The organism is Streptomyces sp. So13.3 (assembly GCF_005860785.2).
Lineage (GTDB): Bacteria > Actinomycetota > Actinomycetes > Streptomycetales > Streptomycetaceae > Actinacidiphila > Actinacidiphila fildesensis.
Genome location: NZ_CP048835.1, coordinates 6362603 through 6477945 on the forward strand (window position 1 = coordinate 6362603; position 115343 = coordinate 6477945).

Here is a 115343-nt window from a genome sequence, read left to right on the forward strand (position 1 = left end):
CGCCGACTACCAGGTCTGGCTCAAGCAGCACGGCGTCGACACCGACTCCGTCCAGGTCTCCCACGAGCACCAGACGGCCCGCTTCGTCTGCACCACCGACTCGGTGCAGAACCAGATCGCCACGTTCTACGCGGGCGCCATGGCCGAGGCCCGCCGGATCGCCCTCGCCCCCGTCACGGAACGCGCCGGCGCCCTCGACCTGGTCGTCGTCGCGCCCAACGACCCCGAGGCGATGCTCCGGCACACCGCAGAATGCCGTGAGCTGGGCATTCCCTTCGCGGCCGATCCTTCGCAGCAACTCGCCCGGCTGGACGGGGAGCCGGTACGGCTGCTCCTCGATGGCCCACGCTTCCTCTTCAGCAACGAGTACGAGGCGGCGCTCCTCCAGGAACGCACCGGCTGGAGCGCCGACCAGGTGCTCCAGCACGTCGGCACCTGGATCACCACGCTCGGCGCCAAGGGTGTCCGCATCGAGCGCGCGGGCGAGGCACCGCTCCTCGTACCGGCCGCCCCGACCACCGGCGCCACCGAACCCACCGGGGTCGGCGACGCCTTCCGCGCCGGGTTCCTGGCCGGCGTCACCTGGGATCTCACCCTCCGGCGCTCGGCCGAACTGGGCTGCGCCCTGGCCACCGTCGTCCTCGAATCGGTCGGCACCCAGGAGTACCACCTGGACCGCACCGACCTCCTCACCCGGCTGCGGACCGGCTACGGCACCGAGTCCGCCACCGAGCTCGAACCGCGGCTGTCCTACCTGGCGAGGTCCCTGTGAGCGTGAGCCAGGAGAGGGTGCGGCTGCTGCGGGACGCGTTCGCGTCGCGGGTGGTGGTGGGCGACGGCGCCATGGGCACGATGCTCCAGGCGCAGGACCCGTCGATGGACGACTTCGAGAACCTGGAGGGGTGCAACGAGGTTCTGAACGTCACCCGGCCGGACATCGTCCGGTCGGTGCACGAGGAGTACTTCGCGGCGGGTGTCGACTGCGTCGAGACCAACACCTTCGGGGCGAACCTGGCGGCACTGGGGGAGTACGACATCCCCGGCCGCATTCATGAACTCTCGGTCTCCGGTGCCTGGTTGGCCCGCGAGGTGGCGGACGGCTTCGCCACGCCCGACCGGCCGCGCTGGGTGCTCGGCTCCGTCGGGCCGGGCACCAAGCTCCCGACCCTCGGCCACGCCCCCTACGCACTGCTGCGGGACGGCTACGAGGAGAACGTCGCCGGCCTCATCGAGGGCGGCGCGGACGCGATCCTGGTGGAGACCACCCAGGACCTGCTCCAGACCAAGGCCGCCATCGTCGGCGCCCGGCGGGCGATGAGCTCCGCGGGCATCCACCTGCCGCTGATCTGCCAGGTCACGGTGGAGACGACGGGCACGATGCTGCTCGGCTCCGAGATCGGCGCGGCGCTGACGGCGCTGGAGCCGCTCGGCATCGACATGATCGGGCTGAACTGTGCCACCGGCCCCGCCGAGATGAGCGAGCACCTGCGCTACCTGGCCCGGCACGCGCGGACCCAGGTCTCCTGCATGCCGAACGCCGGTCTGCCGGTGCTGGGCAAGGACGGTGCGCACTACCCGCTGTCGCCGGAGGAACTGGCGGACGCGCACGAGACGTTCGTGGGCGAGTACGGGTTGTCGCTGGTCGGCGGCTGCTGCGGCACCACCCCCGAGCACCTGCGCCAGGTCGTGGAGCGGGTGCGGGGCCTGGATGTCGTGCAGCGCAGCCCGCGCCCCGAGCCGGGCGCCGCCTCGCTCTACCAGACCGTCCCGTTCCGGCAGGACGCGTCGTATCTGGCGATCGGTGAGCGGACGAACGCCAACGGCTCGAAGAAGTTCCGTGAGGCGATGCTCGAAGGGCGCTGGGACGACTGCGTCGAGATGGCCCGCGACCAGATCCGCGAGGGCGCGCACCTGCTGGACCTGTGCGTGGACTACGTCGGGCGTGACGGGGTCGCGGACATGGCCGAGGTCGCGGGCCGTTTCGCGACGGCGTCGACGCTGCCGATCGTGCTGGACTCCACCGAGGTCCCGGTGCTGCGGGCGGGGTTGGAGAAGCTGGGTGGTCGGGCGGTCATCAACTCCGTGAACTACGAGGACGGTGACGGTCCCGAGTCCCGGTTCGCGCAGATCACGGCGCTGGCGGCCGAACATGGTGCCGCGCTGATCGCGCTGACGATCGACGAGGAGGGCCAGGCCCGCACCCCGGAGCACAAGGTCGCCATCGCGGAGCGGCTCATCGAGGACCTGACCACCAACTGGGGCATCCTTGAATCGGACATCCTCGTCGACTGTCTGACCTTCACGATCGCGACCGGTCAGGAGGAGTCCCGCAAGGACGGGATCTCGACGATCGAGGCGATCCGTGAGCTGAAGCGCCGCCATCCGATGGTGCAGACGACGCTGGGTCTGTCGAACATCTCCTTCGGCCTGAATCCGGCCGCCCGTGTCGTGCTGAACTCGGTCTTCCTGAACGAGTGTGTGGACGCCGGCCTGGACTCCGCGATCGTGCACGCCAGCAAGATCGTGCCGATCGCCCGCATTCCCGAGGAGCAGCGGGAGATCGCGCTGGATCTGGTCCATGACCGGCGTCGTGAGGGTTATGACCCGTTGCAGGCTTTCCTGGCGGCGTTCGAGGGCGTCGACATGAAGTCCGTCAAGGCCGGCCGTGCGGAGGAACTGGCTGCGCTGCCGCTGGACGAGCGGTTGCAGCGGCGGATCATCGACGGGGAGAAGAACGGTCTGGAGCAGGATCTCGATGAGGCGCTGACCGTTCAGTCGGCTCTGCGGATCGTCAATGACACGTTGTTGGAGGGTATGAAGGTCGTCGGTGAGCTGTTCGGTTCGGGTCAGATGCAGCTGCCGTTCGTGCTGCAGTCCGCGGAGGTCATGAAGACCGCGGTCGCCTACCTCGAACCGCACATGGAGAAGTCCGACGCCGACGGCAAGGGCACCATCGTGCTGGCCACGGTCCGTGGCGACGTCCATGACATCGGCAAGAACCTGGTCGACATCATCCTGTCCAACAACGGCTACAACGTCGTGAACCTCGGCATCAAGCAGCCGGTGGCGGCGATCCTGGACGCGGCGACCGAGCACAAGGCCGATGTGATCGGGATGTCGGGTCTCCTGGTGAAATCCACCGTGATCATGAAGGAGAACCTGCAGGAGCTCAACCAGCGCAAGATGGCCGCCGACTACCCCGTCATTCTGGGTGGCGCAGCATTGACCCGCGCCTATGTCGAGCAGGACCTGCACGAGATCTACGAGGGCGAGGTCCGCTACGCGCGGGACGCGTTCGAAGGCCTGCGGCTGATGGACGCGCTGATCGCCGTCAAGCGCGGCGTCCCCGGCGCCACCCTCCCGCCGCTCAAGCAGCGCCGCGTCGCCGCCGTGGACCGTCCCGCACGCGGCCCGGTGACCCCGGAACCGCTGCCCGCCCGCTCCGACGTGGCCGCCGACAACCCCGTCCCGAAGGCGCCGTTCCTGGGGACGCGGATCGTGAAGGGCATTCCGCTCGCGGAGTACTCCTCCTGGCTGGACGAGCGGGCCACGTTCATGGGCCAGTGGGGCCTGAAGTCCGGCCGTGGCGGCGGGCCTTCGTACGAGGAGCTGGTCGAGACGGAGGGCCGGCCGCGGCTGCGGATGTGGCTGGACCGGCTGCACACCGAGAACATGCTGGAGGCGGCCGTGGTCTACGGCTACTTCCCCTGCGTGTCCAAGGGCGACGACCTGATCATCCTGGACGAGAAGACCGGCGGCGAGAGCCACCGCTTCACGTTCCCCCGCCAGCACCGCGACCGGCACCTCTGCCTGTCGGACTTCTTCCGCCCCGAGGGCAGCGGTGAGCCCGATGTCATCGCGCTCACCGTCGTGACCATGGGGAACAGGGTCTCCGAGGTGGCGAACGAGCTGTTCGCCGCCAACGCCTACCGCGACTATCTCGAACTGCACGGTCTCTCCGTCCAGTTGACCGAGGCGCTGGCCGAGTACTGGCACGCCCGGATCCGCACCGAACTGGGGATCGCGGGCGCCGACCCGGACAACCTGGACGCGATGTTCCGCACCGAGTACCAGGGCTGCCGCTACTCGCTCGGCTACCCGGCCTGCCCGGACCTGGAGGACCGCGCCAAGATCATGGACCTTCTCAAGCCGGAACGTATCGGCGTCGTCCTGTCCGAGGAGTTCCAGCTGCACCCGGAGCAGTCCACCGACGCGATCGTCATCCACCACCCGGAAGCCAGCTACTACAAGGCGTGAGGAGGACCGTCCCCGCTATGACCACCGCATTGACCACCGCTATGACCCCCGTTGTGAATGCGCCGACGACCAGTAACAACCTGCGCGATGTCCTCGCCGCCGGGCAGCGCACGTTCTCGTTCGAGTTCTTCCCTCCGAAGACGGACGCGGGCGAGCGCGTCCTGTGGGACGCGGTCCGCCGTATCGAGGCCGTCGGTCCCACCTTCGTGTCCGTCACCTACGGCGCCGGCGGCTCCTCGCGCGACCGGACCGTGGACGTCACCCGGCGGATCGCCACCGAGACGACGCTGCGCCCGGTCGCCCATCTGACCGCGGTCGGCCACACGGTGGCGGAGCTGCGGCAGATCGTCGGCCGGTACGCGGACGCCGGGATCCGCGACGTCCTCGTCCTGCGCGGCGACCCGCCGGGCGACCCGCGCGGCCCGTGGCAGCGGCATCCCGGAGGCCTGGACCACGCGGCGGACCTCGTCGAACTCGTCCGTTCCATCGGCGACTTCAGCATCGGCGTGGCGGCCTTCCCCGAACGCCACCCCCGCTCCCTGAACTGGGACGACGACATCCGGCACTTCGTCGACAAGTGCCGGGCGGGCGCCGACTACGCCATCACCCAGATGTTCTTCGACGCGGACGACTACCTGCGGCTGCGCGACCGGGTGGCCGCCGCGGGATGCGACACCCCGATCATCCCGGAGATCATGCCCGCCACCGACGTCCGGCAGATCCGGCGCTTCGCGGAGCTGAGCGACGCGACCTTCCCGCCGGCGCTGGCCGAGCAGCTGGCGGCGGCGCAGGACGCCCCGGCGACCGCCCACCGGATCGGGGTGGACCACGCGACGCGGCTGGCCCAGCGCCTGCTCGACGCCGGTGCCCCCGGCCTGCACTACATCACCCTCAACCGGTCCACCGCGACGCTTGAGATCCACCAGAACACAAGGAGCGCAGATGCCGTCCCTCACCGCCGCTGATTTCAAGGTCGCGGACCTCTCCCTCGCCGCTTACGGCCGCAAGGAGATCATCATGGCCGAGCACGAGATGCCCGGTCTGATGTCGATCCGCGCCGAGTACGCGGCGTCCAAGCCGCTGGCCGGCGCGCGGATCACCGGCTCGCTGCACATGACGATCCAGACCGCCGTCCTCATCGAGACCCTGGTCGCGCTGGGTGCGGAGGTCCGCTGGGCGTCGTGCAACATCTTCTCCACCCAGGACCACGCGGCGGCGGCGGTCGCGGTCGGCCCGACCGGCACGCCCGAGGACCCGCAGGGCACCTCCGTCTTCGCCTGGAAGGGCGAGACGATGGAGGAGTACTGGTGGTGTGCCGAGCAGGCCGTCACCTGGCCCGACGGCGGCCTGAACATGATCCTGGACGACGGCGGCGACGTCACGCTGCTGATCCACAAGGGCGTCGAGTTCGAGAAGGCCGGCGCGGTCCCGGACTCCGCCGAGGGCGACTCCGAGGAGTACGGCTACATCCTCGACCTGCTGCGCCGCACCCAGGCGGAGAGCCCCGGCAAGTGGACCACCACGGCGGCCCTCATCAAGGGCGTCACCGAGGAGACCACGACCGGCGTCCACCGGCTCTACGAGATGCGGCGCGACGGCGGCCTGCTCTTCCCCGCGATCAACGTCAACGACTCCGTCACCAAGTCGAAGTTCGACAACAAGTACGGCTGCCGCCACTCGCTCATCGACGGCCTCAACCGTGCCACGGACGTGCTGATCGGCGGCAAGGTCGCCGTCGTCCTCGGCTACGGCGACGTCGGCAAGGGCTGTGCGGAGTCGCTGCGCGGCCAGGGCGCCCGGGTGATCGTCACCGAGATCGACCCGATCTGCGCACTGCAGGCGGCGATGGACGGTTACCAGGTCACGACCCTGGAGGAGGTCGTCTCCGAGGGTGACATCTTCGTGACGACGACCGGCAACAAGGACATCATCATGGCCGCCGACATGGCGAAGATGAAGCACCAGGCCATCGTCAGCAACATCGGCCACTTCGACAACGAGATCGACATGGCGGGCCTCGCCAAGGTCCCCGGCATCGTCAAGGACGAGGTCAAGCCCCAGGTCCACACCTGGAAGTTCCCCGACGGGCACACCATCATCGTGCTGTCCGAGGGCCGCCTGATGAACCTCGGCAACGCGACCGGCCACCCGTCCTTCGTGATGTCGAACTCCTTCGCCAACCAGACGATCGCCCAGATCGAACTCTTCACCAAGACCGCCGATTACCCCATCGGTGTCTATGTGCTCCCCAAGCACCTGGACGAGAAGGTCGCCCGCCTCCACCTCGACGCCCTCGGGGTGAAGCTCACCGCCCTGCGCCCGGAGCAGGCCGCCTACCTCGGCGTCCCGGTCGAAGGCCCGTACAAGGCGGACCACTACCGCTACTGACACCACTCCTGATATCGCCACTGATCCACCCGGTACCGGTGGGTGGAGGGCGTGACGTGACGGGCGCTGCGGGGTTCATCTCCATGTGAACGGAACCTCGCAGTCCTGGCTGCCGCGCTTCAACCTCCTCGTCCCTCTCGTGAGGTCGCTCGCCGATCCGGCCGCGGTCCTGGCGGGCGCCGTCCTCGTCGGGGTGCAGGCGCTGCGGCTCGGGCAGTGGATCGTCGACGACGCGGCCATCACGTACGCCTACGCGCGCAGCATCGACGAGGGGTACGGCCCGGCCCAGCAGGCCGGTGCCCCGCCGGTGGAGGGGTACTCCAACCCGGCGTGGCTGGCGCTGCTGGTGGCCGGGCGGCGGCTGCGGCTGTTCGACCACGGGGCGCTGTTCGGGGTCTCGGACCTCGTGTGGTTCCCCAAAGCGCTGGCGCTGCTGTGCGTGATCAGCATGCTGGCCGCGGTTTCGTTCGCGGCGCGGGCGGTGCTGCCGGGGCGGGCGTGGGCCGTGACGCTGCTCGCCGGTGCGGCGATGGCCGGGAACGTCTCGCTGGTGGTCTGGCTGTTCTCCGGACTGGAGAACCCGCTGTACGGCCTCGCCGTCACCACCCTCGCGGCCCTGCTGGCCCGGTCCGTCGCCCGCGACGCCCTGCTGCGGCCGGGCACCGCCGTCGTGGCCGGCCTCCTCGCGCTGCTCGCCGCGCTCACCCGCCCGGACGGCATCATCTACGCGGCCGCGTACCCCCTGACGACGCTGCTGCTCGCGCGCCGGCGGCGCATGGCTCGTGCGATCGCTTTGTCGACAGCGACCATCGCTCTCCCTTACGCGACTCATCTGCTCTGGAGGCATGCGGAGTTCGGCCGCTGGGTCCCCAACACCGCGGTCGCGAAGGCCCAGCGGGCACCGGACCTGGCCGGCCTCGCCCGCACCACCGAGCTGCTCTCCTTCGCGGGCTGGACCCTGGTCCTCGCCGCGCTGGGCTGCACGGCCGCCGCACTCGCCCGCCCGGGTCCGGGCCGCCGAGCGCTGCTCGCCGTGCTCGTCCCGCTCGCCCTGGCCCTGACCGCCTACGGGACGCTGCAGCGCGACTGGATGGCCCTCTACCGCTTCGCGACCCCGGTATGGACGCTCGCGGCCTTCGCCGGCGCGCTGGCCGCCGTCACCGTATGGGACCGCGAACGGCCGCGCGGACGCGCGGTCCTGGCGTCGGCGCTCCTCGTCGGATCCGTCCTGTCACTCGCCGGACAGCGGCCCCGCGCGGCGGAGTTCCAGGCCGACCCGACGCTGTCGATGTGCTACGTCGCCGACCGCTACGGCCGGTTGTTCAACACCTACGCCGACCGGCTCGCCCTGCCACCCGACGTCGGCCTCCTGCTCCCCGACCTCGGCGGCACCCTCCTGACCAGCCGGCTCCGCATCACCGACCTCGCGGGCCTCACCGACCCGGCCATCGCGGACGCCTACGCGGCGAACGACACGAGCCGCCTGCGCAGCTACGTCTTCGACACCGTGCGCCCCACGTTCATCCACGTCCACCACCCCTGGCCGGCCATCTCCGGCCTCACCCCCGCAGCCCTCACCGCCCACGGCTACGTGCCGCTCTCCACCCGGACGGACACCGGCGACTGGATCCGCCGCGCCGCCGTCCCCGACCCCACCCGCCTCACGGCCCTCCAACACACCACCCTCCCCGCCATCCCCCGCTCCACCCACCTCCGCGCCACCACCCCCACCCACCCCTGCGGCCCCCGCCTCACTCCGACGCCCTGACCATGAACACCCAGGCCCCGACGGCTCCCGCCGGACATCCGGAATGCCGATCGCTATCCGCCTCCTGGCGCCGCCCGCATGACGCAACGACAGCTCGCCCGCTGGCGACACAGGTCTGCCCGGAAGGGCGTTCGGCGGGATACGGCTGGGGATACGCGAAGACCCCGTCCCCAGCGTTTCCGCTGGTTACGGGGTCCTCGGACACTTCTTGCGAAGTGCCCCCGGCAGGATTCGAACCTGCGCACCCGGCTCCGGAGGCCGATGCTCTATCCCCTGAGCTACGGGGGCGTGTCGTCCGCAGTAGCGGTGACGGGTGAAACCCTACCAGCTTGTGCATGGTGCCTGGGTACAGGGTTTTGGGGTGTTGGCCCGAAGGGGGTGGGGGTCGTAGGGGAGGGCTTTAGCGCATGGGGTGCGGTGGGCGGGGGCGGGTTCGGAAAGCTCCCTCTCACGGGGAAGAAGTGGGCAAAACGCGGACGGATCGCGATGGCCCCGCCTACTCTTCGAGATGTGCCGGGCGTGTCCGGCCGGGTCCTTGTGGTCGACGACAACAAGGTCATCCGGCAGCTGATCAGGGTCAATCTCGAGCTGGAGGGCTTCGAGGTCGTGACCGCGGCTGATGGTGCCGAATGCCTGGACATCGTCCACCGGGTGCAGCCCGATGTGATCACGCTCGATGTGGTGATGCCGCGGCTGGACGGACTGCGTACGGCGGCCCGGCTGCGGTCCGACGCGCGGACGCGGGACATACGGATCGCGATCGTCAGCGCGTGCACCCAGCTCGAGGTCGAGCGCGGCGTGGCGGCCGGGGTGGACGCGTTCCTGGGGAAGCCGTTCGAGCCCTCCGATCTGGTGAACATGGTGCGGCGGCTGGCCCATGGCGCACCGGGCGCCCCCGGCGCTCCCGGTGGTGAATCGTCCGCCGGCGCGCCCACCGAGGGCCAGGCGGCCGCGGCCCCCGGTACCGGTTGCGGCTGACGTTGCGGGTGGGGTGACGCCCGCCCCGTCCGGCGCCTTCACCGCTCGCGAAAGAGTGGAGGGCGGCGAAACCCGGTCGCATGGGCACCCCCCTCCTCGCCTACCCTTTCCGTGTGACCCCCGCTGAGCTCTCCCGTGCTGTTCTGAGCACGGTTCGCCGCGCCGTCGCGGCCGATGAGCTGCGGGTGACGGTGCCGGACCGGATCAGCGTGCAGCGTCCACCCCGGCCCGGGTGCGGCGACTACGCGACGAATGTCGCGCTGCAGCTCGCGGGCGCCGCGGGGTGCCCCCCGCGGGAGGTCGCGGAGGTGCTGCGCAAGCGGCTGGCGACGGAACCCGGTATCGCTCAGGTGGTGATCGCGGGCCCCGGCTTCCTGAACATCACGCTCGACGCGGCGGCCTACGGGGACGTGGTGCGCAAGGTGCTGGAGCGGGGCGCGGCCTACGGCCACGGCGACTCCCTCGCCGGCACGAACGTGACACCCGTCCATGACGGCGAGCCCCGCGCGGCGGTCACCGCCGAGGCGCTGGAGCGGCTGCTGCGTTCCTGCGGTGCCAATACCGGGGCTGAAGGCCCCACCGAACCCGCACCCCCCGAACCCGTCTCCGTCCGTCCCGCCGGCGCCACCGCCGCCCAGCTCTGCGAGCTCCTCGGCCCCGACGCCGCCCGCTGGGCGCTACTGCGCCCCCCGGCCGACGACACGCCGTCCCTGGATCCCGCCGTCCTGCTCTCTCAGCGCTCCGGCAATCCGCTCTTCCGGGTCCGTTACGCGCACGCCCGCAGCCGGGCACTGCTCCGCAACGCCCACGATCTGGGCATCGAACCCTCCTCAGACGCTTCGGACGGTACGTTTCACCATCCCGCGGAGACGGACCTCCTCGGCCTGATCGCCGACTACCCCCGTGTCGTAGAGACCGCTGCCCGGCACCGCGCCCCCGATCGGGTCGCCCGCCATCTGGAACGGCTCGCCGACGCTTTCCTCCGCTTCCACGACGAGTGCCCGCCGCTGCCGCGCGGCGACGAGAAACCCTTGGCCGCCCACCGTGTCCGGCTGTCGCTCGCCGAAGCGACCGGCACGGTGCTGGCAGGCGGCCTGGACCTGCTCGGCATCAGCGCGCCAGAACACCTCTGAGGAGACAGAGCCCCGTGAGTAGATCCGCCCACCCCGCCGGGCCCCGCTACGCCGACGTCATGCCCGAGGGGCATTACACCGCGCCCCCCGCCGACCTGAACGTCCTCGATCCGCGCGTGTGGGCCCGTACGGTCACCCGCAACACGGACGGTGCGGCCGAAGTCGGCGGCCTGGACGTGCGCGATCTCGCCGAGGAGTTCGGCACGCCCGCCTACTTCCTCGACGAGGAGGACTTCCGGGCCCGCTGCCACGCCTGGCGCGACGCGTTCGGCGAGGGCGCGGACGTGTTCTACGCGGGGAAGGCGTTCCTGTCGCGGGCGGTCGTGAAGTGGCTGTTCGAGGAGGGGCTCAACCTCGACGTGTGTTCCGGCGGCGAGCTGGCGGTGGCGCTGTCGGCGGGGATGCCGGCCGACCGCATCGCGCTGCACGGCAACAACAAGTCGCTGGAGGAGATCGAGCGCGCCATCGAGGTGGGTGTCGGGCGGATCGTCCTGGACTCGTTCCAGGAGATCGTCCGGGTCGCGCACGTCGCCGAGCGGCTCGGAAAGCGCCAGCGGGTGCAGATCCGGGTGACCGTCGGTGTCGAGGCGCACACGCACGAGTTCATCGCGACGGCGCACGAGGACCAGAAGTTCGGGCTGGCGCTCGCCGGCGGGCAGGCGGCCGAGGCGGTGCGCCGGGTCCTGAAGCTCGACGCGCTGGACCTGGTCGGCATCCACTCGCACATCGGATCGCAGATCTTCGACATGGCCGGCTTCGAGGTCGCCGCGCGCCGCGTGGTGTCGCTGCTCGCCGAGGTCCGTGACGAGCACGGTGTGGAGCTGCCCGAGATCGACCTGGGCGGCGGCCTCGGCATCGCCTACACCTCGGAGGACGACCCGGCCGAGCCGCACGACATCGCCAGGGCGCTGCGGGAGATCGTCACCCGTGAGTGCGAGGCGAACCGGCTGGGCGTGCCGCGGCTGTCCGTGGAGCCGGGCCGGGCGATCGTCGGCCCGACGGCGTTCACGCTGTACGAGGTGGGCACCGTGAAGCCGCTGGAGGGTCTGCGGACGTATGTGAGCGTGGACGGCGGGATGTCCGACAACATCCGCACCGCGCTGTACGACGCCGAGTACAGCGTCTCCCTGGTGTCCAGGACGTCCACGGCCGAGCCGATGCTCGCGCGGGTCGTCGGCAAGCACTGCGAGTCCGGCGACATCGTCGTCAAGGACGCGTTCCTGCCCGCCGACCTCGCGCCCGGCGATCTGCTCGCGGTTCCGGCGACCGGGGCGTACTGCCGTTCCATGGCGAGCAATTACAACCATGCTCTGCGGCCGCCCGTGGTGGCCGTGAATGATGGCGGGGCGCGGGTGATCGTGCGACGGGAGACGGAGGACGATCTCCTGCGTCTTGACGTCGGCTGACGTGAAATCTCAAAAATAGCGGGGCTGATCTCACACACCGGACACGGGATGGATTCTCGCGTCCGGTGCGTGAGACTGGTCCCACCCCGAGAGCTGTGAGAAACGAGGTCGGATGATGCGTACGCGTCCGCTGAAGGTGGCGCTGCTGGGCTGTGGTGTGGTCGGCTCAGAGGTGACGCGCATCATGACGACGCAGGGCGCCGATCTCGCCGCGCGGATCGGAGCCCCGGTCGAGCTGGCCGGCATCGCGGTGCGGCGCCCCAACCGGGTGCGCGCCGGAGTGCCCGCCGAGCTGCTCACCACCGACGCCACCGCCCTGGTCAAACGGGGCGACATCGACGTCGTCATCGAGGTGATCGGCGGCATCGAACCGGTCCGCACCCTCATCACCACCGCCTTCGAGCACGGCGCGTCCGTGGTCAGCGCCAACAAGGCGCTGCTCGCCGCGGACGGCGCGACGCTGCACGCCGCCGCCGCCGCGCACAAGGTCGACCTCTACTACGAGGCCGCCGTGGCCGGTGCCATCCCGCTGATCCGCCCGCTGCGCGAGTCGCTGGCCGGCGACAAGATCAACCGGGTGATGGGCATCGTCAACGGCACGACGAACTTCATCCTCGACAAGATGGACTCCAGCGGCGCCGGCTACTCCGAGGCGCTCGACGAGGCCACCGCGCTCGGCTACGCCGAGGCCGACCCGACCGCCGACGTGGAGGGCTTCGACGCCGCCGCCAAGGCCGCGATCCTGGCCGGGATCGCCTTCCACACCCGTGTGACCATGGACGATGTGTATCGCGAGGGCCTCACCGAGGTCACCGCCGCCGATATCGCGTCCGCCAAGCGGATGGGCTGCACGGTCAAGCTGCTGGCCATCTGCGAGCGCAGCGTCGACGGCAGGTCCGTCACCGCCCGGGTCCACCCGGCGATGATCCCGCTCAGCCACCCGCTGGCGAGCGTCCGTGAGGCGTACAACGCGGTCTTCGTCGAGGCGGAGGCCGCGGGTCAGCTCATGTTCTACGGTCCCGGCGCGGGCGGCGCACCCACCGCCTCCGCCGTACTCGGCGACCTCGTGGCCGCCTGCCGCAACAAACTGGCAGGCACCACAGGCGCCGGCGAGTCCGCGTACACGCAACTGCCGGTGAGCCCGATGGGCGATGTGGTCACCCGCTACCACATCAGCCTTGACGTGGCGGACAAACCGGGTGTTCTCGCCCAGGTCGCCACCGTTTTCGCGGAACACGACGTGTCGATCGACACGGTCCGCCAGCAGGGCAAGGACGGCGAAGCGTCCCTCGTCGTCGTCACTCACCGTGCGCCCGACGCCGCCCTGTCGGCGACCGTCGGAGCACTGCGGAAGCTCGACACCGTGCGCGGTGTCGCCAGCATCATGCGCGTGGAAGGGGAGTAACCCACTATGAACGCTGTCACCGACCACCCCCGAATGTCCGGCACCCACCAGTGGCGCGGCATCATCGAGGAGTACCGCAGCCGGCTGCCGGTCTCGGCGGACTCCCCGGTCGTCACGCTCCTGGAGGGTGGCACTCCGCTCGTTCCCGCCCAGCTGCTCTCCGAGCTGACCGGCTGCGACGTGTTCCTCAAGGTCGAGGGCGCCAACCCCACCGGCTCCTTCAAGGACCGCGGGATGACCATGGCGATCACCCGGGCCAAGGAGGAGGGTGCCAAGGCCGTCATCTGCGCCTCCACCGGCAACACCTCCGCCTCGGCGGCCGCCTACGCGGTGCGCGCCGGAATGGTCTGCGCGGTCCTGGTGCCGCAGGGCAAGATCGCACTCGGCAAGATGGGCCAGGCGCTGATCCACGGCGCGAAGATCCTGCAGGTCGACGGCAACTTCGACGACTGCCTGGACCTGGCCCGCGGACTGTCGGAGAAGTACCCCGTGGCGCTGGTCAATTCGGTCAACCCGGTACGTATCGAGGGCCAGAAGACCGCGGCGTTCGAGATCGTCGACGCGCTCGGCGACGCGCCCGACATTCACCTGCTTCCGGTGGGCAACGCGGGCAACATCACGGCGTACTGGCGCGGCTACCGCGAGTACGCGGCCGACGGCATCTCCACCCGCAAGCCGCGCATGTGGGGCTTCCAGGCGTCCGGTTCCGCTCCGATCGTCAACGGCGCTCCGGTGCGCAGCCCGCAGACCATCGCGACCGCGATCCGGATCGGCAACCCCGCCTCCTGGCAGTTCGCCGAGGAGGCGCGGGACGAGTCCGGCGGTCTGATCGAAGCGGTGACCGACCGTCAGATCCTCTCCGCGTACCGACTGTTGGCCGCCAAGGAGGGCGTCTTCGTGGAGCCCGCCTCGGCCGCTTCCGTCGCGGGTCTGCTCAAGGCGCTCGAAGAAGGCAAGGTCGACCCGGGTCAGCGGATCGTCTGCACCGTGACCGGCAACGGCCTCAAGGACCCGGACTGGGCGGTCGCCGGAGCGCCCCAGCCGGTCACCGTGGCGGTCGACGCCGACGCCGCGGCCGAGAAGCTCGGGCTGGTCTGACGCGGCGCCGTGGCGAAGGGGCGCACGAAGAAGCTCGCGACACGCATCACGCGCTGTTCGTGCGCCCTATGTCGCAGCAGAACCTTCCTTCGATAGGCTGACCCCAGCGGCGCCGCAGTGCGCCGATCCGGCTCATGCCACAGGCATTGCCGCTCCTGCCGCACACCGCAGCCCCGCCGTACACCGCCGATGGCTGGCATTCCGGGGCAGAACCGCCCTTCGCACCGGAACAAGCACCTGCACAACAGGCACCAGCGCAACGAGCACCACCTGCACCAGAACAAGCACCAGCACAAGGAGAATCGTCGAACGATGGCCGGTCCCGCGTTCCGCGCCGCCGCGGTCCGAGTGCGCGTCCCCGCGACCAGCGCCAACCTCGGGCCCGGCTTTGACGCCTTCGGCCTGGCGCTGGGCCTGTACGACGATGTCGTGGTCCGGGTCGCCGACTCCGGGCTGCATGTCGACATCGCCGGCGAGGGCGCCGAGAATCTGGCCCGCGACGAGAAGCACTTGGTCGTGCGCTCGATGCGGACCGCCTTCGATCTGCTCGGCGGACAGCCGCGCGGCCTCGAGGTGGTCTGCGCCAACCGCATCCCGCACGGCCGCGGCCTGGGCTCCTCGTCCGCCGCGATCTGCGCCGGGATCATGGCCGCCCGCGCCGTGACGATAGGCGGCCCCGAGCGTCTCGACGACGCCGCGCTGCTGGAACTGGCCACCGAGATCGAGGGCCACCCCGACAACGTCGCCGCCTGTCTGCTCGGCGGCTTCACCCTCGCCTGGACCGAGTCCGGTGCCGCCCGCGCGATCCGGATGGATCCGGCGGCCTCCGTCGTCCCGGTGGTGTTCGTACCGTCCAAGCCGGTACTGACCGAGGTCGCCCGCGGCCTCCTGCCGCGCACCGTCCCGCATGTGGACGCCGCGGTGAACGCGGGCCGCGCGGCGCTGCTGGTGGAGGCGCTCACCCGCCGTCCCGAGCTATTGCTGCCCGCCACCGAGGACCGGCTGCACCAGGACTACCGTGCTCCCGCCATGCCCGAAAGTGTGGCTCTGGTGAACCGGCTGCGTGCCGACGGCGTCCCTTCAGTCATCTCGGGAGCGGGGCCCACGGTCCTCGCGCTCACCGAGGAAGGCGCCGCGGACAAAGTCTCCCGGCTCGCGGGCGAGGGGTGGGCGGCGAACCGTCTGGCCCTCGACGCGGCAGGGGCCTGTGTACTGCCCCTGGCAGTGGGGCAGTGACACGATTGCCGGTTGGAGAGAGGGGGAATGTTTGTTGGATCCGGTAGTGTTAATGTCAAGCCTGCACTCGACGGCCCATGCATACGAATGGTGCCGAAGTGCACGCAGAAGTGATCTGTGTCCCTTCTGGGGACCGCCACTCTTCCGGGAGCCTCCCACACTGCCTGAGCATCCTGCCTAAGCAGTGTCGAGCACGCTCCGGAGTCGGCGCGAATTATCTCCTTGAACCTTCGCGCCGGAACCATGTAGGTATTTCTGCCGCCATCAGGCGGACCATCGCCCCGGCTCTGAGCAGCGGAAACGCCCAGATCCGGACAGCACAACCGGTCGCCGAGCCAGACAGGCCGACGTCCGCTCCAGGGAAGGACCCTTCGTGAGCGACACCACCGATCTGATGGGCGTGCGTGCAGACGCCGCGCCCGCTCCGGACGCCGCTGCCGCGCCTGCCACCGGTGCTGCCCCCAAGCGCCGCCGGTCGGGGACCGGCCTCGACGGCATGGTCCTGGCAGAGCTGCAGCAGCTTGCCTCCGGTCTCGGTATCAAGGGCACCGCGCGGATGCGCAAGAGCCAGCTGATCGAGACGATCAAGGAGACGCAGGCCGGCAAGGGTGCGGCCACCAGCGCTCCCAAGGCCGCCGCGGTAGCCGGGACGGCGACCGCCGAGCCCGTTGCCGAGAAGCCGAAGCGCCGGGCGACCTCCCGGGCCCGCACGGTGGAGAGCTCCGAGCCCGCTGTCGCGGCTCCGGCCGCCGCCGCGCCGTCCGAGGCGAAGCAGATCGAAATTCCCGGCCAGCCCGCCGGTGAGCAGCCCAAGGCTGCCAGGAACGAGCGGGCCGGCGAGCGCGCCGAGGCCGCAGTTGACGGTGCCGAGGGCAAGCCCGCCGCCGACGGCAGGACCGCGGCCGGCGAGGAGCGCCAGGACCGCCAGCGCGGCCAGCGCGGCGACCGGCAGAACGACCGCCGCGAGCGGCAGGAGCGGCAGCGCGAGCGCCGCAACAACCGTGGCGACGAGAACGGCGCGGCCGCCGCGGGCGGCGGCGCGGAGGGCGGCAACCGCCAGAACCGCGGCAACCAGGGCGGCGGCCAGGGCCAGAGCCCGCAGGGCCAGAGCCAGGGCGGCCAGAACCAGGGCCAGGGCCGCGACCAGGGCCAGGGCCGCGACCAGGGCCAGGGCGGCCAGGGTCAGGGCCGTGACCAGAGCCAGGGTCAGAACGCGCAGGACGACGACGAGTTCGGTGACGGCCGCGGCCGCCGTCGGGGCCGTTACCGCGACCGCCGCGGGCGGGGCAGCAACCGCCGCGATGAGCAGCAGCAGTTCGGCAACGAGCCGACGGTCAACGACGACGACGTCCTGATCCCCGTCGCGGGCATCCTGGACATTCTCGACAACTACGCGTTCATCAGGACGTCCGGCTACCTGCCGGGTCCGAACGACGTGTACGTCTCGCTCGCCCAGGTCCGCAAGAACGGTCTGCGCAAGGGTGATCACGTCACCGGCGCCGTCCGCCAGCCCAAGGACGGCGAGCGCCGCGAGAAGTTCAACGCGCTGGTCCGGCTGGACTCGGCGAACGGCATGGCGGCGGACTCCGGCCGCGGCCGTCCGGAGTTCCAGAAGCTGACCCCGCTGTACCCGCAGGACCGGCTCCGCCTGGAGACCGACCCGGGTGTGCTGACGACCCGGATCATCGACCTGGTCGCGCCGATCGGCAAGGGCCAGCGTGGTCTGATCGTGGCCCCGCCGAAGACCGGTAAGACCATGATCATGCAGGCGATCGCCAACGCGATCACCGTGAACAACCCCGAGTGCCACCTGATGGTCGTCCTGGTCGACGAGCGTCCGGAAGAGGTCACCGACATGCAGCGGTCGGTGAAGGGCGAGGTCATCTCCTCGACCTTCGACCGTCCCGCCGAGGACCACACCACCGTCGCCGAGCTGGCCATCGAGCGCGCCAAGCGTCTCGTCGAGCTGGGTCACGACGTGGTCGTCCTGCTGGACTCGATCACCCGTCTGGGCCGCGCGTACAACCTCGCGGCGCCGGCCTCCGGCCGCATCCTGTCCGGTGGTGTCGACTCGACCGCGCTCTACCCGCCGAAGCGCTTCTTCGGTGCGGCGCGCAACATCGAGGACGGCGGCTCGCTGACCATCCTGGCCACCGCGCTGGTCGAGACCGGCTCGCGCATGGACGAGGTGATCTTCGAGGAGTTCAAGGGCACCGGCAACATGGAGCTCAAGCTCGACCGCAAGCTCGCCGACAAGCGCATCTTCCCCGCGGTGGACGTCGACCCGTCCGGTACCCGTAAGGAAGAGATCCTGCTCGACCGCGACGAGCTCGCGATCGTCTGGAAGCTCCGCCGGGTGCTGCACGCGCTCGACTCGCAGCAGGCGATCGAGCTGCTGCTGGACAAGATGAAGCAGACGAAGTCGAACGCCGAGTTCCTGATGCAGATCGCCAAGACGACCCCGGGCAACAGCAACGACTGACCCGGGCTCGGGACCCTTCCGAGACGTATGTCACAGAAGGGCCTCAGGAGGCTCGGAACGGGCTCTCAGGCTCCCCGGAAGGGGTCCCTGGGAGCCCGTTCTTATGTGCGGCGTGCACACTCGCCAGGAACCACGTCGGGCGGTTCGCCGTCTGACATACAAGACAAGCCACGCCTGAGCGACACAGCTGGGGGTAGCAGCACACCGACGACGGACGAGGACTGAGGCCATGGCGGACGACACGAGCGATACGCGGGGGACGAACGGCGGCTCCCAGCACGCCTCCGGCCGCCGCCGGCGGACGGCCCCGCGCCGCCGCCTGCTGCGAATAGCCGTCTGGGCCGTGGCGGGACTGGTCGTCGTGGGCGGTGCGGGCGCCGGTTACCTGTACTTCAAGCTCAACGGCAACATCAAGGGCGTCAACATCAACCAGGCGCTCGGTGACAACCGGCCGGAGCAGGTCGACAACGGCTCGGAGGACATACTCGTCCTCGGTTCCGACTCCCGCGCCGGCGCGAACGACAAGTACGGCACGGACGAGGGCAGCGCCCGCTCCGACACCGCGATGATCGTGCACCTCTACGAGGGCCACAAGACGGCCAGCGTGGTGAGCATCCCGCGCGACACCCTGATCACCCGCCCGGAGTGCGCCAGGACCGGCGGCGGCACCTCGCCCGCGGTGAACAAGGTGATGTTCAACGAGTCGTACTCGGTCGGTGGCCCCGCGTGCGCGGTCAAGACCGTCGAGTCCATGACCGGTATCCGCATGGACCACTACATCGAGGTCGACTTCACCGGCTTCAAGGGCCTGATCGACGCCCTGGGCGGGGTCCCCGTCACCACGAGCAAGGCGATCCACGACACGTCCAGCCACCTGGACCTCGCGGCCGGCACCCACACGCTCAACGGCGAGCAGTCGCTCGGCCTGGTCCGCACCCGGCACGCGGTGGCCGACGGCAGCGACCTGGGCCGCATACAGCTGCAGCAGGCGTTCATGAAGGCGCTCATGGACCGGGTGAACGGCCTGGGCCTGCTGTCGAGCCCCACGCGGCTCTACAAGGTCGCGGACAAGGCCACGAAGGCCATCACCACGGACTCGGACCTGGCCTCCATCAGTGGTCTGAAGAGCCTGGCGGGGAGCCTCAAGGGCCTGAAGTCCGAGAACATCAACATGGTGACGCTGCCGGTCCAGTACGCCAAGAGCGACGCGAACCGCGTCGAGCCGATGGACTCGCAGGCCGCCCTGGTCTGGCAGACGCTCAAGGCGGACCTGCCGATACCGGCCGCCGCCACCAAGGGCTCCGCCGCCGACGAGACCGATGCCAAGGGCGTCGTCGGAACCGGTTCCTGAAGCCGTTCCCGAACCCCTCGAACGGGTTCCCGCACCGGTTCCGGGCCTTTTCCGGACCGTGCGGGGCCGTCGGGAATGAAATCCGGCCGCCTCTCGTTTTGGGAGATGCGGCCGGTGCTGGCAGACTGGACCGCTGGCCCCGGTTCACGTGACGCAAACCCGCTCCACGACCCGGCGCCCTCCCGAACCTAGGAGCATCCCTTGAAGCGCGAAATCCACCCCGAGTACGTCGAGACCCAGGTCACCTGCACCTGTGGCGCGTCGTTCACGACCCGCAGCACCGAGAAGAGCGGCGTGATTCGCGCCGACGTCTGCTCCGCGTGCCACCCGTTCTACACGGGCAAGCAGAAGATCCTCGACACCGGTGGCCGCGTGGCCCGCTTCGAGGCCCGCTTCGGCAAGAAGGCCGCCGGGTCCGCCCAGAAGTAGCGACCCGAAAGCGCCGGTTCTCGGTCTCCCGACACCTCGGGGGACCGGACCGGCGCTTTGTCGTCCGGTACCGATAGCAGTCCAGGGTTGTTCAGGAGAGGCACAGCAATGTTCGAGGCAGTCGAGGAACTGATCGGCGAGCACGCCGACCTCGAGAAGCGGCTCGCCGATCCCGCGGTGCACGCGGATCAGGCCAATGCCCGCAAGCTCAACAAGCGCTACGCCGAACTGACGCCGATCATCGGCACCTACCGCTCCTGGAAGCTGACCGGCGAGGACATCGAGACCGCCCGTGAGTTCGCCCAGGACGATCCGGACTTCGCGGCCGAGCTCAAGCTGCTGGACAAGCAGCGCGCCGAGCTGACCGAGAAACTGCGGCTGCTGCTCGTACCGCGCGACCCGCACGACGAGAAGGACGTCATCCTCGAGGTCAAGGCCGGAGAGGGCGGCGAGGAGTCCGCGCTGTTCGCCGGCGACCTGCTGCGGATGTATCTGCGGTACGCCGAGCGCGTCGGCTGGAAGACCGAGATCATCGAGGCGAACGAGTCCGACCTCGGCGGCTACAAGGACGTCCAGGTCGCGGTGAAGACCAAGGGCGGCAACGGTGCCACCGAGCCCGGCCAGGGCGTCTGGGCCCGGCTGAAGTACGAGGGCGGCGTGCACCGCGTGCAGCGGGTGCCCGCCACCGAGTCGCAGGGCCGGATCCACACCTCCGCGGCCGGCGTGCTCGTCACGCCCGAGGCCGAGGAGGTCGAGGTCGAGATCGGCCCGAACGATCTGCGCATCGACGTGTACCGCTCGTCGGGCCCCGGCGGCCAGTCCGTCAACACCACCGACTCCGCGGTGCGCATCACGCACCTGCCGTCCGGTCTGGTCGTCTCCTGCCAGAACGAGAAGAGCCAGCTCCAGAACAAGGAGTCGGCGATGCGTATCCTGCGTTCCAGGCTGCTCGCCGCCGCGCAGGAGGAAGCCGACCAGGAGGCCTCCGACGCGCGCCGCAGCCAGGTCCGCACGGTGGACCGCTCCGAGCGGATCCGGACGTACAACTACCCCGAGAACCGCATCTCGGACCACCGCGTCGGCTTCAAGGCGTACAACTTGGACCAGGTCCTCGACGGGGACCTCGACGCGATGATCCAGGCGTGTGTCGATGCCGACTCCGCCGCCAAGCTGGCCGCGGCCGGCGACGCCGGCTGACACCAGCCGAAGCGCCGGCTGACCAGCCACAGCGCGAGCTAACAGGAGGGCAATCAGTGAACGTGCTGCTCGCCGAGGTGGCGCAGGCCGCCCAGCGGCTGGCCGACGCCGGCGTGCCGTCCCCGCGTTTCGACGCGGAGGAACTGGCCGCGTACGTGCACGGCGTCAAGCGCGGCGAGCTGCACTCGGTCGCCGACTCCGAATTCGACGCCCGTTACTGGGAGGCGGTCGCCCGCCGCGAGGCCCGCGAACCGCTCCAGCACATCACCGGGCGCGCCTTCTTCCGGTATCTGGAGCTCCAGGTCGGGCCGGGCGTCTTCGTCCCCCGCCCCGAGACGGAGTCGGTCGTCGGCTGGGCGATAGACGCCGTACGGGCCATGGACGTGGCCGAGCCGCTGATCGTCGACCTGTGCACCGGCTCCGGCGCCATCGCGCTGGCCCTGGCCCAGGAGGTGCCGCGGTCGCGCGTGCACGCCGTGGAGCTGTCGGAGAAGGCCCTGGAATGGGCCCGCAAGAACATCGAAGGAAGCAAGGTCCAGCTGGAGCACGGCGACGCGCTCAGCGCGTTCCCCGAGCTCAACGGCCAGGTGGACCTCGTCATCAGCAATCCGCCGTACATCCCGCTCACCGAGTGGGAGTACGTACAGCCCGAAGCGCGTGACCACGACCCCGAACTTGCCCTCTTCTCGGGTGAGGACGGCCTCGACACCATCCGCGGCATCGAGCGCACGGCGCACCGGCTGCTGCGGCCGGGCGGCGTCGTCGTGATCGAGCACGCGGACTCCCAGGGCGGTCAGGTTCCGTGGATCTTCAAGGAGGACGCCGGCTGGGCCGACGCCGCCGACCACCCCGACCTGAACAACCGGCCCCGCTTCACCACGGCCCGCAAGGCGACGCCATGATGACGCGGGTCAACTGCACGCACGGCGCCGCAGCGGCGCACAGCCTGGAGGTCAGCTAATGGCACGGCGTTACGACTGCTCGGACGCGACCGACCGCGCCGCCGGACTGCGCGAAGCGACGTCCGCCATCAAGCGTGGTGAGCTCGTCGTGCTGCCCACCGACACCCTGTACGGCATCGGCGCGGACGCGTTCGACGCACAGGCCGTCGGCGATCTGCTGGAGGCCAAGGGCCGGGGCCGCAACATGCCCTCCCCGGTGCTGGTCGGCTCCCCGAACACGCTGCACGGCCTGGTCACGGACTTCTCCGAGCAGGCCTGGGAGCTCGTCGACGCCTTCTGGCCCGGCGCGCTCACCCTCGTCGCCAAGCACCAGCCGTCCCTGAACTGGGACCTCGGCGACACCCGCGGCACCGTCGCGGTCCGGATGCCGCTGCACCCCGTCGCGATCGAACTGCTGACCGCCACCGGCCCGCTCGCGGTGTCCAGCGCCAATCTGACCGGCCACCGTTCCCCCGAGGACTGCGACGCCGCCCAGGAGATGCTCGGCGACTCCGTCGCGGTGTACCTGGACGCCGGGCCGACGCCCGCCACCGTCCCGTCGTCCATCGTCGACGTGACCGGCAAGATCCCGGTGCTGCTGCGGGCCGGCGCGATCAGCGCCGACCAGCTCCGAGAGGTCGTACCCGACCTGGAGGAGCGCAATTGACCGCGCCCGAAAGGCGTGGCATACCGGGTCAGCGCGATGACCGCTTCCGCATCCTCCACGTCTGCACCGGCAATGTCTGCCGCTCGCCGATCGCCGAGCGGCTGACCCGCCATGAGCTGACGCTGCGCCTCGGTGACGGTGCCGACGGGATCCTCGTCGAGTCCGCCGGCACCTGGGGGCACGAAGGCGCGCCCATGGAGGCGCACGCCGCCGCCGTCCTCACCGAGTACGGCGCCGACGCGTCCGGGTTCATCGGCCGTGAGCTGCTCGACGACCACGTCATCGACGCCGACCTGGTGCTGACCGCGACCCGCGACCACCGCGCGCAGGTCATCTCGATGGGGCACGCGGCGGGGCTGCGCACCTTCACGCTGAAGGAGTTCACCCGGCTGGTGCGGGCGATAGATCCCGCGACCCTCCCCGAGGGCAGTGTGTCCGACCGTGCCCGCGCGCTGGTCCGTGCCGCCGCCGCGCTGCGCGGCTGGCTGCTGGCCCCGAGCGCCGAGGCCGACGAGGTCTACGACCCCTACGGCGCCCCGATCGGGTTCTTCCGCAGCATCGGCGAGGAGATCCACAGCTCCCTCGACCCGGTCGTCACCGCGCTGACCGGAATCCGTACCCCGACCCCCCGGTAGGGCCCCGAGCCCCCCGGCAGGCCGGGCGCGGCCGGATCCGGCACGTGATGCTCCGCTCGCCGGGCGCCGCGGCGGCGGCGCCCCTACAGTTGGGTGCAGTAACCCGACCCTCCTGCGGGAGTCCAGCCATGCCGGTCGCCGAAACGACTTCACCCACCCCGCTGCGGCCCGCCGCCCAGACGTGGCAACCGGACTTCGACGCGCTGCGTCGGCAGGACCCGGAGCTGGCGGGTGTGCTGCTCGCCGAGCTGGAACGGCAGAGCACCACGCTGCAGTTGATCGCGGGGGAGAACTTCACCTCGTCCGCCGTCCTCGCCGCGCTCGGCTCGCCGCTCGCCAACAAGTACGCCGAGGGTTATCCCTCCCGCCGTCACCATTCCGGGTGCGAACTGGTCGACGTGGCGGAGCGGCTGGCGGTGGAGCGTGCCACCGGCCTGTTCGGCGCCGCGCACGCCAACGTGCAGCCGTACTCCGGGTCCTCGGCCGTCCTGGCCGCGTACGCGGCGCTGCTGGTCCCCGGTGACAAGGTGCTCGCGATGGCGCTGCCGCACGGCGGCCACCTCACGCACGGCTCGCAGGCGAACTTCTCCGGCCGCTGGTTCCGCTTCGTCGGCTACGGGGTGACGCCGCCCGGTGCCCCGGACGGCGGCGGACTGATCGACTACGACCAGGTACGGGCGCTGGCCCGGGAGCACCGTCCCAAGGCGATCGTGTGCGGCGCCATCGCGTACCCCCGGCACATCGACTACCGGACGTTCCGGGAGATCGCCGACGAGGTCGACGCGTATCTGATCGTGGACGCCGCGCACACCCTGGGCCTGGTCGCCGGCGGTGCCGCGCCCAGCCCCGTGCCGTACGCGGACGTGGTGTGCGCCACCACCCACAAGGTGCTGCGCGGACCGCGCGGCGGGCTGATCCTGTGCGGCGCCGATCTCGCCCAGCGCATCGACCGGGCGGTCTTCCCGTTCTCGCAGGGCGGCCCGCATCTGCACTCCATCGCCGCGAAGGCGGCGGCCTTCGCCGAGGCCGCGACCCCGGCGTTCGCCGCGTACGCCCACCAGGTCGTCGCCAACGCGCGGCTGCTGGCCGACGCGCTCGCCGCCGAGGGGATGACGATCACCACCGGCGGTACCGACACCCATCTGATCACCGCCGATGTCACTCCGCTGGGTGTCACCGGAGTACAGGCGCGAGGACGCTGCGCCGCCGCCGGAATCGTCCTCGACAAGTACGCGCTGCCGTACGATCCGCAGCCGTCCGACATCGCGTCCGGCATCCGGATCGGTACCGCCGCGGTGACCACCCAGGGCATGGCGGAACCGGAGATGTCGCAGGTCGCACCCCTGATCGCCCGGGCGCTGCGCGAGGAGCAGGGGCTCGCCGCCGAGGTCGCGCAGTTCGTCGGAGGCTTCCCGCCGTACCCGGCGTGACCGGCCGTCCCGCGACACTGGAACCGCGGGCCGGTATCTGTGAGTCTTCGCAGATGTTCGCAGCTGGGAGTACGACGCCACTAAGGTGTGACGCTGTGAGGACCTGCCCGACGCCCCTGAAGCACCGCTTCGTCCGGCCGACCCTGCCGGAGGCAGCCCTGTGCGCGAGTATCTGCTGACGCTTTGTGTGACCGCCGCCGTTACGTATCTGCTGACGGGCCCGGTGCGGAAGTTCGCGATCGCGGCCGGCGCCATGCCGGAGATCCGTGAGCGGGACGTGCACCGGGAGCCGACACCCAGGCTCGGCGGGATCGCGATGTTCGGCGGGCTGTGCGCGGGTCTGCTGGTCTCCTCCCATCTGTGGAACCTCAGCAGCGTCTTCGAGCTGTCCAACGAGCCGCGGGCGCTGCTCTCCGGAGCGGGCCTGATCTGGCTGCTGGGCGTGCTGGACGACAAGTGGGGCGTGGACGCGCTGATCAAGCTCGGCGCCCAGATGATCGCCGCGGGCGTCATGGTGCTGCAGGGTCTGACGATCCTGTGGCTGCCGGTCCCCGGTGTGGGCACCGTCTCACTCTCGCCGATCCAGTCCACGCTGCTCACCGTCGCGCTGGTCGTGATCACCATCAACGCCGTCAACTTCGTCGACGGCCTCGACGGCCTGGCGTCCGGCATGGTCGCCATCGCCGCCATCGCGTTCTTCATGTACGCCTACCGCATGTGGTACGGCTACGGCGTCGAGGCGGCCGCCCCCGCGACGCTGTTCAGCGCGATCCTCATCGGGATGTGCCTGGGCTTCCTGCCGCACAACCTGCACCCGGCCCGGATCTTCATGGGCGACTCCGGCTCGATGCTGATCGGCCTGGTCCTCGCCTCGTCCGCGATCTCCATCACCGGCCAGGTGGACCCGGACGCCATCACCGACATGACGGGGTCCACCCGGGAGACCGTGCACTTCATGGTGCCGGTCTACATGCCGCTGCTGCTGCCGCTCACCCTGATCGCGATCCCGGCCGCGGACCTGGTGCTGGCCATCGTGCGCCGCACCTGGAACGGGCAGTCGCCGTTCGCCGCCGACCGCGGACATCTGCACCACCGGCTGCTGGAGATCGGCCACTCGCACAGCCGGGCCGTGCTGATCATGTACTTCTGGTCGGCGTTGATCGCGTTCGGCGCGGTCGCCTTCTCGCTCAACTCCTCCAGCCTGTGGATCGTGCTGGTGATCATGGTCCTCAGCGCCGTCGGCCTGGTCGTGCTGCTGCTGCCGCGGTTCCGGCCGCGCGCACCGCGCTGGGCCGAGGCGTTCGTGCCGCCGCGCTACCGCCGCAAGCGCCGGACGACGCAGGCCGCGCAGCTCGCCGCCGAGCAGCTGATCCGCGCCGGCGGAGCGGCCGGCGTGCACGGTTCGACGGCCATCGGCGACCGCTCCCGGCTGCCCGACCGACGCCCGGTCGACAGCCGCAGGTAATCGGCTGTGCGCCTCTACCAGACGCCGAGTTGGACGTCAGCCGGACGACACGCCGACTACTCCTTCCGTGTGACAGGCAGCACACTTACAAGGTAAAGACCGCATCAAATACTTTGTGATACCGTTCACGAAACCCGGGAAACAAGCCGAAAGACCCTAGTGCGACGGTCTTCCGGCGTGAGGCACGTCCTCGGTCCGGGTCTACGCTCGTCTCCGACGACCAGCCGCTTTCCCCCAACTCCCGCCGGAGGAGCTGCCACCATGCAGTCCAACGACGTCCGAACGTTCCTTCACTGCGCTGTCCCCACCGTTGCGGCCGGCGTCATCGCTGTCGCTGTCGGTGGCATGGTCACCGGTGGCAAAGGAGCGATCGGCGGCGCCCTCGGTGCTGTGATCGTCATGATCTTCATGGGTATTGGCTTGTTCGCGCTGCAGCGGACCGCGAGGTCCCTGCCACATCTGTTCCAGGCCATGGGCCTGATGCTCTACACGACTCAGCTGTTGGTGCTCGCGATCATCCTTGCGCTGTTCAAGCACACCACGCTGTTCGACCTGCCGACTTTCGCCTTCTCGGTGCTCGCTGCGTCCCTGGTCTGGATCCTTGCCCAGGCTCGCGCTCATATGAAGGCCAAGATCTTCTACGTGGACCCGGATTCCGCAGGGTCCACGTCGTGAATGGTAGGGGCGCGGTAAAGGCGTCGCCGCTCATTTGCTATCGTCCGGTCTCAACTGCGGCAGAGCTGGCGCGGGCGGCGAGATTGCCTGCTCAGCCTCTCGGCTCGAAGCCGATGCGCCGCCCCCACATCTGCAAGACCAGTCCAGTGCCGTTCCGTGGCTGCACGCCGCGCCGACACATCGAGGTTGCCCTACCCATGTGCCACGCTGAAGGAGCTCGCGGTGAGTGCTGACCAGGTTCTCGCCTTCGAGACCGACTGCCACATCTTCGACTCGAGCCACTGCGGCTTCCCCTCCCCGGGTCTGCACTCCTTCGTCTTCGAACCGATCTTCAGTATCGGCAGCTTCGACTTCAACAAGCCGATGCTGCTTGCTCTGCTGAGCACGGTCGTCGTCGTCGGATTCTTCTGGGCGGCCTTCAACCGGCCGAAGCTGGTCCCGGGCAAGCTGCAGATGATCGGCGAGGCCGGATACGACTTCGTGCGTCGCGGGATCGTCTACGAGTCGCTCGGCAAGAAGCAGGGCGAGAAGTACGTTCCGCTGCTGGTCTCGCTGTTCTTCATGGTCTGGATCATGAACCTGTGGTCGATCGTTCCGGTCGCCCAGTTCCCGGTGACATCGATCATCGCCTTCCCCGCAGGGATGGCAGCGATCGTCTACGTCACCTGGATGACGCTGACCTTCAAGACGCACGGCTTCGTCGGCGGACTGAAGAACATCACCGGCTACGACAAGTCGCTCGGCGCGGTGCTCCCCATGGCCGTCGGCATCGAGTTCTTCTCGAACGTCCTTGTGCGTCCTTTCACGCACACGGTCCGGCTCTTCGCGAACATGTTCGCCGGCCACCTGCTGCTGCTGATGTTCACCATTGCCAGCTGGTACCTGCTCAACGATGTCGGTATCGCCTACGCCGGTGTCTCGTTCGTGATGGTGATCGTGCTGACCGCCTTCGAGCTCTTCATCCAGGCAGTCCAGGCCTACGTCTTCGTCGTCCTGGCCGCCAACTACATCCAGGGCGCGCTCGCCGAGCACCACTGAGCCCATCCCACCCAGACGTCCGGTGGCCAACCCCCACCGGCTTGTGAAAGAGAAGGAAGAAACAGCATGTCCGCTGTGGAGAACCTCGCTGCCGTCTCCGGCTCCCTCGGCTCGATCGGCTACGGCCTCGCGGCCATCGGCCCCGGCATTGGTATCGGCATCATCTTCGGTAACGGCACGCAGGCCCTGGCCCGCCAGCCCGAGGCCGCCGGCCTGATCCGTCAGAACCAGATCCTCGGCTTCGCGTTCTGTGAGGCACTCGCGCTGATCGGCATCGTCATGCCGTTCGTGTTCGGCAAGTAATCAGCCGACGCATCTTCGACGAAAGGCACTGATGTGAACCCCCTGGTTCAGCTCGCTGCGGAGGAGGCGGAAAACCCCCTCATCCCGCCGATCCCCGAGCTCATCATCGGGCTGATCGCCTTCGCCATCGTCTTCATTTTCCTTGCCAAGAAGCTCCTCCCGAACATCAACAAGGTTCTGGACGAGCGCCGCGAGGCCATCGAAGGCGGCATGGAGAAGGCCGAGGCCACCCAGGCCGAGGCGCAGCAGACGCTCGAGCAGTACCGCGAGCAGCTCTCCGAGGCCCGGCACGAAGCCGCGCGACTGCGCCAGGAGGCGCAGGAGCAGGGCGCCGCGCTCATCGCCGAGATGCGCGCGGAAGGCCAGCGGCAGCGCGAGGACATCGTCACGGCCGGCCACGCGCAGATCGCGGCCGACCGCAAGGCCGCCGCGCAGGCGTTGCGCCAGGACGTGGGCAAGCTCGCCACCGACCTGGCCGGCAAGCTCGTCGGCGAGTCCCTCGAGGACACCGCCCGGCAGAGCCGCACCATCGACCGTTTCCTCGACGAGCTCGAGGAGAAGGCCGAGGCCACGCGATGAACGGCGCGAGCCGCGAGGCACTGGCCGCCGGACGCGAGCAGCTCGACGCGCTGACGGACAACACGTCCGTCGACGCGGCGAAGCTCGGGGAAGAGCTGGCCTCCGTCACGGGGCTGCTCGACCGCGAGGGATCGCTGCGGCGTGCCCTGACCGACCCGGCGAAGACCGGCGAGGCCAAGGCAGGACTGGCCGAGCAACTGCTCGGCGGCCAGATCGGCGGAGAGACCCTCGACCTCGTGTCGGGCCTGGTCCGCTCCCGCTGGTCCCGGTCGCGTGACCTGACGGACGCGGTGGAGGAGCTTTCCTACGCCGCGGACCTGGTCGCCGCCCAGCGCGCGGGCGCTCTCGACGACGTCGAGGACGAGCTGTTCCGCTTCGGCCGGATCGTCTCCGGCAGCAGCGAGCTGCGGGCCGCGCTGACCGACAAGGTCGTGGTGACCTCGGCCAAGGCCGAGCTGCTGCGCTCACTGCTCGACGGCCGGGTCAGCCCGGTCACCGAGCGACTGGTCGCCCGGCTTGTCACCCACCCGCGGGGACGTAGCCTGGAAGCAGGGCTCGAAGCCCTGTCCAAGCTGGCAGCCGCCCGCCGTAATCGGATGGTCGCGGTGGTGGTCTCGGCCGTACCGCTGACCGACCAGCAGAAGCAGCGCCTCGGCGCCGCGCTGGCCAAGCTGTACGGCCGGCAGGTGCACCTGAACCTCGACGTGGACCCCACGGTCCTCGGCGGGATCACGGTGCGCGTAGGCGAAGAGGTCATCAACGGCACCATCGCCGACCGTCTCGAAGAGGCGGCCCGGCGGATGGCCGGCTGAGACCAGCCACCAACTCAAGAGCATGACCGCGGCCCGAGTTGGGCCGTAGCGAGGTGCCTGCCGGGGACGACCCCCAGGCACCCGCAGGAAACTTCGGGCCCAACAAGGAGAGCAGGGAACCCAGATGGCGGAGCTCACGATCCGGCCGGAGGAGATCCGGGACGCGCTGGAGACCTTTGTCCAGTCGTACCAGCCGGACGCCGCCTCGCGCGAGGAGGTCGGCACGGTCAGCGAGGCCGGTGACGGCATCGCGAAGGTCGAGGGTCTTCCCTCGGCCATGGCGAACGAACTGCTGAAGTTCGAGGACGGGACCCTCGGTCTCGCGCTGAACCTCGAAGAGCGCGAGATCGGCGCTATCGTCCTCGGCGAGTTCAGCGGTATCGAGGAGGGCCAGCCGGTGCGACGCACCGGAGAGGTCCTGTCCGTCGCAGTCGGCGAGGGTTACCTGGGCCGGGTCGTCGACCCGCTCGGCAACCCGATCGACGGCCTCGGCGAGATCGAGACGGACGCCCGTCGCGCCCTGGAGCTGCAGGCTCCCGGCGTCATGGCGCGTAAGTCGGTGCACGAGCCGATGCAGACCGGCCTCAAGGCCGTCGACGCGATGGTGCCGATCGGCCGCGGTCAGCGTCAGCTGATCATCGGCGACCGCCAGACGGGCAAGACCGCCCTGGCTGTCGACACGATCATCAACCAGCGTGACAACTGGCGTTCCGGCGACCCGAAGAAGCAGGTCCGCTGCATCTACGTCGCCATCGGCCAGAAGGGCTCCACCATCGCGTCCGTGCGCGGTGCGCTGGAGGAGGCGGGCGCTCTCGAGTACACGACGATCGTCGCGGCTCCGGCGTCCGACCCGGCCGGCTTCAAGTACCTCGCCCCGTACACCGGCTCGGCCATCGGCCAGCACTGGATGTACCAGGGCAAGCACGTCCTGATCGTCTTCGACGACCTGTCGAAGCAGGCCGACGCCTACCGCGCCGTCTCCCTGCTGCTCCGCCGCCCGCCGGGCCGCGAGGCGTACCCGGGTGACGTGTTCTACCTGCACTCGCGTCTGCTGGAGCGTTGCGCGAAGCTCTCCGACGAGATGGGCGCCGGTTCGATGACCGGTCTGCCGATCGTCGAGACCAAGGCGAACGACGTGTCGGCGTTCATTCCGACCAACGTCATCTCCATCACCGACGGCCAGTGCTTCCTGGAGTCCGACCTGTTCAACGCGGGCCAGCGCCCGGCGCTGAACGTCGGTATCTCGGTCTCGCGAGTCGGCGGCAGCGCGCAGCACAAGGCCATGAAGCAGGTTTCCGGCCGACTGCGCGTGGACCTCGCCCAGTACCGTGAGCTGGAGGCGTTCGCCGCCTTCGGTTCCGACCTGGACGCGGCGTCGAAGAGCATGCTGGAGCGCGGCAAGCGCATGGTCGAGCTGCTGAAGCAGGGCCAGTACGCGCCGTACCCGGTCGAGGACCAGATCGTCTCCGTCTGGGCCGGCACCACCGGCAAGATGGACGACGTCCCGGTCGAGGACATCCGCCGCTTCGAGCGGGAGCTCCTCGACTACATGGGCCGCGAGCACAAGGGCCTGATGAACAGCATCGTCGAGGGCGGCAAGATGTCCGACGACACGCTGCAGGCGCTTGCCGAGTCCGTTGCCACCTTCAAGCAGCAGTTTGAGACGTCGGACGGCAAGCTCCTGGGTGAGGGCTGAGCATGGGAGCCCAGCTCAGGGTCTACAAGCGTCGCATCAAGTCGGTAACCGCGACCAAGAAGATCACCAAGGCGATGGAGATGATCGCCGCCTCGCGCATCGTCAAGGCGCAGCGTCAGGTGGCGGCATCGGGTCCGTACGCGACCGAGCTCACCCGCGCGGTGACCGCGGTCGCCACGGGCTCCAACACCAAGCACGCCCTGACCACCGAGGTCGAGTCGCCCACCCGGGTCGCGGTTCTGCTCATCACGAGCGACCGCGGCCTGGCCGGCGGGTACTCGTCCAACGCGATCAAGGCTGCGGACCGGCTCACCGAGCGGCTTCGCTCGGAGGGCAAGGAGGTCGACTCGTACCTCGTCGGCCGTAAGGCCGTCGCGTACTACAACTTCCGTGAGCGGAAGGTCGTGGAGTCCTGGACGGGCTTCACCGACCAGCCGTCCTACGGGGACGCCAAGGCGATCGCCGCACCGCTGATCGCGGCGGTGCAGCAGGACACGGCCGAGGGCGGTGTGGACGAGATCCACATCGTGTTCACCGAGTTCGTCTCGATGATGCTGCAGTCGCCGGTGGAGAACCGCCTGCTTCCGCTCAGCCTCGACACGGAGGCGCTGAAGGCGCAGGAGGAGTCGCACGGCAAGGGAGAGATCCTGCCGCTGTACGACTTCGAGCCGTCGGCCGAGGGCGTCCTCGACGCCCTGCTGCCGCGGTACGTCGAGAGCCGGATCTACAACGCACTGCTGCAGGCCGCCGCTTCCGAGCACGCTGCCCGCCGTCGCGCGATGAAGTCGGCGACCGACAACGCCGGAGACCTCGTCAAGAAGCTCTCCCGGCTTGCCAACGCGGCCCGCCAGGCCGAAATCACCCAGGAAATCAGCGAGATCGTCGGTGGCGCGAGCGCCCTCGCCGACGCTAGCGCGGGGAGTGACTAACCACTATGACCACCACTGTTGAAACGGCCACGGCTACTGGCCGCGTCGCTCGGGTCATCGGCCCGGTCGTCGACGTGGAATTCCCCGTCGACGCGATGCCGGAGATCTACAACGCTCTGCACGTCACGGTCGCTGACCCGGCCGAGGACGGCAAGCTGAAGACGCTGACCCTGGAAGTCGCCCAGCACCTGGGTGACGGCCTGGTCCGCACCATCTCGATGCAGCCCACCGACGGTCTGGTCCGCCAGTCCCCGGTGATTAACACGGGCTCGGGCATCACCGTCCCCGTCGGCGACGTCACCAAGGGCAAGGTGTTCAACACCCTCGGTGAGATCCTGAACGTGGACCCGTCCACGGTCGAGATCACGGAGCGCTGGCCGATCCACCGCAAGGCCCCGGCCTTCGACCAGCTCGAGTCCAAGACCGAGATGTTCGAGACCGGCGTCAAGGTCATCGACCTGCTGACCCCGTACGTCAAGGGCGGCAAGATCGGTCTGTTCGGTGGTGCCGGTGTCGGCAAGACCGTGCTGATCCAGGAAATGATCTACCGCGTCGCCAACAACCACGACGGTGTGTCGGTGTTCGCGGGTGTCGGTGAGCGTACCCGTGAGGGCAACGACCTCATCGAGGAGATGACCGAGTCCGGCGTCATCGACAAGACCGCGCTGGTCTTCGGCCAGATGGACGAGCCCCCGGGCACCCGTCTTCGCGTGGCGCTTGCCGGTCTGACCATGGCGGAGTACTTCCGCGATGTTCAGGGCCAGGACGTGCTCTTCTTCATCGACAACATCTTCCGGTACACCCAGGCGGGCTCGGAGGTGTCCACCCTGCTCGGCCGTATGCCGTCCGCGGTGGGTTACCAGCCGAACCTGGCCGACGAGATGGGCATCCTGCAGGAGCGCATCACGTCGACCCGCGGTCACTCGATCACCTCGATGCAGGCGATCTACGTCCCCGCGGACGACCTGACCGACCCGGCCCCGGCGACGACCTTCGCCCACCTGGACGCGACGACCGTTCTGTCGCGTCCGATCTCGGAGAAGGGCATCTACCCGGCGGTCGACCCGCTGGACTCGACGTCCCGGATCCTGGACCCGCGCTACATCGCGCAGGACCACTACGACTGCGCCATGCGCGTCAAGGGAATCCTGCAGAAGTACAAGGACCTCCAGGACATCATCGCGATCCTCGGCATCGACGAGCTGGGTGAAGAAGACAAGCTCACCGTCTTCCGCGCCCGTCGGATCGAGCGCTTCCTGTCGCAGAACACCCACGTGGCGAAGCAGTTCACCGGTGTGGACGGCTCCGACGTGTCGCTCGAGGAGTCGATCACGGCGTTCAACGCCATCGCCGATGGTGATTACGACCACTTCCCCGAGCAGGCGTTCTTCATGTGCGGCGGTATCGAGGACCTGGTGCGCAACGCCAAGGAGCTCGGCGTCAGCTGAGTCCGGCGGCACGACGCGCGGGGGGTGGACGGTGCGTACGACAGCACCTTTCACCCCCTGCGCACCCGCGGGAGCGGGTCCTTGGCGGTAACGCCGGGGAAACCTCCACTATTCTTTGACCCAACACCCGCCGGAAGCGGTGGGTGCCGAACCGAGGAGCCGTCTTGGCTGAGCTGCACGTCGAGCTGGTCGCAGCGGACCGCAGTGTCTGGTCCGGCGAAGCCACCATGGTCATCGCGCGCACGCCGTCCGGTGACATCGGCGTCATGCCGGGACACCAGCCGCTGCTGGGTGTGCTGCTGTCCGGTCCCGTGACGATCCGTACGAGCGACGGTGGCACCGTGGTCGCCGCCGTACACGGTGGATTCCTCTCCTTCGCCGACAACAAGCTCTCGGTGCTCGCCGAGATCGCGGAGCTCGCCGACGAGATCGATGTCGCGCGTGCCGAGCGGGCTCTGGAGCGTTCCAAGGCCGACACCGACGCAGCCGCCGAAAGGCGCGCCGAGGTCCGGCTGGCCGCCGTTTCGAGCGGTCACTGAGCGGATATACCTGGATGCCGCGGACAGCCCATGGGGCGGTCCGCGGCTCCGGCACAGTAAGGGCAGTAGCCATTCCTAGGCGAGGAGGTCGGTGGGCGTGATCCTCGCTTTTCAGGTGTGTGGCGGGATTGTGGCAGCGGCGCTGCTGGGACTGTTCGTCTTCGGGCTCCGCCGGCGGCTGATCCAGCGCCCCGGCGGCACCTTCGACTGCAGTCTGCGACCGGCCCCGGCCGACGGGGAAGAGGTCGAGTCCACCGGCAAGGGCTGGGTCTACGGTGTGGCCCGGTACAGCGGTGACCGGATCGAGTGGTTCCGGGTCTTCTCGTACTCGCCGCGGCCGCGGCGCGTGCTGGACCGTCCCGCGATCGAGGTGCTCAGCCGTCGGCCCCCGCAGGGCCAGGAGGAGCTGGCACTGCTCTCCGACGCCACCGTGCTGCTGTGCGCGCACCGCGGCACCCGGCTGCAGCTGGCGATGAGCGAGGACGCCCTGACGGGCTTCCTGGCCTGGCTGGAGGCCGCACCTCCCGGCCAGCGAGTCAATGTGGCTTAAATAGAGAGGCCTCGCTGCATGGGGGCACCCCCGGACGGAGTCTGGGGGAGAGTCAATGTGGCTTAAATAGAGGGGCCTCGCTGTATGGGGGCACCCCCGGACGGAGTCTGGGGGAGGGTCAATGTGGCTTAGTGCTTTTGCCCTCGAGCGCCGGGCGGGCTGAATGATCAGCCCGCCCGGCGCTTGAGGGTTTTTCTGTGTGTCCCCGGCCGGGGACGACGGGCGGCGTGTCGGGCCCCGGCCGGGGGGCTTCTACTTGAGCCCGCTGTCCACGGACGTCATGAGGGTTCCGGTGTCACCGGACATCTCCCAGATCATCGCGCCGAGCAGGTTCTTGGACTTGATCCAGGCGCTCTTCTTGCCGATCGACCAGGTGTCGTCGAAACTCCACCACTGGCCGTTGGCGCCGGTGTAGCCGTACGTCGCCACGGACTGTTCGTCGTGGTAGACGGTGAGGCCGCCGACCGAGGCGATCAGGTTGCTGTAGCCGCGGGTGCCGGACTCCTCGGGGAACTGGCCGGGCGCGGCCCCGTTGGCCGCCTGCCATTCACCGTGCACGCCACCGTCGGTGACCTGCTGCCAGCCGCGCCCGTAGAAGGCGAGGCCGATGGTGAGCTGGCGCGGGCTGACGCCGGCGCCGAGGTACTTGTTGACGGCGCCCTCGACGCTGAAGTGCGTGGTGTACGGGTCCTGGGTGTCGGGATAGAGGTTGGCCTGGTGGCCGGTGCGGAGCGGTTCCCAGCTGTTGTCGCTGCCGGAGCCGTGGAAGTCGTACCCCTGGACGTTGGCGAAGTCCATCGACTTGAAGATGCCGTTGGCGCTGATGTCCCAGCCGAGGTCGACCTTGGCCGGGTCGGCCGGGGTGAACGCGGTGAGCAGGTACTTCTTCCCGGTGGTCGTGGTGAGCGCGTTCATCTGGGTGCGGAACTCGGCCAGCAGAGCGGTGAGGTTGGCCTTGTCCGCGGTGGAGTAGTGGTTGCCGGGGTGCCCGTCGGGCGAGCCCGGCCACTCCCAGTCGATGTCCACGCCGTCGAAGACACCGGCCGCGGAGCCGGGGCCGCCGCGTCCGTTGCTGACGGGCAGATTGCCCTTGAGGTACATGTCGATGCAGGACTGCACGAACTTCTGCCGCGAGGCCGCGGTCCTGGCGGCGTCCGAGAAGTACTTGCTGTAGGTCCAGCCGCCGATCGAGATGTTGACCTTGAGGTTCGGGTACTTGGCCTTGAGCTGCTTGATCTGGTTGAAGTTGCCGGTCAGCGGCTGGTCCCAGGTGTCGGTGCTGCCGTTGACGGACTCGCCGGCGCTGAAGCCCTTCTCGTAGTCCGCCCAGGAGTCACCGGCGCCGTCCCCCTGGTTGGGGTCCTCCGGGTTGCTGGTGGTGGCCTTGGTGACGCCGTTCATGCAGGTCAGGTTGGTCGGGTCGATGTTGGAGAAGGCGTAGTTGATGTGCGTGAGCTTCGCCGCCGCGCCCGTGCTGACCAGGGACTTCACGGTGTAGCCGCGGCCGTAGATGCCCCACTGCACGAAGTAGCCGACCTTGGCGTACGTGCCGCCGGGGTCGCCGCCGCCTCCGCCGGTGGTGTGCACGATGGTCGCGTTGCCGGCCGGGCCGGTCTGGTCGATGGTGTCGCGGGCCTTGACGGTGTAGACGTAGTCGGTGCCCGCGGTCAGACCGGTGTTGGTGTAGGTGAGGCCGGTGACGGTCGCCACGGTGGTGCCGTCGCGGATGACGTCGTAGTTCTTGACGCCCTTGTCGTCGGTCGCCGCCGTCCAGGACAGGGTGGCGGAGGTGTTGGTGATGCCGCTGGCCGTGGGGGCGCCAGGGGCGGAGGGCGGGTTGTCGCCCGGCACCGTACCGCCGTCACAGGAACCGCCGTTGACCTTGCAGCCGCTCGGGCTGCCGGAGCCCGCGCCGTTGAAGCCGAAGCTCGCGCTGGCGCCGGGGGCGAGGGTGCCGTTCCAGCCCACGTTCTTGGCGGTCCAGTGGTTGGCGGTGTGGGTGACGGTCGCGTCCCAGAAGGAGGTGACCGAGGTGCCGGTCGGGTAGTCCCATTCGACGGTCCAGGAGGTGATCGTCGTCGTGCCGGTGTTCTTGATGGTCCAGCCGGCACCGAATCCGGTGCCCCAGTCGGACGATTTGGCGTAGGTCGCGGTGGCGGCCGCGGCCGCGCTCGCCTGGGTGGCGAGGCCCACGATCGCGGCCAGCGGGAGCAGCAGCGCGGTGGCGACCGCCGCTGATCTGCGCCGGATGAGCTGTGCGGTTCCTGTTCTCAAGGGTGCTCCTCGAGGTTGGGGGGAAGGGGGGAACCTGCGCCGCCCGGAGAGCACGCCCGACAGTCATTCCGACGGTGTTTCATCGCGTGATTGTCATGGTCCGCTCACCATCTGTTGTGTGAGTGAGCGTAGAAAGGTCTGGACCATAGGTCAAGAGGTCTGGACCATACCCAACTCCTGTGCCAGTACCGCCGCTTGGACCCGGCTGCGCATCTCCAGCTTCGCCAGGATCCGGCTGACGTGCGTCTTCGTCGTCGCCTCGGCCATCTCCAGCCGCACCGCGATCTCGGCGTTCGACTGCCCGCTGCCGAGACACGCCAGCACCTCGCGCTCACGGGGGGTCAGAACGTCCAGAACGGCGGGGTCGGCGGACCGCTTCGCCGGTTGCCCGGCGAACGCTCTGATGAGCCGCCGGGTGACCGCAGGGGCGATCATCCCGTCGCCGCGCGCCACCAGCCGCACCCCCTCCAGCAGCCGCTCCGCGTCGGTGTCCTTGAGCAGGAAGCCGGCGGCGCCCGCGCGCAGCGCTCCGAAGACGTACTCGTCCAGGTCGAAGGTGGTCAGCACCAGGACGTCCGCGAGCTGCTCGGCGACCACCCGCCGGGTGGCCTCGACGCCGTCGAGACGTGGCATCTGGATGTCCATCAGCACCACGTCAGGGCGCAGTTCGCGGGCCAGCAGCACCGCTTCCTCGCCGTCGGCGGCCTCGCCGACCACCTCGATGTCGGGGGCGGAGCGCAGGATCATCACCAGCCCGGCGCGGACGGCACTCTGGTCCTCGGCGACCACCACACGGATCATCCTGCTCGTCCCCCGCCGTCGAAGGGCAGGACCGCCCGCACCCGCCACACCTTGCCGTCACTGTCCGCGGCCTGCTCCAGGCCCGCCTCGAAGGAGCCGCCGAGCAGCTCCGCCCGCTCCCGCATACCGATCAGACCCGAACCGGAACCGGGCGCGCGCGGACCGTCCCGGTCGCCGAACGGGCTGCTGACGGTGGCGGTGAGGGCCCGTTCGTCCTGCTCCAGCACGACCAGGACCTCGCCGGGCGCCGCGTGCTTGAGCGCGTTGGTCAGCGACTCCTGCACGATCCGGTACGCCGCCAGCTCGACCGGGGTCGACAGCGGGGGAGCGTCGTGCGGGCGGTCGTCCCGCAGGGCGAACGTCTGCCCGCTCTCGGCGCCGCCCACGCGGGCGTGTTCCAGCAGCGCGTCCAGCGCCTTCAGCGTGGGCGCGGCGGCCGGCGCCGCGTCCCCCTCGGTGTCCCGGAGCAGCCCGATCAGCCGGCGCATCTCGGAGAGTCCCTGGACGCTGTTCTCCCGGATCACCCCGAGCGCGTCACGCGCCGGGCCCTCGCGCTTGTCGATCGACAGCGCGGCCGTGGAGTGGATGGCGATCGCGGAGAGGTGGTTGGCGACCATGTCGTGCAGCTCCCGCGCCATCCGGGCGCGCTCCGCCGTCACCGCCTGCTGCCGGTCCAGCTCGGCCAGCAGCGTCGTCTGCTCGGCCCGCAGCGTCGCCGCGTCCGCGGTGTCGCGGTGCTGGCGGACGATGATCCCGCTCCAGGCCGGGGCCACCGAGATCAGCGCGCAGATCAGGCCGCCGGAGAGCGCCTGCGCGTTGCGCTGGGTCAGCGCGAGGGTGATGGTGATCGCCGTCGTGATGACGATGCTCACGGCGGGCACCGACCGCGTCATGCGCTTCGGGCCGTACAGCACGGCCGCGTAGACGACGTCGGTGAACATCAGCACCGTGACCAGCAGCGAACCGATGATCATGTCGGCGGTCAGGGCGACGACGCCGGTGATGATCGCCACCAGCGGGGCGACCCGGCGCAGCAGTTCGCAGCCGGCCATGAGCGCCAGCGGCAGCAGCGTCCCCCAGGCCGGGACCTGCGGCGCCCGGCCCGAATGCGTGTAGAGGCCGAACGACCACATCACCAGCCCGCCTAGCAGCCCGGCGGCGGCGATCCGCACATCGACCGGATGCGGGCGGGGGAGGGCGAGCGGCATGCCTCCATCACAGCATGCCGCGGGGGGTCCGGGCGTCGTCCGCCGGTCGTAGGCCGGTACATCGAAGGATGCAGACGCGGATCGTCAGGCGCGACGACGTAACCGGGCGGGACGCCCGCGAGGCTGGAGGAAATCGAGGGAAAGGTGTCAGGTAATGATCATCACCGTGATCGTCGCGTGCGAGATCGGCTTCTGGCTGGTGCTGGCGGCCGGGCTCGTCCTGCGCTGTCCGCTGCGGCGGCCGAAGGCCGGTGCGGTGGTCCTGGCCTGTGTGCCGCTGGTGGACGTGGTGCTGCTCGCCGCCACCGTCCTCGACCTGCGCGCGGGCGCCACCGCCGACTGGAAGCACGGGCTGGCCGCCGCCTACATCGGCTTCTCGATCGCCTACGGCCACTCCATGGTGACGTGGGCCGACGGCCACTTCGCCCACCGCTTCGCCGGCGGACCGAAGCCGGCCGGGGCGCCCAAGTACGGCAGGGCGCGCGCTGTCCACGAGTGGCGGATCCTCGCCCGCACGGCGCTCGCGGCGGTCATCGCCGTGGTGCTGTTGCAGGCGGCCGTCCGGGCGGTCGGCGACGCGGACCGGACGGCCGCGCTGACGCAGTGGCAGCTGCGGATGGCGATGATCACCGGCATCAACCTGGTCATCGCCGCCAGCTACACGATCTGGCCGAAGCGCGAGCGCGCCGCGATCCGCGGGTGAGCTCTCACCCTTCGGCACTCTCCGCCCGTGACCAGATGCCGGCCGCCGTTTCCCGCTCCCGGTCCGCGAACGGACCGTGGTCCCTCTCGTAGGCGGCGCGGTGGCGCGAGGTCATGCGGTCGCGCAGTCGGGCCTCTTCCGCGGCGCTGGGCACCGTGTGCCCGTAGGTTGCAGGAGCTTGGTCGGCGTCTGCCTCATCGCCGCCGCCTCCCACGGCGGTCAGCGCTCGCCGCCTGGCACCCACAGCACGTCGCCGTGCTCCTTGTTGGCCGTCCGCGCCAGGATGAACAGCAGGTCCGACAGCCGGTTGAGGTACGTCGCGGTGAGCGGGTTCATGATCTCGCCGTACTGCTCCAGCGCCACCCACGTCGAGCGCTCCGCGCGCCGGACCACCGTGCAGGCGGCGTGCAGCAGGGCCGCCCCCGCCGTCCCGCCGGGCAGGATGAAGCTGCGGAGCTTCTCCAGCTCCTCCAGGAAGCGGTCGCAGTCGCCCTCCAGCTTGTCGATGTACGACTGCTCGACGCGCAGCGGCGGGTACTTCGGGTCCTCGGCCACCGGCGTGGCGAGGTCCGCACCGACATCGAAGAGATCGTTCTGCACTCGGGTGAGGACCGCGGAGACCTCCGCCGGCAGTGAGCCCAGCGCGATGGCCACCCCGATGGCGGCGTTCGCCTCGTTGGTGTCCGCGTAGGCCGAGATCCGTACATCGGTCTTGGCGGTGCGGCTCATGTCACCGAGGGCGGTCGTGCCGGTGTCCCCGGTGCGGGTGTAGATGCGCGTCAGATTGACCATACGGCCGAGCGTAGTCACGCACCGGCCCTGGTGAAGACCCGTGTGCCCACCGTCACGGACACCACCGCGAACGCGACGGCGACCAGCGCGCCCACGCCGACCGTGCCCGTCCAGTAGTCGCCGACGAAGGCGGCCCTGACGGCGTCCACGAGATAGCGGAACGGCACGAAGTGCGAGACGACGTTCAGCCACTGGGGAGCCAGCGACATCGGGAGCAGCAGGCCGGAGAGCAGCATCGCGGGCATGTTGACGGCGTTGATGACCGGGGCGAACTCCTGCGGGGTGTTGACGCGCATCGCGAAGGCGTACGACAGCGAGGCCAGCGAGATCGTCAGCAGCCCGGTGAACAGGAAGCCGACGACCGCGCCCAGGACCGGGGTGCGCAGCCCCAGCGCCACCGCGGCCAGCACCAGGACCAGCGACTGGACGAGCAGCAGGAGCACGTCCTTCAGAGTGCGCCCCAGCAGCAGCGCGAGCCGGCTGACCGGTGTGACCCGCATCCGCTCGACGATCCCGTTCTGCTTCTCGATCAGGATGGCGAATCCGCAGAACGCGGCGCTGAACAGGCCGAGTTGGATCATCAGGCCGGGTACGAGGGTCTGCCAGGCGTCGCCCTTGCCGCCGAGCGGCAGGTCCCGCAGCAGGGGCCCGAAGAAGAACAGATAGAGCAGCGGCATGAGCAGACCGAAGACCAGCCCGAGACGGGAGCGCACGGTCTGCCGGAGATAGCGGTTGAAGATCAGCGCGGTGTCGGACAGCAGATGGGAGAGCCGGGCGGTGGGGCTGGTCGTGGGGGCGGGGGCGGTGACGGTGGTGGACGACATGGCGGGGCTCCGGATCAGACGGCGACGGGCGTGGTGTCCTGGGGCGCGCTGCGCCCGGTGATGGCGAGGAACGCGTCCTGCAGCGTCGCGCCGGGCGAGCCGGCGTACTCGGCCTTGAGGGCCCGCGGGGTGCCCTCGGCGACGATCCGTCCGTGGTCGACGACCACCAGCCGGTCGGCGAGCGCGTCCGCCTCGTCGAGGTAGTGGGTGGTGAGGAAGACCGTCGTGCCGTGCTCGGCGCGGATGGTGCGCACCAGGTCCCACAGGTCGGCCCGGCTGCCCGGGTCGAGTCCGGTGGTCGGCTCGTCGAGGAAGAGGATCTGCGGCCGGTGGGTGAGTCCCATGGCGATGTCCAGCCGGCGGCGCTGACCGCCGGACAGGGCGGCGCACTTGCGGTCGAGCAGCCCGTCGAGGCCGAGTTGGCCGGCGAGCTCCGTGGCGCGGGCGGTGGCCTCATCCTTGGCCAGCCGGTACATCCGGCCCTGGGTGACGAGCTCCTCGCGGACCGAGATCGCCGGGTCGACGCCGCCGGCCTGGGCGACGTAGCCGATCCGCTCACGCACCCCCGAGGGGTCGCGGGCGAGATCGCGGCCGGCGACCGTGGCGCTGCCGCCGGTGGGGGCGAGGAGCGTGGTGAGCATCCGCAGGGGGTGACGATCGCCGAGATCGCCGACGCGGCCGATGTGTCGGTCAACACCGTCTACAACTACTTCCCCGACAAGGCGGACCTGTTCTTCGACCGGCACGACGCGGTCGTGGAGCGGCTCTCCGGCATCGTGCGCGGCCGGCGGCCCGGCGAGTCCGCGGCCGGAGCCGTCGTCCGCGCGCTGCGCGACGAGCTGGTCATGGTCTCGCCCTCGCTCGGCCTGATCCCCGGTTACGCCGGCTTCATGCGGATCTGCCACTCCTCGCCCACGCTGATGGCCAAGGTCTGGCGGATGCAGAACCTCGCGCAGGACGACCTGACCCGCACCCTGGAGCGGGAAACCGGCGCGGACCGGGGCGATCTGATGCCCGAACTGGTAGCCGGTCAGATCGCCTGGCTGCAGAACACGGTGATGCGCGGCATCGGCCGCGCGATGGCCGACGGCGGCGAGCCCAACGAGGTCTCGCGGGCGGTTCTGGTCAAACTGGACGCCATGGAAGCCCTGCTGAGCGACGAGATCCTCAACTATGCGACGAAAGACACAGAGTGACCCGCCTCTCTTCCTACTGCGCCGGGGTGTGAGCGGGCGTTAAGGTCCGGCCAGAATCCCCGAACGTAAAGGTGTGTGTCGTGGCGAAGAAGCTCGCCGTCATCGGAGCCGGTCTCATGGGCTCCGGCATCGCCCAGGTATCGGCGGCAGCCGGTTACGACGTGGTGCTGCGTGACGTCACGGACGAGGCGCTCGCCCGCGGTCTGAGCGGTATCCAGGCCTCGTACGGGAAGTTCGTCGCCAAGGGGAAGATGACCGCCGAGGACGCCGAGGCGGCGCTCGCCCGGATCACCGCCACCACCGAGCTGGAAGCCGTCGCCGACGCCGACATCGTCGTCGAGGCGGTGTTCGAGAAGATCGAGGTCAAGCAGGAGATCTTCCGGGCGCTCGACAAGATCGCCCGGCAGGACGCCATCCTCGCCTCCAACACCTCCGCCATCCCGATCACCAAGATCGCGGCGGTCACGGAGCGCCCGGAGCGCGTCGTCGGCACCCATTTCTTCTCGCCGGTACCGCTGATGCAGCTGTGCGAACTCGTGCGCGGCTACAAGACCAGTGACGAGACGCTGGCCGCCGCCAAGGCCTTCGCCGAGGAGATCGGCAAGACCTGCATCGTCGTCAACCGCGATGTGGCGGGCTTCGTCACCACCCGGCTGATCTCGGCGCTCGTCGTCGAGGCAGCCAAGCTCTACGAGTCCGGGGTCGCGTCGGCCGAGGACATCGACATCGCCTGCAAGCTCGGCTTCGGCCACGCGATGGGTCCGCTGACCACCGCGGACATGACCGGCGTCGACATCCTGCTGCACGCCACCGGCAACATCTACGCCGAGTCGCAGGACGAGAAGTTCGCCGCACCGGAGATCATGCGCCGCATGGTCGACGCCGGCGATCTGGGCCGGAAGAGCGGACAGGGCTTCTACACGTACTAACCCTTTTCACTCCCAGGAGTGAATTCGGTATCGGTTCGCTCACAGACGGCAACGTTTATATGCGACGAACCGTCAGTTGTGGTGAGCCATCGCGGAACCCATCACACCATCACTCCAACGGGAGCGATTTATGCATATCCAGGGCGACCATGCCGAGCTGGTCGTCGGAGGCCGTCTCGACGTCCGCAGCGCGGCGGACGCCCGTACCGTCCTGCACACCGCCGTGGACTCCGGTTGCGGCGATCTTGTGCTGGACCTGACAGCATTGGATTCGTGGGACGCCGCGGGGCTGGGCGTGATCATGGGAGCGCACCGAAGGGCGGGCCGGGTCAACCGACGGCTCGTGCTGCGGGGCGTTCCGCCACAGATGCAGCGGCTGCTCGTAGCCACACGACTGCACCGAATCCTGGCGATCGAGGCTGAAAGGTGATGTAAGGGGAGCGCAACGCCCCTGCCCTTCGGCAATACTGTCCGGGGCTTTAGAGTTCGGTTTCCGGCCTGCCACTCGGTGGGTCGAGGAGGGGAACCGGACCGGTCCGGCTAAGCGGACTACGGTGGTCCGACACGACCCCGTACGCGACGCATATGGGGGGCGGAAACAATGGACCCACACTCCGGTCGACCAGACGATCTCGCGGTACCAGAGCCCGAGACGGGTGCCGCCGACGAGACCATGGCGCTGGCGCGCATACCGCGCCCGCCGCGCGAGCCTGCCCCCGTCTTCGGCGGGGAGACCCTGTGGCCCGAAGGGGACCCGGGTCGCCCCGGTCCCGCCCGGGTCGTCCAGGTGGTCGCCGGCGACTTCCTGCTCACCGTCAACCCGGTGGACGGCAGCGAGGTCGCGCAGTGCCCGCCGGAGGAGCGGCGCGCTCCCGCGCGCCGCACCCCGCAGGACCGGCTGCGGCAGGCGAAGGACCGCCGCCCGCAGCTGCCCCCGGGCCCGCGTGCGCCCGAGCTGCCGCTGCTGGAGCGCGAAGAGGAACGGGAGCGGCTCGTCCGGTTGCTCGCCCGCGGCCGCTCCGTGCGGGTCACCGGCCCCTCCGGCGCCGGCCGCAGTTCGCTGCTGGACGTCGTCGCCGACGCCTGCGCCGACCTCGCGCCCGACGGGATACTGCGGCTGTCCGGCTACCGCCGCACCTCCGCCGACCTGCTGCAGGACCTCTTCTCCCTCGTCTACGAGGTCGACGGGTACCGCCCCGACCGCCCGCGGCTCCTGGAGCTGCTGAGCGACGTCGGCGCGATCGTCGTCCTGGACGACCTGGAATTCGGCGGCGCCGCGCTCGAAGAGCTGCTGAACGCCGTGCCGGAGTGCGCCTTCCTGATCACCGCGACCCCGGACGTCGCCGCCCCCGCGTCCGACTCGCTGATCGAAGAGGTCTTCCTGCCCGGCCTCACCCGCGTCGCGTGCCTGGCTCTGCTGGAGCACGTCGTGGAGCGCCCGCTCGACGAGGAGGAGGCCGCCTGGGCGGCAGACCTGTGGTTCGAGTCCGAGGGTCTGCCGCTGCGTTTCTTCCAGGCCGGTGCGCTGCTGCGGCAGCGCGACGTCCTGCGCAACCCGATCGAGGCCGAGCAGGAGTGGGACGACTCGGTCTGGACCTCGGGCTCAGGGCCCGAGGCCGACGGCCCGTTCGACGCCGAGCCCGCCGGTCGTATACCGCTGCCGTCGCTCGCCGAGAGCGCCGCGCCCGCCGAACTGCTCGCGTCCCGGCTGAGCGAGGCGGCCCAGCAGGCGCTGGACTTCGCCGTCGCGCTCGACGGCGAATGCCCGCACCCTTCGCACCTGCCCGCGCTCGTGGGCGACACCCACGGTGACGCCGCGCTCGGCGAGATAGCCGCCTGCGGCCTCGCCGTCCCCGTCGCCTCGCACTACCGGCTCGCCGCCGGGGTGCGTCAGCAGCTGTCCGTAGGACTCTCCACGGAGGCGGAGGACACCGCCCTCGCCCTCGCCGCGGCCCAGCACTACGCCTGGTGGGCGGGCCACCCCTCGGTCGCCCCCGAGCGGGCCGCCACCGAGGCCGAGGCGATCCTCGCCGCGATGGCCGCCTGCCGCGACGCCGGACACCCCAGCAACGCCGTCCTCCTCGCCCGCACCGCGGCCCCCGCGTTCGCCGGCGCGCTGCACTGGAGCGCCTGGGAGCGGGCACTGCGGATCGGGCAGGAATCGGCCCGGCTGGCCGGGGAAGTGGCCGAAGAGGCGTACTTCCATCACGAGTTGGGCGTCCTCGCGCTCTGCACCGGCAGCCTCGACCGGGCCCGGGCCGAGCTGGAGGCCTCCATAGCCCTGCGCGGGGCGCTCGCCGACCGCCAGGGCACCCTGGTGGGCCGCAGGACCCTTGCGCTCGTCAACGACCGTTCCAGCGGCTCCGTGGCGCTCACGCTGCCGGGCGCCGGCCTGGAGATACCCGGCGCCGGCCCGGACTCGCACCTCGCGGCGTCCGCCGCGCCCGGCCGCGATTCCTACGAACCGCCCGTCACGGTCATCAGCAAGCGGCTCGCCGCGGGCGGCCCGCCGGCCCGCAGGACCGCACGGACCGTCTTCGGAAACTCCCGCCGCAACCTCCTCGCCGCGGGCGCGGGCGCCGCACTGGCGGCGATCATCGGCACGGTCGTCACGCTCGGCACCTCGGCGGGCAGCAGCGAGAACCGCAACGTGCCGAACAACGTGAAGCCGGTCGAGTCCGCCCAACCGGACGACCAGAACGCGGGCCTCCCCGCCGACGAGCAGACCACGGACGGCGCCACCTCCCCGAAGCCGGGCACCCCCTCGAAGGGCGCCACCGCGACCACGCAGCCCGTCACGTCCGGCGGCACGTCGTCGGTGCCGGGCAACGGCGGTCAGACGTCCTCGACGCCGGGACACACGCCGTCCACCAGGCCGGGCACGACAGGCGGCGGCTCAGGCTCGCCGACGCATACGACCACGCCGCCGACGACTCCGCCCACAACACCTCCGACCACGCCGCCCACAACACCTCCGACGACTCCGCCCACCACGCCGCCGACCACGGAACCGCAGTCCGGCGGCACTGGCGGCTAGGACGTAACGCGAAGGCCCCGGCCCCCGGACGTTCGCCCGGGTCGGGGCCCAGCGCGCCTAGCGTGATCCGCTCGTGAGCGGAACGGCCTGCGATCAGAACAGGCGGAGTTTGTCGTCCTCGATGCCGCGCATCGCGTCGTAGTCCAGGACGACGCAGCCGATGCCGCGGTCGGTGGCCAGGACGCGGGCCTGGGGCTTGATTTCCTGGGCGGCGAAGACGCCCTTCACCGGGGCGAGGTGCGGGTCGCGGTTCAGGAGTTCGAGGTAGCGGGTGAGCTGCTCGACGCCGTCATACCTGTCTGCATGTACCGCTACATGGTACAATGCCTGGTACTAATGGTGGAACGGCATGAAATGCGCAACTCCTGCAACCAAGTCCCCGGTCAAGCTGGTCGCTAGGTCTCCCAAGACACTCCGAGCTGTTGTCTACGCTCGGCTGAGCAAGAACCGCTACGGGCTCAGTACCAACACAGCTATCCAGGTTGCCGAGTGCCTGGAAGAAGCCAGGCACTACGCCCGTGATCGAGGGCGTGAGCTCGTCGTTGTCGCCTCCTTCGAGGAGGACGACGTCAGTGCCAGCCGATACTCGACAAAGCCGCGGCCTGACTACGACCAGGTCGTAGACCTCGTTCGTGGCAACTGGGCAGACGTCATCTTCGGTACGGAGATGGAGCGTCTGTGTCGTCGGCCGCGTGAGATCGATGATCTGATCACGCTGGCTGAGACCACCGACCTGAGCGAGATCTACTTCACCTCGGATGAGGGCTACGACCTCTCCACCTCAAACGGCATCTACCGGGCACGCCAGGCCGTCAACCAGGCAGAGCGCGAGAGCCGGAAGATCTCCGAGCGCACTCGGCGGAAGCAAGCCGAACGAGCCAAGCTGGGCTTCAGCCACGGTGGTCACCGCGCCTTCGGCTTCAAAGCGGGGAACGCGGAGCTCGAACCGACGGAAGCCGTCGTGCTCCACAAGATGGCCGACCGCATCATCCTGGGCCACTCGTTCAAAGAGGTGGCCTACTGGGCGAACGAGGCCGGCTACCGAACGACTGAGGGGAAGCTTTGGTATCCCATCACGGTCCGCAACATGCTGCTGCGCAAGCGCTACATCGCCATCCGGGTTCACAAGGGCGCTGAGTACCCCGCCCAGTGGCCAGCTGTCTTCAAGCAGGAGAAGTGGGACCGGCTCCAGCTGACCATCAAGCTCAACCGCGACAGCCATGGTCAGCGGGCGCAGGGGTCGCGCTACCTCCTGACGGGGTTCCTTGTCTGCGGAAAGTGCGGCAAGACCCTCAACGGCATGGTGAAGCGAGACCGAGCGACCACTCCGCTGCGCCGGACCTACCTGTGTCGAGTCCAGGGCGACACGCAACGCAAGCATGGTTGCGGCGGTGTGCGCCGAGGAGCCGATCCGCTGGAGGACTTCATCGCCGAGGCCGTCCTATACCGGCTCGACACCCCTGACCTCGGGAAGCTCATTGAGGACAACGACTCCACCGACGAGCAGTTGGGGGAGCTGCTGACCCAGCGGTCGCAACAGAAGCAGCGCCTGGACGAAATCATGGACGACTACGGGGCCAGCGTGCTGACCCGTGCGGAGATGACTCGCGCCATGGGGCGTGCGAAAGCCGCGCTGGAGAAGATCGAATCGGATATCGACGGTCTCAACCGGCACCGGACCGCCAGCGGACTCATCCCGATCGGCCAGTCGATGCGTGAAGCCTGGGAGAAGAGCGGCAGTGACGAGTGGCGACGTCAGATTGTGGGGCTACTCATCGAGCGGGTCATCGTCCATCCTGGCAGCAGCAAGCCGTTCTACAAGGGAAAGTGGCGCTTCGATCCGACGCTTATTGAAGTGATTTGGCGAGTGTGACCTTCTGAGCAATGTCACGTAGGACTTGCGGGTCGGTAACTTTCTCGGTGAAGCCCTGAGTAGCCGTGGACGTGCGGACGAACTCCGCTATTAACAGCCGATCAGCTGGTTCGCTATATGAAGGATTGGTTTGTCGCGGTCTGTGACCCATGCCAAAATGTCCTGTTGCTGTACCTATTGTAACTCATCTCTAACTCACGCCAATGGTCTAGATCGTGAAAGCTCTGGTCGATCCTTGCCGTGAGGACGTCTATGCAATCGACCTTTTTTTCAGTACGTCAGCAACAGAGCTCACACTAATGGCGGCCATCGTACGCAGCGAGCACCTTGTTTGGGATGCGCCCCCTGTCAGCCATGGCATAGCCGTTCTGGCGGGCCCAGTCTCGGACATGGGCAGCTAATGATCTGTTGCAGGCCGAGGTGGTGAGTACTTTGAAGCACATATGAGGTTGAGTCGCAGGATCGCGAATAGTAAGCCGCGGTCGTCCGCGGCGGCATCATGTGCGGCTATCTGGTGATTTGCTTTCCGAAAAGGGTCTTAGTACGTCGAGCCGAGCTTGCAGTTCAGCCGGTAACTTAACCTCCGCATGAACCACTCTACCGTTCTCAACTTCCTCTTCGATGAGGTCTGCGATAGCCTTCATTCTCCTGCACCAGAGCGAAAGAGTGGAGGCAAAAACCTCCACTTTTTGCTTTCCGGAGCCAAAATCAGAGGTTCGAGCGAGCTCATACGCAGCTTCTTCGAAATTGAAAGAGTCGCTAATTGGCTGGAACCATTTCTTGGCTTTAAGAAGCACTTTTCCGTGTTCTAACACTAGGCTGTCTGCCAGTTCGATCAGGGCGCGCCTTTGGGTCGCTCCGTCACTATCGAGGAAAATTGATCTAAGGTTGCTGGCGAAGTGAACTGCTCTGATCGAAGACGCGAGCACATTCCAACCCATCTCTGGGTTCTTCACGATGATGGCCTTCAGTCCGTCTATCTGCTTCTTGTACTGGCCGTGATAGCTCCTGTAGTCCTCCTTGTCGATCTCGCCAGCGGCCCTCATGTCTGTTAGGTTAAGATCACGTTTTTCCAAACGCGCAAGCTCCTCCCGATGCTCCTTAAGCTCGGCAATCTGTCCCTTGTGCTTTGACTGGAAGTCCTTGATCAGAAGATTGATCGCCTGGTCGCGGAATTCTGAGATCACTCGGTAGCCCGCCAGGGAATCTAGGATGGCGTTGATAAGTTTCGGTTCGCTGATTGGGCGTTCAACGCAGAATCGTATTTTCGAGTTGCGAGAACAGTGGTAATAGACGTAGATAGCATCACGGTTTGTGCCGGCATAGTGCTTGCGTTTTTCAGTGGCAGTCACCACTCGGCCGCATGGGCCGCACATCAGCAGGCCTGAGAACTTGATGTATGGCCGATTAGTCAAACGTCTGGTATTGCCATGAGACGAGTGCCGCATAAGCTCCTGTAGCCGCTCATATTGTTGGAGGGTGATGATGGCCCTATGTTTACCCTCCCGTAGCTCACCCTTCCAGAGGAAATGGCCGGTATAGAAGACATTGCGAAAGATATTAAATGCCGTGCTATAGGTGATCGGTCGGCTACTTCTACGTTCTGTGTTTCGCGTAGTGAGGCCCCACTCTTCGGCCATCAGCCGCTGGAGCTCAGCAATCGTGTAATTTCCTGTCAGTGCATGATTCATAGCGCGCTCTACAATCGAGAGGCGTCCCTCGTCTGTCACTACAGCGCGGTCCCCCTTGCGTTTTCTATTTCCGTCCGTCTTGTATCCAATGGGCACAGGACCCGGATACCAACCTTGGTCCACCTTCTTAGATTGGCCGCGGTCGACTTCCCGGGCTAACTTTTCCGATTCGTACTCTCCTTGGGACAACATATTTTTGAGAAGCCACAAACCTTCTGGCGACTTCTCGAAGGAGAACGTGACAAACTTCAGGTCGAGCTTCCCCGCCTTGACCAGACGGACTATCGTTGCGGCATCTTCGGTGTTCCTAGAAAGTCGATTTGGATGCCATGCGATAATGCCGCTGATCTCGCTGGCCTCAACCTGCTCGACGATCCAATTGAACTTCTTGCGGCCTGGGCGGAAGGCGCTCTTGCTCTCCCGGATCGGCTCATCGAGTGTGTTCAGGTCAGGGAAAGACACATCCATTTGCTCAATCTGAGAAGGAATCGAGAGAGCCTGACGCTCGGAACTTTCCGTGGACTTTCGGGCGTACTTTACCCACAGCTCAACTCTGGGCGGCAGGGCTGCCTTGGCCTGTGATTTCACGCGGGCTGCTATGTAGTCGTGCGGCATCCATATGGTCCTCCATTAATTGACCAGAGACGGGATTTACTTTATGTCCCGCTGTCTTCTGATGATTGCTCTAATTGCGTATACTGTCCAGTCTTTTCTATTGTCATCTTTTCTAGCTGTTGCTTAATTTGAGGATGGTAGATGAGGTTCACTAAGAACATGAGATTGTTGATCTCCTCGACGGCTGCTTCGTCGCTCACCTCCTCGTTGAAGTAGTTTTTGCAGAGCTCCTGATATTTCTTGATGTCTTCCTCTTCAAAAGTAATGGTTCTTCCTCCATGATTAAAAGTTAAAAGGGTGCACAGCGTGAGCCGTGCACCCCTGTCGGTGTGTGGTCAGGCCGCTACCGCCTCCCGCGCCAGCTTCAGCGCCTGAGCTTTCAGCGGCTCAGGCCGGATGAGGGTGCGGTTGAGCTTGGTCTCCCAGGTGCGAGACCGGCGGACGTGGTCCAGGTACTCGCCTGCGGCCTGTACGAGCCCGTAGGCGGTGTGGGCGATGGGCGCGGTGGTCGGTGAGGCCAGGATGAAGCGGACGGCGTCTCGGGCCTCCTCCACGTTTCTGGCGACGCGGTCGGTCACCAGACCAGCCGGCGGCATGGGGATGAACTCCCCAATGAACAGCTCGCGCTGTCGAGTCGAGACCGGTATGCCGAGCAGTTCGATGGCCAGCGCCTCGTAGGCGCGCATCTCCTGGCGAGCGCCAGTGACGGCCTCGCGGGCCTGGGCGACGCGGTTGCGCCAGCCGGGCTTGTGGATGAAGGAGAACGTCGTGCCGGTGCGGTCGCCTTCGAGTTCGGCAGCGCGGAAGGTGTTGGCACAGACGATGCGAACCGCGGTAGCCCTGAGGGTGCAGCCGCCGGGCTGGCCGTGCCGGTTGGTGATGGCTAGGTACGGCAGCGTGACGCTGTCGTCGCCGGGCAGCTGGATGGGTTCATCCAACGAGGCCAAACACCAGACGGAGCGACCCTCATCCAGAACGCCCGCGGTTTCCCACGAGACGTTCGGCTGCTCCAGGACGGCTTCGACGATCTCGCCCATCTCGCGGTGGTCGATGACGGCGTAGGTCTCCCGGTTAATCCAGAGCGTGGCGTTGGTGTCAGACCGAGCGATGCGCTGCCAGCCCTCGATGGGCCGGTACAGCGGCTGGCCGTGGCCGTCGATACTGACAAGCTCGTAGACGGCTTCGGTGATCGGGTCCCAGGTCAGGCCGGCCAGTTGGCGGGCCTCGTCCCAGGATTTGGGGTGCTGGTCCAGGACCAGTCCCTCTCGGTGCCAGGGCATCTCCCTGACCGAGAACATCGATTCAACGTTGGCGGACATAGCCGCCTCCTTTCGCCCGCTGGTTGCGGGCATGGGAATGGGGCGTCGCGGCAGTAAGTGCTGCGACGCCCCGGGGGTGGGTTGTGAAAGGTGCGATCTACAAGTTCGGCCGAATCAGGTCTCCCTTAGCTCGTTCCAGAAGTAACCGCAGTTTGGATCGGGTTTGCCGCTGAACACGGAAACCGGGATCACGTCGTCCTCCTCGTTCTGCCAGCGGTGATGCGCCAGCACTCGGATGACAGCGTCGAGCGCGCAGTCGGCCGCGATGACGTAGGTGTAGGGCTCCTCACCGTCGTGGCGTTCTGATCCCGCGACGGTCACCGTGTAGGCGGCCATCACGGCTCTCCGGCCTGTTCGGCCGGGGGTTTCAGTCCGCGTGGTGTGCCGATTGACTCTGTGGCTACCCCTCCGTTTCGGAGACGTTGACCGTCAGCTCGAAGCTGGTGCTGTAGTCGTCCACGTTGTCCAGACCGGTCAGGTCCGGCACGAGGTACTTCTCGGCGTCCTCGGTGGCCGCTTCCTCACTGCTGTCCTCAACCTCGTAGCTACCGGAGATCGTGTAGGTCACCCGGACACGGGTCTCGTAGGGCTGAAGGCCGAAATGGGACAGGAAGCCGTCCAGTCCGTCGCGGCAGATGGTGCCGTCCTCGTGCTTGGAGATGGCGTAGGCGCGAATCTCTTCAACGCGAGCGGCGTGAGCCTGACGATGCTCGGCGTGCGCCTCCAGGGCAACCCGACGGCAGATGGTCAGAGCTTCGACGGCGTTGCGCAGCGTCTCCTCGCGGAGCGCCGGGTCGGTGATGGGCTCGATGCGCAGTACCGCTGTGCCGTAGCTCGTGATGCGGCCCGCGAAGTAGACCTCGACCAGGGCGGTGTCCACGACGCGCAGGATGACGGCGGCGTTGTCTCCCGCCATGACGGGGGCCGGCAGCAGCGCTGCCAGGTCTTGCGGCGGAAGCGTCCGCAGCAATTCGGTGGTGAGGTCAGCCATAGCTGACTCCCTTCCGAAGGTAAGAACAAGCACTGATTTCAGTGGTGGGGCTCAGTGCTCAGAGCCGTTCGGGCAGGCGCCCGCCCGACCGGCCGTGGCTCAAGCGGCCGGTCAGGCGGACGCCTGCGGGGCGTCAGAGCTTGCGGAAACAGGTGCGGCAGCGGTCGCCGCCGAGACGCATATCGGCATACAGGCGGTGCGGAAATACATCCGGGCTGAAGTTCTCTTTTTCGCGATCGAGATCAAGTTTGCGGGCATACTCGTTCAGGATGTTCTCAGTGGTACTGCCTCCTGCTCTGGCAATGGGCCAGTAGGGAATGATGTGCTCGCGCAAGCATGGCGGGCAAATGAGGCCCTTGGCCGAGAAGTATCCAGCAATGTCGAGGGCCTCCTGCCGTTCTTTTTCGAAGTCGAAGTTTTTGTCTTGAGGTACAGGCACGGTGGTGTTGGTCATGCTGCCTCCTTTCTCGTGGGTGGACCACGGGTAGACGTTAGAGTTAGCTACGGGAATTCAGGGTTGCGCAGGGTCTTCAGTGCGTCAGCCTCAGTCGTAGCCAGGTAGAGGCCCTGAGTATCGGCTGGTTGGGAAGCAATGACGCGCGCGATGTTGTCGGTTCGGTGTTGGTCTGGCGCGATGAACAGTACCGCTGGGTTGATGCCATATCGGGCATACTCGAAGTCGGACAGTTCATAGTCCCGATAGGTGCGGCACTTCTGATCAATGGCTCCAAGTCCTTCGGTGTTGCGGTCGATCTCGATGAACCAGTGCAGCTCCATGCCGCCGAAGAAGAGTCGGACTACAGCATCGGGTCGGAGCAGCCGACGGCGGCCGGCGGAGTCCAGAAAAGTACGCTTGGCTGCGGCCTCGGCTAGGAACTCGATGACCTTTGGGCCACCATGGCGTTCATCCTCGACCAAGCGAACGTAGAGATCTCCAATCGCAAGCCAGTGGGCGAGCTTAGATGCTCCAGGGCGCCAGGTCTTGCGTTGCGGTTTGACGATTTCGGGGACGGCTGCTGCCAGGCGCGCTCCTCCAGTCGTGAGTACATAGATCGATCTTCGAGGACCGGGCCTTCCGCTTGCAACGGCGTTAGGTAACCTGCGAATGAGGCCTCGCTTCGTTAGACGCCGCAGATGACGATGGGCTAACTGCCGCGCCTTGGCTGGTTCGTTTCCGCCGAAGACGGTGCGTGCTACCTGCTCAGCGGTGGCCACTCGAATGCTGGCAAGGGTTCTTAGAACCGTCTCTTCGAGCACGGTTATCGTGGTGGCTGCTTGGCGCAGGTAGGGCGGATAGATTGCATACTTGGGGTCGTACGAGGCGTGAGTGATAGTTGATTTCTCCAGATGTTTAGGGGTGTGTGAAAAGTGAAAGAGGAAGGATGTAAATGTCATACAGAGTTTGCCAGCATCAACAGATAGAGATCGGACGTTGGTCGAAAAAGATTGGTACAGGATTAGAGACAGTCCCAGTTAGCTACGCGGGCGCACCCAGAGTGGCCTTCGCGGAGTTACTGCGGCAGCCTGGCGGTCATGGATCTCGCGCTCGACATCGGCCGGTGCGCGTCCGTAGGTAGCTTGTGAAGCAGCCCGAGCTGCCTCTCCGTACCCAGTCGGCTCCGGCGGCGGACTGGTCGTGATGGTGACAGCCGGAGTGACCTTGCTGCCCGTGACGACACTCGCCAGGGCGGTATGGGCATCAAGGCTGAGCAAATCTTGCGGCTCGACCGGTGTGCCGAAGGTATGAGCCAGTGTGGCGGCATCATCGGGGCCGGCCTGGAAGGCCACTTTCGTTCGCGCCTCGCTGAGCAGGGCTTTCCGCAAGCTCGTAGGAGTCTGCGCCAAGTGTTGGAGGGCTGCGACCAGGCCGAGGGCATGGCCGCGGGCGCGAGCCAACATGTCGGCCAGGTTGGCACCGCTGCGCAGGAAGCGGGCGACCTCATCGATATACAGGGCAGCCTGCTCGCGTTGCTCACGGACAATGGCCGTGCGTTTCAGAGCGGCGTTCCACACCATATGAATGATCAGGCCACCGAGCAGGTCTGCGGCTGGCGCGCCGACTTGGCCGGACGGGAGTGCGACGACCAGGATCTTGCGGCCGTCGATGACGTCTTGGACCGACCAACTCGGCTTGGCTTGCCCGACGATGGCGCGCAGTTGACGTCGGTCGGTCAAGGGCGAGACCTTGTTGAGCACAGCTGAGACCGCCTGCTCGCGTTCACCGTCAGCCCACTGGTCGAAGCGAGCAAAGAACGCTCCCACGGTCGGCGCGAAGCCTGAATCGAGACGCTCCACCAGCGAGCCGCGGAACCGGCGATTCGTCAGGACGGCCGGCACGTCCACCAGCGTCCCCCCAGGGGTGGCTGCGAGGAGTACCAAGGCGTTCTTCAAGATCTCTTGTAGCCGTGGTCCCCAGCCTTCCGATTGATCGTGCAGGAGCTCCAGGACTTGGTCAGCCACGAGCTCGGCGTCTTGGAGGGGGCAGTCCAGAGGATTGAGTCCCACCGGATGATCGCTGGCGGCGTCAAAGTAGATGAGGTCGTGAAGGCGGTGAACCGGCACGCGGTCGACGACATCTCGGGCCAGGTCCCCACCTGGATCGATGACGATCACGGCGCGACCCGCCTCCATGTCCTGAGTGATTTGGTTCAGTAGCAAGGTGCTCTTGCCGGTGCCGGTGGCGCCGGTGACCAGTTGGTGCATCAAGGCGCCAGCTGGTGGTACGGCAACCGGACGCTGCAAACCGTCATAGGCAGCAGTGCCCAGGAGGCGACCGGTTGAGGGCACCTCGACGGACGGCGGGAACAAGCGGCTACCACTCAAGGCGAGGCCTGGCACGGTCGGACCGCCCAGCGGCCACGCCAGCATGGTGGCCGTCTCCAGGGCGTTGCCGTAGATCGGGCTCGTCAGCGGCCGACTGGTGGCCCCCCGGGTGAGCCAGTCAGCAACCCGCTGGGGTAGCCACCGCGGCACCAAAGAGGCCCCCTCCTGATCTAACAGGTGAAGGTTGGCCATGACCCGGCCGACGAGCAGGTGAGCTCCAGTTCGCCCAGGGGCAACAGCTCCCACCGCGCCGTGGATACCGAACCAGGGTTCGGCGGTCTTGGCGCGGAAGGCGGCCAGGTCTTGGATGTCGGTGATGGCCGGCGGTGCAGCCCTGACTAGCTGAACCAGGCGATGCAGCCAGGGCGGCAGCAACTGCGAATCAGAACGAACAGACGCCCGTGATGTGGGGACTCGAACAGGAAACACGACGAGCTGATAGACCAGCGTCTCGTCTGGGAACACCGGCTGAAGCGTGTTGAGCAGCCCGACGGCAAAGGTCTCGGCCACGCCCGTCCGCAACGGGCGGAGGATCGTGGTCAGGCCAATCCGCCGGAGCCAAGTGGCCCGGGGTAGGGCCGGCGCTTCAAGGAGGGTGGCTCGCAGGCCTGGTACAACGGCGCGCAGCTGCCGTAGCAGTACGTCGGCTTCGTACCGAGGCAACCGCAAGCGGTGCTCGATCCGGCCTGGCAGGCCTATGCCTTCGAAGACCACGCTGTCCCGACCAAAGAGCCAGCCACGGGACGACCGCATGCGTCCGAGGACACGTACGAAGGCCGTCACCTGCTGGATGGTCAGGTCACGCGGAAAGTTGAGGCAGTAGGTCAGCCGGTTGGTGTCTCGGGAAACTTGGTCGCGGTAGCGCAGGTAAATGATAATTGCGGACGTGGCGCATAGGAGCGCGGCGCTGGCGACGAACTGAATACTCTCACTCATTGGCGGGTCTCCGTTAATTACAACTGGGAGCCCGGTGAACAAGGGACAGTACCCGAGATGGTACCGATCAGGTGGATGAACTTTCGGAACATCCACCTTCCAAAGTCGCAAAAAGCCGCGGTGAGCGGCCTGCGAATTTGACAGGTCAAAATTGTTTCAAATTCAAACCCGTACATCCAGTATACCACGAAAACTATTGAATTGTCAATAAGTTTGTGGCTATAGCAAGCGTTTTTTCGGCATTTTCTCTTGCTCCTATCTGTTGGGGGATGAACCCCGGCTTGAAGGAGTGGCGCGACCCGCGCACCCCGGAGTTCGTAGATATCCGGTGACGGGTCTAACCAAGATAGTCGCCGCAGTCACGCCCGTCGGCGCCCGCGGTTCTATTCGTAGCAAATTGAATCGGCTTGTATTTCAACCTATGTCGTGCTTATGGTGAATCTGGCGAACCTCATCTGACCCGGCCCTGAGGTGCTTCATGGAATTCAGAGACCAGGAGATACGGGCCGAACTCGGCCGTGCCAGCGCCAAGCGGCCACCGGGTGGCTCGTCCGCGACCAGGTCGAAGTCTGAACAGCCGGCTGCCTGCGCCAGAGCTGCCCTCAGTCCCGCCCGCTGCAAGGGAACTGACCACCAGCACCAGACACACGGGAAGTAGGACCGATGCCCTCTCGCTCCCCAACCGGGCGCCCCCGGAAGACCCCGTACAGTACCTCTGTGACTGCTGAGACCATCGTAGAACCCGACCCCATCGTCTCCGCCGCCGACGTGTGGCAGGGGGACGCATTTGATCTTGCTGTCACGCTCCCGAAGCACTCGGTTGATCTGATCATCACCTCACCTCCTTACTGGGGCCTGCGCACGTACGGACAGGACCACAACGAGGAGATTTTGGCTGAGTGGCTGGCTAGTGGCGAGAGCGCGCTCGAAGTACCGCCCTACGACTGGTATCGGAAGCAGGGCGGCATCCTTGGCATGGAGCCGCTGCCGGAGTGGTTCGTGGCTCACCTGGCTGAGCTGTTCCAGATCCTGGCCCCTGCGCTCAAGCCCAACGGCAGCGTGTGGCTCAACATCGGGGACACGTACTTCGCTCGTTGGTCCAGCATTCGCATGGACGGCCGTCAAGGGCTAGGGGACAACCCCCGCATGCGCCGGCGCACCCCGATGGGGGGATGGCGGCAGGAGAAGCAGTTGCTCCTCATCCCTGCCCGCTTTGCCATCGCGATGCAGGAGAACCGGTGGATTCTCCGCAATGACTTGATTTGGAACAAGCCCAATGTTCCGCCGCGTCCGGAGAAGGACCGACTGCGCCTCGCGCACGAGCACTTCTTCCACTTCGTCAAGCGACAGACTCAGGGTCGCCCCAAGTACTACTACGACCTCGACACCGTCGAGGATGGTCAGCGTGACGTCGTAACCGTGAACGTCAAGGCGGGGGCCGATGGGCACTCGGCGACCTTCCCATACGACCTCATCCGCCCGCGTATCGAGAGCTCCTGCCCGCCAGGTGGCGTCGTGCTGGATCCGTTCTGCGGTACTGGCCGTTCCCTGGTGGTGGCACGAGAGCTTGGACGCCGCGCGTTGGGATTCGAGCTAAACGATGAGTTTATGGCTGTTACCCGGCGAAACTTGGACGCAGTGGACGCACCCAAACTCTTTTAGCTGAATTCCCATGACAGGCGTCGGCGGCAGGGCATATAGTCCCACACTGTGTCAGATGAGACCTACGGGGAAAACCACACCGGGACCAATTTCATCGCCGAGTACTTTGGGCACCAAGTGTACCCAAAAGTGGCGTCTTCCGAGCTAGCTCTAGCGGACCAACAGGCTGAACACTGCCCGTTTTTGACGCTGGCCCTCGATGAAGACACGGCTTGCGCCAAGGGGGACACAGCTAAAGGAATCTGCACCGTTAGCACTGCCGTTGAGGGCGTGCGCTACGACTGGCTGGTCTGCCCCCATCGAGCCCTCGACCCGGCATTTATGGGAAGCGCGGCCCGCCGGCTGTTCAACTATCAGCCCCACGAGGTTCTCCACTTTATTGGAGCTCCAACCCTCGCGCACGAGGCAACTCAACAGCAGGTGCTCGAAGCCCTAAAAAACGGCGAACGGGTGTTGCTCTACTTCCAGGAAAAGCTCGGCGGAGAGCTGGGCATCCGCAAGACGGCGGTTACCCCAGAGCTCTCCTTCGACTGGACGCTTATCGAAATCGTGGATGTCGCTCCGAACTTCCAGTTGGGTCGTGTCGGAATTCTGGAGCTACAGACGATGGACTTCCACGGATCCTACAAGCACGCGCTGGGTGAAGTCCGCGACAAGTTCGAAGCTGACCCGGATGACTTTCAAAACGTCCTAGACAGCGACGTCGGCCGAGCAGCGCTCTCGAAGAAGATGGAGGGACCCAACCTTTCCAACGTCTTCAAGCGAACATTCTATCAAATGGCTTATAAGTTTCAACTTGCCAAGCATGACGACTGCTCTGGTTGCGGCTTCGCCATCCCGTACCCCGTCTGGCAGAGCTGGCTGCGTCATCTGGGCAACCCCCAGACAGTCGATAACGGAGATGGCACCTTCTCTCTGGGATCGACTCCGCAAAGCACGACGGTACGCAAGACGTGGATCTTCGTCTTCAAGTTTGGCGACGAGGTCGGACCCAAACCCCGAGACATCCAAATGTGGCGATCAATCCATGTCGACGTAGAGACGCTCATTGACCTCGCGCTCCGGCACTCGCCCAATCTCGCGGTTGAGTCGGGGGAGCCCATCAAGTCGGTGACCGAAAAGGCCACCCAACGCATACGGCGTCTCTGGCCGGCGGCAGTTCCCCGGACACCACGACGTAAGCGCACACCTATCGATCAGCCAACTCTATTGGATCTGGTAGAGGGCTCGTAGCCGCAGCTTGCCTTGGCCGGGGGCCGCTCTACAGGACGATCCTCGGCCCGGGCCAGATGTCGGTTCCCTGAACACCAGCGGCTTTGGGGCGGGCAGGAGGACCAAAGGGGCGCAAGCGGTTCGGCGTCACCGACACCCTCGGTCTGCGCTCCTCGCCGTCCGAGTCGCCGCGGCCAGTGAGCGCCAGCTGACCCATCACGGGCTGGCAGGACACGTCGGTGACAGGCTTGAGGTAGGCGTCGAGTGAGCTGGGACCGTGCTTGGAGTGGCGATGATGGTGGAGCAATCGGCAGGCTTCTCCATGTCATGCTTGAGATAATGGCTGGCGAAGAGGCTCATAAAGATCAAGCCCGCTGCGGCAAGGGCCAGATGGATCGTAATTACCGTCAGGAGAGTCGGGTCGCCCAGCTTGAGGTTGCCAGCGTCCAGCATCTCAATCTGGGTACCCAGAACGGTGATGCCAGCAATCAGACTCAGCAGCAAGAGGATAGCCCCTGTGCCAAACTGCCATGTATCAGCGTGCCCCGTGTTGGGATAAAAAACAGTGAGCGCCAAAACAAGGACGGCGGTCACCGCTGCCGTGGTAGCAAGGCCGTAGTTACCAACCGCGACAATGGCCGCGCGGTGATTTTCTTCCCTATTCGTAGTCGGCACTCGTGTCCTGGCCCCGCTCATTCGACGAATAACGGCCAGGGCCAGGATCACCTTTAGAATGGCCCGGCCGAGTGTGCGCGCGTGACGGCGGGCCGACTTCGCTTGATTCGGGACGACTTGTTCGGAAGCCTCGGGATCATCGTCGGGCACTGTCAAAACATATCACGCAGGCAATCGAGTAGCTCCTTGGCCGGCCAGATTGCGGCCATCATGGGCTGATACTTTAGTCGAACGGCTCGCAGGATGATCGGCAGGTCATCGGCAGTCAGGTAGTCCAAGGGGAAGAATTGGAATGTTTCCTTGATGGGCAGCTCGAAGATTTCTCTAAGTTGCGTCACATCCACGCCGCCGGAATTCTCGCCCAGGACAGCTTGCCAGGTTTCGGACGAGACCACGACTTCCCGAAGGATGAACTCCTTGATTTCTGAAGATAGGGGGTGGCCGCCCTGACCAATGGACTTCAGGCCGTAATCCACACATTGGGAGATGAACTCGTCACGCTCGAAGACGTTCGTCACGTTTCCTCCAGTGGCACCGATGGAGATATGCTGGGATTCCCTTGTAGTAGCTGCCTCAAACCTGCCATTGGCATCTTCACTCACATAGACGCAAGCCAAGTACATAAAAACCTCAGACACAACGCAGTAGTTGCTATCTGAGGTGGGATTCCAAGAGAAGCCCTTGGAACCAGATGGTGGGACTGTCAGCCCACAATGCCCGAAATCCGGAGCAGGATAAACATTGCCCACCCGACTGGTTGGGCAATCACGAGGTAGAACGCCCACCGTGGCCGAATGGGCGGCCAGATGAGGGTGTGATGGTCGTCGTCATAATAGAAGAAGAAACGATGCCGCCGTCGCATAGCTGTCACTCTTCTTTCAAGAAAGTGGTTCGGTCCGACGGAATACGGAATTGCGTGTTCCGTCGGCTCAGGCCATTATTCTGCCTGAACGACTAGCATAATGCAAGGTTTAGTACGAGAGGAATGCCCATGCCGTTACACGCCAAATAGAGGCGCCGCAGCGGATCATCGACGCTGTTGTAAATACAGCCGGGCGAGTATTATGGGGAAATGGACCTAGAGCAAACAGATGTTCGTCAGATGTTCGAGAACGCCGGCACCGGGATATGGACCACAATTTACGATAGCTGGCATGAGTCGGGTGTTGCGAACGGCGGCATCTACTGTGCGCTCGCACCCCTGTCGCACCGCGAGGCAGCTGTGCGCGATCCCGGTTGGGACATCATGGCTGGCGACTTCCGGCCTGGGTTTTCGCAGCACTACGAAGACGGCCAAACGGTAGTGACCTACCTGCCGGGCGCTCGTTCGAGCGAGCTTGTCGAGCCGCTGGTTCTCCTGCGTGAGTATGGAGGAGTCATCCCGTCGGAGCTGGAGCTGGTGGAGCAATTTCGACTTTTCCATAACCTGTACTTCGATAAATTGACCTCCCAGTACATGAAGCCTCACGACGACGGTACCTCCGCCGTAGCCGTGAAGTTTGACCGTCGAAAGGTAGAAGTGCAGACGAAGCTGCTGCGGCAGTACCAAGCCGCTCAGCAGCTCGATCTACTACTGTTCGTGGATTCCGTCCGCTTCGGTGCGGCGGGCGAAGAACCGCCTCCGCGCGAGGATTGGTCCACCGATCTGCTGATGGCTCACCGTGTCCCGAGTAGGGACAACCGCGGCGAGTCCCCGTTCACTCGTTACCTCGGAACGCGAGTTCTGCCGCCTCCGCCCATTGAAAAGTCGGGCATCTGGCCCTACGAGGAGCCGGATGACTATTACCCGGACTTTCTCATTGGCACGGACCCGGATGGGGATGAGATTCGCTTTACCTGCAACCCGGATGCCTTGGCAAACTACTTCGGCGCAAACCCAGATGCGCCGAACTATCTGACGCCGGTTCACTTTCGTCGCGAGGTGCTAAAGAAGTACTACGACAAGCCCGAGCTCTACAGCGTGGACGACGGACACCTTAGCTGTGCAGGCCTTTGGAGCCTTCGGCTGGATAATTGCGCCGCGAAGACGGTCGTGGTCTTCCTCGGAGATCTGGGGCGTGATCTCCCCAAGCGAGAGCGTGACTACTGGCGCAGCTTCAACGTGCCGCCGGATGCTCCGGTCAGTGAAACGCTCATTCGGCGAGCTTTCCTTGGACAATTCGTCGATCCCGAAGCCACCGACCTCCGATTCCGGAGTTCCTACGTGGCCCTGCGGGGAGCGTGGGCCAGTAGGTTCGGCTGGGACTTGTTCAGGGCTCCGCAGGATGCGGACGCTGGCCTGCTCCAGCGGCTGCGGCTGCCTCTTGATGACTCTCAAGCGGAATTTGAGGCCAGTATCCGCATCATGACACAGCTTTGCGTCGACGCGATTAACGAGAAAGACATCCTGGCTCATACGTCTGACCCGCAAAGCGGTGAAGCCGGCATCTCCAAACTTAAGCGTTGGTTTGAGCAAGAGGGCTATCCTCATGCCGACCGGGATATCAAGTTCCTCCGAAGCCTGCAAGAAGCTCGATCGAAGTTCACCGCTCATCGCAAGGGCTCGGATTACGAGAAGACGTTGACCAAGATTTTCGGTGAACTCCGAGGTCCTGCGGCAATCCGCACGTTCTTCGAGTCTGCGCTCCTGCTTTTGACCGGTTTGGAGGAATGGGGAGTAGCGTCTCAGGCCCCTCCAGCCAACGAATCTTGAAATTCGGCAGCATGCCCCGGCGTCACGTCGTCTCCGGGGCATGCTGCGAACGGGGCTACTCAGGTCAGGCCGTCCGGGGCAATCCCCAGGGCCCGCACGGACTGGGAGTCGATCAGTCCTGCCGACAGGCCGGCAGGACTGCGGTCAGCCTCGCGGACCTTGGTCCGCAGCGCGTCGCGGTTCCTCTACACGATGCCGTCGTTGTGTCACCAGGCGAATTCGGTACACCGCCACGGGCCAGGGTGCAAAGACCTTGGGCAGCAACCGCCACTGGCAGCCGGTCCTGGCCAGATATAGGATCGCTTCCACGATCCAGGGTCAGGAGGCCCGCATGGCCGGGCCTTCTCGGGAGTCGGTCATATTTCTTAGGTGAGATCTGTTCCAATTGGCTGTCATCAAAATTTGATGTTAGCCTCCCTTTGCTCCCAGGAAGGGGATTCTTACAATGGCTCAGCGCGTAGTCACGCTCTACACAGATGACATCACCGGCAACGAAGGTGAAGACATCGCGACCCACACCTTCAGCGTGGACGGGGTCACCTACGAAATCGACCTCGGCGAGGACAGCTACCAGCAGCTGCTCGATGCTCTGGGGCCGTTCGTTCGCGCGGGTCGCAAGATCGGTGGCTCGTCCCGGCGCGGCGGTAGCAAACGCGCTCAGGCTGACGGCCATGGTCCGGACGCTGCGAAGGTCCGCGAGTGGGCTCAGGCGCAAGGCATCGAGATCAATGCCCGCGGCCGTATCCCCGGCGATGTGCTGGAGAAGTACCAGGCCGCGAACTAACGCGGCGGCAGGCGTAAAGCCCCCAGCACCGCCTTGCGGTCGCGGCTGGGGGCTTTGTCCGTTGTAGTGCCAGTTTTGTTCAGGGCAAATCATGCCGTCACGCAGGCGATCCCCCTGGTGTCAAGTGGTGGTACCCGGAATTAATGCAGTCACCCAGCTCACTGCCCATGCCCCCCTGCTGGCCCCGCTATCTCCTTCACGAGCACCGCCACCTGCCCTGGGCGGATCGTGCTTCGGCCGGAGACGTGAACTTCGAGACGGCGGGCATCGGCGACATCCTGGCGTCCCGTACTGGGAGCAGGCCATCAAGCGCAACGACTTCGAGGGGGAGGGCCTGGCGTACTGCGAAGTTTGTGACTGGGAGACGCTGTCTGTCCGGCTGCTTCAAACGGCACCCGGGATGGGATCGGGTTTTGGGTTCACCCGATTGGATCACGTGCCGCGCACTCGACCCCGGGCAGGGGGATGCTGAAAATTCCGGCGCATGGGAGGCGGCATAGTGAACATCATTGGCGAACAAAATCTGCTTGATACAAACAACCCGCTACACATCGTCGGCAGCCGAGGCTTTCTCGATATGTGGACCTTGATGAGCCTCCTTAACTGCCAGTTCAAGCGCGATGAATCTCGCGAGCCGGCAGCTGGCTATGCGCGCGGGGATGAAAACTATCTCTCCTGCGCGGGCCTCACTGTCCACGATGCGGCCTCCTTCTTCGACGTTAAGCTACAGTCGGCTCCCGCAGGAGCTCAGCCGCAACACTGGCGAGAAATCCAAAATGTCGAGGCGGATGGCCCAGCCGTCGTGGACTACCCCAATGAGGTTGACACCTCGCAGCTTCGCCTCATGGCATATGCGCCGGGTCCGGTGGTTAAGGAATTTCAGGTAGCTCTGGTAGTAAGTGTGGATCTGATCCTCTCGCCGTACGAGGAGGGCTGTTTTCTGGCAACGGGACCGAATATTCAATACCCGGAGCGCTGCCAAAATAAGTATGGTCTCATCACGTGCGTCAACCAAGTATGTCCACCGGGCAAGATCTGCCAAGTGAGCGACTGCTCCGAGACCGACATTCACACTCGCGCCGTTTGTGAATGTGTTCTGGGGCGAGACCAGTGATACCGAGCTCTGGGCCCTACTGGCACCAGGCGGCGGGGTTTCCTGTTCGAATTGAGGACGTTCCGCCTGGTTGGCTCGCCGCAGCAGCCGACATAGCCGTTATCGCGGCCGTTGTAGTAGCCCTCGTGACGGGCCTGCTTACGTTGCTTGCCATGCGTAATGCTGACAAAAAGGCGGAGCCTGATCTTCAAGTCCGAGCATCTCGTGATGCTCGGACGGTCTACGTCCGTATAACAAACAGAGGGAGGATGGCCGCAGAGGTGCACAAGGTCTACCTTGGCGTGCTCGAACCCACGCCGCCGGCAGACGCTCACGGTGATTACAACCATCACCTTGCCCCCAATGTAGTAGCCGCGACCTTTGCTCCTACCATGTTTGAGGCCAAAAGCAGCCAACTGGTAACGTTGAAATGGCCTTCGGGAAGCATCAACTGTTGGGCACGAGATAGAAACGGCGTCGAATATCGTCAACTGGGGATAGATTCTAACCAGGTGCGCGCCATTGTTCGCGTCTATGATGGATTTAGGGCTGCCGAGATTAAACTAGAAGCATCGGTGGGCGAGGAGCCCCACCTCGACCCTGCCTGACGGTGGATCCCGTAATCTAGACAAAAAGCCCCGGAAGAGCTTTGCGGTTCCTCCGGGTGTGGTTTTGGTCGAGGCAAGAATTAGCTCCCCGCAGTGGGGCGATCTTCCCAGCCAAGCAAATTGTACGGCTTGTTGCAGATGATGCAATTCCGCCACCAGAGGAAGCGCTTGACCTCGGGATGATAGTCCACGGATGCCATGCCAGTGAGCTCACTGATGGGGTCAGCTTCGCGCCTCCAGTCCGTCCATTTATGCTGGCAGGGAGCCATATTTGGGGGCGCATTTCGGGGCGATCTTCCGAGGTTGGCATCTTTGGTCTTATCGTGGTACTTCGGCGCGCGGGCCCTTGGGGTGAGAATGCGTTTAAGGAGCCGGAAAAGGTCCATCGGGTACTCCCGACATGAGGGGCGTTAGGTGCAATTCTCGGCCGATTCAGGAAACGGGAATGCCCCCTTTATTGAATCGACTAAGAATTGAGCGCATCGTCTCATTAACGTGCCACCGAGTCAATGCTCGGTATCGCGATATTGACTTCCCGATTGATAGTCTCCGTATGGGTCAGATTGTGCTCTTGGCTACGACACGTACGCCTGCACCGGCTCGAACGGCCGTCATCTCCGCCGCCTGCGAAGTTGACAAGAAAGCCCGTCACCGCCGAGCGGCGATGACGGGCTTTCTTGTCATGATGGTGTTGCTAGGGCAGTGGGTAGACAGCAGTATCCACAGCCTGTGGACAAGATCGCGCGAAAGTCTCAGGCTGCTACGTCAAGAGCTTCGAGGCGATCACGGAACTCGCAGACGGCTGGGAGGGCCTGGTGCGGGCCGAGCTCGTTAGAGAACTCCCTCAGCCGGACCAATGCGCGCATCGAGCTGACCTGGTTCTCCAGGAGTTCGGCTCCAGCGTTGGCGGCATCGAGCGCTCCGTCCAGGTCGTTGCCGGCCAGCCGGGCTTCGGCCAACCGGCTTGCTCGGACGGCCTTGTCTCGGGGTACCGCCTGCTTGACCGAGAGCTCCAAGGCGCTGGTGGCGCGCTCAACTTGCCCTGCACGCAGCAGTACCTTGCCTTCGGTGGATTTCAGCTGCGCCTCCCCGTACCAGTCGAGCCAGTCCGGGGTCTCCTCGTCCGTACGGCGATCCCACAAGGTCATCGCCCGATTCAAGGCGGTGCCGGCCTCCTGGTGGGCGCCGTCCCGTGACAGTGCCTCTGCCCTGTGCAAGTAGAGGTAGGACTGCGTGTAGGGCGTCAGCGTGCGAGGGGCGTTGTCGATGGCAGTGGAGATGAGTTCCACGCGCTCCGCAGTTCGTCCGGCTTCGGAGACGTGGATGCCCATCTCCGCCAGGACGAAGGCCCCGAAGGCGTCGTCGCCGGCGGTTCGGGCGCTGCGGAGTGCTCCGACGTAGTACTGCTGTCCGGCAGATCGCAGGCCGGCGTCGTACGCCATCCAACCGGTCAGGTAGGACACTCGTGCTGCCAGCCCGTACAGACGGCTGCCGACCTGCTCGGTATACCGGCCGGTGCTCAGCAGGCCGGAGATGAGGGCGAGATCGCCACGCGCCTGCTCCAGGAGCCGGGCCCCGCCGAGTTGGTCATCGAGCGTGCGCAGCGTGCTGACGCGCTGCTCAATTGTCGTAACCATGCCGTCGGTCACGCGATCGCCGTCGAGTGCTGAGGCGAACGCGGATGGCGCCTCGGCCCAGCTCGCAGCCAAGCCCGCGAGGGCCACGCCTGTGATGGTGAGAAATCCTCGACGATCCATGCGACCACTCCCGACCAGATCTGCCAACGCCTCTACGGTACCGGCCTCGGTCCAAGGAGCTGTCAGTCCAGTGACTTCCCATACGGGGAGCCAACGGGGCCATCCCTCCGAACGGGCCTGGGCGTAGGGGACTTGCAGCAGGTCAGCCAGGACGAGCTGGGCGTCGCCATCCGGCTCCTGCCCCTGTTCCCACTTCCACACGGTCGTGCGATTGGTCGCCAGGGGGATGCCGAGGAGCTTCCCGCGGGCCTGCATGAGCCGAGCGAACTCAGCCTTACCCCATCCGCGGGACTGTCGGACGAAGGCCAGCGGATGCACTGCTAACGGATCATCAAGCACGTCGCTACCTCGTCTCTCGCACGGTAGTCCGGAGGCTACTCGCTGTGTGCGAGCGAGGGGAGGTTGCCTGCTACGAGAAACCCCCCAGAAACGTTCCCTGGGCCCGCCGGCTGGCCCTTGACTAAAGGCTCAGCCGTCCAGGGGCTCCAGGATGTGGCACGACAAGAGCGTGCGCCCCGGATGGCCGTCCAGATCGGCGGCTCCGACTCTGTGTCCCCCGTCAGGGTCGGTGCCGCTCTACCTTCCCGGAGGCGTCTGCCATGCCTACCCTCGTCACTCGCATCGTCCTCGCGGGCACCACAGGAGCGGTCTCACCTGCTCGGCGTGCGGTCGTGGAGCAGGTTCGCGCCTGGGGTGTACCGCTGGATGAGCAAACGGCGGACGCCATCGGCATCGTGGCCTCCGAGCTCATTACCAATGCGGTTCTCCACGGGGGAGGACGGATCGCGGTTGGTTTGTATCACCAGCCTGGACGCTTGATCATCGATGTTCTCGACGACAGCCCCGCGGCCCCACTCCTGAAAGCCGCAGAGGATGAGGACGAGAGCGGTCGCGGCATGGCGCTGGTGGCCTCGCTCGCGGCCCGATCTGGCTGGGAGCCTGCCCAACGCGGCAAACACGTCTGGGCGGAGATGACGCTTCCTAGACCAGCGCCAGCCATCCGCGCGGCAGTCCTGCGCCGGTTCTTCAGCGCCCAGCCAAATGTCCTCACCAGACCCACGCCCCATCCGTTCGTCTTGGCGGTTGCCTGATGTGGCCGCAGGGTCTGCGCCCGTCTGCTCTGCCTGACCCTGATGTCGTGTACCGGCCGTCGCGCCGTGACGTCGATCCGGTATCGGGTCAGCCAAGGGCTCACACCCTCTGGGACCGCCACGAATGGCGAAGCAGGGGCGAGTGCTGGTTGTGGTGCGGGCGTGAGGACGTCGAAGTGACATGGATTGGGCCCGTCCAGTCCAGTGGCATGCACGCCGCTCTGTTCTCCTGCCGGGCCTGCCTCTACGAGCTGGACCAGCGCGTCTTGTTCGTCAACATGCGCAAGGACCAGGGCGCCATGACCGGCCGGGCCACATAGGGCAGTTTCCGTTCGCGAGCACCCCTGGCGAGGCTGCGACAGCCACCCCGATCTCCGCCCCGCGGTTGCACGACCTTGTCATGACCCACGGGCGGTCCCGGCGTGATCCACGCCGGATTGCACCACCTCACAGCGGAGACGCCCTCTGGCAGATCCGCACATCGCCACGGCCTCTCACTATTCGAGAGGCCCGATGGAAGGAGAACCGAATGAAGAGCGAAGAAGGTGCCGACACCGACGTCGGCCTGCTGATCGCGGTCGATCAGCTGGCGATGGCTCACGACCGGAGCGAGGCAGAGCGCTCCGATATCACCAGCTCGCAGAACAGTGCTGGTGATGACGGGGACAACCGCGACCTGAACCTTCCCAAGGAGTAGGAGAAACCCATGGAGCACCGGCTCGTCACAGGAATCGAGAAGGCGCTCGGCTGGGACGGGCCGGGGCCCGTGGGCACCGTGTTCGCTCGCGGGCAGCTCGCGGACTTGAACGTGATCACCCGGCTGATGACGCCCTACCGGTTGCTGGAGACCATTCAACGCCGGCACCTGGCTAACCCCCAGCTGCGTTGCTACGCCAAGGGTGACGAGGTCCATCCCTCCACCTTTCTGTCCACCGCTGTCAATCGGCGCAGGCAGGCGGTGAACCAGGCGGATATGGCGGCCCTCGGCCGCATTCTCAATGGCGGCGGCACCGTCGTCCTCGACCACGTCGATTTCTTCGATCCGACGTTGGAAATCGCCTGCCGGGCACTGGGCTGGTGGTCGGGCGAACTGGCCTCCGCCAACGCCTACCTGGCCGTGGGTGAAACGGACGGCTTCCACCTGCATTGGGATGACCACGACGTCATCGCCGTCCAGCTGTCCGGCGAAAAGTCCTGGGAAGTCCGCGGGCCGTCGCGACCCGTACCCATGTACCGAGACGCCGAGCGCAACCTCACCCAGCCAGACGAAGTCCTATGGGCGGGCACCATGACCGCCGGTGACGTCATGCACATACCCCGGGGCTACTGGCATACGGCGACTCGACTCGGCACCGGTAGCGAAGGCCACTCGCTGCACGTCACCTTCGGCCTCACCAAGCGCACGGGCGTCACCTGGTCCAACTTCTTGTCCGACGCAACCCGCGCGGACGAGCTGTTCCGGACCGACCTGGAGAGCAGTGAGGACGTGGGCCAACACGAGCGGCTCACCGCGAAGCTGGCCGCACTCGCTCGCGAGTACGAGCCGCAGCGCTACCTGAAGGAACTGAGGGCAAACACGCCGCCCGCCAGGCACATGCCCCACATCGCGGCGTTTGGCCCGCTGGAGTACGTCGTGGCCGTCACCGAATTCGAACCGGTGATCACCCGTGAGGACGACATCGTCCAGGTGATCGGCGGAGGTAAGCACCTGAGCTTCCACGGCCGGGCCGAGCCTGCCCTCCGCGCCTTGCTGTCCGGCCATCCGGTCGAGCTGGCGGGGGACGCCACGAACCTCACGACGTTGGCCGAGATTCTGATCAAGGAGGGGCTGTGCGCACCACTGACCGCCGAATCGCTCTCGGGCTATACCGGACTCGTCACACCCGTGATCTTCTCGAAGGAGCCCTCGAACTGGGCGTGACGGATCTGGACACGGCCTTCAACTATCAGCACTTCGGCTCACATCAGGCTCTGGCGACCGTCGCCGCCGACCTGCTCCCGGCGTTCTCGATCGCCACGAAGGTCGGCTACTTCCCCGAAGGCCACGACCTCGGTGTCAGGCGACTACAGATGGCGATCGAGCAGTCGGCAGCCGCCCTCGGACGGACTGCCGACACGGTCCTGCTCCACAATCCTGAGTGTTCGGCCGCGGGGTTCGAAGCCGCCTGCTGTGCGCTTGCCAGGGCGCGAGAGGCTGGCTTATGCCGGACGTGGGGTATCTCCACATGGAACCCGAAGCCGCTGCTCGACTCCGCCTGGGAGGTCCCCAGTCCGGACGTCATCATGGTTCGCGCCGGCCTGAGCGTTCCTGCCACGGTGCTCGACGCCGGCGAGCAACTGACCGAACGGCTGGGCGCCCGACAGGTCTGGGGCATGTCACCGTTCGCCGGCAACGCGGCCGATCCGATCTGGACCCAGATCGACACGTCCCACTTCCTTGAGCCCGGGCAGCCAGCCTCTGCGCTCCAGGTCGGTATCGCGGCAGCGTTCGCGATCCCGGGGGCGGTCCGGCTGGCCGTCGGCACTTCACGAATCGATCACCTCGCCGAGTCGGTGCAGGCCAGTTCTCTTGACGTCAACGCCGAGACGGTAAAGCAGTACCGGATGTTGCTACGCCGCAGGGCTACGGTGAACGGATGAGTTACAGCCAGAAAGGACCGCCAGTGCCGCTCGATCTGGATGATCTCTCCACCGTGCCGCTCGACGACGTCCTGGAACGCGTCGAGCAGCGGCTGGGACGCCAGCTCAAGCGCCAGGATGGCCACTACAGCCAGTGGAACGGCACCGCCGGGTTTCCCACCGACGCGGACACCTGGATCCGCCTCGCCTGGCGGAGGACCGAGAAGATCAACACCCAAGCCTGGACCGGCTTCGAGGCGGCAGCAGCCATCGAGGGAGTACCACGCCCCCAATGGTCCGCTGCGGCCGTCTGGTCAGATGCGTCACGAGGCATCGTATGGCGTGCTGATGAAATGACCTTGACCAGCGATCCCGCCCTCTCCTCGACCGGGGACATCGCCGCCGACCCGCATCTGTCGGAGCAGTGGTGGGCTGACCTGCATTCCGCGCTGTTCAACTTGGCCGGCCACTCGACCGATCGCGTGGCCATGGGCCAAACTCACCTCAGTGCCAGGATTCACGAGATCTACGGCGACCAGGTCGACACCACCATCACCGACTGGGCCTGCGCACACGGCGACCTGGGCTACGCCAACCTGTGCGGGCCGCGGCTGACGATCATCGACTGGGAAAGCTGGGGCATGGGCCCGGTCGGCTGGGACGCCGCTTGCCTCTGGTCCGCCTCCCTGGCCATACCCGCGCTCGCGGAGCGGATCCTCATTCTCTTCGAGGACGTTCTGGCCACGCGTACCGGCCGCTTGTCCCGCCTGCTCCTGTGCGCCAACACCGCAAGAGCCTTTCGGCGGACAGGCAAGCCGGCCCCCCAGACGAAGACGATGGCCGCCGTCGCGGAGTCGCTGCTCACCGAGCTTCGCTGAAGCATTCACCCAACATCTCAGAGCGCTTGGGCGAGCCCTGCTAAGCGGGTTCAGTGAAGTAACGCGGGCCGATCTTGAACCAGCGTGTACCGCAGTCCCGACCGTGGAGCGGTCGGGACTGCGATGCCTGGTGTCAGTCAGAAACCGCTCAACTGCGTATGAAGGCTGCGCAGCGGGCGTGCACGGCGTTGAGGTACCACATGACGGCCCCGATGGCAGGGACTCTGCCGGAGGCTCCGATGCTGGCCGCCGATCGGATCAGGAAGGACCATGACGGCGGGTAGAGGGCAATCGCGATGGCCAGGCCGACGGGCACGCCGACGCCGAAGATGCAGCCGACGTAGTTGCCCATGATGTTCCAGAACGGATCCGCGACGACGGGGTAGGCGACGCCGGGCACTGCGTGGTCGACGTGCTGCGTCAGCGTCGTGCCGTCGGTGCTGAAGGACGTCTTTACCGCGGTGCCGTTGGCGTCTTTTGCCCAGGCGGGGTCCACTGCGGTGATGAGCTGGCCGTCCTGGTCGAGAACCGCGGCTGCACCGTCTGCGGTGATCTCAACGTGGCTTCCGCCGGGGACCGACATCTTGTAGGCGTAGTCGGTTGGCGCGGAGGCACTGTCGATGACGGTCATCATGCGGACGCCACCGTCTTCGGTGGCTTGGACGGCATTGGCGGCCCCGCCGGTGGAGGGGTAGACCACCGTTCCGGGGGCGACCGTCCTGGCGGGGCCGGCCGACTCGGTGTTCGGCAGCTCGATGCTGACCTTGGGGCCGTTCCCGATGCCGATGCTGACGGGGTCTGCGGCGTCCTTGGGGATGTCGAGCGTGGTTCCCGCGACGCTGCTGATGGAAGCGGAATCCGCATCCGTGGTCGCGGTGACCGTGTCGGACGCGGCCAACAGGCCGGGCACGTCCGACAGAGCGGTGGCAGCCGTGGATGCTGTCACGGTCGCGGGAGCCTCGGCCTCGGCCGGGCTCAATCCCAAAACGCTGACGGACAGGGCGAGAACGGGTATTACCAGAGAGTGGTACGTAAGGCGCATCCGACCGTCTTCTTCCGAGTTGAAGAATGCCCTGTTCAGGCGCATTCCGCTTTTCATGCGGTTCGCTGACGATCGCAGCAGGCAAGGAAGCCGTCAAGACTTCAACCAGTACGAGAGGAACATGAATCATTGAAACGCTGCGCGCGTCGCTTACGTTTCTCTTTTGACATTTTCCTCTCTATTTATGCAAGATGATTAACCAAAACGCTTTCCCGTCGGACGGGCGGACCAGCGTGAAGCATCTGTGCGCGGCACGACTGGGCTGTGATGTCCGTGTAGGTCGCTGCCACAGCACGAACGACCTCAGCCATCGGGGGCTGACCGCCCGGTCGCAGGCGTGGAATGAGGAACCTGTTCAGCGCTGAACCCTGGACTGCACCGGTGTGCGACAGCCTTACAGCTCCCGCCGACGGGCCTCGCCGCTGGCGGCGTCCTCGATCGCTCGCAGAATCAAGCGGAACTCGGCGTCGTCCAGGGCGCCAATCGCCTGCCCGAGCTGGACGGCGCACCGGCTCACCAGGGATGCGGCGATCTCCAGCACGGCCAGTTCGCTACGCGAGGCCCGGCGTCCCCAGCCGGTGGTGAACATCAGGAATCCGACGGCGTCCCCGTCGACCGACGGTTGTGGGGCCGAGATGTCAATCAGCGGCTGTTGGACCGCGGTCATGAGCTCTTGGTCCTCGGCGAAGCGGTGCAGCCAGTAGCCGTCCCGGTAGGCGCCCAACAGCCGGGTGGCCGCCCGCATCTGCTCGTTGCCCGCCCCCTGCAGAAGGCTCTCGGCCAGCTCCAGTCCTGTCGCGCTCTCGCTGGTCACTGTCACTCGCGTGTCCCGTCCCTTGTGTACGGCGGCCGGGTCCGGCCCGGGTCCACTGTGGGAGTCGATGGTGGGCGGACGGCCACCCACGCGCCGCAGGGTCGCCCGAACGGATTCGTGGTGCTGTGACGCCCGGCGCGGCGCAGAGCCTGCCTGATTGGAGCTGAATGTCCCGGATCGAGCGGTTCTGTGGCGTTAACGGCGTTATTGCGCTTCGTTGTTGGGTGGGTCGCTGGGATGGAGGAGTTGTTCATTGCGCCAAGCGATGGCCCGGTGGATCTGCGGGACGATCAGTCCGGTCGCGAAGGCGATCAGGTCGACGGTTGCGCCGGTTGCTACGCCGGTCAGGGCACGCACGATCTGCCAGGCCCAGAGCTCTTCGTTGATGAATGGCCGCTGCCGGTACTCCTCTTGAAGCTGCGCGAGGTGCAGGGCTGAGCAGGCGACGATCAGACGTTTTCCGTCCTTGCCGGGGTCGTGGGCGTGAACGGCCGAAGAATCGCGCACCAAGGCCAAGACGCCGTTGCGCCAGGTCCGACCGCACCAGTCGCACAATTCCGGCGGTCCTCCACTGTCTCCTACGCTGTCACTGTCAGCCATGGCCTTCACCTACCCAGTCACCGGATTGTGACGGCAGGAGGCCAAGCGGGGAGTGGGCGCCCCGAAGTGCCGTCGCTCAGCGGCTCCGATGGATGGCTGTCAGGGCTTGAGTCAGTGAGCATTTTCAGCGTTGCCTCTCCAGGGTGAGGACTGCCTTGGCGATTGACGTCATTCGATTTGGGCTGCATCGCGATCTTCGGAAGATTCGCCAGGACTTGAGTAGTGCCATACCGCGTTCGACGGGCGCCCGCGACGCGGCCAGTGCCCGGTTGACCGTCCGTTCTGTCGGGGTCAGCTGGCCGCCGGGCGGGCGTCTGCGCCCGGTGGTTACCCAAGGTCCGGCGCCCGTATAGGCGCGGTCGGCCAGGATGGGGACGCCCTGGAGTTCGCAGATCCGGATGATCCGGTGAGTACGGGCAGCGGTCAGGTCGTGGCACCGGCCCGGCAGGGCCGGAGAGATCCACAGCACCTGCCCGGCCGTGTCGGTCACGACCTGCACGTTCACACCGTGGCGACGATGCTTGTGCGAGTAGTCGGTCCGGCCGTCGCCCACCCGGTGGCACTCGGCGAGCGTCCCGTCGAGCAAGACGTACTCGGGCTCGTAGTCGCGCAGAACTTTCAGCAGGCCGGGTGCCCGGGCGGCCAGGAGGTCGATCACCGCCGTGGTGTAGGCGTAGGCGGTGCCGACCGAGATGCCAAAGCCGGCCGCTATCTGGGCCAGGGTGTCGTGCTTGCGCAGGTACACCAGAGCGACGAGCGCGCGTTGGTGCGGCGGAAGCTTGCAGCGGCGGTCACCCTCGCGAGTGACGATGAGCATGGTGACCCACTCGACCAGCGCATGAGGCAGGTCGAGTGCGGCAGGATAGGGAACCAACGAGACACCTGCGCTGATGAGTTGAGACGTCGAACACCTCCCTCAACGGCACGGGTGCCTCGTGCGTTGCGGCCAATCTGGCCGTCACCCCATCGGTGGCCACTCTGAAAATGCTCACTGACTTTGAAACGCCCCTGCTACGCGTACTGCGAGGTGATGCTGGCAACCGCCGAACCGACATTGCCAACCTGAGACGTGGTGAGGCTGTTGCCACCACCCCAGTATGTTTCGTACACCGTTCCAGCGGAGGTGCCGCTGTAGACGTGTATAACGCCATCGGGCGTCACCGCGGATGCCACCCCAGTCACAGGGCTACCAACACTGCCTACTTGCGAGCTAGTTAGCGAGTTGCCGCCACTCCAATAGGTCTCCCACACCGTTCCGGCAGAAGTACCGCTGAAGACGTGGGAGGTACCGTCGGCCGTCACCTGGAATGCAATACCAGTCACAGGCGAGCCAACGCTGGCCAACTGGTACGTCGTGAGGCTATTGCCGCCACCCCAATACGTTTCCCAAATGGTGCCGGCCGTAGTGCCACTAAAGATGTGGTAGGTACCGTCAGATGTCACCCGGAACGAGATGCTCGATATGGATGAGGTGACGCCGGAGAGCTGGTAGCTGGTAAGCGAGTTGCCACCACCCCAATACGTCTCCCAAATGGTGCCGGAGGATGTCCCACTGAAGACGTGGTAGGTGCCGTTCGCAGTGACTGTGAACCAGATGCTGGTGGTCCCAGCCCCAGCGTTGGCAAGCCGGTAGGTAGTGAGGCTACTGCCGCCACCCCAATACGTTTCCCAGATGGCGCCGGAAGCCGTGGCGCTAAAGACGTGGTACACGCCATTGGAGGTGACGGCGGCGGAAATGCTGGTGATCGGAGTGCCGATATTGGCAAGCTGGTAACTGGTTAGTGAGTTGCCACCGCCCCAGTACGTCTCGTGGATGGCACCAGTGCTGGTGCCATCGAAAACATGCTGGGTAACGCTGCTTCCGCTCCTGGTAAGGAAGGATGACGTGCTGGTTACGGCCGAGCCTACGTTAGCCAGCTGTGATGTAGTCAGCGAGTTGCCGTTGCCCCAATAGGTTTCGTTGATACCGCCGCTCGCAGTTCCAGCATACACATGCTGTGTGACCGCTACAGGTGCAGGCGGGGAAGTGGCGGCAGTACCAAAACGCCAATAGCGCGTAGCCCAACCCGCAGCTGGTGTTGGCGCCCAGTTACTGGCAGCGCTAACCAGGCCACTTCCTTCAGGAACGTTAGCCTGAACGATACTGAAGTGCCCGCCGCCGAGCACGGCCGTGATAACGACTGTATGCGCTTGGCTCCAGTCATTGTCGTTTGCATTGTTGCTGTACTGCACAACATCGCCGACAGTCGCCGTAGCACTCGTAACCTCGGTGGCAGGAGAATTGATGTAACTGGAAATGGTGCCACCTGGGCCAAAGTAGCCTCCAGCAGCCGCAACCCAGCGCTGAACGCTCTTGATGCACTCGCCTGGCATGTTCCAGCCGGTTGTTCGCGAGGTTCCAACTTCTGCAGTGCCCGCCCTAGCGACTAATGAATTGCTGAAGCTGGGGTTGTTCGTAGTGGCGCTTGCTGACTGCATGTGTTGCGTCAGCGGCGTGACGGGCAAGGCTATGAAGAAGCCGATCCCTAACAGCAGGCTCACGAGTAACGCGAGCCCCTTGCGCGTCGGTCGTATCGACATATCGCCCCTAACTAGGTGCCATCGGCAATCTACCGAGCCTACCTACGCTGGGGGCTTCGCAGCTCAAAGTCAATGACTAAGTGACCGGCAATGAGTAGCCGATCATGCCGCGCCTTGTAGATTCTTTTGAGGCGCGCTCAGATCCCAATAGAACTTGCACCTCAGTGAGTGTTTTCAGTGTGGCCACCCAGTGAGCATTTTCAGAGTGGCCACCGATGGGGTGACGGCCAGATTGGCCGCAACGCACGAGGCACCCGTGCCGTTGAGGGAGGTGTTCGACGTCTCAACTCATCAGCGCAGGTGTCTCGTTGGTTCCCTATCCTGCCGCACTCGACCTGCCTCATGCGCTGGTCGAGTGGGTCACCATGCTCATCGTCACTCGCGAGGGTGACCGCCGCTGCAAGCTTCCGCCGCACCAACGCGCGCTCGTCGCTCTGGTGTACCTGCGCAAGCACGACACCCTGGCCCAGATAGCGGCCGGCTTTGGCATCTCGGTCGGCACCGCCTACGCCTACACCACGGCGGTGATCGACCTCCTGGCCGCCCGGGCACCCGGCCTGCTGAAAGTTCTGCGCGACTACGAGCCCGAGTACGTCTTGCTCGACGGGACGCTCGCCGAGTGCCACCGGGTGGGCGACGGCCGGACCGACTACTCGCACAAGCATCGTCGCCACGGTGTGAACGTGCAGGTCGTGACCGACACGGCCGGGCAGGTGCTGTGGATCTCTCCGGCCCTGCCGGGCCGGTGCCACGACCTGACCGCTGCCCGTACTCACCGGATCATCCGGATCTGCGAACTCCAGGGCGTCCCCATCCTGGCCGACCGCGCCTATACGGGCGCCGGACCTTGGGTAACCACCGGGCGCAGACGCCCGCCCGGCGGCCAGCTGACCCCGACAGAACGGACGGTCAACCGGGCACTGGCCGCGTCGCGGGCGCCCGTCGAACGCGGTATGGCACTACTCAAGTCCTGGCGAATCTTCCGAAGATCGCGATGCAGCCCAAATCGAATGACGTCAATCGCCAAGGCAGTCCTCACCCTGGAGAGGCAACGCTGAAAATGCTCAGTCCACGCATGGCGGCTGGCACGGCGAGGGGCTTGGGCGGGTACGGCGGCCCAGAGCCACCTGCCGCCCCCGCCGGCCTGCATACCCGCAGCCCAACCTTCGGGCGGCGGTCGGCGGGCTCCGCCATCTCAGAGGGTGGAGGGTGACAGCGGAGCACGTCCGCATCACTTCATAGACAGAAACGCCCTTGCTGAAGCGTTCTGGGGCACTTTCGTCGGCCAGGCGCCGATGGATGGGTCCGAAGTGACGAGCGCGGTGCCGACGGCTCGGTGTTCGCGGGAGCCGTAGGTAGGCGCCGGGCCCAGCTGTGGCTGCCGACCTGCTCGTGGGGCGGGGCAGAGGGATACTGGAAGTCACGCACCGCGGGTATGTCAGAGGTACTGGCGAGAGCGAGGCAGCGGCGATGGACGGGCTGACGGAGCAGGAACGGCGGGCCCTGGAAGAGCTGGAATCTGACCTGTGCCAGGACCGGCGGCTTCATCGCCGCGTACGCCGCTTGGAAGGGCGCTCCCGGAGCGCCTGGTGGCAGCTCGTGGTCCTGTTGACGCTGGTGACCGCATCGGTTTCGCTTGCCGTCGCGGGGATCCACACGCCCACCCCAGCAATCCTCTGGGCTTTCGCAGGCGCGTGGACGGCCACTCTTGTCAACGGCGCGTGGCTCCTGATGGCCTGGACCCGGCGGCCACGCTTGCCCGACGCTGGTAGATAGCGTTTCTTGTCTACCGTGCGATCAACGACAGGCCACGTCCTGCGGCTGTGATGGTCGGGGCCGGCCCACGCCCGCGCCTGGAAGACAGGTCGTTGCGCAGTTCGCTGCGCAACAGAAACAGGGCAGCGGGGTCAGCGACCTGGGCGAGGTCGTCGATGAGCGCACCCACGAGGGGGCTGTCTGCGGCACGGACGGACCGAGGCGGGCACGGGGCATGAGTTAGTGCGCATACCTAGGCTTAGCAGCAAATGCAGGTGCGGCGATATCCCTGGATGGAGTGAGAGACGCCACCGGCCTGGATCGATGCCCGCGTAGGGGTGCACCCGCCGACGCGGCCCGATCCATGGGCGGCCAGCTCGTCATGCAGAGCGATGAAACGAGCGCTCCCGTAGCCACAGCTGGCGTCAGGCGGTCGGCTCCTCGCGATTCTTGTCTTCCAGGTCGTCGCTAGATTCGACGTGCGCGGGGTCGGGGGCGATGCTTCCCTGGTGGGGCCCGTTCCTCCCGTCACAAAGGAGTGATGATTACGATGAGCGATGCAGGCGAGACCGGCGGCCGGATCCGACAGATGCGCCAGAAGGCGCAGGAGCTGGAGGAGGCCGCAGAGCGTGCCACCGATCCGGAACTCCGGCAGCGGCTGACAGACAAGGCACGTCGGCTCAACGCGCAGAGCGAGCAGGAGACCAGCATGGCCGGCCGCGATCTCGACCCTATGGTGTAACCCGCGGTGTACCGGCTGGCGTCCCCGTCCCTTCGGATGCCAGCCGAGCTCGGCACACGGTTTCCTCCACAACGATGCACCCGGTGCCCCGGGGCATGACCTCGCTCCCGCGCGGGGTCATGGATTGGTCTCCCATTCCTCGCGGTTTGTGCGCGGCATGGCCGGGCAGTAGCCAGCCGCCGGCCGCCTGCTCCGCCAGGGGGCATATCTCTCCGGTCGGACCGAAAACCCGATGGCGTCGGTCTGCGGTGATCACCCCATCCGTCGAGGGGCTGGACGGCATAGGACAGTTGCCCAGCTTCTCCCATGTCGCGACGGACGGCCGTAAGGCCCAAGCTAGAAGAAGGACAAGGGCGATCTCGATGAGGAGGGTCCATGACGGCGACGACGCGGAACGATGTTCCTGTCGTGATCGAGGGCGGCGGCGTGGAGCTGCGTGTGCAGGAAGTCGGGGGAGACATGTCCGTCTCGTTCGTGCGGCTTCCACAGGGTGCGGACTTGGCGCCGGCTCTTAAGGGTTTGCCGGGCGATCTGTGCCAGTGCCCCCACTGGGGGTATCTGCTCAAGGGGCGGCTCAAGATGCGAACGCCGCACGGGGACGACATCTACGAGGCGGGACAGGCTTTCTACTGGCCGCCGGGGCATGCCCCGGAAGCGCTCAACGATTGCGAGTACGTCGACTTCTCGCCGACGAAGGAGTTCACCGAGGTCATCGACCACATCAAGGCGCAGGGCGGATAGCTCCGTCGCGGGCAGCAGCATCACCCCATCCGCCAGCCCTTGCGACGGCGGTATGTGATCACCGCAGACCGACGCCGGCTCACCGGAGAGATGCGCCCTTTGGCGGAGCGGGCGGATGGCTGACTACTGCACGCGTCCTTCGGTCGCCGTCTCGTCCTCGTCGGGCAGGTGGACGTCGTTGACGGCGATGTTCACCTCGACGACTTCCAGACCCGTCATCCGTTCGACTGCTGCGATGACGTTCTCACGGACCCCTGCCGCGAGATCGGCGATCGCGACCCCGTATTCCACGACGGCCGCGAGGTCGATGGCGGTCTGGATCTCGCCGACCTCGACCTTGACCCCACGGGTGACGCCCGCGCGTCCGCCGGGGACCATGCCGCGTACCGCGCCGATGGTGCGGGCGAAGCCACCGCCCAGAGCGTGGACACCCGGCACCTCCCGCGCCGCCATCCCAGCGATCTTCTCCATCACGCCGTCCGCGATGGTGGTCCTGCCCCGGGTTGCCGCAGCCGCGTCCGCTCCGGCCTTGCCCTGCAAGGGCGTCGCGCCAGAGGCGTGAGGATCGCTCTTGGCTGCGCTGGTCGCCTCCGTCACGGGAAGCCACCTCCTCGATCCAGGCGGGCCAGAAACGCCCGCGAAAGTATCGGACACACTCCTACTCGTACCCGCTCGTGGTCGTACCCGCTCGTGGTCGGACCCGCTCGTTGGGGGCCCGGTCGCGCCGGCCGCAGATCATCTCTGGCGTCACGGACGCTTGCCCTGCCCATGTCACCTGGTCGCCGCACAGGCCCACGGGGATTGGCCAACCTACCGAATGACGCCCGGTACGGGGCTAGCCCTCCCACGAGAGCCGACAATGGCGGCATGGAGGACATCGGGGGAACGGCGAAGTTGTGCGACTGGTGCGGTCGGATATGGGACGAGGGCGGCGCCGTCGGCCTAGTTCTGGACTCCTCAGCTGTCCATGCCCGCGACCCGAGCAAGGACGGAAAGCGCCTGGTCATCGGCTGCTCAGCCGCGCACCTAGCGGCGCTACAGGAGGAATACCGGCAGCGGCCCTTCATCGACGAGGAATTGTGGGCCTGGCAAATCGCCCGCGCATTGATCACCGCCCCGCAGGACACCACCCTGGACCAACTCGCTGACACCACGGGGCTGAGGGCTGCGGAGATACAGCAGGCCATGTCTTGGCACCGCACCCAAGGCCAACCAGATTCGCACCAGCCCGACGACGGGGCCCGGTGAAGAGCATCGGGCTGGCAGCGTCAACATCGGGGGCCGGCGTCCAGACCGCGCCCCGCCATGCGGCGCTCCTATCGTGCTGAGCCGCAACTCCTCTGCGTCCGCTCGACTGTTCACCTGAGGAAGACCCGGTCTTCGAGTGTCGGGCCCCCTCAAAAGGCGAAGAGTAAGTGGGACGTGAGGATCGCACCGACCCCGACGATCAGCGCAACGGCGGTTCCGATAACCCATTCGCGGCGATTAGCCGACCGCTCGAACCCTCTTGTCGCAACGCATCCTGCGCCTGGCGCGTTGCTAGAGGAGGGACGCCATGAGGCCCCGCACGTCCGCGACCACCGACGGTCTCATCCGTTCCAGCCTCGTTGAGCTGAAGCCTTGCATCGACCACATCCAATCAAGCCCTTCGCTTGCACCCGAGGTGCCGGAAGGCTCACGGAGCCCGCCCTGTGGCGCAGAAGACGAGCATTGACCTGTTCCGAGCCAGACCAAGCAGGCTCAGTGCTTAAGAGTGACTCGTCCGCTACCATGAGTAGTCAGTCGCCCGGGTGTCGGAGGTAACATCGATGAGCCCTGAAGAAGCGCAGCGGCAGCTTGAGTCGATCTTGGCTGATGCCGAGCCTGGCGAAGAGGCGACAGTCCAGAGCGCGGGCCAGATCGAAAACCCGCACGGCGATGACAATCACACCGATGCATGGGCCGGAATCAAGGAAGCGGATGGCAGTGTGACGATCGAAAAGCTGCACACCTGACCGTCAATCCGTCTGATGCATTTTATGCCGCATCGGATTATAATTCCAACATGCATGAATCATCTCAAGAATACACCGACACCGTTTCCCTCGTGGAGGATCTGCTTGGATTTCATCCGAAGTATTTAAGCGAGCTTAGCGAGCATGACCGTGCGGTTCTCTCGTCGTACTACTTCGCGGGCCGGAGGGTTGCTATCGATAACGTCATCGAGCATCGCCGACAAGTACTCGCGAAGGACCCCGAGATTGAGCGGAAGGCAATGGCATCGTTGAGGCGACTGAAGCAGATTGCCAACATGAAACCGTAGCCAGCTGCACGCAGCGACAGGTTAGTCGTGGCCAGGAATCACCGGCACGCCCACGAATACGCATCGTCGGGGTCGGCGACCCACGCCGCGGATCCCGGATTCTGCTGCTGACAGACCGCGTCGAAGTCACGCCGCGACAGTTTCGGACCGTCCTGACCGCAGGACCAGGTGAAAGCCGCGTTGGTCGCGTACACCTGTCGCCCAGTGACGTCGCCACTCGCCTCTTGCCCCGGTAGCCACGCACCATCGCCGCCGCAGTACGCGTCCAGATCCAGACGGTGGCCTGCAACCTGGCCCGGCACCAAGACATACGCGGGCTGCGGCGCCTGCCCGGTGGTTCGCAGCAGTACGCCGACGACCACCATCAACAGCACCACGGCCAAGAGCCCGAGCAACCGGCCACCCCTGCGTCTGCCAGGCGGCGACTGGCGCTCAGGCCTGACTGTCCTCATGGAGGCCTGAGCAGCTGGACGGACTACTGGCGCGACCGCGGGTCCCGTTGCTGCTGGCCGCTGCGCGTTGTAGTCAGCGCGTTGCCAGGGCTCGCTCAGGGTCTCAAATGCCAGGTTTAGGAGGGCCGTCTCCTCGTGCGCTTGGCCAGCCCTGTCCTGGGGCCGGCTGTCCGGATGCGCCGCTCGCACGCGACGCCGATACGCCCGGCGGATCGTGGCCTGGTCGGCATCCAGTGGAATACCAAGCACTTCATAGAGGTCGATCGTGGGGGTTCTCAAGATGACCCGCCGCATCGCACCCGGCGCATGAGCTGTCTCGGTCGCTGCATGGAGCACCTCTTTAGAGAGGAAGCTCAATCACAGTACGACTTGGAGAACCCATATGGAAAGACCCTCGGCTTGTTGCAAGTTGAGATACGTCATTTCCAGCAGCTTCGCGGACGGGCGGATAAGTGGACATGAGATGCATCCACAACGGTGCAGCCGTCATGAAGTGTGAGTGGTGTCCAGATGAGGGTGCCAAGTGAGAGCAAGTTGGGGTGTCGTACACCGCTGGCGATCCGCCGTAAAGGAAGGAGGTCATTGCCTCTCCCAATGGCCCACTCACTGTCGTAAAAAGGCCTTGGCCCCGCCTCGTATGAGGCGGGGCCAAGGATCGGAGCTCGGAGGTTGTTCTCCGCGCGGCCACGGGGGCTCTCGGAGACAACGAACCTAGCGCCGAGGTGTCACCACATCACTGTGCACTGCGGGCGGCGCGGCGCCTGCCTGCGAAATACCGAACCCCAGTAGCGAAGGCTGCGGATTGCGCGAGAAATGCGAGCGCCAGAAACCAGCGGTGGGGTTGTCCGATTAGTGCAGCGGGGATTGCGGTGAGGGGAAACACGGCCCCAGCAACGCAGATCCAGAGAAGCACTTGGTCGGTTGTTCTGCTTCGGCTCATGAGTAGGTCCAAACGGGTCCGATCCAGTAGTACATGTTGGTGTACAGCCAGGGTGTGGTCTGGTTGTAACTGAACCACCCGTAACCGAAGGTGATGCGGCCCTGCACTTGGACCTGCCAGGCGAGTCTCTCCTGGTAGTGCCGGTTATGGCAACGCCACTGTCGCAGAAGGATCATCCGGAAGCGCGTGCGCACATCCGTGATGAAGCCCCTGAACGCGAAGGTGACGATCGCTCGGTAGAGCCAGGGGGGCGGCCTCATCCAGTCACCCGGGCCGTAGTAGCCATAGATCTTGACGGGAAACCATCCGGTGGATACCGGATAGGTGATACCGCAGCGCTTCACCGAGGTGCAGCCGGACAGGTCAGTACAACCGACCGGGTCTCCAGTGCAGTATTCGTACGAATTGGCGTTGCCGCCGTAGACGGGATCGGCGGACAGGAAGCGGCCCGAGGTTGGGTCGTAGAGGCGGGCCCCCATGAGGGTGAGTCCACTCGGCGTGTCACCTGAGCGCTGTTTACCCCCGAGCCAGTCGTAGCGTGTGGCCGCTTGGCCGGACCGCGGGTTGCCGTACTCGTCGGAGTCCAGGACCACGGGGGCTACTGCGGTGTCGAGCGGGAGTTGCAGGGCGACGTCGCCGTGCAGGTTGGTCAGTTGAAGTACCGCGCCGCCGGTTTTGGTGGTGGTAGCAGCCAGGTTGCCATCGAGGCCCCGCACGTTGCGGGTCAATGCCCCGGTGGCGGTGTCCTCGATGATCCACCGCGGGTTGTCACCGTCGGAGTCATAGTGGTTGATCTTGGAACCGGTCTGCGTCCAGGTGCCGGCGTTGTTCGCCTCAGTGGTCCAGGAACGGAACCGCAGGGCAGAATCCATAGCCCAGGTCTGGCGCTGCGTACCGAAGGTCTCCTGCTGGACCATGTCATTGGTGAAGTACGCCAGTGTGGCGCCAGGCGCGGAGGTGGTGCGGCCGAAGGCGTCGTACCCATAGCCTGAGTTGACCAGCCGGTCCGCGCTGTCATAGGTGTAGGGGGTGGATGTGCCCCCGGTCGGCGAGCAGTCGGCGTTGACCGCAGCAGTCGCCGAGGCGACGGACTTGCGGTTGGTGTTCTTGTCGAAGGTATAGCTACGGGTGGTGCAGATGGCGGCGGTGCTGGTGTCCTGTACCTCGCTCAGACGTCCGGCCTTGTCGTAGCTGAATGCCTGTGACGCAGTGACGCCGGGAGAGCCGCTGTGGGTGGCCCATTGTCCGTGCACCGTGGTGGCGACGTTGTCGGCCAGGACCACGGTTCCGTCACTGTTGCGGGTGTATACCCGGCTGATGACTGCCCCGACCGGGTCTTGCTCCTCAGCCATGGTGTACCCACCAGGCAAGGTCTCGGTGGTCAGAGCCCCCTCGGCGTCATAGCGAGCGGTGAAAGTGCCCGCTACTGAGTCGGAGACTGTCGTGGCCAGCCCGCGCGGGTCGATTGATGTGTCGTAGGTGAAGGTCGTCGTCGATGGGACGCTGTCGGCGACCTTCGAGATGCGGTCCAACGAATCGAACTCGGCGGAGGTCAAGCCGCCGTCCGCATCGGTGTAGGAGCGCTGACGTCCGAGCTGGTCGAATGCTTTGGTGATCGTCCCGCTGGTGGAGGTTTGCTGGAATGCCAAGCCGGTGGCGCTGTCGTACGAGGTTGTCACCGTCGGTACCGCTATACCGGAACCACCGGCGACGGCAACGGTCGTGGGGCGGCCAGCTCCGTCGTACCCGGTCGTGGTCGTACGAGTGATGCCGTTCGCGGTATCGGTGGCCTTGGTCACCTGCCCGTACTGGTTGTACTCGTTGGTTTTGGTGGGCAGCTGGGACGGGTTTGATCCGCCCCCGGTGATGGCTCCGGCAGGAGCGGTCTGACAGACCAGGTCTGCCCACTCCGGTTTGCCGGCGCACAGGCCAGTGCCACTAGCGGAGTAGTAGGTCGTTATCATCGTCCCGGCGTCATTGCCGGCGGATGCTGCCTGAGTGGACTTGTTGGTCCGTCCTCGTGCGTCATAGGCAGTTGTGGTGGTGATGGCCAGACCGCCCGGGTCCTGGGTCGTACTGGTAGCCAGACCGATGACCCAGTCGTATCCGGTCGAGGTCACTCGCGGATCGGCCATCAGGTCGGGTTCCGACCGGGGCTGGGCGCCCTTCGTCTCCTTGGTGACCTGGTCCCTTACCGCTGCCGTGCCGTCGGTCGGACGGCCGACATCGTATTCTCTGACGGTGTGCTCGCGGGAGGCCATCCGGCTTCCGGCTGTTGCTACCGTGGTGCTCCCTCTAACCAGGTTGGCGGCCAGAGTGATGGTGTGCAGCGGTCCGTACGTGTGGGTCTCTTGCGTACCAGTGGCGTTGAAGACCGAAGTGGTGGAAAGCAACTGGGCTCGCTCTGGGATGCCCAAGGCGTTAATGCCCAAGTCCGTGAGCTGGTTCATCTGTGCTGGGGTGGAACCCAGCGCAAGTTCCCGGTTACTGGCGGCCAGCGACCTTATGGTGTGGCCGAATGAGTCGTATTCGGTCACCGCAATGTGGTTCCCAGGCGTGACCTGGTTGACCTCGCGACCCGAGGCATTCAGGTAGTGGATGCCAGCACGTTGGTAGTCGGCTGCCGTGAGCGATGTGCCGTCATGCGTAGCAGGAACCTGATCAGCGGGAAATAGCGCCGTCGCGTCAGTCGGAAGGTCCGTCTGTCCCCACGACGCGGTGGCTTGAGCGCCGAGGTCCTGGGGCGCGGTCGATCCCGTCAGAGGTACACCGTAAACGACGCTCGTGGTGGCTGTGCCGTTGGTCTGAGAGGCACTGCCAGGTGTGAGGGTGGGGCGGGAGGCGTCGAGCAGCATGCCAGCCCCAGAGGTCGGGCTGGAACCGACCTGACCGTAGACAAAGGTCCAGGGGAGCTGGCCAGGGGGAGTGAGGGACGTGGCCCGGCCCGCACTGTCATAGGCGTAGGAAGTCTTCAACGCAGGTGAGACCCGCGGGTCCCAGACTTCCCGGAGTCGACCAGAATCGTCGTACGCGTACCGCGCGATCGTGGTTGCAATACCCGCTGCCGCGCCGGGTGCGGTCGCCCAGAGCTGCACGGAACTGACCTGGTCCTTGAAGTCACCAAAAACCGTACCCGTGGCAGTGGTAGAGGACGCGTATACAAACTCTAGAACCCGGCATCCCTTGACCGTGGGATTGGCCTCACACACCGATGCGGCCACTGCGGATGTCGCCGCAATGATCTTCTTGGGTCGGACCGTCGTGGTCCCGCCCAGGGTCAGGGTCTCCGAAACGGTGGTGGTTGTGGAATCGCTCACCCCGTCGAGATAGGAGGTGTACGGCTGCCAGGTGGTCGCGTTCGCTCCGACAGGAGTGAACGTGGTGACCTCTCCAACCGCGGATTTCACGGTGAAGTTGGAAGAGAAACCGCCAGTGAGCGTGTACCCCTCGGCGCCTTGCTCGGGAACCCACCCGGTGTTTGCCGTGTTCGCCGTGAAGTGCAGCTGGGTGTCGTCGCCCGCCCGGCTGATACTCAGCGACGTGGGTGAGGTCTTGTGCAGAAATGAGAACGGCGTGGATGCCTGATCGGCTGCGGTCCCGTAGAGCCATTCCTTGCCGAAGATCGGCGCCTGGCCAGCGATAGCTGCACCAGCTTGAGGAGAGCGCGACGACGCGCTACGAGTGACGGTCATATCGAATACCGACACATCGGTGCTGGAGAGCGTGTAGCTGCCGGTCAATAGGTTGAGTGACCCAGGGCCGATGTCCTGGCTGGCTGCACCGTCCGCGTTTCGGTCCACGACGACGTTGACGGCATCCGAGGACGCGTTGGCATTTGCCGGACCGCTCAGGTCGGCGCGCAGTTGCACTGCTCCGTCCGGGTTTACGGTGGAGGCGGCGTTCCAGGCGAGTTGGGGGCTCTTGCCGGCGGTGAGGCCAACTGGCCAAGAGCTGACTGGCTGGCCCGCGTTGGTCACGTCGGTGACGGGAATCGCGGTCCAGGCGTCCGCGTCGCCTCGTCGCCAGGAGAAGGTGACTTTGTCATACTTGGTGCCGTCAGCCTCGGCGACCAACGGAATGCGCGCGGCGGCATGTGTCCCGTCGTCAGGAGAGGTAACGCCCCCAGGGCCGACGTGGAAGACGTAGTTGACCGCCTCCGACTTGTTTTCCGCCCTGTCTGTCGACCGGACCTGGAGAGTATTCGTGCCAGCTTTCGTTGGCTTGATCGTCGCGGTGACCGCAGTGGTGCTGCCGCCAGTGACGATCTTGGTCCAAGTGGCACCGTCCAGTGACCACTCGACGCCGTTTTGGTCCCCGGCTGGCGGGTTGATGGTGAAGTTGCCGGCTTGCCCTACGCCCTTCACCCAGGCGTTGCTCGGGTAGTCCGTCGAAGTCACGGACGTGGGTGCGGAAGGGGCGGAGGTATCGACGGTGAACAGTGCGTACGGCGACCAACCGAGGTTGTAGTGCGTGCCGTCGTATGAGTTGGTGCGGAACTTGTAGGTCTTGCCGTTGGTCAATACCCCGGCGGGCACGGTCACCGACGCAGGTTGCCCCGCGGGTACGTACGGGGAGACCAGGAGGTTGCCGACCTGGGTGCCGGTGGTGTTGTCGAAGATCTGAAAGGTGCCGTCGACCTTGTCATTGTTCGGGTCGGCGAAGGTGTCGCGCAGCGTGGGGGTCAGGGTGTTGACCTGCCAGGTGCCCGCAGTGTCCTTGAAGTACGGCGGTCCGGCCTGCTGGTCGGTGCCGGTGCGCGGGCGGTAGTTGTAGGTTACGGTCAGTTTCGGCGGGTTTGTCGCGGCGTTGGCGGAATTCACCCGCTTCCACTGCGCAACCACCGTCTCGCTTGAAGCTCGCAAGCCCATGCCGGACGTGGCGCTTTTGAGCGATGCCCACGTCTGGGCGAGGGTGGTGACGTCGGCGTTGATCCATCCGTCGGGTGCTGCGGTGCACGACGGGTTGCCGCGGGTCTCCGTCGAGGTGGCGGACTTGGTGTGCCAGACCGGCTGCGCGGGCCAGCGGGTGGAGGTGGAGGCCTTGTCGACGTCCCACACCTCCCACGGGTACGGCTTGCAGTCGACGTTGTTGCCCGCGTGGAAGTCCCACAGGCTCAGCGTCGCGCTGGAGACCAGGGCATCCGCGATCGGCGCAGTGTTCCAGGTGATGAAAGACCGCGCTGTACGCGGAGTGCCGTCGGTGTTCGTGGTGCCTGGGTTGCCGAGGTCAAGCTCGGTGTCCGCAGACTCATCGACTGTCACGCCCTGTTGGGCGTATGTGTCGAAAACGTTCCCGAGAGTTGCAGTGGAAGGGTCCACTGTCACGGGAAACTTCGTCGCGGGGTCCGCCAGGAACTTGGCGTCAGGAGTGAAGACCAGGTCGACCGAGCCCTTGTGCGCGACGACCTTCAACGCCACCGAGGCCTGATGAGTGTGCTCGCCGGAGACGGGATCGATCTGCGCGTCCCACATGGTGGGGGCGGGCATCACGGCCTGCTTATTGTTCTTGCCGTCAGCGAACTGCAAGCTGCCGTCGGCAAGCTGCTTTACTGTCAGGCCCTTGGTCTTCAGCGGCAGCGTGTAGGCGAAACCTCCGGCGGCAGGCCGTTGGGCGATGTCGACGTACTGCTCGAAGCCAGTACGGGTGGCCTCGACCACTACATTCGCACCCGGAACCGCGTTGACGTAAGTGGCACGGTTCCCGCTCAGTGCGGGCTTGGGCAGGCCCCCCTTCCACTGCAACGCAATCTGCTGGTCACCCGCACCCAGAGTGACCAGGTCACGCGCAGGCGCACTGCCAGCATCGGCCAGCGAACGTGCGCTGACCCCGCCCTCGCCAGCCAGCTTCAGGCCCCTGGGATGGGCCTTGGGCGCGATGCTGCCGTCGCTGCCCTGCACCAGATCTAGATCGACCGGACGCCACTGCCCGTTGTCCTTGAAACGGATCGGGCCGGCCGACAACTCCGTCGTCAACGACCCGTTCGCGTTTACCCACGTGGTGGACGTCTCCGACCGCTCCGACAGGGCTTCTACCTGTTGGCCCGACAACCGTGCCGCGACCCGCGCGGACGGAATGTCCGCCGCTGTCGTCGCGTAGTGGCCAGCCGGCTGCGGAGTTGGCTTCTGCGGCGCGGCTACCGCCCCGCTGGCGCCGTCCAGCACGGTGACGGCCATGGCGACCGCCACTGACACGGCTATGCGCCGCGTCCACGTACCCCCCGGATTGGGCCAGGCGCTCCCACGCCAAGCCCTCATCCCTCTGGCTCTCATATGTCCCTACTGTCTTTCCAGGCCCATGAGTTGGGCCACTCACGCGAACCGTAGCGAGGTCAAAAAGATGCTAGGTGCCCCCGAAACGGACTTGTTGATCTCTGCGACATCCGCGTATACGCAATCGTTACTCAGCTACGGGAACCAACCTCCACGGTTTGCGGATCGAGGAACGATCAGTACCGAATCGGACGCCCCGACTGTCGAACCGACAGCTCGATTACCCGCAGTAGCTGCATGGCTGCCAGGAAACGGGCCCCACCAGAATTTGTTGGTTCCGTACCGCCTTTCCGCTGCTAGCGTCTGCCTGTCTTTGACATGACGCATAGGGGCGCCTGGGTGCGCCGGAAGATCGAGGCAGGTCGTTGACTCGTACACACCGCCGGTCGGGCAAGTTGCTCCCGATCGGCATAGCGGCGACGCTCATCGCGGGCTCCGTAGCGGCCATCGGGACGTTCGCGCTGGCGGATACCTCCAGCAGCGCTGCCCCCGTCCTGGATCCGGCGGCAGGGCTGCAGCGGGAGTTCGCGGACGCGGCGCAGGAGTTCGACGTACCGCAGAACGTGCTGATGGCGGTCTCATACCACCTGACCCGGTGGGAGACACACCAGGGGCAGCCCAGTACGGCCGGGAACTACAACGTCATGGGCCTGACGCAGGTGACGGCCGCGGACGTGGAGGCGCCGACCCGGGCGGAGCGGTTGTCGCATCTGAACCTGAGCGGCGATCCGGCTCGGATGAAGAAGTTCAACCCCACCCGCGCCCTGCAAGGCAGCGATGACCAGGCTGATACCTCCGATCCGCGGCTGCACACGCTGGACGCAGCGGCGAAGCTGACCGACGAGCCCGCCGCTTCCTTGCGCACCGACCGCGAGGAGAGTGTGCGCGGCGGGGCGGCGCTGCTGGCGCAGTACGAGAAGGAGGCGACCGGTTCGCTTCCAGAGGATGCGGGGCAGTGGTACGCGGCTGTCGCGCGCTACAGCCAGGCCACGGACGCCAAGGGCGCGGCGCTGTTCACCCAGCGGGTCTTCCAGACCATCAACCACGGCAGCAGCCGGGTGACCGCGGACGGGCAGCGGGTCACGCTGGCCGCCGACCGGTCGGTCACTCCGATGAAGCCGTCGAAGATGAAGCTGGCCGCGACGTTCGCCAGTACGAACCTGACGCCGACTCCTGAGTGCCCGGCGGGGTTGAACTGTGACTTCCGGCCTGCTGCGTTCAAGCAGAACAGCACGGACCTGGCGGACTACGGCAATTACGACGTCACGAACCGGCCCGCCGATGGTGTCGACATTCGCTACATCGTCATCCACGACACCGAGGGCGGCTACGAGGGCTCGCTCAGTGTCTTCCAGAACCCGGCGAAGTCCGCCAGCGCGCACTACCTGATCCGTGCTTCCGACGGTCTGGTCACGCAGTTGGTGCCCACCAAGGACACCGCCTGGCAGGCCGGCAACAAGACCCTGAACATGCACTCGGTCGGGATCGAGCACGAGGGCTTCGCGATCAAGGCGGGGTCCTGGTACAGCGAGTCGCAGTACGAGTCGTCCGCGGCGTTGGTGAAGTACCTCGCCACTCGCTTCGGTATTCCGTTGGACCGCGAGCACGTCATCGGCCACGACGAGGTCCCCGGCCCCATCGACGCGAACGTGGCCGGCATGCACTGGGACCCGGGGCCCTACTGGGACTGGAACCACTACTTCTCCCTGATGGGCGCGCCGTCCGGCGACGGCGGTGCGGGCAGTCCGGTCGCGGTCGGCCAGGAGATCACCATTGCGCCGCCGTTCACCACGGCCAACCAGCCAGCCATCGTGTACTGCTCGCCAACCTGCGCCACCCAGACCCCGCGCCCGGCGAACTTCCTCTACCTGTACTCCGACGCCTCCACCACCTCGCCGCTGATCGCCGATCCGTATCTGCGCTCGGGAGCCGCGGGCAGCACACAGGGGCCGGACTGGGCCGCTAAGGCCGTCACCGGAGGCCACTACGTGGTCGCCGCGGTCAAGGGCGACTGGACGGCGATCTGGTACGGCGGTAGGCAGGGCTGGTTCCACAACCCCGGCGGCCAGCTCACCGCCCCGGTGGGCACCACCGCGCAGCCGGTGGTGACGCCGAAGGCGGGCGCGGCCTCGATCGCCGTGTACGGCAGAGCGTATCCGCGAACGGCCGACTACTCCGGTACCCAGGTGCCCGTCCAGACGGACACCGACAAGGCACTGACGAAGTACAGCATCAAGGCGGGCCAGGCGTACGTGCCCGGCGGCCCCGCCGTGGCCGGCGACTACTTCTACGCCATGAACTTCGACAACAGCGCCCCCGGCGACCACAAACTCGTCACCGGAAGCACGAAGTTCATCCCGATCCGCTTCAACCACCGCATCGCCTGGGTGCGGGCCGACGACGTGCAGCAGATCAGCAGCACCCGGCCCTCCAGCGGCGCCACCCGCTCCGACGTGATCGCCCTCGACAAGTCCGGCGTGCTGTGGCAGTACCAGGGCAGCGGCAGCGCCACGACCCCGTTCCTGTACCGCTACCGGATCGGCGGGGGTTGGCAGGGCTACAACGCTCTAATCGACTTGTCCGGCTTCCATGCCAACGGGACCGGCGACCTGATCGCCCGGGAGCCCTCCGGAACCCTGTGGTACTACAAGGGCACCGGAAACATCGCGGCCCCTTTCGCGACGCGGATCAAGGCCGGGACCGGCTGGCAGATCTACAACGCCCTCATCGGCGTGGGTGACGTGTCCGCGGACGGCAAGCCGGACCTCATCGCCCGGGACACCGCCGGCATCCTCTATCTCTACCGTGGCACCGGCAACCCCGCCGCCCCCTTCACCACCCGCGTCAAGATCGGCACCGGCTGGCAGATGCACAACATGCTCGTCGGCGGCAGCGACCTGACCGGGGACGGGAAGGTCGACCTGATCGCCCGGGACACCTCCGGAAACCTGTGGCTCTACCGCGGCACCGGTAACGCGGCGGCACCCTGGGCCGCGCGGCTCAAGGTCGGCACCGGCTGGCAGATGCACAACCTCATCGTCGGTACGTCCGACCTGAGCGGCGACGGCAAGGCGGACCTGCTGGCCCGCGACACCACCGGCAAGCTCTGGCTCTACCGCGGCACCGGCAACGCGGCAGCACCCTTCGCCGCCCGCACGCTCGTCACCACCGGCTGGCAGATGTACAACGCCCTCATCGGCTAAACCCACCCGCCAGCCACACGCGCCCGCCAAGCAATCGCTGCTCCCATTGGAGCCCAGCTTGGCGGGCGCGCATTATTTCGGCAAAGTCGACCGGGACAGCAGTCCCATCACCCATTCTGACGGGTAACCCACTCCCCGAAAGGACAGGGCGGCCTTCTGCCGACACCGACGGACTCCACCGGGACCACCTCCTTGTCGCACTGGCTAATCGCCATTTGCCAACAAATCGGGCCGGCACTTCCGCTGAACACCCCAACCAGGCGGTGGCACGCGGGACGACCGCACCAAAGAGCATGCCGATGGGAGACCGCCTCATGACCGACGCACAGCGCAGTACCGGCGACCACTCCGTATGGCGATGGTTCACGTTGTGGGCACTCGTTGGGGGTGCCTTCGCCTTCTGTATCGCAGCCGTGTTGTCCATCGGTCTGTTCATTCTGCCCCTAGTCGTGGGGGCAGCGATCGCCGTGGGCACCCGCCGCGGATCGGCCACAGGCCTGCCCGGCCTCCTGACCGGACCGGCCCTGCTCCTGTTCCTGATGGCATACCTGAACCGCTCCGGCCCCGGCGAAGTCTGCAACAGCACACAAACGGCCTGCGTCGAGCAGAGTGACCCCCGGATCTGGCTGGGCGCCGCCCTGCTGCTGATGCTCGCCAGCGTGGTCCTCTTGCTCCTGCTGCGCCGTACACGCCGCGCTGCGCTGCGACGTCCCACACCCACTGTTGAGTAGATGCCACAGACGTCATATGCCACCTCTTCCAGATCCGCCTCGCGCGCGCCCTGGTGTGATGCAGGACATGTATGCATCTGACCCACAGGGGGAGACCGCTGCCAACCAGCGGCGAATTGGTGACAGTCCTTTCAGCGAAGATCGGTTGGATCGAGGTCGTAGTGACGGGCAAACGGCTGAGCGGGGCAGCACGGGACAAGGCCGTCGCGGAGCTCGTTACTGACTACGAGAACGGCGCCTCGATTCGCACGCTGGCCACCTTGACTGGCTATTCCTACGGATTCATCCACCGTGTGCTCGGAGAAGCAGGTGTCACCATGCGGCGCCGTGGCGGCGCCAATCGCACCAAACTCGGCCGGTCTGCGGCCCTCTGAAAGGGCCGTGCAGCGAGATGGTGGGGCCCAGGGCCCGCGAGTTCCGCCGGTCGCGCACGGCCGCACGGCTGCGGCGCCGTCCTGCGCATGTTCACGAGTCCGGGTGGGTGGGACCAGGCCCGGCCCTCCATCGCCGGCGACTGCGGCAGTTGTGCGAGATGGTCCTTGAAGATTGTTGCGTGCGGGGGCAATTGCCTGGCGTCTGCTGCCAATCCCTGGTCGGGAGTGCCGCCGCCAGGCATGCTGGACCGGCCGGGGTGGACGGTACAAAACGGGGGCGATCGACGTGCAGAATAGGCCAGTACTACCGACGGCCGGGCATACACGCGCGGGGTGGGCCGAAGCCGTACTGGTAGCCACAGCAGCCGTCGTGATGGTGCTGCTTCTGGCCGGTCCGTTCGGCCGGCTACTTGAGGATTTCCGTGTGGCGCAAGGCCGGTCCGGCGTGGCCGGGCATTTCACTGCGGACCGCTGCTCCCGGGACACCTTCGAGGAACAGGACGGGTCGTACACCAAGGTGTGTCACGGCACGTTCGTCTCGCAGGACCGCACGGTCACCGACGGGCGGGCTCAGACGCGGGGACTACAAGATGTGGAACCACGGCAAGGCGATTGCCGTGCGCCGCACCGAGGACGGGCGGCTTCTTCAGCCGGATTCAATGACACGCGATATGGCGTTCGCGGGGATGGCGACGGTCCTGAGTGGCCTGTTGGTCCTGGTCGTGGGGGCAGCGATGCGCTTGGCGGCTCCCACAGCAGGGCCGGGGTATGAGGCATCGTTCGGGCCGTGGCGTTCACCATCCAGCTTTCGGACTGGCTGTCCATAGCGACGTGGGCCGCCTTGGGAATCATCGGGGGATACGCCTGTGGCAGTCTGGCCCGCTGGCGAGGCGGGACGTGGTGAATTCTTGATCTAACCGGGTGCGACCCGGGGTGATCGATTCCGACTGCGGTCAGACTGCGGTCTGTCCCACTGTCATTCATTAGGATCTCTTCTTCCCTCGCGGCGGAAGGCTTGGGTGACGGTTGAGTTCATGCTGGCTTACGTTCACAAAGCGGGCCACTGTGCGCTGGTCTCCGGCCTAATAGGTGTTAAAATGTGTTCATTAGCGAGATTTTCGCCGTGAAGATACATCCAATAATCGATGGTGCGGCTTCGCTGGCGAGTTCGTTATCATCCAGCGAACCATCTTCAACACAGCATGAAGCGTGGGCACAGGCTTTGCGCGAAGCTCAAAGGTTGAAGGATGGGTTAGGTCGGTCTTTGGATCGGGAAATTATCGAGACTGTTGCCGTACTCCGCCTCATGGGATTCTCCACAACCATGTCGTGCGGCGGCCACCTCAGCAGAATCACCGGCGGACCGTACGTTAGGTTTTGTAGCCCCGCGGCGAAGAAGTACCACGAGCAATACAAACAGATTGATCCTGCGGGGCTTGAGGGCAAACGTCTCGCCAGCAAAGCGTATCGTGCAAACCTACGCGAGCGTCAGAAACTTCTGCCGTATCTGGAAAAATTCTATCGTGGGCGAGACGTCCCATATGGGCAGCGACTAACATTGCGTAGCCCTAGCATGAGCAGTACTTATCTGTACTGCCAGAGCGCCGAACTAGCTCGGATTTTCGATCAAGCCGAAAGGCGCGAAATCCTGACCGCTAACCGCCAAGAAATGGCAGCATTTACCGTCCTACTAAAGCAGGTCGTCTTGAGTCCCTACCTCTCGGGCACGCCGTCATCGAACCATCCATCCCCCTCGCACTTGGGGTAGTCACATGGGTCGACCTCCTCGCCGTCATCGTCGAAGTACCACCCGTTGCCGTTGCATTTCGGACAAACCACCTTCGCCAACGTTCCCACCTCCTGCGAGAACGAGAGGTAGCGACCCCTCAGAAACAAGTTTCCTGCCAGATCCTCGGACTGGCACGTCCAGTGAGTGCAGGGAGCCACAGCGTCTGACACCGCAGGAGTTCTTGGCCGCGCTCGCCGCGATGCCTGCCGCCACCTCACCATCGATCCGTGTGAGCGTTCGCACAATTCCTCATCAGCGGTACTTCTAGCTCCACGTATTTCCCCAGCTGGTTGCGGCTGGTGACGGGCCGCCCGACTGCTGAGTGTGGGGCTGGACAGTGCCCTCAAGGACGCCTTCGGCGGCGCTTCGCGCTGGGCATTCGCCCACCCTTGACCGCCCTGACCAGCCCTGATGATCGGCGGCTATCGAGCGGCCCGCGAACCCTGGCAAACGTGGAGGCATGGCACACCGCCGCGGCCCGCATGGAGACGAAGGAGCCGGCTCCGGGATGTCCCTGGCCCATTCCGTGGCGTTCAAGCTGGGGAATACCGTGAACGTCCACAATCCGTGCCCCTGCGGACGATCCGTAGTAACCGGCACCCCTCGGGCACGAACGTTGCCTGATGTGGCGCCCACTCGCTTTTAGCGGACGACCTGGATCGTCGGGGGTAGCATCTGCCTTCCCTGCGTGACGACTTGATGGACGGGTGCAGTGAGCTTCGATCCCATCAGCGCGGTATCGACTAAGGCTAGCGACCGCGTTTTCGGCTGGGCCCTCGACCGCATCCAGGCAACGGCCGGCGCCCTGAGAGCCGACCATGCGCCCATCTGGCCTTGCTCCGGTTTCGCGAACGAGTATTCGTATCGCTTCAGACTCAGGGTGGGCATCGCTCCCAGTCGGACTCCCAAGCCGCTGCCGGTCGCTGGGTTTGCTGCTCGGGCTCGTGAAGTGGCCGCGTGGATTTTTCGAGACGGGCCCTTCCACGTGGACTACGCGGGGAAGGAGCTGGTGCGCGTTGAGGTCCGCGAGAACGCCATGCCTAAGGAGCAGTTTGTTCATCAGCTCGAAGTGCGCCCAACCGGCCTGGTAGATCTGCGCTGGGGCCTGAACTGCATCGTCGAGGAGGGAAGGATCGATCCGCTGCCGCTCCGCGAGGTCGTTGACGCCGTTCAGCGGATGCACGACCTGTCCCGGGCGCCCGCCTTTCACGCTCTCCACCAGGCTCGGCGAGCGGAACGTCATCGCCGGGTGGACTGGCGCGTCGGCATCACACCCCGGGCCATGGACGCGGTGGGCGCTAGTTTCAACTGGGTACGACTCGATACCCCTGGTTCGGAGTCGTTCTCCCGGGCCGAGCGCATCTACTCAGACTGCCCGCAAGTCGGGTATGCCGCGGACCGTCTCCTCGGCATCAAGCCGTCCCAGACAGCCGCAGACGTTCTCAAGCCCTTCCTGGACGACTTCTTCGCCCACTCAGGCTTTCTCGACGCAGGCGCGTGCACTGAGACGACACTGTCCGCTTGCTGATCAGGACCAATGTCGTCCCCCATGCATCCTTGAGCCGCGGTAGGCACAGCAACGGGGGTCACGGCCACGTCGAGGTAGGAGGCAGACCATCCGAGCGTTCAGAAGGCATCTCGCCCTGATTATCAGCCTGGCGGCATCTATGGCTGCTTGTACCGAACCAATACCAAGGTCGGAAGCCCGGCCTACGCCATCAAGCGCCAAATCGTCGTCTCCTCGGGCTAGCACGTCACCCCCGGTGCGGCGGCCCAGCCCCAGCCCCACCGTTCCGCGAAAGCCCGCGCCGCCACGGTCGGTGACCCAGTCTGGCCCGACCTTCATCCAGATGTTGGACGACCGGTCTGCGGCGCCGGCCCCACCACTGCCCGAACCAAACAGCCCGTTTGGAGCCGAACTCAGAATTGGCGGGGGTTGGTCAGCAAGCCTCCGTATCGCACCCGAGGGAGTGCCCTCCCGAGTGACGTGTGAGCCCAGGCCTTACAGAAGCTCGGTCGGCAGCACCCGCGCCTGGACGTACACGGTCATGAGTGAGCCTGGCCTCAACGAGTACGGTCTACCGCGGCGAGGCATCTACTTCCGCCTAGAACGCTCCCCTTCCGAAAATGAAGGCGGCTGGGACACGCAGATTTTGGCAGTGGAGATCGGTCGATGACCAAGGATTTGAGATCAACGAGGGGTCGAACCCCGATGACTTCAATTTCGCTGGTGGCAGTCCGAGCACCATCCGCATTCGCAGCAGCTCTAACGGGAAGCGACTCAGTTTCACGTTCTCCAGCACGGCTATCCCGCAATTCATGGCAGGTGACCAGCCCATAACAGGTGTCACAGTGGTCGGCACAATTGTTTGTCCCTAAGCAGTTGCAGTGACTCGTATGTCCTGCACCGCGGGGACACGGCAAAGCGTAGCTGGGCCGTCGTCGAAGGCGGCATACGCGTCGCATTCGCGCGGGCGGCTCATATATTGGTCGCCTGGAGCTGCGGGCCAACGGACACGTCCCTTGACCTTTCAACTTTGGTGCCCGGTTGCTGAATGGCTAGCAGAAGCGCATTGTGGAGAGACTCCTCTCAATCGTCAGGAGCTCGAAGTAAGGTGTTCCTCATGCGATCAGAGATCACGCGACTCTTGAGTGCTATGCCCGAAACGGAACGCAAGGAGATGCGCGACTTGCGGCCGGTCAAGCTGGTCGAGCGGCTAGACAAGGTGCTTCCGAAGGACGAGACGGTCCTGGGCCTTGCCTCAGCGACAAGGCCGGGAGGCTCTGCCCTCGGCACCAAGATTGGCATAATCGCCTTCACCGCCGACCGCTTCATCTTTGGCTCACTGGAGCCGGGCGGCTCCGATCCAAGTTGGACCCTTCAGAAGTGGGTCGAGGTTCTGGACGTCCAGGGCAAGCGGCCAATCCTGGGCAACTACGAGCTTTCCGTGACGGTGGACGGCCAGGCTTGCAAATACTGGCTGGGAGGAAAGAAAGGGCCTTCCAAGGACTTGGCCGAAAAAATGAAGAGCGGCATGGTGGAGCGCGCCGAGAAGGGCCAATTCGGTCGCTGACGGTGGCTGCCCTACACAAGACAGGAAAATGCCCCAAGATCAGTTATGACCATGGGGCTGTGGTTTGGGTCGCGGTTACCGGCTAGGCGAGCTGCTTTGCTGGAACGCTCGGCTGATCGGTGTAGGGAACGGCAAAGCCCGGGATCGGGCTATCGGCGTACGTCCTGCCCAGGAGGATGTCAGGCCTGAAGTGACACCAGCCCATGCGGAGGGTGTACTCCCATTCGAAGTCCGGGTAGCACTCGGCGGGAATCTGGAAACCGTGCAGCCAGGCGTGTCCCTCAATCCAATTCCAGTTGTCCTCCCAATTGCCCGGTCCGTCATAAGGCTCGCTCAGTTCGTATCCGGCTAGCCAAATTCGGGGTGCTATCTCACCATCCATGGCGCGTGCCCAATGAGGAAAGTAGCCGGCAGCCTGGAAGCCTTGGGCGTGAAGCGACTGCGGGCCACGCTCCTTGAGCGGTGCCGTGTAGAGCCCGGCGCCCAGATGGACCGTCTCCCACTGGATCTGGTAGGGCGTAAACACAATCTCCGGCAACAGGCGCAGGTGAAAGCTGTCAAACAGAATTTGAGAGAGCCTCCAACTTCCGGGTTGCTGCGCGGCGGCGACCCTCCACGAGTACTCGGCTGTTCGGTGCGGACTATCGAGGGACCAGTGGAGCAGAACGGCGGACAGCGGGTCTTCGGGCCAGGCCGGCGGTTCTCCAACGGCGTCGATGTCGGCTTCGGTGAAGCCCAATCGGTATGTACGGTTCCAGGAGCGGAACTGCTCGACCTGCGCCTCGGGCGGGATAAACAGTCCGTGGATGAGCGGGGGAGTCATGGTCAGTCTCCATCTGCCCGTGCGACACCGTTGGACCGGAAGCTCCGGCAACGGTCTCAACCTCGAAATTGAGAACGGACTGACCAAGACCAATTATAAGATCAGGAAGATCAGGGGTGTGAGGGCCTGGCGGTAGCTACTTGGGCTCGGGCAACCCGCTCTCAGATGCGAGGAAGTAGGGCTGTAAAAGAACTCGTGCATTATGATTGTTTTCTGTGAAATTGTCAACCCTTGATTGCAATGAGAGGTGAGGTGAAATGAATCTGCCGTCTGTGACTGGCTGGATAGGACTAGTTCTTCAACTGGTGGGCCTGGGCGTTGCTGCCTGGGGCGTCCGAGACACGAGGCTTCACTATGCCCCCAGTCGACTCGGCATTTGGGGCAGCCTGAGAGTGGCAGGCCGGACATTCTTGGAAGCTTTCGACCGGAGGACGCGGACTGGTGAAATGCACGCCGTCGCCCCGAAGGCTACGGTCGGCCTCAGCGACAGCCTCCACACAGATCTCAGGCATGCTCCTTTCTCCGAGAGCACAACCGCCGATGAGCGACTGAATGATCTTCTTGGTTATATAAATGGTCTAGAGGCCCAAACGACTCACCTGAATGCTCGCATCACTCAGGAGGGATACGTTCGTACAATTGATCTGGGGGCCTTGGCCGGCACCGTGGAGAACGGTCAGAAGGAGATTGAAGGCGAGATTGCTCGGGCGGTGGCAGGCAGCCTGAATCTGGAGGCGTGGGGTCTGGTCATAGCAGCCCTTGGGACCGCCGTGTCAGCTTTCGCGTAGAGAGTCCTGAGCCCGACTGGGAACGGTCCATGCGTCGCGGCGATCTCATCCCTCACTACGGCTTCGCGCGCCGCGCGATCAGGACCCCGCTCACGGTTGATCTGATCCATTTTCGGACTCCTCGTTTAGTTGTTACCGACCCCGTAGCAGGATGGAGTAGGCCACCAGCGCGAGTATCGCCACTGGTCCGAGCTGAGTTATCAGACGGAGTGCCCAAGAGCCCCACGTGTAGCGCTGAGCCCGTGTTTTCCGGAGCTGCCAAACCGGACGTGCTCGCCGAACCAGTCGAGCCTGTGCCCGACGGAATGAAACAACGTCGAAGATCTCACCGGTCTCTGGATTGACTAATCGCTGCATGGCTTCGTGCCTCCTGCTTACTGCATGCCGATACGAGCCGGTAGGAGCTGACGTCAAGGTGGAGCACCCGGACCCGCATAGGGGAGGATGAACGACCTTGATGGCAAAGCGAGGACCGGCATACGATCGGCATGCAGTAAGCAGGAGGCACGAAGGCTGTCCGCGGAGAAGTGGGCGATCAGCCCCGGTCAGCGACCTGTAGACCCCGCGCGACGCGTAGGCCGACACGTAGCCCGAGGCGTAGCCGGCCAGCAGGACGAAAAGGCCCCAGCTGGGGGCTTGGGGTGCGCGAGTCTCGGTTGATCTTAGGTTCTCGGCAAGGTACTAAGCAGGGTCTCCACCGGATTATCAAGGATCCCGACCAGGAATGCACTCCGCAGTTTAGCTTGCTCGTTGAGGAGCCGTGTCAGGTATGCCACCCGCTGGTCATGCGGAGCCAGAAAGATAATCCAGGGGAACCGGCGGTCCGGCTCGGCTATCCTGTGATGGTGGTAGTAGGCCAGGTACTGCGGCAGCTTGGACTCGATCTTCGTGCCGTACTGACCAGCCCGGTCCACCTCGATGAAGAAACGACCCTGTGCGCGCTGCTGGCCTCGCTTGACTCCAAGCTGCACGAATGCGTCCGGTTTCAGAGTCCGAGTGCCAAAGGTTCGCCAGCAGTACGGCTCGGCCTGGTAGTCGAGCAGGGTGAACAGACCCGGCCGGCCCGCCTCCACCAGCGTCACGTACAGCTCCGCCACGGCCAGGAAGTGGGCGATGGTTGGCTCGTACCAGCTGTATGGCCGTCTGGGCCGTTTGCTGGTGCTGCCGGCCAGATATTGGCCGGCGATGCCGAGCGTGTAGAGGAATGAGGCAGACCCGCGTTGCGAGCCGCCGACACGTCGTTCACCGACCTGTAGCAGGACGCTGTGATTTGTCAGCCGCCGCAGGACAGCCTGGCGGTTCCGTGCTCGGCTCTTGTCGGAGCCATCAGCGAAGAACAGTCGCTCCAACTGGCTGCCGGTCATGAGCTTGAAGCGGCCGACTTCATAGATGATCGCCAGGTCGCGGTCACTGAGGTGGGGCTTGAGCTGGTTGAGGTACCCCTCGGTGACGTTCACGAGGGCTCATCCCACGCTTCCCAGCCGGTGACCTGTGGGCTGGTTGAATCAGTCTGCCCACCGGTTCCAGGCGATCCGGGTGGCTTGGGCTGTGCCCCCATGGCACGGAGGCGAGCATTGATCTCGGCATCCACCTCCAGTCGCGGTCGGCTGTACTGGGTCCTGGACGCGATTCGCGCCGCTTCACCCAGCCCGACGGGTGGCACCGGGGGATAGGTGTGCCCAGTGACCGGGCCAGTCACGTAGCCGCCGACGTGGAACCGCGCCATGACTTCGCGGCGACCCAGATTCATCAGGTCGTGTTCTGAGACGGTTTGACCCATCTCCGCGGCAAGCAGGCGAGCGTCTGAGGACGCGGGTTGGAACACAATCTTGGTACGGGCGTTGGTCATCACATCTCGGCGCATGTCATTGCCGAGTCGGCCGACATCCTGGGTGGCGACGGTGATAGGTAGCCGGTAGCCCCGAGCTTGGGCGAACATGTCGCCGAAAGACATGGGCAGGTTCATGACCTCCTTGAACTCATCGATGTAGAGGAAAAACTCCTCGCTCAAGGGTTCGACTCGCACGGCGTTCCAGAGCTGGTTGAGAAACAGCGTGCCGACCAGCTTGGCCTCCTCGTGTAGCTGGGCGCTATTCAAGGGAACCAAGATAATTTTGTTCTGGGTGATAGCTGCTCGGAGATCGAGGCCCGAGCCAGCTTGGCCGAAGGTGAGTCTCAGTTCCGGATAGAGCAGGAGGGGCCGGAGCCGCCGCACAATCGGAGCCGCGATGTCGGCCTGCTCGCGGGCGCCAGCTTTAATGAACCATTCCCAGAAATTGACCAGCTCGGGGTTAGTCACACCCGTGACGAGGGCGCGGCGAAAGGCGTCACCCCGGACCCCTGGTTCCAGGGCGAGCGGAACTTCAATCACAGTGCAGCCACGCTCGGCAAGTGTCATGAGGGCGCTACGCAGGACGTCGGTGGCCCGCGGCGTGTTGCTCGTCAGATCAAAGAGCTTGTCGAAGACCGTCATAAGTTGGCCGGCCGTCCGATCCGGTCGCTCGCCCGCCAGGACGTTGAAGCCAATCGGATGCTCCCCATCTGTCACATCGAACAGTAGGACGTCGCCCAGCCGCTCGGATGGGATGGCATTCAAAACCCGCTGGACCGAGTCACCCTTGGGGTCGATGTAGGCGACGCCTGATCCATCTCGGATGTCAGCCAGGATCATGTTCTCCAGGAGGGTGCTCTTGCCACTGTTATTCGGACCCACCACGATCATGTGCGATGCGCGGTCGATGGGAGAGAGGGCAAGGGGGCGGCGGATGCCGGCGTAGTCCGATTCAAAAATGCGGCGGCCGACGCGGGGGATAATGGGATCGGGAGCCAGTTGGATGGTGTGACCCTGAGGTAGACCCGAGATGTGCGGTATGCCGAACGGGATGCCAAGGAGGACGGACAGTTCCATGGCGTTGAGGCGGCAGTGGAATGTCAGCGGTACGGCTCGATTTTGAGTCCGGTGGAGCATGGCCTTTTGGCGCCCCATCAGCGAGCGGAACTTAACGCCGTGGGTATGTGTGGCCGCCAGGCTGTTGTAGACCTGCTGGATCTGGCCCCGCGCGTTGGCTCCTCGGCTGGAAATTCGCCCGGTGGCGATGAATGTGCTGTCGCTAAACTTCTCCGCAAGTCTGCTCTTATCCAGCTTCGATGAAGGCTGTCCACTGCCCCGAGATTGAGTGCTCTGTGACTTGGCAGGCGAGATGACCCATTGCAACAGGATGGCATGACCGGCGCTGAGGTTGCTGAAGTGGGTCAGAAGGGTAGAGATGGCGCCGCGGGGCGACTTAACACGTATTGGCGTGCTGCCGCTTGACATGCCGATCTCGGCGACGCGGTCCCACGTAACAGCTGCAAGCGGATCGCTCCCGTGATCCAGTTCTTGGATATTGGTGCCGGGGATGTGGGTTCGCATCAGACCTACCACATCAGTGGCCACGTGATCGGGCACGCTGAGAAAATGCCGGATGCCGTAGGCGTCCCCGTACATCTCAAAGATGATGCATTGGGCTTTTCGGAACGCCTGGGGTGGGGGAAGGCCGCCGACCGAGCGTAGGAAGTTCAGCACATCCTCGTGAGAGACCTCTCGTGGGAAAACGCACACGAAGGTCCGACGCCCTGCTTCACCGGCCATCACGGCCTCCTCAGCGCGGTCTATATCTCAACGATGCCAGGTGCGCGTGGTCAGGACTCGGATCAAGTATCGGCCTCCGAAGAACAGCAGCACTCCTCCAGCCAGGACGAGCACCAGCCACAGCCAGTACGCCTTGATGATCGTGACGATGAGGCCAAAGAGGAAGAGCGCCAGGATGACGACTAGGAAGAGATTGATCACCCTGCTGTTGGTCGGCTGCTTATGGCCCATTGCTGTCACCCCGATCGCAGCTGCGTGAGTACGTCGCCGATGAGTGCGAGTTTCCCTTGCTCGTCGTCGGTTGGGTTCCAATGACTGCGTAGCGCACCTGCGATCAGGGCCAGGTTGATCAATCCAACCTCGTTCTCCCAGGCGTTGAGCTCGTCGACGACATACGTGAGCCGAGTCTTGGCCTGATCGTATTGGTGCTCAATCTGGGTTCGGGCCTGGACGACGTTCTGCTGCTCGGCCTCGACTCCCACGGGAGGTAGATTATGGTGCCGCTGATACGCCTGTTCGGCACCATGAAGAAATTCGTAGATGGTTGAGACCATGAGGTGGTCCCGCATGCGGTTGAAGCTGGGGACGGACTCGCGGGTGTGGTGGTCGAGCGCATCCCGGCGCGCCCTTGTCCAATCCCGCAAGGTCCGCTCATTGGCCTGACGGAGCGTTTCAGCAGGCTGCGGCGGCTCAGGTTCCAAGGCCTCTTGAGGTGGTGGGGCTAGATCCAACAGTCGCTGAAGGTCCGGGATGGTGGGGTGTCGTTCGAGGCGCGTCACGACGTCATTCAGATCCTCCATCTGCGAGTCGAGACCTGCCTTGATGCGTCCGTGGACCTGGCTCGCTGCGGCCTGTTCGGCTTCGATGGACTCGGCCAGTGGGGTCTGGTCGTATTCCAGCAGTCGGGCTTCAGCATCAGCGCGGGCCTGGCTGTAGAGACGTGAGCAGACCTGCTCCACGTAGTGGAACAAGGCCGCCTGGAAGAATTCTCGGCACCATGACTCGAACCGGTCAGTTTCTTCACCGCTAAAACTAGCCAACGCATAGCTGTTTCCGGCTCTTGTCTCCGCGACCGCCTGAGAATCCGGCACATCCATGATCGATCGCCTCGCGGACCCACCGCCGAGATGTGAGGCCGACGGGCCGCCGGCGCGGTCGCTGGCCGAGGCCCACATGGGTGATGGCGCGTTTTGAGCATATGGCTGAAGTTGAGCGCCCACCAATCCACACAGCCAGCCGCACTGCATCGGCGGCTGGGTGAACCCTGGTCAGTCAGCCGCGAGGTCCGGCGGCGGATGACTCACGGGAAATACGCTCGTAGGTGTGACTCCGGACGAACTAGAAAGACAAGTCGAGACGCTCGACCTGATCAACAACGAGCTGGCTGCACGTCTTGCCAGGCAAGCGGAGTCCGGCTCGAAGATCGACACGAAGGCGGTCTTGCTGGTGGGCTTCGCCGCGACGGCAGCCCAGTTTCTGGCCAGTCGGCACGCTCAGGCCGTCTTGGCTGGTCTTGCGTTCGGCGCGTACGCGGTGGCGTTCGGGTTCGGCGTGTCCGCGTTCCGCGTGGCGGCCTACAAGGACGTCGAACCGCGACCCATGTTCGATAGGTATGGACGGCGCTCAAAGGCCGAAGCTTTGGTGCACCTGGCCTCAGCGCGCGTCAAGGCCTTTGAAAAGAATGCTGACCAGCACGAGTGCCGTGCGAAGCGCTGGTGGATTAGCCTCGCTGCCTTGACTCTCGGGCTCATCCTGTCAGTCGCCGCCATCGTGCAGACTGGATGACATGACGGATCAACAGAGCCAAAACCAGCCGCAGCCGGAGCCCCCGGCCGCACCCCAGCCTGTAGATGAGCCCAGCCTGACCGACGAATACTTCGACCCGGAGCTTCTGGGCGAGGAGAAGCGCGACGAAGGCTAGCTTGAGTCTGTCGGGGATCTTGGAGGTGGCGGGGTGAACCGTTTCGGGTTCGGTAGAGACTTCAGATTGTGGTTGTGACCTGGGGTTTGGTGGTTGCGCGGTAGTAGTTGGTCTCGTATTCGGCGGGTGGGATGTGCCCCCTATTTCACGGTGGAGCTGGCGGTGGCAGTACCAGTCGATCCACTCCGCGGTCGCGAGTTCGACCTGGGTCACGTAGCGTTTGCGGCCTCGGATGATCTCGTGTTTTGTCTTGCCTTCGGCGGTGCGGCGGGCGACGTAGTCGATCGTGGGCTGGTGGAATCGCATGCGGACGATGACGGTGCGGTAGATCGCGGCGTTGAGTTGGCGATGGCCGCCGTGGTTGATTCGTTGCCTGCCGCTGGTCATTCCGGAGCCGGTGGACACGGGCGCGATGCCTGCGAGTTTGGCGAGTGCGGCTTCGGACTTGATGCGCTCGGGGTTGTCGCCGACCACCACCAGGATTTCCGCGGCCGTGTCCGTGCCGATGCCGAACGGCTCGAAGCAGCTGCGGGGCGACTCGGTGCACCAGGTCATCGATCATCTTCGTCAGCTCTTTGGCCTCGGCGTCGAGGTACTGCCACCGCTTGGCCAGCGTTCGCAGGGCGTGACGCAATGCGTCCTCAGGGCCCTCCAGGCGGCGAGGACGCAGGCCCGCCAGATGCCGGGCCAAAGCGATCTGCGTTCTGCCGGCGGTCTCGTGGCGCAGGGCATCGGGGGCGTGGACGAGCATCGCCTTCATCGTGACTATCGCGGCCCGCGCGTGATCGCCGTCGACGGCAAAGCACTCAAGGGATCAGCCCGTCTCACCGCGACGCGCCGACACCTGCTCTCCGCGGTCACGCACGGCACCGTCGTGACCCTCGCCCAGGTGGAGGTCGGCGCGGAGACCAACGAGACCACACACTTCCGTCCGCTGCTGGCACCGCTGGACCTGACCGGCACCGTCGTCACCTTCGACGCCCTGCACTCGGTCAAGGCGAACATCTCCTGGTTGGTCGAGACCAAGAAGGCCCACTACATTGCCGTGATCAAGACCAACCAACCGACCGCCCACAGCCAACTCGCGGCCCTGCCGTGGCGGGACATCGCCGTCCAGCACACCGCCTCCGCCTCCGGGCACGGCAGGCGCGAGTCCCGCTCGATCAAGACCTGCGCCGTCGCGGACGAACTCGGCGGGATCGCCTTTCCCCACGCCCGCCTGGCCATCCGCGTCCACCGCCGCCGCAGGCAGACCGGCGAGCGCGAGACCCGTGAGAGTGTCTACGCCGTCACCAGCCTCGACGCCCACCAGGCCCGGCCCGGATCGACACCAGCCTCCCGGTCCCACCGCTACGCCGATCGGGGATTCGTGATGTGATCCGGGTGGGTGGCCGATGCGCGCCCATGCCGCAAATCATCGGAATTGATGCGATATCTGTACAAAAGTTGATCTCATACTCAATGATGGATTCCATGCGAACCCCCGACTGTCCGTTCTGCCGCATCGTGCAGGGCGATGCACCTGCAATGGTCCTGCGCGAATGGCCGGACGCCCTGGCGATCCTGCCGCGCAATGGCGTAACAGCCGGACACGTACTGATCCTCCCCAAGACACACGTAGCCGATGTCGCCACAGATCCCTCGGTGTCGGCGACCACGATGCTCCGAGCGGCAGAGCTGGCCGCGGAGGTGGGCGACTGCAACGTGATCACCTCACGCGGCCCCGCCGCGACGCAGACCGTCCCGCATCTGCACATCCACTTGGTGCCCCGCGCCCACGGCGACGGCATGCTGCTGCCCTGGACCCGCCCTCGCACTGTGTGAGGCGCGAAGTGCGAGGGCGGGATCGGCTCAGCGCAGAAAGATGATCATCATGCTGTCAACGGCGGCCAGTACGCCGTATGAGCACAGCATCGTCCTGGAGAAGGCGACGCGATGCCAGGTAACCCGTTCGCCGTACCGTTCGGCATCCATGGTCAGCGGCGGGAGCGGTGCGGCCCGGCGGGACGCGATCTTCTCGTACAGGGAGCGGAACAGCCGCTCCTGACGTAAGTAGTAGCTGTCGAGCGACCAGAATCCGGTGACCAGGCCGACGCAGATCACAGCCGTCCGCCCGCCCGCTCCACGGCTTGCGACCGCAAGGAAGGCGCCGCTGAGGGTGATGGCCCATCCTTTGATCAGGAAGGAGTTGTTACCGTGCCGCGCGATCACCGCCTGGAGAAACTCCAAGTGCTTCAAGTCCTCCTGCCGGAGGTCGCCGGGATCGGTCATGCGGCCGGTTCTTCAGCCGGAACGGACTCGATGTCGGGCGCGCTCGGCTGCCACAGCAGTCGGCCGGGGCGTTCGAACTGTGCGTTGAGGTCCTCCAGGATGCGCTCCAGCCTTTCCTCCAACCTCCCCGGTGCATAACGTTCGAGCAGATCGTCGAAGTGGCGCAGTAGTCCGAGGCACAGCGTCGGAGCGGTCGGTGGAGTCCCCGTGGTGCCGCCGACTTCACCCTTGGCCTTCGGCCACGAGGCCTCGGTGAGTGGAAGGACGAACTGGCCGGCGGTGCCGCTGCGGGCCCGCTCGTTGACGATTCCGGTGCATGCGTCCTCCACGGTGCGGTTCGCATCGGCCGCGGTGAGCTCGACCAGGAATCGCAGTTGGTGCCAGGCAGCGGTGTGATCATCGAGGCGTGCACGTGCGCCCCCGACGAGGCGTTGGAGGAGCACGTCGGCGGACTTGACCAACTCCTTCGCCTCCTTGTCGCGGTCCGCGAAGGGGTTGTGGGCGAGCACCTTGACCATGACCGCCGCCGTGCTGAGCACGACGGTGATGATCGCCACCGCGTTCCTGTACGGGATCAGGTCGTGGTGCTGCTGGACGGCGTAGCCGGCGCGCATCTGGGACCAGATGACGATCACGGTGAAAAGCAGCAGGGTGAAGACCACCGGACCCAGTGCCTTCGGCCAGGGCAGCTCGTCCTTCGCACGCTGCTGGTCCGCCGCGGCGGGGGCGGCTTCCCCGCCCGTCCTCCACCATCGGCCGCGGAGCCGCGGGCGCTCAGTGACACGACTGGTCCGGGTTCGCCAACGGAAGATCGATTCGGCGAGCAGGTTTCCCGCCGCGAGCAGGCAGACGGCAAGTCCCAACCCGGGAAGGTACGCCAGGTAGTACCCCAACTGGTGGGATCCCACGCCGAAGAACCGCTGCATCAGCATCCCGACGAACATCGTGTCGAAGGACGCGCTGGCGACCATGGTGGGCCACAGCAGCCGTCGCCAGAGCTTCGGCGCACGGCGCAGGCTCTCCGGCCCGTCGCCGGTGTGCCGCCGGCGCACCTCTTCGACCAGCTGCTGCGCCTCACTCGAGGTGCCCCCCAGCGCGAAGCGCTCGGCGGCTTCGATCGCGGTCTGGGTCTCATGGAACGTGCCCAGCATCGCTGTGGCATCTTTGCCGAGGGGCTTCTGGGCATGTGCCAGGTCCATGTTGGCCTTGGTGAAGGCCTCCATCAGGACAGCTCGTTCGCGGCTGTCCGTCTTGTCGGCGGCGCTGGGGCCGTGGCGCTTGTCCAGATCGAAGAAGGCCACATTGCCGGTGCCCTTCGGACACTCCACAGGTGCCTGATACCTGGCGGCCGACCCCGATCCGTTCCTGCCGTTCGTGTTCATGGCTGACCGCGTCCTCACTTTCCGATGATGTCGATGTCCACGCGGCGGTCGCACTGCAGCAACTGCTCCTCGGTCATGCCCGCCGCACCGGAAGCCTTGGGGCAGCCGACCGCCAGACCCCGGCCATAGGCGCTGACCTCGGCCACGCCGAGGTCGAACAGTACTGACCGCACAGCGTTCGCGCGATCCTGGGACAGGCGGTGGTCGTTGTCGGGACGACCTCGCGGGTCCACGTATCCGTAGACAACCACCCGGCTGCCCGTGGTGGTTCGGGCGCTGACCGCGATGTCGGTCAGCAGTGGCATCGCCTGGCTGCGGACCTTCGACGAGCCGGAGTCGAACAGGGCGGCTCCGGGCAGCGAGTACGCCTGCACCTTGCCATCGCCATAGCGGACCGTCGGGTCGCTGGGGGTCTTCGACGCGGTGCGGGGGGACGCTGCTTTCGCGAAGGTCACCGAGGGGAGCGAACAGGCACCTCCACCACCGTTCTGGCACAGTCCTTTCCACAGGTCGGTCAGCCAGCCGCGCTGCAGGGGCGTGGCAGTCGGCTGGTCGGTGGCCGACTGGGCCAGCCCGGCGATCGTGGTGTGCACGCCGGTGAGGACCGGAATCTCATCGCGGGTGGTGCAGACCTTGCTGATCGCACCGATCTCCTCGGGAGTTCGAAAGGCTGCGGTTCGCAGGTCGGCGCACCCGGTGGTGGACAGGCCGTCCGTCAGTACAAGCAGGTTGCGCGACCCTTTCGCGCCGTTCAGTGCTTCGGCGCCGGACTCCAGTGCCCCCAGGATGTTGGAGCCGCTGCTGATCGGGGCCGACTTCTGTGCGGTGGAGACGTAGCCGGTCAGACAGTCGGCTGCCTCACGCTTGCGCTCGTCGCGGTTGCCGCTGTCGGCGTTGTCCTTCTTCCAGTCGGTCGAACGGTCCTTGGCGATCCAGGTGATCTGCGTCGAATCGCCGCTGAACGCGCCTATGGAGACGGTGTCCATGCGCTCGAGCATGTCCGCAACCAGCGACGCGAGCATGCTCGTGTAGTCGAGACCGCGGGCACCCGTGGATGCGCCGAACGCCGAGGCGGAGTCGTCGACGAGGATCACCGATCGGCCGTCGCCGTCACCCGGCTGCGCCATCCAACTGCAGGAGTCGGTCGTGGAGTCGTCCGACAGGTCCGGCCCCGTGGTGCATGCGGTGGTGAACCCACAGACGAGCGCGAGCGCCAGAGCGGCCGTTGCGCGGGCTGCCCGACGACTGCGGCGGACAGGCAGTACTGAACTCACGAGACCAGCTCCCCCGGATCGGCGGCGACCGCCCCGTCAACCCACGAGAACGGGCTGAGCCCCATCTGGCGGCAGAATGCGCCGAGTGCCTTGTCGTAGGCATTGGCGTACTCGAACAAGCCGACCTGCTCGCTGTTCTTGGCTGCCTCGGCCAGCACCTGGGCCAGCACCTTGGTGCCCGCCCTGCGAGTGTTCTCCAGCGCCTCCATGACCCTGGAGAAATCCCCCCCTTCGGCGAGTGCGGCTGCGAAGGGCACCATCAGCCGCCGTTCGGAGGGCCCGAGGTCGCCGGCCTGCTCCAGTTCCCTCACGACCTGAAGCCACTGCTCAGTGAGCGACTCCGCGTGGTCAGCCTTCAACAGGCCGAGACGGTGCTCTTCCTTGAGGGTCAACTCATTGAGATGGAAGGGGAGTATGTGCTCACGTAGGACCGGGTCGATGCGCATCCGAACGGACGGGACGCAGCGGATGCTGCCCTTCTCGTCCTCATAACACCAGCCGTTGCCCAGCTCCTCGTTGACGGCCTGCTCCGCTGCCACAGGGTCGCTCGGATCGCACCCGCGCGCGACGGACCACGCGCGGCGCACCAGTTCGGCACGCGCCAGCTCCTGGTGCACCCCCGCGCGTTCCCTCAGGACCTCCAGCGTCATCACGACACTGGACCAACGGAAGTGCGGAAGCACCTCGAACGAGAAGACATCCCCGCGGGCGGTCAACGCGAGGGTTTCGTTCTCCGCTGGGAGCTCCAAGGCGGCCTCTCCCTGCGCGGACTGGCCGGCCGCCGCCGCCCCCTCGGTTCCGGATCGGGTCCGGGTGTCGCCGAACTCGTCGCCGTTCTCGCCGTCCTTCGAACGCCACCAGGTACGGAGCGTGGCAAAGAGTCCCTTGGGTCGAGCCATGATCGTCTTCCTTTCGTCAAGAGTGGTCCGAGCGCTCGTCAGGACTCCTGGTCACCGCCCTGGGTGCTGCCCCCGTCCAGGTGCTTCCGGACCCTCCGGATGCAGCCCGACTCCGGATAGCGCTTGATCCACATGTCGAGGTTGAACATCAGTCGCCGGGAGAGCTGGCCGGTGCAGACGTGAGGCACGAACGCCTCCAGGAAGCCCCCCAGCTCGGGATCGGCGTCGCCTCCGAGCAGCCAGCGCCGCAGCAGGTCCCAGGCGCGGGCGGAGTGCCCCTGGCTGAGCAGGGCACGGCGCCACAACAGCACCAGAGCCTTCTCGCGCGCGCTGTCCTGCATGGCGAGATGTGCGAGGACGGGCCGATCGCGACGGTCCGCCCCCACGGAGTAGCGGCCGAGGATCAGCATGGTGCGAATCGCATGCCGAGCCAGGTACTCGTTGTCCGCCGTGATCCACCGTTCCAGTGCGTCCGCGACCGGCTCCGTGCCGTCGGCGAGGAAAAGCAGGGCCATGGAGAAGGCAACCGAGTTCCGCAACGCCAACTCGGGCCTGGTACCCAGCTCGCGCAAGGACCGCAGGGCGTCGTTGACGTCCTCGATGCCCACCGAGGTACCGAAGGTCCGTGCTGCGCTGTCCTGAAGCCGCCAGTCCGGACTCCCCGCCCAGCTGCGCACCTGCCGGCGGACCCGCGGTGCCAACTGCGGATCTCCCGCCGCCATGGCCAACGCCAGTGCGGCGCACTGGCGGTACGGCGCAGTACCGCGCGCCCAGTCGGAGACCAGATCCCGGTAGACGCTGTCGAAGTCGTGGCCCAACAGGATCCCGGCGATCTGTGCGGCCCGCACGTGGATCCGCTCCAGCGGACTTGTGCCGACCATCCGGGTCAACCACATCCGCAGGGGAGGCCGCAGGCTGTCGTAGTCGTGCCAGGCCACCTCGATCACAGCGAGCATCAGCTTCTCGTCCCCGAGCAGCGCCCGCCGCGGATTGTCCTCCCCTTGGGCACTTGCGCCGCTGAGCCCTGCGCCCCGCATCGCCGGCGGGATCAGTTGATCGAGGTCGCGGTCGAAGAGATGGACGCCGATCGGCGGTTCGCGGGTCTCGAACAGTGGCAGCACGGTCGCGCTGAGCATGTCCGCCGCCCAGAAGACGTCAGCGAGCGGGTGCCCGTTGAACAGCGCGTACGCGATAAGGAACGCCTGGCGGTGCGGGTCGAGGGTCGAGTGCTGCGAGCCCTCGGGCGGTTTCTGGAGGATGTGCTTGGCCAATCGCCGCAGCCGGTTGCGCCACCGGCCGACCGCCTCGTCGAGGCCGGTCTGCCCCGCGTGGAGCTGCTCCGCCAGCAAAACCGCGAAGTCGACCACGGCGCGCACCGACGGTGCTCCGCCGACGATGCGCTGCACCTGCTGATCCGCCAGCATCCCGGTGACGAAGGCGCTCACGTGGCCGTCGCCGCACTCGTCCTCGGTACACGCCGACGAGGAGTGCAGGGCCAGCGCCGCGCGAAGATGCGCTCTCAGTACGGCGTTCGGATCGGGCCGTCGATGCGCGACCGCGTAGGGCTGGAGCTGGTCGGGGTCGACCGGACCCCGCTCGCCGATGACGACCACGTACGCGTTCCGGCTGTGGGCCAACCCGCTGAGTGCGGCTACGGTGGAGAGCTTCACGGGCTGATCGCCCAGGTCGACCAGGAAGCCGTCACCACTGGTGAGCAGTTTCTCGGCCTGCGCGACCAAGGCCTGCGCGAAGCTCGGCGCCTCGGTGTGCAAGATCTTGATCCGGTCGTTGCCGCAGACACCCGCGAGCAGCACCAGCGCGGTGGACTGACGTCCGCTTCCGGGCTCCCCGGACAGCGCGACGACATGGTGCTCCCGCAGGCGGGCTGCCATCTGGCTCTGCTGGTCGACCGTCTGGTGGACCTCCCGGTACTGCGCGACGTCTCGCGGGTCGAAATCCACCGCATGGATCTCGGCGCGGCTGTCGGCCCCGAGGGTGAACTGCTCGAAGTAGTAGGAATTACCGCTCGCGGACACGGCGTTCCGACGCGGCCTGTCGAGCGTGGTGCCGCCCCGCAAGACCGAGGCCAGGCCGTCGAAGTCCTCGTCGCTCCCGTCACGTCGGGTCGCGGACTTCTCCTTCTTCTTCTCGTCCTTGCTGTCCTCCTTCTCCGACTCCCCCGGGCCAGCCGGCCGCGGACGGCCCCCACTGCCGTTGTCACCGTCCGCGCCCGGCCCCGCCGCCGGCCGGTCGAAGACCGGTTCGTCCGGACCGTGTGCTTCCGCCGCGGTGTCGGCCTCGAGTTCGGCCGGGCCCTGCGGCGAGTCACTGGTGTCCTCCGTGCTGCTCACGGTCACTCCTCTCTGTTCCTGCCTTCGAAGTACTCGGCGTCGCCGGAGCCCAGGGCGATGGCGTTGCGCTTCGGGTTCTTCAGCGTGGTGCCGCCGCTCGTGCGGCCTTCCCCGTCGTGCCGCCTGCGGCCCGGTACTTCCTTGCGTACCTCGTCGAGGATCAACGGAAGATCCTGATCCGCGTGTTTCGTCCGCAGATACATGGCCTGACGGTTCGGCAACTCAGCGATTTCGTAGGGCAGTTCACGGGGCTCGGGGAGCGGGGCGTCGTTGAGCAGGAGCGGGATGACCTTTCTGCGCCACGCGAGCATGGAGGCGATCTCCATGCGGACCCAGTCCGCCGGGTCGTCGATCCGGCGGTGGCCGGAACTGTCCGCCTGAGTGAGCCAGTCGGATCCCATGAGGACGAGAAGCACCGAGCAGCGCTCCAGGTTCTGTAGCAACTCGACCCGGTAGTCAGCCCCTCGGCCGATCGCCCGGTGGTCCCGGAAGACCATCTCGTCGCCGAACTCCCTCCTGAGCGCCTCGTCCACCAGGGTCGCCTCCTTGTCTCCGTTGCCAGTGCGGTAGTTGATGAATACTCCGGCCATGTCGTCCTGCCTTTCCCACTGCCGAAACCGGGCAGATGGCGTCCTTGGTTGCGCGCCGAGTCGTCGCAACCGGAGAGAGGGGGGGTG

99 protein-coding genes, 1 tRNA gene and 2 pseudogenes (1 of these 102 cut by a window edge) are annotated in these 115343 nt (G+C 66.0%); 63 read left to right on the forward strand and 39 right to left on the reverse strand.

Annotated features, from left to right (window positions below; all coding sequences use genetic code 11):
* From C8250_RS28585 to C8250_RS28605, 5 genes are all read left to right on the forward strand, one after another.
* Positions 1-772, forward strand: the 3' portion of a protein-coding gene (locus tag C8250_RS28585) for a carbohydrate kinase family protein (protein ID WP_138355983.1). 221 nt of this gene lie to the left of the window's left edge; only the last 772 of its 993 coding nucleotides appear in the window; its start codon lies off the left edge, out of view; its stop codon occupies positions 770-772.
* Positions 773-774: 2 nt separating this feature from the next.
* Positions 775-4257: a methionine synthase gene (metH, locus tag C8250_RS28590; RefSeq protein WP_138355982.1), complete on the forward strand. Its 3483-nt coding sequence runs from the start codon at positions 775-777 to the stop codon at positions 4255-4257.
* A 41-nt stretch (positions 4258-4298) separates the two neighbouring features.
* Entirely contained in the window at positions 4299-5222 is a 924-nt protein-coding gene (metF, locus tag C8250_RS28595; RefSeq protein WP_138355999.1) for a methylenetetrahydrofolate reductase [NAD(P)H], read from the forward strand.
* Positions 5200-6645: an adenosylhomocysteinase gene (gene ahcY, locus C8250_RS28600; protein ID WP_138355981.1), complete on the forward strand. Its 1446-nt coding sequence runs from the start codon at positions 5200-5202 to the stop codon at positions 6643-6645. The genes metF and ahcY overlap by 23 nt, the downstream gene beginning before the upstream one ends.
* Positions 6646-6730: 85 nt before the next feature.
* On the forward strand, positions 6731-8413 hold the full coding sequence (locus tag C8250_RS28605) for a hypothetical protein (RefSeq protein WP_138355980.1): 1683 nt from the start codon (positions 6731-6733) through the stop codon (positions 8411-8413).
* Positions 8414-8629: 216 nt separating this feature from the next.
* Here the strand turns inward: C8250_RS28605 and C8250_RS28610 are convergent.
* Positions 8630-8701, reverse strand: a tRNA-Arg gene (locus tag C8250_RS28610).
* 222 nt (positions 8702-8923) lie between these two features.
* Here C8250_RS28610 and C8250_RS28615 point away from each other — a divergent pair.
* From C8250_RS28615 to C8250_RS28735, 25 genes are all read left to right on the forward strand, one after another.
* A complete protein-coding gene (locus tag C8250_RS28615) occupies positions 8924-9391 on the forward strand; it encodes a response regulator (RefSeq protein WP_244809421.1) in 468 nt (155 codons plus the stop codon).
* 113 nt (positions 9392-9504) lie between these two features.
* Entirely contained in the window at positions 9505-10524 is a 1020-nt protein-coding gene (gene nrtL, locus C8250_RS28620; protein WP_138355978.1) for an ArgS-related anticodon-binding protein NrtL, read from the forward strand.
* A gap of 14 nt (positions 10525-10538) precedes the next feature.
* Positions 10539-11930 (forward strand): diaminopimelate decarboxylase, encoded by a 1392-nt coding sequence (lysA, locus tag C8250_RS28625; RefSeq protein ID WP_138355977.1) that lies wholly within the window; start codon positions 10539-10541, stop codon positions 11928-11930.
* 112 nt (positions 11931-12042) lie between these two features.
* A complete protein-coding gene (locus tag C8250_RS28630) occupies positions 12043-13335 on the forward strand; it encodes a homoserine dehydrogenase (RefSeq protein ID WP_138355976.1) in 1293 nt (430 codons plus the stop codon).
* Positions 13336-13341: 6 nt separating this feature from the next.
* Positions 13342-14433 (forward strand): threonine synthase, encoded by a 1092-nt coding sequence (gene thrC, locus C8250_RS28635; protein ID WP_232485219.1) that lies wholly within the window; start codon positions 13342-13344, stop codon positions 14431-14433.
* A gap of 312 nt (positions 14434-14745) precedes the next feature.
* A complete protein-coding gene (thrB, locus tag C8250_RS28640) occupies positions 14746-15669 on the forward strand; it encodes a homoserine kinase (RefSeq protein ID WP_138355997.1) in 924 nt (307 codons plus the stop codon).
* 373 nt (positions 15670-16042) lie between these two features.
* Positions 16043-18151 carry a transcription termination factor Rho gene (gene rho / locus C8250_RS28645; protein WP_187145016.1) on the forward strand — a complete coding sequence of 703 codons (2109 nt, stop codon included), beginning with the start codon at positions 16043-16045 and terminating at the stop codon, positions 18149-18151.
* A 229-nt stretch (positions 18152-18380) separates the two neighbouring features.
* Positions 18381-19502, forward strand: a complete 1122-nt coding sequence (locus C8250_RS28650) for an LCP family protein (protein ID WP_138355975.1) — start codon at positions 18381-18383, stop codon at positions 19500-19502.
* A gap of 201 nt (positions 19503-19703) precedes the next feature.
* A complete protein-coding gene (gene rpmE / locus C8250_RS28655; protein ID WP_138355974.1) occupies positions 19704-19931 on the forward strand; it encodes a 50S ribosomal protein L31 in 228 nt (75 codons plus the stop codon).
* Positions 19932-20039: 108 nt separating this feature from the next.
* On the forward strand, positions 20040-21128 hold the full coding sequence (gene prfA / locus C8250_RS28660; protein ID WP_138355973.1) for a peptide chain release factor 1: 1089 nt from the start codon (positions 20040-20042) through the stop codon (positions 21126-21128).
* Between the two features lie 56 nt (positions 21129-21184).
* Complete coding sequence (gene prmC, locus C8250_RS28665) at positions 21185-22030, forward strand: peptide chain release factor N(5)-glutamine methyltransferase (protein WP_138355972.1); 846 nt, start codon at positions 21185-21187, stop codon at positions 22028-22030.
* Between the two features lie 58 nt (positions 22031-22088).
* Positions 22089-22736 (forward strand): L-threonylcarbamoyladenylate synthase, encoded by a 648-nt coding sequence (locus C8250_RS28670; protein ID WP_138355971.1) that lies wholly within the window; start codon positions 22089-22091, stop codon positions 22734-22736.
* Positions 22733-23371 (forward strand): protein-tyrosine-phosphatase, encoded by a 639-nt coding sequence (locus tag C8250_RS28675; protein WP_138355970.1) that lies wholly within the window; start codon positions 22733-22735, stop codon positions 23369-23371. The genes C8250_RS28670 and C8250_RS28675 overlap by 4 nt, the downstream gene beginning before the upstream one ends.
* A 128-nt stretch (positions 23372-23499) precedes the next feature.
* Complete coding sequence (gene glyA / locus C8250_RS28680; protein ID WP_138355969.1) at positions 23500-24801, forward strand: serine hydroxymethyltransferase; 1302 nt, start codon at positions 23500-23502, stop codon at positions 24799-24801.
* Between the two features lie 160 nt (positions 24802-24961).
* Positions 24962-26266 carry an MraY family glycosyltransferase gene (locus C8250_RS28685; protein ID WP_138355968.1) on the forward strand — a complete coding sequence of 435 codons (1305 nt, stop codon included), beginning with the start codon at positions 24962-24964 and terminating at the stop codon, positions 26264-26266.
* 261 nt (positions 26267-26527) lie between these two features.
* The gene (locus C8250_RS28690; protein ID WP_138355967.1) at positions 26528-26941 is read left to right on the forward strand and encodes a hypothetical protein; all 414 of its coding nucleotides are present in this window, start codon (positions 26528-26530) and stop codon (positions 26939-26941) included.
* Between the two features lie 222 nt (positions 26942-27163).
* Positions 27164-27979 carry a F0F1 ATP synthase subunit A gene (gene atpB / locus C8250_RS28695; protein ID WP_187145017.1) on the forward strand — a complete coding sequence of 272 codons (816 nt, stop codon included), beginning with the start codon at positions 27164-27166 and terminating at the stop codon, positions 27977-27979.
* A 66-nt stretch (positions 27980-28045) separates the two neighbouring features.
* The gene (gene atpE, locus C8250_RS28700; RefSeq protein ID WP_138355966.1) at positions 28046-28282 is read left to right on the forward strand and encodes an ATP synthase F0 subunit C; all 237 of its coding nucleotides are present in this window, start codon (positions 28046-28048) and stop codon (positions 28280-28282) included.
* A gap of 33 nt (positions 28283-28315) precedes the next feature.
* The gene (locus tag C8250_RS28705) at positions 28316-28861 is read left to right on the forward strand and encodes a F0F1 ATP synthase subunit B (protein ID WP_138355965.1); all 546 of its coding nucleotides are present in this window, start codon (positions 28316-28318) and stop codon (positions 28859-28861) included.
* Positions 28858-29673, forward strand: coding sequence for a F0F1 ATP synthase subunit delta (locus tag C8250_RS28710; RefSeq protein WP_138355964.1), 816 nt, complete (start codon positions 28858-28860; stop codon positions 29671-29673). Before C8250_RS28705 ends, C8250_RS28710 begins: the two co-directional genes overlap by 4 nt.
* Before the next feature lie 124 nt (positions 29674-29797).
* Positions 29798-31369 carry a F0F1 ATP synthase subunit alpha gene (gene atpA, locus C8250_RS28715; protein WP_138355963.1) on the forward strand — a complete coding sequence of 524 codons (1572 nt, stop codon included), beginning with the start codon at positions 29798-29800 and terminating at the stop codon, positions 31367-31369.
* Positions 31370-31371: 2 nt separating this feature from the next.
* Positions 31372-32298, forward strand: coding sequence for a F0F1 ATP synthase subunit gamma (locus tag C8250_RS28720; protein ID WP_138355962.1), 927 nt, complete (start codon positions 31372-31374; stop codon positions 32296-32298).
* Between the two features lie 5 nt (positions 32299-32303).
* The gene (atpD, locus tag C8250_RS28725) at positions 32304-33746 is read left to right on the forward strand and encodes a F0F1 ATP synthase subunit beta (RefSeq protein WP_138355961.1); all 1443 of its coding nucleotides are present in this window, start codon (positions 32304-32306) and stop codon (positions 33744-33746) included.
* Between the two features lie 143 nt (positions 33747-33889).
* Positions 33890-34285 carry a F0F1 ATP synthase subunit epsilon gene (locus C8250_RS28730; RefSeq protein ID WP_138355960.1) on the forward strand — a complete coding sequence of 132 codons (396 nt, stop codon included), beginning with the start codon at positions 33890-33892 and terminating at the stop codon, positions 34283-34285.
* Positions 34286-34382: 97 nt separating this feature from the next.
* Positions 34383-34835, forward strand: a complete 453-nt coding sequence (locus C8250_RS28735) for a DUF2550 domain-containing protein (protein WP_138355959.1) — start codon at positions 34383-34385, stop codon at positions 34833-34835.
* A 252-nt stretch (positions 34836-35087) separates the two neighbouring features.
* Here the strand turns inward: C8250_RS28735 and C8250_RS28740 are convergent, their stop codons facing one another.
* The 3 genes from C8250_RS28740 to C8250_RS28750 form a co-directional block, all read right to left on the reverse strand.
* Positions 35088-37109, reverse strand: coding sequence for a glycoside hydrolase family 18 chitinase (locus C8250_RS28740; protein WP_138355958.1), 2022 nt, complete (start codon positions 37107-37109; stop codon positions 35088-35090).
* A 150-nt stretch (positions 37110-37259) separates the two neighbouring features.
* Positions 37260-37910 carry a response regulator transcription factor gene (locus C8250_RS28745; RefSeq protein WP_138355957.1) on the reverse strand — a complete coding sequence of 217 codons (651 nt, stop codon included), beginning with the start codon at positions 37908-37910 and terminating at the stop codon, positions 37260-37262.
* Positions 37907-39118 (reverse strand): histidine kinase, encoded by a 1212-nt coding sequence (locus C8250_RS28750; protein ID WP_138355956.1) that lies wholly within the window; start codon positions 39116-39118, stop codon positions 37907-37909. Before C8250_RS28750 ends, C8250_RS28745 begins: the two co-directional genes overlap by 4 nt.
* 154 nt (positions 39119-39272) lie before the next feature.
* Here C8250_RS28750 and C8250_RS28755 point away from each other — a divergent pair, with 154 nt between their 5' ends.
* Positions 39273-39821, forward strand: a complete 549-nt coding sequence (locus tag C8250_RS28755; protein ID WP_138355955.1) for a hypothetical protein — start codon at positions 39273-39275, stop codon at positions 39819-39821.
* 219 nt (positions 39822-40040) lie between these two features.
* On the opposite strand, the gene C8250_RS28760 is transcribed toward C8250_RS28755, so the two are convergent.
* The 3 genes and pseudogenes from C8250_RS28760 to C8250_RS28770 form a co-directional block, all read right to left on the reverse strand.
* Positions 40041-40613 (reverse strand): cob(I)yrinic acid a,c-diamide adenosyltransferase, encoded by a 573-nt coding sequence (locus C8250_RS28760; RefSeq protein ID WP_138355954.1) that lies wholly within the window; start codon positions 40611-40613, stop codon positions 40041-40043.
* A gap of 14 nt (positions 40614-40627) precedes the next feature.
* Positions 40628-41437 (reverse strand): ABC transporter permease, encoded by an 810-nt coding sequence (locus C8250_RS28765; RefSeq protein ID WP_138355953.1) that lies wholly within the window; start codon positions 41435-41437, stop codon positions 40628-40630.
* Positions 41438-41451: 14 nt separating this feature from the next.
* Positions 41452-42084, reverse strand: a pseudogene (locus tag C8250_RS28770) (ABC transporter ATP-binding protein); the annotation flags it as partial.
* Between the two features lie 3 nt (positions 42085-42087).
* Here C8250_RS28770 and C8250_RS28775 point away from each other — a divergent pair.
* From C8250_RS28775 to C8250_RS28790, 4 genes are all read left to right on the forward strand, one after another.
* On the forward strand, positions 42088-42633 hold the full coding sequence (locus tag C8250_RS28775; RefSeq protein ID WP_244809423.1) for a TetR/AcrR family transcriptional regulator: 546 nt from the start codon (positions 42088-42090) through the stop codon (positions 42631-42633).
* Between the two features lie 80 nt (positions 42634-42713).
* Complete coding sequence (locus C8250_RS28780) at positions 42714-43562, forward strand: 3-hydroxyacyl-CoA dehydrogenase family protein (RefSeq protein WP_138355951.1); 849 nt, start codon at positions 42714-42716, stop codon at positions 43560-43562.
* A 130-nt stretch (positions 43563-43692) separates the two neighbouring features.
* Positions 43693-43992 carry an STAS domain-containing protein gene (locus C8250_RS28785; RefSeq protein ID WP_138355950.1) on the forward strand — a complete coding sequence of 100 codons (300 nt, stop codon included), beginning with the start codon at positions 43693-43695 and terminating at the stop codon, positions 43990-43992.
* A 171-nt stretch (positions 43993-44163) separates the two neighbouring features.
* Positions 44164-46599 carry an ATP-binding protein gene (locus tag C8250_RS28790; RefSeq protein WP_187145019.1) on the forward strand — a complete coding sequence of 812 codons (2436 nt, stop codon included), beginning with the start codon at positions 44164-44166 and terminating at the stop codon, positions 46597-46599.
* Positions 46600-46692: 93 nt separating this feature from the next.
* On the opposite strand, the pseudogene C8250_RS28795 reads toward C8250_RS28790, so the two are convergent.
* Positions 46693-46890, reverse strand: a pseudogene (locus C8250_RS28795) (endonuclease NucS domain-containing protein); the annotation flags it as partial.
* Between the two features lie 58 nt (positions 46891-46948).
* Between C8250_RS28795 and C8250_RS28800 the strand changes: the two are divergent.
* Positions 46949-48472 (forward strand): recombinase family protein, encoded by a 1524-nt coding sequence (locus C8250_RS28800; RefSeq protein ID WP_138355949.1) that lies wholly within the window; start codon positions 46949-46951, stop codon positions 48470-48472.
* A 296-nt stretch (positions 48473-48768) separates the two neighbouring features.
* On the opposite strand, the gene C8250_RS28805 is transcribed toward C8250_RS28800, so the two are convergent.
* The 8 genes from C8250_RS28805 to C8250_RS28840 all read right to left on the reverse strand — a co-directional run bounded on the left by C8250_RS28805 (position 48769) and on the right by C8250_RS28840 (position 56847).
* Complete coding sequence (locus C8250_RS28805; protein ID WP_138355948.1) at positions 48769-48915, reverse strand: histone-like nucleoid-structuring protein Lsr2; 147 nt, start codon at positions 48913-48915, stop codon at positions 48769-48771.
* A gap of 54 nt (positions 48916-48969) precedes the next feature.
* A complete protein-coding gene (locus tag C8250_RS28810; RefSeq protein ID WP_138355947.1) occupies positions 48970-50778 on the reverse strand; it encodes a recombinase family protein in 1809 nt (602 codons plus the stop codon).
* Between the two features lie 335 nt (positions 50779-51113).
* A complete protein-coding gene (locus C8250_RS28815) occupies positions 51114-52097 on the reverse strand; it encodes a DUF932 domain-containing protein (RefSeq protein WP_187145020.1) in 984 nt (327 codons plus the stop codon).
* Between the two features lie 114 nt (positions 52098-52211).
* Positions 52212-52433: a hypothetical protein gene (locus C8250_RS28820; RefSeq protein WP_138355945.1), complete on the reverse strand. Its 222-nt coding sequence runs from the start codon at positions 52431-52433 to the stop codon at positions 52212-52214.
* A gap of 64 nt (positions 52434-52497) precedes the next feature.
* On the reverse strand, positions 52498-53088 hold the full coding sequence (locus C8250_RS28825; protein ID WP_138355944.1) for a hypothetical protein: 591 nt from the start codon (positions 53086-53088) through the stop codon (positions 52498-52500).
* 133 nt (positions 53089-53221) lie between these two features.
* Positions 53222-53542, reverse strand: a complete 321-nt coding sequence (locus C8250_RS28830) for a hypothetical protein (RefSeq protein ID WP_138355943.1) — start codon at positions 53540-53542, stop codon at positions 53222-53224.
* Positions 53543-53589: 47 nt separating this feature from the next.
* Positions 53590-54483 (reverse strand): replication-relaxation family protein, encoded by an 894-nt coding sequence (locus C8250_RS28835; protein ID WP_138355942.1) that lies wholly within the window; start codon positions 54481-54483, stop codon positions 53590-53592.
* Between the two features lie 78 nt (positions 54484-54561).
* Positions 54562-56847 carry a type IV secretion system DNA-binding domain-containing protein gene (locus C8250_RS28840; protein ID WP_138355941.1) on the reverse strand — a complete coding sequence of 762 codons (2286 nt, stop codon included), beginning with the start codon at positions 56845-56847 and terminating at the stop codon, positions 54562-54564.
* Between the two features lie 717 nt (positions 56848-57564).
* On the opposite strand from C8250_RS28840, the gene C8250_RS28845 reads away from it, so the two are divergent.
* Together C8250_RS28845 and C8250_RS28850 are read left to right on the forward strand one after the other, a co-directional pair.
* Positions 57565-58509 (forward strand): site-specific DNA-methyltransferase, encoded by a 945-nt coding sequence (locus tag C8250_RS28845; RefSeq protein WP_244809425.1) that lies wholly within the window; start codon positions 57565-57567, stop codon positions 58507-58509.
* Positions 58510-58557: 48 nt separating this feature from the next.
* On the forward strand, positions 58558-59742 hold the full coding sequence (locus C8250_RS28850; protein ID WP_138355939.1) for a hypothetical protein: 1185 nt from the start codon (positions 58558-58560) through the stop codon (positions 59740-59742).
* Between the two features lie 195 nt (positions 59743-59937).
* Here the strand turns inward: C8250_RS28850 and C8250_RS28855 are convergent, their stop codons facing one another.
* Together C8250_RS28855 and C8250_RS28860 are read right to left on the reverse strand one after the other, a co-directional pair.
* Positions 59938-60546, reverse strand: coding sequence for a hypothetical protein (locus tag C8250_RS28855; protein ID WP_138355938.1), 609 nt, complete (start codon positions 60544-60546; stop codon positions 59938-59940).
* Between the two features lie 2 nt (positions 60547-60548).
* Positions 60549-60914: a hypothetical protein gene (locus C8250_RS28860; protein ID WP_138355937.1), complete on the reverse strand. Its 366-nt coding sequence runs from the start codon at positions 60912-60914 to the stop codon at positions 60549-60551.
* 554 nt (positions 60915-61468) lie between these two features.
* Here C8250_RS28860 and C8250_RS28865 point away from each other — a divergent pair.
* The 4 genes from C8250_RS28865 (at position 61469) to C8250_RS28885 (ending at position 65573) form a co-directional block, all read left to right on the forward strand.
* A complete protein-coding gene (locus C8250_RS28865; protein WP_138355936.1) occupies positions 61469-63088 on the forward strand; it encodes a hypothetical protein in 1620 nt (539 codons plus the stop codon).
* Positions 63089-63533: 445 nt separating this feature from the next.
* The gene (locus C8250_RS28875; protein ID WP_138355935.1) at positions 63534-63872 is read left to right on the forward strand and encodes an Lsr2 family protein; all 339 of its coding nucleotides are present in this window, start codon (positions 63534-63536) and stop codon (positions 63870-63872) included.
* Between the two features lie 499 nt (positions 63873-64371).
* A complete protein-coding gene (locus C8250_RS28880; RefSeq protein WP_138355934.1) occupies positions 64372-64986 on the forward strand; it encodes a hypothetical protein in 615 nt (204 codons plus the stop codon).
* 248 nt (positions 64987-65234) lie between these two features.
* A complete protein-coding gene (locus C8250_RS28885) occupies positions 65235-65573 on the forward strand; it encodes a hypothetical protein (protein ID WP_138355933.1) in 339 nt (112 codons plus the stop codon).
* Positions 65574-66325: 752 nt separating this feature from the next.
* On the opposite strand, the gene C8250_RS28890 is transcribed toward C8250_RS28885, so the two are convergent.
* Positions 66326-67669: a transcriptional regulator gene (locus tag C8250_RS28890; protein ID WP_138355932.1), complete on the reverse strand. Its 1344-nt coding sequence runs from the start codon at positions 67667-67669 to the stop codon at positions 66326-66328.
* A 260-nt stretch (positions 67670-67929) separates the two neighbouring features.
* Between C8250_RS28890 and C8250_RS28895 the strand changes: the two genes are divergently transcribed.
* The 6 genes from C8250_RS28895 (at position 67930) to C8250_RS28920 (ending at position 71918) form a co-directional block, all read left to right on the forward strand.
* Positions 67930-68421, forward strand: coding sequence for an ATP-binding protein (locus C8250_RS28895; RefSeq protein WP_138355931.1), 492 nt, complete (start codon positions 67930-67932; stop codon positions 68419-68421).
* A gap of 176 nt (positions 68422-68597) precedes the next feature.
* Positions 68598-68741, forward strand: a complete 144-nt coding sequence (locus C8250_RS43745) for a hypothetical protein (protein ID WP_244809427.1) — start codon at positions 68598-68600, stop codon at positions 68739-68741.
* A 209-nt stretch (positions 68742-68950) separates the two neighbouring features.
* Positions 68951-69118, forward strand: coding sequence for a hypothetical protein (locus C8250_RS28905; RefSeq protein ID WP_187145023.1), 168 nt, complete (start codon positions 68951-68953; stop codon positions 69116-69118).
* Positions 69119-69127: 9 nt separating this feature from the next.
* Complete coding sequence (locus C8250_RS28910; protein WP_138355929.1) at positions 69128-70342, forward strand: cupin domain-containing protein; 1215 nt, start codon at positions 69128-69130, stop codon at positions 70340-70342.
* The gene (locus C8250_RS28915; RefSeq protein ID WP_138355928.1) at positions 70252-71061 is read left to right on the forward strand and encodes an aldo/keto reductase; all 810 of its coding nucleotides are present in this window, start codon (positions 70252-70254) and stop codon (positions 71059-71061) included. Before C8250_RS28910 ends, C8250_RS28915 begins: the two co-directional genes overlap by 91 nt.
* Positions 71058-71918 carry an aminoglycoside phosphotransferase gene (locus C8250_RS28920; RefSeq protein WP_244809430.1) on the forward strand — a complete coding sequence of 287 codons (861 nt, stop codon included), beginning with the start codon at positions 71058-71060 and terminating at the stop codon, positions 71916-71918. The genes C8250_RS28915 and C8250_RS28920 overlap by 4 nt, the downstream gene beginning before the upstream one ends.
* Positions 71919-72066: 148 nt before the next feature.
* Here C8250_RS28920 and C8250_RS28925 read toward each other — a convergent pair whose 3' ends face one another.
* From C8250_RS28925 to C8250_RS28945, 5 genes are all read right to left on the reverse strand, one after another.
* Positions 72067-72864, reverse strand: coding sequence for a hypothetical protein (locus C8250_RS28925; RefSeq protein WP_138355927.1), 798 nt, complete (start codon positions 72862-72864; stop codon positions 72067-72069).
* Between the two features lie 490 nt (positions 72865-73354).
* Positions 73355-73780 (reverse strand): hypothetical protein, encoded by a 426-nt coding sequence (locus tag C8250_RS28930; protein WP_138355926.1) that lies wholly within the window; start codon positions 73778-73780, stop codon positions 73355-73357.
* A 198-nt stretch (positions 73781-73978) separates the two neighbouring features.
* Entirely contained in the window at positions 73979-74374 is a 396-nt protein-coding gene (locus tag C8250_RS28935) for a hypothetical protein (protein WP_138355925.1), read from the reverse strand.
* Positions 74375-74498: 124 nt separating this feature from the next.
* Positions 74499-75248, reverse strand: a complete 750-nt coding sequence (locus C8250_RS28940; protein WP_138359693.1) for a transposase family protein — start codon at positions 75246-75248, stop codon at positions 74499-74501.
* A 137-nt stretch (positions 75249-75385) separates the two neighbouring features.
* Positions 75386-76915: a hypothetical protein gene (locus C8250_RS28945; protein WP_138359637.1), complete on the reverse strand. Its 1530-nt coding sequence runs from the start codon at positions 76913-76915 to the stop codon at positions 75386-75388.
* A gap of 347 nt (positions 76916-77262) precedes the next feature.
* Here C8250_RS28945 and C8250_RS28950 point away from each other — a divergent pair, with 347 nt between their 5' ends.
* The 3 genes from C8250_RS28950 to C8250_RS28965 all read left to right on the forward strand — a co-directional run bounded on the left by C8250_RS28950 (position 77263) and on the right by C8250_RS28965 (position 80192).
* On the forward strand, positions 77263-78012 hold the full coding sequence (locus C8250_RS28950) for a transposase family protein (RefSeq protein WP_138359693.1): 750 nt from the start codon (positions 77263-77265) through the stop codon (positions 78010-78012).
* A 1247-nt stretch (positions 78013-79259) separates the two neighbouring features.
* Positions 79260-79451, forward strand: coding sequence for a DUF6381 family protein (locus C8250_RS28960; protein ID WP_138357325.1), 192 nt, complete (start codon positions 79260-79262; stop codon positions 79449-79451).
* Between the two features lie 375 nt (positions 79452-79826).
* The gene (locus C8250_RS28965; protein WP_138357326.1) at positions 79827-80192 is read left to right on the forward strand and encodes a hypothetical protein; all 366 of its coding nucleotides are present in this window, start codon (positions 79827-79829) and stop codon (positions 80190-80192) included.
* A 123-nt stretch (positions 80193-80315) separates the two neighbouring features.
* Here C8250_RS28965 and C8250_RS28970 read toward each other — a convergent pair whose 3' ends face one another.
* Positions 80316-80732 carry an Asp23/Gls24 family envelope stress response protein gene (locus tag C8250_RS28970; RefSeq protein ID WP_244809861.1) on the reverse strand — a complete coding sequence of 139 codons (417 nt, stop codon included), beginning with the start codon at positions 80730-80732 and terminating at the stop codon, positions 80316-80318.
* Between the two features lie 327 nt (positions 80733-81059).
* Here C8250_RS28970 and C8250_RS28975 point away from each other — a divergent pair, with 327 nt between their 5' ends.
* The 3 genes from C8250_RS28975 (at position 81060) to C8250_RS28985 (ending at position 82494) form a co-directional block, all read left to right on the forward strand.
* Entirely contained in the window at positions 81060-81440 is a 381-nt protein-coding gene (locus C8250_RS28975) for a hypothetical protein (protein WP_138357328.1), read from the forward strand.
* 560 nt (positions 81441-82000) lie between these two features.
* Positions 82001-82186 carry a hypothetical protein gene (locus C8250_RS28980; protein ID WP_138357329.1) on the forward strand — a complete coding sequence of 62 codons (186 nt, stop codon included), beginning with the start codon at positions 82001-82003 and terminating at the stop codon, positions 82184-82186.
* A gap of 50 nt (positions 82187-82236) precedes the next feature.
* Positions 82237-82494 (forward strand): hypothetical protein, encoded by a 258-nt coding sequence (locus C8250_RS28985; protein ID WP_138357330.1) that lies wholly within the window; start codon positions 82237-82239, stop codon positions 82492-82494.
* Positions 82495-82532: 38 nt separating this feature from the next.
* On the opposite strand, the gene C8250_RS43750 is transcribed toward C8250_RS28985, so the two are convergent.
* Positions 82533-82877, reverse strand: a complete 345-nt coding sequence (locus C8250_RS43750) for a hypothetical protein (protein ID WP_244809432.1) — start codon at positions 82875-82877, stop codon at positions 82533-82535.
* Between the two features lie 1005 nt (positions 82878-83882).
* Positions 83883-90059, reverse strand: a complete 6177-nt coding sequence (locus C8250_RS28995) for an RHS repeat-associated core domain-containing protein (RefSeq protein ID WP_138357331.1) — start codon at positions 90057-90059, stop codon at positions 83883-83885.
* Between the two features lie 461 nt (positions 90060-90520).
* Between C8250_RS28995 and C8250_RS29000 the strand changes: the two genes are divergently transcribed.
* The 5 genes from C8250_RS29000 (at position 90521) to C8250_RS29020 (ending at position 99326) form a co-directional block, all read left to right on the forward strand.
* Positions 90521-93358, forward strand: coding sequence for an N-acetylmuramoyl-L-alanine amidase (locus C8250_RS29000; protein ID WP_138357332.1), 2838 nt, complete (start codon positions 90521-90523; stop codon positions 93356-93358).
* Between the two features lie 314 nt (positions 93359-93672).
* On the forward strand, positions 93673-94089 hold the full coding sequence (locus C8250_RS29005; protein WP_138357333.1) for a hypothetical protein: 417 nt from the start codon (positions 93673-93675) through the stop codon (positions 94087-94089).
* Between the two features lie 149 nt (positions 94090-94238).
* Positions 94239-94463, forward strand: a complete 225-nt coding sequence (locus tag C8250_RS29010) for a helix-turn-helix domain-containing protein (RefSeq protein WP_138357359.1) — start codon at positions 94239-94241, stop codon at positions 94461-94463.
* 2501 nt (positions 94464-96964) lie between these two features.
* Entirely contained in the window at positions 96965-97780 is an 816-nt protein-coding gene (locus tag C8250_RS29015; RefSeq protein ID WP_138357334.1) for a hypothetical protein, read from the forward strand.
* A gap of 1096 nt (positions 97781-98876) precedes the next feature.
* Entirely contained in the window at positions 98877-99326 is a 450-nt protein-coding gene (locus C8250_RS29020) for a hypothetical protein (protein ID WP_138357335.1), read from the forward strand.
* 82 nt (positions 99327-99408) lie between these two features.
* Here C8250_RS29020 and C8250_RS29025 read toward each other — a convergent pair whose 3' ends face one another.
* The gene (locus C8250_RS29025) at positions 99409-100149 is read right to left on the reverse strand and encodes a hypothetical protein (RefSeq protein ID WP_138357336.1); all 741 of its coding nucleotides are present in this window, start codon (positions 100147-100149) and stop codon (positions 99409-99411) included.
* 446 nt (positions 100150-100595) lie between these two features.
* Here C8250_RS29025 and C8250_RS29030 point away from each other — a divergent pair, with 446 nt between their 5' ends.
* On the forward strand, positions 100596-100937 hold the full coding sequence (locus C8250_RS29030) for a hypothetical protein (RefSeq protein ID WP_138357337.1): 342 nt from the start codon (positions 100596-100598) through the stop codon (positions 100935-100937).
* Positions 100938-101599: 662 nt separating this feature from the next.
* Here the strand turns inward: C8250_RS29030 and C8250_RS29035 are convergent.
* Genes C8250_RS29035 through C8250_RS29050 form a run of 4 tightly spaced genes read right to left on the reverse strand, consistent with a single transcriptional unit; the run spans position 101600 to position 105665 of the window.
* Positions 101600-102394, reverse strand: a complete 795-nt coding sequence (locus tag C8250_RS29035; protein ID WP_138357338.1) for a replication-relaxation family protein — start codon at positions 102392-102394, stop codon at positions 101600-101602.
* Positions 102391-104568, reverse strand: a complete 2178-nt coding sequence (locus C8250_RS29040; protein WP_138357339.1) for a type IV secretory system conjugative DNA transfer family protein — start codon at positions 104566-104568, stop codon at positions 102391-102393. Before C8250_RS29040 ends, C8250_RS29035 begins: the two co-directional genes overlap by 4 nt.
* A 27-nt stretch (positions 104569-104595) precedes the next feature.
* A complete protein-coding gene (locus C8250_RS29045) occupies positions 104596-104799 on the reverse strand; it encodes a hypothetical protein (RefSeq protein WP_138357340.1) in 204 nt (67 codons plus the stop codon).
* A 5-nt stretch (positions 104800-104804) separates the two neighbouring features.
* Positions 104805-105665, reverse strand: coding sequence for a hypothetical protein (locus tag C8250_RS29050; RefSeq protein ID WP_138357341.1), 861 nt, complete (start codon positions 105663-105665; stop codon positions 104805-104807).
* A 226-nt stretch (positions 105666-105891) separates the two neighbouring features.
* Here C8250_RS29050 and C8250_RS29055 point away from each other — a divergent pair, with 226 nt between their 5' ends.
* A complete protein-coding gene (locus C8250_RS29055; protein ID WP_138357342.1) occupies positions 105892-106353 on the forward strand; it encodes a hypothetical protein in 462 nt (153 codons plus the stop codon).
* Here C8250_RS29055 and C8250_RS29060 read toward each other — a convergent pair.
* Positions 106316-107044, reverse strand: a complete 729-nt coding sequence (locus C8250_RS29060; protein WP_138357343.1) for a transposase — start codon at positions 107042-107044, stop codon at positions 106316-106318. The two genes, C8250_RS29055 and C8250_RS29060, sit on opposite strands and share 38 nt — an antisense overlap.
* 124 nt (positions 107045-107168) lie before the next feature.
* On the opposite strand from C8250_RS29060, the gene C8250_RS29065 reads away from it, so the two are divergent.
* Together C8250_RS29065 and C8250_RS29070 are read left to right on the forward strand one after the other, a co-directional pair.
* Entirely contained in the window at positions 107169-107867 is a 699-nt protein-coding gene (locus tag C8250_RS29065) for an ISAs1 family transposase (RefSeq protein WP_244809434.1), read from the forward strand.
* 95 nt (positions 107868-107962) lie between these two features.
* Positions 107963-108313 (forward strand): HIT domain-containing protein, encoded by a 351-nt coding sequence (locus C8250_RS29070; RefSeq protein ID WP_138357344.1) that lies wholly within the window; start codon positions 107963-107965, stop codon positions 108311-108313.
* A gap of 27 nt (positions 108314-108340) precedes the next feature.
* Here the strand turns inward: C8250_RS29070 and C8250_RS29075 are convergent, their stop codons facing one another.
* From C8250_RS29075 to C8250_RS29100, 6 genes are all read right to left on the reverse strand, one after another.
* Positions 108341-108760 (reverse strand): hypothetical protein, encoded by a 420-nt coding sequence (locus C8250_RS29075; protein ID WP_138357345.1) that lies wholly within the window; start codon positions 108758-108760, stop codon positions 108341-108343.
* On the reverse strand, positions 108757-110088 hold the full coding sequence (locus tag C8250_RS29080) for a hypothetical protein (protein ID WP_138357346.1): 1332 nt from the start codon (positions 110086-110088) through the stop codon (positions 108757-108759). Before C8250_RS29080 ends, C8250_RS29075 begins: the two co-directional genes overlap by 4 nt.
* Positions 110089-110156: 68 nt before the next feature.
* Positions 110157-111416: an OmpA family protein gene (locus C8250_RS29085; RefSeq protein ID WP_138357347.1), complete on the reverse strand. Its 1260-nt coding sequence runs from the start codon at positions 111414-111416 to the stop codon at positions 110157-110159.
* Entirely contained in the window at positions 111413-112315 is a 903-nt protein-coding gene (locus C8250_RS29090) for a hypothetical protein (protein ID WP_138357348.1), read from the reverse strand. Before C8250_RS29090 ends, C8250_RS29085 begins: the two co-directional genes overlap by 4 nt.
* 38 nt (positions 112316-112353) lie before the next feature.
* Positions 112354-114666, reverse strand: a complete 2313-nt coding sequence (locus tag C8250_RS29095; protein ID WP_138357349.1) for a hypothetical protein — start codon at positions 114664-114666, stop codon at positions 112354-112356.
* A gap of 2 nt (positions 114667-114668) precedes the next feature.
* A complete protein-coding gene (locus tag C8250_RS29100; RefSeq protein WP_187145025.1) occupies positions 114669-115256 on the reverse strand; it encodes a TIR domain-containing protein in 588 nt (195 codons plus the stop codon).
* Positions 115257-115343 lie beyond the last annotated feature (87 nt).

Bases quoted from the DNA above. Each gene is read 5' to 3' on its own strand.
- C8250_RS28805 (WP_138355948.1), bottom strand. From the start codon at position 48,915: ATGTGCTTCAAAGTACTCACCACCTCGGCCTGCAACAGATCATTAGCT.
- C8250_RS28835 (WP_138355942.1), bottom strand. From the start codon at position 54,483: ATGACATTTACATCCTTCCTCTTTCACTTTTCACACACCCCTAAACAT.
- C8250_RS28720 (WP_138355962.1), top strand. From the start codon at position 31,372: ATGGGAGCCCAGCTCAGGGTCTACAAGCGTCGCATCAAGTCGGTAACC.
- C8250_RS28960 (WP_138357325.1), top strand. From the start codon at position 79,260: ATGAGCGATGCAGGCGAGACCGGCGGCCGGATCCGACAGATGCGCCAG.
- C8250_RS28975 (WP_138357328.1), top strand. From the start codon at position 81,060: ATGGAGGACATCGGGGGAACGGCGAAGTTGTGCGACTGGTGCGGTCGG.
- C8250_RS29075 (WP_138357345.1), bottom strand. From the start codon at position 108,760: ATGACCGATCCCGGCGACCTCCGGCAGGAGGACTTGAAGCACTTGGAG.
- C8250_RS28965 (WP_138357326.1), top strand. From the start codon at position 79,827: ATGACGGCGACGACGCGGAACGATGTTCCTGTCGTGATCGAGGGCGGC.
- C8250_RS29065 (WP_244809434.1), top strand. From the start codon at position 107,169: ATGCCGGGCCAAAGCGATCTGCGTTCTGCCGGCGGTCTCGTGGCGCAG.
- metF (WP_138355999.1), top strand. From the start codon at position 4,299: ATGACCCCCGTTGTGAATGCGCCGACGACCAGTAACAACCTGCGCGAT.
- C8250_RS28670 (WP_138355971.1), top strand. From the start codon at position 22,089: ATGGCACGGCGTTACGACTGCTCGGACGCGACCGACCGCGCCGCCGGA.
- atpA (WP_138355963.1), top strand. From the start codon at position 29,798: ATGGCGGAGCTCACGATCCGGCCGGAGGAGATCCGGGACGCGCTGGAG.
- atpD (WP_138355961.1), top strand. From the start codon at position 32,304: ATGACCACCACTGTTGAAACGGCCACGGCTACTGGCCGCGTCGCTCGG.
- C8250_RS28905 (WP_187145023.1), top strand. From the start codon at position 68,951: ATGAAGAGCGAAGAAGGTGCCGACACCGACGTCGGCCTGCTGATCGCG.
- C8250_RS29050 (WP_138357341.1), bottom strand. From the start codon at position 105,665: ATGGATGTGCCGGATTCTCAGGCGGTCGCGGAGACAAGAGCCGGAAAC.
- C8250_RS28825 (WP_138355944.1), bottom strand. From the start codon at position 53,088: ATGGCTGACCTCACCACCGAATTGCTGCGGACGCTTCCGCCGCAAGAC.
- C8250_RS28865 (WP_138355936.1), top strand. From the start codon at position 61,469: ATGGACCTAGAGCAAACAGATGTTCGTCAGATGTTCGAGAACGCCGGC.
- C8250_RS28790 (WP_187145019.1), top strand. From the start codon at position 44,164: ATGGACCCACACTCCGGTCGACCAGACGATCTCGCGGTACCAGAGCCC.
- C8250_RS29040 (WP_138357339.1), bottom strand. From the start codon at position 104,568: ATGGCCGGTGAAGCAGGGCGTCGGACCTTCGTGTGCGTTTTCCCACGA.
- prfA (WP_138355973.1), top strand. From the start codon at position 20,040: ATGTTCGAGGCAGTCGAGGAACTGATCGGCGAGCACGCCGACCTCGAG.
- C8250_RS29060 (WP_138357343.1), bottom strand. From the start codon at position 107,044: ATGACCTGGTGCACCGAGTCGCCCCGCAGCTGCTTCGAGCCGTTCGGC.
- C8250_RS28765 (WP_138355953.1), bottom strand. From the start codon at position 41,437: ATGTCGTCCACCACCGTCACCGCCCCCGCCCCCACGACCAGCCCCACC.
- atpE (WP_138355966.1), top strand. From the start codon at position 28,046: ATGTCCGCTGTGGAGAACCTCGCTGCCGTCTCCGGCTCCCTCGGCTCG.
- C8250_RS28895 (WP_138355931.1), top strand. From the start codon at position 67,930: ATGCCTACCCTCGTCACTCGCATCGTCCTCGCGGGCACCACAGGAGCG.
- C8250_RS29025 (WP_138357336.1), bottom strand. From the start codon at position 100,149: ATGACTCCCCCGCTCATCCACGGACTGTTTATCCCGCCCGAGGCGCAG.
- C8250_RS29030 (WP_138357337.1), top strand. From the start codon at position 100,596: ATGCACGCCGTCGCCCCGAAGGCTACGGTCGGCCTCAGCGACAGCCTC.
- C8250_RS28760 (WP_138355954.1), bottom strand. From the start codon at position 40,613: ATGGTCAATCTGACGCGCATCTACACCCGCACCGGGGACACCGGCACG.
- thrB (WP_138355997.1), top strand. From the start codon at position 14,746: ATGGCCGGTCCCGCGTTCCGCGCCGCCGCGGTCCGAGTGCGCGTCCCC.
- C8250_RS28750 (WP_138355956.1), bottom strand. From the start codon at position 39,118: ATGCCGCTCGCCCTCCCCCGCCCGCATCCGGTCGATGTGCGGATCGCC.
- C8250_RS29100 (WP_187145025.1), bottom strand. From the start codon at position 115,256: ATGGCCGGAGTATTCATCAACTACCGCACTGGCAACGGAGACAAGGAG.
- C8250_RS28985 (WP_138357330.1), top strand. From the start codon at position 82,237: ATGCATGAATCATCTCAAGAATACACCGACACCGTTTCCCTCGTGGAG.
- C8250_RS28920 (WP_244809430.1), top strand. From the start codon at position 71,058: ATGAGTTACAGCCAGAAAGGACCGCCAGTGCCGCTCGATCTGGATGAT.
- C8250_RS28745 (WP_138355957.1), bottom strand. From the start codon at position 37,910: ATGATCCGTGTGGTGGTCGCCGAGGACCAGAGTGCCGTCCGCGCCGGG.
- C8250_RS28935 (WP_138355925.1), bottom strand. From the start codon at position 74,374: ATGGCTGACAGTGACAGCGTAGGAGACAGTGGAGGACCGCCGGAATTG.
- C8250_RS28885 (WP_138355933.1), top strand. From the start codon at position 65,235: ATGGCCGCAGAGGTGCACAAGGTCTACCTTGGCGTGCTCGAACCCACG.
- C8250_RS29090 (WP_138357348.1), bottom strand. From the start codon at position 112,315: ATGGCTCGACCCAAGGGACTCTTTGCCACGCTCCGTACCTGGTGGCGT.
- C8250_RS29020 (WP_138357335.1), top strand. From the start codon at position 98,877: ATGCGATCAGAGATCACGCGACTCTTGAGTGCTATGCCCGAAACGGAA.
- C8250_RS28755 (WP_138355955.1), top strand. From the start codon at position 39,273: ATGATCATCACCGTGATCGTCGCGTGCGAGATCGGCTTCTGGCTGGTG.
- C8250_RS28995 (WP_138357331.1), bottom strand. From the start codon at position 90,059: ATGGCCGTCACCGTGCTGGACGGCGCCAGCGGGGCGGTAGCCGCGCCG.
- C8250_RS28810 (WP_138355947.1), bottom strand. From the start codon at position 50,778: ATGCCGCACGACTACATAGCAGCCCGCGTGAAATCACAGGCCAAGGCA.
- C8250_RS28630 (WP_138355976.1), top strand. From the start codon at position 12,043: ATGATGCGTACGCGTCCGCTGAAGGTGGCGCTGCTGGGCTGTGGTGTG.
- C8250_RS28690 (WP_138355967.1), top strand. From the start codon at position 26,528: ATGCAGTCCAACGACGTCCGAACGTTCCTTCACTGCGCTGTCCCCACC.
- C8250_RS28875 (WP_138355935.1), top strand. From the start codon at position 63,534: ATGGCTCAGCGCGTAGTCACGCTCTACACAGATGACATCACCGGCAAC.
- C8250_RS28650 (WP_138355975.1), top strand. From the start codon at position 18,381: ATGGCGGACGACACGAGCGATACGCGGGGGACGAACGGCGGCTCCCAG.
- ahcY (WP_138355981.1), top strand. From the start codon at position 5,200: ATGCCGTCCCTCACCGCCGCTGATTTCAAGGTCGCGGACCTCTCCCTC.
- C8250_RS28710 (WP_138355964.1), top strand. From the start codon at position 28,858: ATGAACGGCGCGAGCCGCGAGGCACTGGCCGCCGGACGCGAGCAGCTC.
- C8250_RS29005 (WP_138357333.1), top strand. From the start codon at position 93,673: ATGACCGACGCACAGCGCAGTACCGGCGACCACTCCGTATGGCGATGG.
- C8250_RS28840 (WP_138355941.1), bottom strand. From the start codon at position 56,847: ATGAGTGAGAGTATTCAGTTCGTCGCCAGCGCCGCGCTCCTATGCGCC.
- thrC (WP_232485219.1), top strand. From the start codon at position 13,342: ATGAACGCTGTCACCGACCACCCCCGAATGTCCGGCACCCACCAGTGG.
- glyA (WP_138355969.1), top strand. From the start codon at position 23,500: ATGCCGGTCGCCGAAACGACTTCACCCACCCCGCTGCGGCCCGCCGCC.
- C8250_RS28785 (WP_138355950.1), top strand. From the start codon at position 43,693: ATGCATATCCAGGGCGACCATGCCGAGCTGGTCGTCGGAGGCCGTCTC.
- C8250_RS28815 (WP_187145020.1), bottom strand. From the start codon at position 52,097: ATGTCCGCCAACGTTGAATCGATGTTCTCGGTCAGGGAGATGCCCTGG.
- C8250_RS28980 (WP_138357329.1), top strand. From the start codon at position 82,001: ATGAGCCCTGAAGAAGCGCAGCGGCAGCTTGAGTCGATCTTGGCTGAT.
- C8250_RS28800 (WP_138355949.1), top strand. From the start codon at position 46,949: ATGAAATGCGCAACTCCTGCAACCAAGTCCCCGGTCAAGCTGGTCGCT.
- C8250_RS28820 (WP_138355945.1), bottom strand. From the start codon at position 52,433: ATGGCCGCCTACACGGTGACCGTCGCGGGATCAGAACGCCACGACGGT.
- C8250_RS29045 (WP_138357340.1), bottom strand. From the start codon at position 104,799: ATGGGCCATAAGCAGCCGACCAACAGCAGGGTGATCAATCTCTTCCTA.
- C8250_RS28910 (WP_138355929.1), top strand. From the start codon at position 69,128: ATGGAGCACCGGCTCGTCACAGGAATCGAGAAGGCGCTCGGCTGGGAC.
- C8250_RS29070 (WP_138357344.1), top strand. From the start codon at position 107,963: ATGCGAACCCCCGACTGTCCGTTCTGCCGCATCGTGCAGGGCGATGCA.
- C8250_RS28830 (WP_138355943.1), bottom strand. From the start codon at position 53,542: ATGACCAACACCACCGTGCCTGTACCTCAAGACAAAAACTTCGACTTC.